Annotated in this window: 98 protein-coding genes, 1 tRNA gene and 3 pseudogenes (1 of these 102 running past the window's edge); 58 read left to right on the top strand and 44 right to left on the bottom strand. The window is 40.6% G+C overall.

Features of this window, described 5'->3' with window-relative positions:
- Window positions 1-245: the 5' portion of a PA14 domain-containing protein gene (locus tag H6H03_RS22035; RefSeq protein WP_190957202.1), read on the bottom strand. It extends 3,250 nt beyond the left edge of the window; 245 of the gene's 3,495 nt are visible here — the first part of the coding sequence; the start codon lies at window positions 243-245; its stop codon lies off the left edge, out of view.
- 987 nt (window positions 246-1,232) lie between these two features.
- Here H6H03_RS22035 and mgtE point away from each other — a divergent pair.
- Window positions 1,233-2,633, top strand: coding sequence for a magnesium transporter (gene mgtE / locus H6H03_RS22030; protein WP_190957201.1), 1,401 nt, complete (start codon window positions 1,233-1,235; stop codon window positions 2,631-2,633).
- An 81-nt stretch (window positions 2,634-2,714) separates the two neighbouring features.
- Here the strand turns inward: mgtE and H6H03_RS22025 are convergent, their stop codons facing one another.
- Complete coding sequence (locus H6H03_RS22025; RefSeq protein ID WP_190957200.1) at window positions 2,715-2,972, bottom strand: hypothetical protein; 258 nt, start codon at window positions 2,970-2,972, stop codon at window positions 2,715-2,717.
- A gap of 248 nt (window positions 2,973-3,220) precedes the next feature.
- Window positions 3,221-4,110, bottom strand: a pseudogene (locus H6H03_RS22020) (SDR family oxidoreductase).
- A 970-nt stretch (window positions 4,111-5,080) separates the two neighbouring features.
- Between H6H03_RS22020 and H6H03_RS22015 the strand changes: the two are divergent.
- Together H6H03_RS22015 and H6H03_RS22010 are read left to right on the top strand one after the other, a co-directional pair.
- Window positions 5,081-6,688: a peptide ligase PGM1-related protein gene (locus H6H03_RS22015; protein WP_190957199.1), complete on the top strand. Its 1,608-nt coding sequence runs from the start codon at window positions 5,081-5,083 to the stop codon at window positions 6,686-6,688.
- Between the two features lie 309 nt (window positions 6,689-6,997).
- A complete protein-coding gene (locus tag H6H03_RS22010; RefSeq protein ID WP_190957198.1) occupies window positions 6,998-7,867 on the top strand; it encodes an inositol monophosphatase family protein in 870 nt (289 codons plus the stop codon).
- A 57-nt stretch (window positions 7,868-7,924) separates the two neighbouring features.
- Here H6H03_RS22010 and H6H03_RS22005 read toward each other — a convergent pair whose 3' ends face one another.
- Window positions 7,925-12,577, bottom strand: coding sequence for a GAF domain-containing protein (locus tag H6H03_RS22005; protein WP_190957232.1), 4,653 nt, complete (start codon window positions 12,575-12,577; stop codon window positions 7,925-7,927).
- Between the two features lie 326 nt (window positions 12,578-12,903).
- Between H6H03_RS22005 and H6H03_RS22000 the strand changes: the two genes are divergently transcribed.
- A complete protein-coding gene (locus H6H03_RS22000) occupies window positions 12,904-13,227 on the top strand; it encodes a YnfA family protein (protein WP_190957197.1) in 324 nt (107 codons plus the stop codon).
- A gap of 467 nt (window positions 13,228-13,694) precedes the next feature.
- Window positions 13,695-15,083, top strand: coding sequence for an ammonium transporter (locus tag H6H03_RS21995; protein ID WP_390842846.1), 1,389 nt, complete (start codon window positions 13,695-13,697; stop codon window positions 15,081-15,083).
- On the opposite strand, the gene H6H03_RS21990 is transcribed toward H6H03_RS21995, so the two are convergent.
- Window positions 15,077-15,313: a hypothetical protein gene (locus H6H03_RS21990; RefSeq protein ID WP_190957195.1), complete on the bottom strand. Its 237-nt coding sequence runs from the start codon at window positions 15,311-15,313 to the stop codon at window positions 15,077-15,079. The two genes, H6H03_RS21995 and H6H03_RS21990, sit on opposite strands and share 7 nt — an antisense overlap.
- Before the next feature lie 85 nt (window positions 15,314-15,398).
- Between H6H03_RS21990 and H6H03_RS21985 the strand changes: the two genes are divergently transcribed.
- From H6H03_RS21985 to infC, 6 genes are all read left to right on the top strand, one after another.
- On the top strand, window positions 15,399-16,262 hold the full coding sequence (locus H6H03_RS21985) for an SGNH/GDSL hydrolase family protein (RefSeq protein ID WP_190957194.1): 864 nt from the start codon (window positions 15,399-15,401) through the stop codon (window positions 16,260-16,262).
- 78 nt (window positions 16,263-16,340) lie between these two features.
- Window positions 16,341-17,549, top strand: a complete 1,209-nt coding sequence (locus H6H03_RS21980; protein WP_190957193.1) for a 4-hydroxy-3-methylbut-2-enyl diphosphate reductase — start codon at window positions 16,341-16,343, stop codon at window positions 17,547-17,549.
- A gap of 33 nt (window positions 17,550-17,582) precedes the next feature.
- Window positions 17,583-17,795, top strand: a complete 213-nt coding sequence (locus H6H03_RS21975; protein ID WP_190957192.1) for a hypothetical protein — start codon at window positions 17,583-17,585, stop codon at window positions 17,793-17,795.
- Window positions 17,782-18,561 (top strand): class I SAM-dependent methyltransferase, encoded by a 780-nt coding sequence (locus H6H03_RS21970; protein WP_190957191.1) that lies wholly within the window; start codon window positions 17,782-17,784, stop codon window positions 18,559-18,561. The genes H6H03_RS21975 and H6H03_RS21970 overlap by 14 nt, the downstream gene beginning before the upstream one ends.
- Window positions 18,562-18,573: 12 nt before the next feature.
- A complete protein-coding gene (gene cbiE, locus H6H03_RS21965; protein WP_190957190.1) occupies window positions 18,574-19,788 on the top strand; it encodes a precorrin-6y C5,15-methyltransferase (decarboxylating) subunit CbiE in 1,215 nt (404 codons plus the stop codon).
- Window positions 19,789-19,940: 152 nt separating this feature from the next.
- Window positions 19,941-20,432, top strand: a complete 492-nt coding sequence (gene infC, locus H6H03_RS21960; protein ID WP_190957231.1) for a translation initiation factor IF-3 — start codon at window positions 19,941-19,943, stop codon at window positions 20,430-20,432.
- A gap of 249 nt (window positions 20,433-20,681) precedes the next feature.
- On the opposite strand, the gene H6H03_RS21955 is transcribed toward infC, so the two are convergent.
- Both H6H03_RS21955 and H6H03_RS21950 read right to left on the bottom strand, forming a co-directional pair.
- A complete protein-coding gene (locus H6H03_RS21955) occupies window positions 20,682-21,773 on the bottom strand; it encodes a cellulase family glycosylhydrolase (RefSeq protein ID WP_190957189.1) in 1,092 nt (363 codons plus the stop codon).
- A 15-nt stretch (window positions 21,774-21,788) separates the two neighbouring features.
- Window positions 21,789-25,274 (bottom strand): WD40 domain-containing protein, encoded by a 3,486-nt coding sequence (locus H6H03_RS21950; RefSeq protein ID WP_190957188.1) that lies wholly within the window; start codon window positions 25,272-25,274, stop codon window positions 21,789-21,791.
- 380 nt (window positions 25,275-25,654) lie between these two features.
- Between H6H03_RS21950 and H6H03_RS21945 the strand changes: the two genes are divergently transcribed.
- The 3 genes from H6H03_RS21945 (at window position 25,655) to H6H03_RS21935 (ending at window position 27,004) form a co-directional block, all read left to right on the top strand.
- Entirely contained in the window at window positions 25,655-26,071 is a 417-nt protein-coding gene (locus H6H03_RS21945) for a hypothetical protein (protein WP_190957187.1), read from the top strand.
- 89 nt (window positions 26,072-26,160) lie between these two features.
- Window positions 26,161-26,526 carry a hypothetical protein gene (locus H6H03_RS21940; RefSeq protein WP_190957186.1) on the top strand — a complete coding sequence of 122 codons (366 nt, stop codon included), beginning with the start codon at window positions 26,161-26,163 and terminating at the stop codon, window positions 26,524-26,526.
- Window positions 26,527-26,563: 37 nt separating this feature from the next.
- Window positions 26,564-27,004: a hypothetical protein gene (locus H6H03_RS21935; protein WP_190957185.1), complete on the top strand. Its 441-nt coding sequence runs from the start codon at window positions 26,564-26,566 to the stop codon at window positions 27,002-27,004.
- Between the two features lie 28 nt (window positions 27,005-27,032).
- Here H6H03_RS21935 and H6H03_RS21930 read toward each other — a convergent pair whose 3' ends face one another.
- Window positions 27,033-27,299, bottom strand: coding sequence for a hypothetical protein (locus tag H6H03_RS21930; RefSeq protein WP_190957184.1), 267 nt, complete (start codon window positions 27,297-27,299; stop codon window positions 27,033-27,035).
- Window positions 27,300-27,322: 23 nt separating this feature from the next.
- Between H6H03_RS21930 and H6H03_RS21925 the strand changes: the two genes are divergently transcribed.
- From H6H03_RS21925 to H6H03_RS21910, 4 genes are all read left to right on the top strand, one after another.
- Window positions 27,323-27,703 carry a hypothetical protein gene (locus H6H03_RS21925; protein WP_190957183.1) on the top strand — a complete coding sequence of 127 codons (381 nt, stop codon included), beginning with the start codon at window positions 27,323-27,325 and terminating at the stop codon, window positions 27,701-27,703.
- Between the two features lie 203 nt (window positions 27,704-27,906).
- The gene (locus H6H03_RS21920) at window positions 27,907-28,452 is read left to right on the top strand and encodes a hypothetical protein (RefSeq protein ID WP_190957182.1); all 546 of its coding nucleotides are present in this window, start codon (window positions 27,907-27,909) and stop codon (window positions 28,450-28,452) included.
- 384 nt (window positions 28,453-28,836) lie between these two features.
- A complete protein-coding gene (locus H6H03_RS21915) occupies window positions 28,837-29,457 on the top strand; it encodes a hypothetical protein (protein WP_190957181.1) in 621 nt (206 codons plus the stop codon).
- Window positions 29,458-29,572: 115 nt separating this feature from the next.
- Entirely contained in the window at window positions 29,573-29,740 is a 168-nt protein-coding gene (locus H6H03_RS21910; protein ID WP_190957180.1) for a hypothetical protein, read from the top strand.
- Between the two features lie 72 nt (window positions 29,741-29,812).
- Here H6H03_RS21910 and H6H03_RS21905 read toward each other — a convergent pair whose 3' ends face one another.
- On the bottom strand, window positions 29,813-31,156 hold the full coding sequence (locus H6H03_RS21905) for an AAA-like domain-containing protein (RefSeq protein WP_190957179.1): 1,344 nt from the start codon (window positions 31,154-31,156) through the stop codon (window positions 29,813-29,815).
- 376 nt (window positions 31,157-31,532) lie between these two features.
- Window positions 31,533-37,253: an alpha-2-macroglobulin family protein gene (locus H6H03_RS21900; protein ID WP_190957178.1), complete on the bottom strand. Its 5,721-nt coding sequence runs from the start codon at window positions 37,251-37,253 to the stop codon at window positions 31,533-31,535.
- A 263-nt stretch (window positions 37,254-37,516) separates the two neighbouring features.
- Between H6H03_RS21900 and H6H03_RS21895 the strand changes: the two genes are divergently transcribed.
- A complete protein-coding gene (locus H6H03_RS21895; RefSeq protein WP_190957177.1) occupies window positions 37,517-39,907 on the top strand; it encodes a penicillin-binding protein 1C in 2,391 nt (796 codons plus the stop codon).
- Between the two features lie 29 nt (window positions 39,908-39,936).
- On the opposite strand, the gene H6H03_RS21890 is transcribed toward H6H03_RS21895, so the two are convergent.
- Complete coding sequence (locus tag H6H03_RS21890; protein WP_190957176.1) at window positions 39,937-40,797, bottom strand: isocitrate lyase/PEP mutase family protein; 861 nt, start codon at window positions 40,795-40,797, stop codon at window positions 39,937-39,939.
- A 175-nt stretch (window positions 40,798-40,972) separates the two neighbouring features.
- Here H6H03_RS21890 and H6H03_RS21885 point away from each other — a divergent pair, with 175 nt between their 5' ends.
- The 4 genes from H6H03_RS21885 (at window position 40,973) to H6H03_RS21870 (ending at window position 45,449) form a co-directional block, all read left to right on the top strand.
- A complete protein-coding gene (locus H6H03_RS21885; RefSeq protein WP_190957175.1) occupies window positions 40,973-41,608 on the top strand; it encodes a Uma2 family endonuclease in 636 nt (211 codons plus the stop codon).
- 47 nt (window positions 41,609-41,655) lie between these two features.
- Window positions 41,656-42,435, top strand: coding sequence for a red chlorophyll catabolite reductase (locus tag H6H03_RS21880; RefSeq protein ID WP_190957174.1), 780 nt, complete (start codon window positions 41,656-41,658; stop codon window positions 42,433-42,435).
- A gap of 316 nt (window positions 42,436-42,751) precedes the next feature.
- A complete protein-coding gene (locus H6H03_RS21875) occupies window positions 42,752-43,783 on the top strand; it encodes a nitrilase-related carbon-nitrogen hydrolase (RefSeq protein ID WP_190957173.1) in 1,032 nt (343 codons plus the stop codon).
- A gap of 238 nt (window positions 43,784-44,021) precedes the next feature.
- On the top strand, window positions 44,022-45,449 hold the full coding sequence (locus H6H03_RS21870) for an aldehyde dehydrogenase family protein (RefSeq protein WP_190957172.1): 1,428 nt from the start codon (window positions 44,022-44,024) through the stop codon (window positions 45,447-45,449).
- Between the two features lie 92 nt (window positions 45,450-45,541).
- On the opposite strand, the gene H6H03_RS21865 is transcribed toward H6H03_RS21870, so the two are convergent.
- A complete protein-coding gene (locus H6H03_RS21865; protein WP_190957171.1) occupies window positions 45,542-46,138 on the bottom strand; it encodes a Uma2 family endonuclease in 597 nt (198 codons plus the stop codon).
- 856 nt (window positions 46,139-46,994) lie between these two features.
- On the opposite strand from H6H03_RS21865, the gene H6H03_RS21860 reads away from it, so the two are divergent.
- The 7 genes and pseudogenes from H6H03_RS21860 (at window position 46,995) to hisS (ending at window position 52,396) form a co-directional block, all read left to right on the top strand.
- A complete protein-coding gene (locus H6H03_RS21860) occupies window positions 46,995-47,468 on the top strand; it encodes a type II toxin-antitoxin system VapC family toxin (RefSeq protein ID WP_190957170.1) in 474 nt (157 codons plus the stop codon).
- A 307-nt stretch (window positions 47,469-47,775) separates the two neighbouring features.
- Window positions 47,776-48,006: pseudogene (locus tag H6H03_RS41810) on the top strand (hypothetical protein).
- A gap of 205 nt (window positions 48,007-48,211) precedes the next feature.
- Window positions 48,212-48,448, top strand: a complete 237-nt coding sequence (locus H6H03_RS21850; RefSeq protein WP_190957169.1) for a type II toxin-antitoxin system VapB family antitoxin — start codon at window positions 48,212-48,214, stop codon at window positions 48,446-48,448.
- Window positions 48,435-48,833 (top strand): type II toxin-antitoxin system VapC family toxin, encoded by a 399-nt coding sequence (gene vapC, locus H6H03_RS21845; protein ID WP_190957168.1) that lies wholly within the window; start codon window positions 48,435-48,437, stop codon window positions 48,831-48,833. Before H6H03_RS21850 ends, vapC begins: the two co-directional genes overlap by 14 nt.
- Before the next feature lie 160 nt (window positions 48,834-48,993).
- Window positions 48,994-50,274 (top strand): 3-phosphoshikimate 1-carboxyvinyltransferase, encoded by a 1,281-nt coding sequence (gene aroA, locus H6H03_RS21840; RefSeq protein WP_190957167.1) that lies wholly within the window; start codon window positions 48,994-48,996, stop codon window positions 50,272-50,274.
- 13 nt (window positions 50,275-50,287) lie between these two features.
- The gene (locus H6H03_RS21835; protein ID WP_190957166.1) at window positions 50,288-50,734 is read left to right on the top strand and encodes a DUF3598 family protein; all 447 of its coding nucleotides are present in this window, start codon (window positions 50,288-50,290) and stop codon (window positions 50,732-50,734) included.
- A gap of 273 nt (window positions 50,735-51,007) precedes the next feature.
- The gene (gene hisS / locus H6H03_RS21830) at window positions 51,008-52,396 is read left to right on the top strand and encodes a histidine--tRNA ligase (protein WP_190957165.1); all 1,389 of its coding nucleotides are present in this window, start codon (window positions 51,008-51,010) and stop codon (window positions 52,394-52,396) included.
- Window positions 52,397-52,487: 91 nt separating this feature from the next.
- On the opposite strand, the gene H6H03_RS21825 is transcribed toward hisS, so the two are convergent.
- A complete protein-coding gene (locus H6H03_RS21825; protein ID WP_190957164.1) occupies window positions 52,488-53,381 on the bottom strand; it encodes a LysR family transcriptional regulator in 894 nt (297 codons plus the stop codon).
- 177 nt (window positions 53,382-53,558) lie between these two features.
- On the opposite strand from H6H03_RS21825, the gene H6H03_RS21820 reads away from it, so the two are divergent.
- Window positions 53,559-53,843: a hypothetical protein gene (locus tag H6H03_RS21820; protein WP_190957236.1), complete on the top strand. Its 285-nt coding sequence runs from the start codon at window positions 53,559-53,561 to the stop codon at window positions 53,841-53,843.
- A 4-nt stretch (window positions 53,844-53,847) separates the two neighbouring features.
- A complete protein-coding gene (locus H6H03_RS21815) occupies window positions 53,848-54,501 on the top strand; it encodes a glutathione S-transferase family protein (RefSeq protein ID WP_190957163.1) in 654 nt (217 codons plus the stop codon).
- Between the two features lie 92 nt (window positions 54,502-54,593).
- On the opposite strand, the gene H6H03_RS21810 is transcribed toward H6H03_RS21815, so the two are convergent.
- The gene (locus H6H03_RS21810) at window positions 54,594-55,085 is read right to left on the bottom strand and encodes a GNAT family N-acetyltransferase (protein WP_190957162.1); all 492 of its coding nucleotides are present in this window, start codon (window positions 55,083-55,085) and stop codon (window positions 54,594-54,596) included.
- 484 nt (window positions 55,086-55,569) lie between these two features.
- Between H6H03_RS21810 and H6H03_RS21805 the strand changes: the two genes are divergently transcribed.
- The 3 genes from H6H03_RS21805 (at window position 55,570) to H6H03_RS21795 (ending at window position 59,021) form a co-directional block, all read left to right on the top strand.
- Entirely contained in the window at window positions 55,570-55,764 is a 195-nt protein-coding gene (locus H6H03_RS21805) for a hypothetical protein (protein ID WP_190957161.1), read from the top strand.
- Window positions 55,765-56,250: 486 nt separating this feature from the next.
- Entirely contained in the window at window positions 56,251-58,518 is a 2,268-nt protein-coding gene (locus H6H03_RS21800; RefSeq protein ID WP_190957160.1) for a PAS domain S-box protein, read from the top strand.
- Between the two features lie 56 nt (window positions 58,519-58,574).
- Window positions 58,575-59,021, top strand: coding sequence for a response regulator (locus H6H03_RS21795; RefSeq protein WP_190957159.1), 447 nt, complete (start codon window positions 58,575-58,577; stop codon window positions 59,019-59,021).
- A gap of 267 nt (window positions 59,022-59,288) precedes the next feature.
- On the opposite strand, the gene H6H03_RS21790 is transcribed toward H6H03_RS21795, so the two are convergent.
- The 15 genes from H6H03_RS21790 to H6H03_RS21720 all read right to left on the bottom strand — a co-directional run bounded on the left by H6H03_RS21790 (window position 59,289) and on the right by H6H03_RS21720 (window position 75,544).
- The gene (locus tag H6H03_RS21790) at window positions 59,289-60,008 is read right to left on the bottom strand and encodes a DUF4079 domain-containing protein (protein ID WP_190957158.1); all 720 of its coding nucleotides are present in this window, start codon (window positions 60,006-60,008) and stop codon (window positions 59,289-59,291) included.
- A 297-nt stretch (window positions 60,009-60,305) separates the two neighbouring features.
- Entirely contained in the window at window positions 60,306-61,898 is a 1,593-nt protein-coding gene (locus H6H03_RS21785) for a glycosyltransferase family 39 protein (RefSeq protein WP_190957157.1), read from the bottom strand.
- A gap of 379 nt (window positions 61,899-62,277) precedes the next feature.
- Window positions 62,278-63,939 carry a glycosyltransferase family 39 protein gene (locus H6H03_RS21780; RefSeq protein WP_190957156.1) on the bottom strand — a complete coding sequence of 554 codons (1,662 nt, stop codon included), beginning with the start codon at window positions 63,937-63,939 and terminating at the stop codon, window positions 62,278-62,280.
- Window positions 63,940-64,561: 622 nt separating this feature from the next.
- Window positions 64,562-65,353 (bottom strand): GNAT family N-acetyltransferase, encoded by a 792-nt coding sequence (locus H6H03_RS21775; protein ID WP_190957230.1) that lies wholly within the window; start codon window positions 65,351-65,353, stop codon window positions 64,562-64,564.
- 379 nt (window positions 65,354-65,732) lie between these two features.
- Window positions 65,733-66,653 carry an NAD(+) kinase gene (locus H6H03_RS21770; RefSeq protein WP_190957155.1) on the bottom strand — a complete coding sequence of 307 codons (921 nt, stop codon included), beginning with the start codon at window positions 66,651-66,653 and terminating at the stop codon, window positions 65,733-65,735.
- A gap of 6 nt (window positions 66,654-66,659) precedes the next feature.
- On the bottom strand, window positions 66,660-66,965 hold the full coding sequence (nuoK, locus tag H6H03_RS21765; protein ID WP_006199065.1) for an NADH-quinone oxidoreductase subunit NuoK: 306 nt from the start codon (window positions 66,963-66,965) through the stop codon (window positions 66,660-66,662).
- Between the two features lie 198 nt (window positions 66,966-67,163).
- Window positions 67,164-67,772, bottom strand: coding sequence for an NADH-quinone oxidoreductase subunit J (locus H6H03_RS21760; protein ID WP_190957154.1), 609 nt, complete (start codon window positions 67,770-67,772; stop codon window positions 67,164-67,166).
- Between the two features lie 117 nt (window positions 67,773-67,889).
- Window positions 67,890-68,474 carry an NAD(P)H-quinone oxidoreductase subunit I gene (gene ndhI, locus H6H03_RS21755; protein WP_190957153.1) on the bottom strand — a complete coding sequence of 195 codons (585 nt, stop codon included), beginning with the start codon at window positions 68,472-68,474 and terminating at the stop codon, window positions 67,890-67,892.
- A 153-nt stretch (window positions 68,475-68,627) separates the two neighbouring features.
- Window positions 68,628-69,746 (bottom strand): NADH-quinone oxidoreductase subunit NuoH, encoded by a 1,119-nt coding sequence (gene nuoH, locus H6H03_RS21750; protein WP_190957152.1) that lies wholly within the window; start codon window positions 69,744-69,746, stop codon window positions 68,628-68,630.
- A gap of 364 nt (window positions 69,747-70,110) precedes the next feature.
- Window positions 70,111-71,247, bottom strand: coding sequence for a citrate synthase (locus H6H03_RS21745; protein ID WP_190957151.1), 1,137 nt, complete (start codon window positions 71,245-71,247; stop codon window positions 70,111-70,113).
- A 108-nt stretch (window positions 71,248-71,355) separates the two neighbouring features.
- Window positions 71,356-71,850 (bottom strand): phosphohistidine phosphatase SixA, encoded by a 495-nt coding sequence (gene sixA, locus H6H03_RS21740; protein ID WP_190957150.1) that lies wholly within the window; start codon window positions 71,848-71,850, stop codon window positions 71,356-71,358.
- A gap of 112 nt (window positions 71,851-71,962) precedes the next feature.
- Window positions 71,963-72,235, bottom strand: coding sequence for a hypothetical protein (locus tag H6H03_RS21735; protein ID WP_190957235.1), 273 nt, complete (start codon window positions 72,233-72,235; stop codon window positions 71,963-71,965).
- 10 nt (window positions 72,236-72,245) lie between these two features.
- Window positions 72,246-72,428, bottom strand: coding sequence for a DUF29 family protein (locus tag H6H03_RS21730; protein ID WP_242057983.1), 183 nt, complete (start codon window positions 72,426-72,428; stop codon window positions 72,246-72,248).
- 209 nt (window positions 72,429-72,637) lie between these two features.
- Complete coding sequence (locus H6H03_RS21725) at window positions 72,638-73,921, bottom strand: DHH family phosphoesterase (RefSeq protein ID WP_190957149.1); 1,284 nt, start codon at window positions 73,919-73,921, stop codon at window positions 72,638-72,640.
- A 1,125-nt stretch (window positions 73,922-75,046) separates the two neighbouring features.
- Window positions 75,047-75,544, bottom strand: coding sequence for an HNH endonuclease (locus tag H6H03_RS21720; RefSeq protein WP_190957148.1), 498 nt, complete (start codon window positions 75,542-75,544; stop codon window positions 75,047-75,049).
- Window positions 75,545-75,673: 129 nt separating this feature from the next.
- Here H6H03_RS21720 and H6H03_RS21715 point away from each other — a divergent pair, with 129 nt between their 5' ends.
- The 5 genes from H6H03_RS21715 (at window position 75,674) to H6H03_RS21695 (ending at window position 77,573) form a co-directional block, all read left to right on the top strand.
- The gene (locus tag H6H03_RS21715) at window positions 75,674-75,853 is read left to right on the top strand and encodes a hypothetical protein (protein ID WP_190957147.1); all 180 of its coding nucleotides are present in this window, start codon (window positions 75,674-75,676) and stop codon (window positions 75,851-75,853) included.
- A gap of 71 nt (window positions 75,854-75,924) precedes the next feature.
- Window positions 75,925-77,112, top strand: coding sequence for an alanine racemase (gene alr / locus H6H03_RS21710; protein WP_190957146.1), 1,188 nt, complete (start codon window positions 75,925-75,927; stop codon window positions 77,110-77,112).
- A gap of 19 nt (window positions 77,113-77,131) precedes the next feature.
- Window positions 77,132-77,299: a hypothetical protein gene (locus H6H03_RS21705; RefSeq protein WP_190957145.1), complete on the top strand. Its 168-nt coding sequence runs from the start codon at window positions 77,132-77,134 to the stop codon at window positions 77,297-77,299.
- A 13-nt stretch (window positions 77,300-77,312) separates the two neighbouring features.
- Window positions 77,313-77,394, top strand: a tRNA-Leu gene (locus tag H6H03_RS21700).
- 41 nt (window positions 77,395-77,435) lie between these two features.
- Window positions 77,436-77,573 carry a hypothetical protein gene (locus tag H6H03_RS21695; protein ID WP_190957234.1) on the top strand — a complete coding sequence of 46 codons (138 nt, stop codon included), beginning with the start codon at window positions 77,436-77,438 and terminating at the stop codon, window positions 77,571-77,573.
- Here the strand turns inward: H6H03_RS21695 and H6H03_RS21690 are convergent.
- Together H6H03_RS21690 and H6H03_RS21685 are read right to left on the bottom strand one after the other, a co-directional pair.
- Window positions 77,542-77,877: pseudogene (locus H6H03_RS21690) on the bottom strand (element excision factor XisI family protein). The gene H6H03_RS21695 and the pseudogene H6H03_RS21690 sit on opposite strands and share 32 nt — an antisense overlap.
- The gene (locus H6H03_RS21685; protein WP_199339034.1) at window positions 77,865-78,194 is read right to left on the bottom strand and encodes an element excision factor XisH family protein; all 330 of its coding nucleotides are present in this window, start codon (window positions 78,192-78,194) and stop codon (window positions 77,865-77,867) included. Before H6H03_RS21685 ends, H6H03_RS21690 begins: the two are co-directional and overlap by 13 nt.
- 552 nt (window positions 78,195-78,746) lie before the next feature.
- On the opposite strand from H6H03_RS21685, the gene H6H03_RS21680 reads away from it, so the two are divergent.
- The 5 genes from H6H03_RS21680 (at window position 78,747) to H6H03_RS21660 (ending at window position 86,898) form a co-directional block, all read left to right on the top strand.
- Complete coding sequence (locus tag H6H03_RS21680; protein WP_190957144.1) at window positions 78,747-79,790, top strand: response regulator; 1,044 nt, start codon at window positions 78,747-78,749, stop codon at window positions 79,788-79,790.
- A 51-nt stretch (window positions 79,791-79,841) separates the two neighbouring features.
- Window positions 79,842-80,219: a response regulator gene (locus tag H6H03_RS21675; protein ID WP_073644136.1), complete on the top strand. Its 378-nt coding sequence runs from the start codon at window positions 79,842-79,844 to the stop codon at window positions 80,217-80,219.
- A gap of 4 nt (window positions 80,220-80,223) precedes the next feature.
- Window positions 80,224-80,721: a chemotaxis protein CheW gene (locus H6H03_RS21670; RefSeq protein ID WP_190957143.1), complete on the top strand. Its 498-nt coding sequence runs from the start codon at window positions 80,224-80,226 to the stop codon at window positions 80,719-80,721.
- A gap of 101 nt (window positions 80,722-80,822) precedes the next feature.
- Entirely contained in the window at window positions 80,823-83,651 is a 2,829-nt protein-coding gene (locus H6H03_RS21665; protein WP_190957142.1) for a methyl-accepting chemotaxis protein, read from the top strand.
- Window positions 83,652-83,916: 265 nt separating this feature from the next.
- A complete protein-coding gene (locus tag H6H03_RS21660) occupies window positions 83,917-86,898 on the top strand; it encodes a hybrid sensor histidine kinase/response regulator (RefSeq protein ID WP_190957141.1) in 2,982 nt (993 codons plus the stop codon).
- Between the two features lie 505 nt (window positions 86,899-87,403).
- On the opposite strand, the gene H6H03_RS21655 is transcribed toward H6H03_RS21660, so the two are convergent.
- Window positions 87,404-87,688, bottom strand: coding sequence for a DUF427 domain-containing protein (locus H6H03_RS21655; RefSeq protein ID WP_190957140.1), 285 nt, complete (start codon window positions 87,686-87,688; stop codon window positions 87,404-87,406).
- Between the two features lie 623 nt (window positions 87,689-88,311).
- Between H6H03_RS21655 and H6H03_RS21650 the strand changes: the two genes are divergently transcribed.
- Window positions 88,312-89,616: an AAA-like domain-containing protein gene (locus H6H03_RS21650; protein ID WP_313931892.1), complete on the top strand. Its 1,305-nt coding sequence runs from the start codon at window positions 88,312-88,314 to the stop codon at window positions 89,614-89,616.
- A gap of 477 nt (window positions 89,617-90,093) precedes the next feature.
- On the opposite strand, the gene H6H03_RS21645 is transcribed toward H6H03_RS21650, so the two are convergent.
- Window positions 90,094-90,234: a hypothetical protein gene (locus H6H03_RS21645; protein ID WP_190957139.1), complete on the bottom strand. Its 141-nt coding sequence runs from the start codon at window positions 90,232-90,234 to the stop codon at window positions 90,094-90,096.
- Between the two features lie 3 nt (window positions 90,235-90,237).
- On the opposite strand from H6H03_RS21645, the gene abc-f reads away from it, so the two are divergent.
- The 5 genes from abc-f to H6H03_RS21620 all read left to right on the top strand — a co-directional run bounded on the left by abc-f (window position 90,238) and on the right by H6H03_RS21620 (window position 96,089).
- On the top strand, window positions 90,238-91,851 hold the full coding sequence (gene abc-f / locus H6H03_RS21640) for a ribosomal protection-like ABC-F family protein (protein WP_190957138.1): 1,614 nt from the start codon (window positions 90,238-90,240) through the stop codon (window positions 91,849-91,851).
- Between the two features lie 441 nt (window positions 91,852-92,292).
- Window positions 92,293-92,619, top strand: coding sequence for a DUF6825 family protein (locus tag H6H03_RS21635; protein WP_190957137.1), 327 nt, complete (start codon window positions 92,293-92,295; stop codon window positions 92,617-92,619).
- A gap of 124 nt (window positions 92,620-92,743) precedes the next feature.
- A complete protein-coding gene (locus H6H03_RS21630) occupies window positions 92,744-94,429 on the top strand; it encodes an ABC1 kinase family protein (RefSeq protein WP_190957136.1) in 1,686 nt (561 codons plus the stop codon).
- A 15-nt stretch (window positions 94,430-94,444) separates the two neighbouring features.
- Window positions 94,445-95,182: a Stp1/IreP family PP2C-type Ser/Thr phosphatase gene (locus H6H03_RS21625; RefSeq protein WP_190957135.1), complete on the top strand. Its 738-nt coding sequence runs from the start codon at window positions 94,445-94,447 to the stop codon at window positions 95,180-95,182.
- Window positions 95,183-95,891: 709 nt separating this feature from the next.
- Window positions 95,892-96,089, top strand: coding sequence for an NblA/ycf18 family protein (locus tag H6H03_RS21620; protein WP_096537979.1), 198 nt, complete (start codon window positions 95,892-95,894; stop codon window positions 96,087-96,089).
- A gap of 477 nt (window positions 96,090-96,566) precedes the next feature.
- Here H6H03_RS21620 and H6H03_RS21615 read toward each other — a convergent pair whose 3' ends face one another.
- From H6H03_RS21615 to H6H03_RS21605, 3 genes are all read right to left on the bottom strand, one after another.
- Window positions 96,567-98,123, bottom strand: a complete 1,557-nt coding sequence (locus tag H6H03_RS21615; protein WP_190957227.1) for a serine/threonine-protein kinase — start codon at window positions 98,121-98,123, stop codon at window positions 96,567-96,569.
- Window positions 98,124-99,036: 913 nt separating this feature from the next.
- Window positions 99,037-100,050, bottom strand: a complete 1,014-nt coding sequence (locus H6H03_RS21610; RefSeq protein WP_190957134.1) for a glycosyltransferase family 2 protein — start codon at window positions 100,048-100,050, stop codon at window positions 99,037-99,039.
- A 735-nt stretch (window positions 100,051-100,785) separates the two neighbouring features.
- Window positions 100,786-101,232, bottom strand: coding sequence for a hypothetical protein (locus H6H03_RS21605; protein WP_190957133.1), 447 nt, complete (start codon window positions 101,230-101,232; stop codon window positions 100,786-100,788).
- On the opposite strand from H6H03_RS21605, the gene H6H03_RS21600 reads away from it, so the two are divergent.
- The gene (locus H6H03_RS21600) at window positions 101,224-101,595 is read left to right on the top strand and encodes a hypothetical protein (protein WP_199339032.1); all 372 of its coding nucleotides are present in this window, start codon (window positions 101,224-101,226) and stop codon (window positions 101,593-101,595) included. The two genes, H6H03_RS21605 and H6H03_RS21600, sit on opposite strands and share 9 nt — an antisense overlap.
- On the opposite strand, the gene H6H03_RS21595 is transcribed toward H6H03_RS21600, so the two are convergent.
- Window positions 101,540-102,835: an anhydro-N-acetylmuramic acid kinase gene (locus H6H03_RS21595; protein WP_190957132.1), complete on the bottom strand. Its 1,296-nt coding sequence runs from the start codon at window positions 102,833-102,835 to the stop codon at window positions 101,540-101,542. The two genes, H6H03_RS21600 and H6H03_RS21595, sit on opposite strands and share 56 nt — an antisense overlap.
- 254 nt (window positions 102,836-103,089) lie before the next feature.
- Here H6H03_RS21595 and H6H03_RS21590 point away from each other — a divergent pair, with 254 nt between their 5' ends.
- Both H6H03_RS21590 and H6H03_RS21585 read left to right on the top strand, forming a co-directional pair.
- Window positions 103,090-104,505, top strand: coding sequence for a folate/biopterin family MFS transporter (locus H6H03_RS21590; protein ID WP_190957131.1), 1,416 nt, complete (start codon window positions 103,090-103,092; stop codon window positions 104,503-104,505).
- Between the two features lie 1,356 nt (window positions 104,506-105,861).
- On the top strand, window positions 105,862-107,013 hold the full coding sequence (locus H6H03_RS21585; RefSeq protein ID WP_190957130.1) for a pyridoxal-phosphate-dependent aminotransferase family protein: 1,152 nt from the start codon (window positions 105,862-105,864) through the stop codon (window positions 107,011-107,013).
- A 352-nt stretch (window positions 107,014-107,365) separates the two neighbouring features.
- On the opposite strand, the gene H6H03_RS21580 is transcribed toward H6H03_RS21585, so the two are convergent.
- From H6H03_RS21580 to petM, 6 genes are all read right to left on the bottom strand, one after another.
- Window positions 107,366-107,593 (bottom strand): DUF2949 domain-containing protein, encoded by a 228-nt coding sequence (locus H6H03_RS21580; RefSeq protein WP_073640658.1) that lies wholly within the window; start codon window positions 107,591-107,593, stop codon window positions 107,366-107,368.
- A 481-nt stretch (window positions 107,594-108,074) separates the two neighbouring features.
- Window positions 108,075-108,581, bottom strand: coding sequence for a DUF192 domain-containing protein (locus tag H6H03_RS21575; RefSeq protein WP_190957129.1), 507 nt, complete (start codon window positions 108,579-108,581; stop codon window positions 108,075-108,077).
- A 136-nt stretch (window positions 108,582-108,717) separates the two neighbouring features.
- The gene (gene nblR, locus H6H03_RS21570; protein WP_190957128.1) at window positions 108,718-109,404 is read right to left on the bottom strand and encodes a response regulator transcription factor NblR; all 687 of its coding nucleotides are present in this window, start codon (window positions 109,402-109,404) and stop codon (window positions 108,718-108,720) included.
- A 135-nt stretch (window positions 109,405-109,539) separates the two neighbouring features.
- On the bottom strand, window positions 109,540-110,457 hold the full coding sequence (locus H6H03_RS21565) for an NAD(+) kinase (RefSeq protein WP_190957127.1): 918 nt from the start codon (window positions 110,455-110,457) through the stop codon (window positions 109,540-109,542).
- A gap of 165 nt (window positions 110,458-110,622) precedes the next feature.
- Complete coding sequence (locus tag H6H03_RS21560) at window positions 110,623-111,621, bottom strand: SDR family oxidoreductase (RefSeq protein ID WP_190957126.1); 999 nt, start codon at window positions 111,619-111,621, stop codon at window positions 110,623-110,625.
- Window positions 111,622-111,884: 263 nt separating this feature from the next.
- Window positions 111,885-111,989 (bottom strand): cytochrome b6-f complex subunit PetM, encoded by a 105-nt coding sequence (gene petM / locus H6H03_RS21555; RefSeq protein WP_109009093.1) that lies wholly within the window; start codon window positions 111,987-111,989, stop codon window positions 111,885-111,887.
- Window positions 111,990-112,228: 239 nt separating this feature from the next.
- Between petM and pdxA the strand changes: the two genes are divergently transcribed.
- The 4 genes from pdxA (at window position 112,229) to H6H03_RS21535 (ending at window position 114,895) form a co-directional block, all read left to right on the top strand.
- Complete coding sequence (gene pdxA / locus H6H03_RS21550) at window positions 112,229-113,320, top strand: 4-hydroxythreonine-4-phosphate dehydrogenase PdxA (RefSeq protein WP_190957125.1); 1,092 nt, start codon at window positions 112,229-112,231, stop codon at window positions 113,318-113,320.
- A gap of 39 nt (window positions 113,321-113,359) precedes the next feature.
- The gene (locus H6H03_RS21545) at window positions 113,360-113,590 is read left to right on the top strand and encodes a hypothetical protein (protein WP_096537966.1); all 231 of its coding nucleotides are present in this window, start codon (window positions 113,360-113,362) and stop codon (window positions 113,588-113,590) included.
- Window positions 113,591-113,598: 8 nt separating this feature from the next.
- Window positions 113,599-113,832 carry a hypothetical protein gene (locus tag H6H03_RS21540; protein WP_190957124.1) on the top strand — a complete coding sequence of 78 codons (234 nt, stop codon included), beginning with the start codon at window positions 113,599-113,601 and terminating at the stop codon, window positions 113,830-113,832.
- A 580-nt stretch (window positions 113,833-114,412) separates the two neighbouring features.
- The gene (locus H6H03_RS21535) at window positions 114,413-114,895 is read left to right on the top strand and encodes a hypothetical protein (RefSeq protein WP_190957123.1); all 483 of its coding nucleotides are present in this window, start codon (window positions 114,413-114,415) and stop codon (window positions 114,893-114,895) included.
- 55 nt (window positions 114,896-114,950) lie between these two features.
- On the opposite strand, the gene H6H03_RS21530 is transcribed toward H6H03_RS21535, so the two are convergent.
- Window positions 114,951-115,202, bottom strand: a complete 252-nt coding sequence (locus H6H03_RS21530; protein ID WP_313931894.1) for a protein rep — start codon at window positions 115,200-115,202, stop codon at window positions 114,951-114,953.
- Window positions 115,203-115,343 lie beyond the last annotated feature (141 nt).

Genomic DNA, 115,343 nt, shown 5'->3' with positions numbered 1-115,343 from the left:
TCTGGAGAACCATTACCCCACAAAAAGTTCACTGTGCTATCAGTACGAGTTAGCTTCAGGTTGGTAAAATCAGCGTTGTCAAAGTATTCTGCTTTGAGTCCATTTCCCTGAGAAATGAGGTTGCTAGACCCACCCAATAGACTTGGTTGCGCTTGATCTAAGGCTGCTAGAGATGATTGACCAGAAATTGGTGTACTTGTAGATGTTGAAGAAAGTGGATTATTTTGATTCTGTAAATTGTCCATTGATATATATGCCTCATAATAGAGCTAAAACTAATGCCATAATCAATGTTTGGGATTAGTTTTTAATTGAATGTTTTGCACGAAAATGTGTAGTCACCCTAACTAAATTTACTTACTTCTTTATATATTAATCAATGCTAATGCACATTTTTGCCATCTCTTCTTTTACCCATTGAATCCGCTCCTTTGCTGTGTATTTATTACAAGTTAAAAATCAAGCACAATGGAGCAACAAATCTTCCTATATCTCTATTAAAAGCAAACAGATATATAGGAAAATATGTTTGACTAGAAATACTAGAGACTAGTTAAATTAGGCGTTAGCCATGATTAAACTTTGTTTTCTAGAAATTTCAGATTCTATGATGTGTGTTAATTCAGTTTGGTCGCATGAGCAATTGATAATTTAATCTGATATGCAATCATATGAGATTGTTACACAAAGAAGCCAGCACTCCATCAAAGTAAGTATATACGTAAGTAGCGTTCCAATTCCTCGCTTTTGTACTTAGATGCATTGATTAGTTCAATCAATTGAACATTTGACACTACATGACCGTATTATGTCTATGTTTTTTATGCAAGTTTGTTTAAATATTCACATTAAGTATGGATTTTTAAAGGTATATCAAACTTTTGATGATTTTTAAATATAAATGACGCATATATAGAATATTCTCATGTTTTTTTATTTGTAAAATAATATTTATATGAAAATTTCATAAAGAAATTTTGTATATTTAAAGATTTAAAAAAGTATTATTTATCTTTTACTTCATTTTGACTCGAAAACTAAATCTTTGTTACAAGAGTTAGTAAAGTACTGAAGTAACAGCGATCGCGCCTCTGGCAGTTAAATATAATTAGTTGATAAAAGCTTTTAATTAGCTCAAGTTGGGAAAAATCAAAAGTTTGACGTTCTACATCCCCACTTTCCCCTAGACTAATGGCAGCAACCTTGTTCAAACTGGCTGAGGAAAGTGAACTTTGACTGAGACAAACAATTTAAACTCTACCCTCCAGAATGTCTCACGCAGGGAATTGCGGGATTTAGTGCGGACTCAGCTGCAAATGCTCCTAGAAGCAGGCGACTTGCAGGGAGCAAAAGCTATTCTCGTACCTGTGCAGCCTGCGGATATTGCCGAGGCAATTGAGGGTTTGCCAGAAGCGATGCACGCTTTGGCTTTTCGCTTGCTTTCTAAGGATGAAGCTATCGAGGTTTATGAGTATCTCGACTACACCGTTCAAGAACGGTTAATTGAGGAACTTAAAAGTCAGGAAGTCCGTGATATTGTCGATCAAATGTCGTCGGATGACCGAGCGAGGTTATTTGATGAGTTACCGGCAAAAGTCGTTAATCGCCTCCTAGAACAACTAAGTCCAGCAGAACGCCAAGCTACAGCCCTATTACTGGGCTATGAGGCTGATACTGCTGGGCGAATCATGACTCTAGAGTTCATTTCGCTCAAAGAAAACTTGACAGTATCCCAGGCTCTAGAGCGAATTCGCAACTTAGCTAATGCCAGTGAGATGATTTATTATCTTTATGTCACCGATGCGGCAAGGCGGTTAACAGGAATTGTATCGTTGCGGGAATTGGTGACATCTCAGCCAGAGGAAATTATCGGCGAAATTCTGACGCGTGATGTGATATTTGTCCACACCGATACAGACCAAGAAGAAGTTGCCAGATTAATCCAAAGATACGATTTTTTGGCTGTGCCTGTGGTAGATCGAGAACAGCGTCTAGTAGGTATTGTTACTGTTGATGATGTGATTGATATTCTGCAACAAGAAACCACCGAAGATATCTATGCCTTGGGTGGTGGCGTGCAGTCTGGGGGCGACAACTATTTTCAGATGAATTTATTAGAAGTTGCTCGGAAGCGGGTTTTATGGTTATTGGTTTTACTTTTAACCAATACCGTCACAGGAACGATTATTAAATCCCAAGAAGATATCTTAGCAAGAGTGGTAGCACTGACAGCATTTATCCCCTTACTTACTGGTACTGGTGGTAACGTAGGTGCCCAGTCTTCCACAGTTGTAATTCGCGGGATGAACACCGATGAAATTCGATCGCTTGGTTCATTGCAAGTAATTGGACGAGAGGCGATCGCAGGTGCTTTATTAGGAGGAATGTTAGGTACCATCGCTACTGTGTGGGCTTACTTTTTGCAAGGACGATTAGAAGTAGCGATCGCTGTAGGCACTAGTCTAGTAGCGATTTCTATTTTAGCTTCTGTCTCCGGTTCAGCACTGCCTTTTCTATTTCGTTTTCTGCGTTTAGATCCGGCATTAATGTCAGCACCATTCATCACCACAGCAGTTGATGTACTCGGCGTTTTGATTTACTTCAATTTGGCACGGGTAATTTTAAAGTTATGAGCTATGAGCTATGAATTAGGAGTTAGGAGTTAAAATTTGTTAATTCTTAACTCCTAACTCCTAAATTTTTATTTCTAAATTTTACAATTCTGATGCCGTATCTGGAGCAACGATTTCGCCAGTACCCAATTGCAATATCAAATCCTGCTCAGTAATCAGTTCGCTAAGTTCCTTTACTTGCAAATTCATTTCTTCGCAAGCTTGCCTGAGTTCTCGCGCAAATTTGTTGAGATCTTCACCATAGCCACATTGATAAGCAGCAGTTTCAATTCCTTGCTTGGCATTTGCTCTAGCACAATCTACTAGTTCTGTACCATGCAATGGTGTAGGAGATGCCATAGAGATACTTATTTTTTGTTAAACGTTTGCTACTAGGTATATTATCAATTTTTAAATATCAAATCCTCTCCCTAATGGAGGAACATTAGGGTATCTTTAAGAGTGGTTATTTATTTGTCATTAGTCATTTGTCCTCTCGTATTAAGTTACGACGCCCTCAAAAATCACAAGATACTTTGGACTTTGTTCTTTGTGATTCACTTATCACGAATGACCAATGACTAATGACTAATGACTAACTTTTTAATTTAGCCGTTGACAACTTCTCCACCATTAACATGTAATACTTGACCAGACATATAAGAAGCGTCATCTGATGCTAAAAATACATAGCTAGGTGCAACTTCTTCTGGTTGTCCGGCTCGTTGCATTGGTACTTGCTTGCCAAAAGTTTCAACTTTCTCTTCGGGAAAAGTTGAGGGGATTAAAGGTGTCCAAATAGGGCCCGGTGCCACAGCGTTAACACGAATTCCTTTCGATACTAAGCTTTGTGATAAGGAACGAGTAAAGGCAACGATCGCACCTTTTGTTGAAGAATAATCTAGTAGTTGTGGATTACCTTTATAAGCTGTAACCGATGTGGTATTGATGATAGAACTGCCTTCATGTAAGTGCTTGAGTGCAGCTTTAGTCATGAAGAACATTGAGAATATATTAGTGCGAAAAGTTCGCTCTAATTGCTCTTTGGTGATTTCCTCAATACTTTCTTTGGGATGTTGTTCGGCGGCGTTGTTGATGAGAATATCGAGTTTGCCAAACTCACCAATTGTTTGCTGTATGGCTTGCTGGCAAAAGTTTTCATCGCCAATATCACCTGCTATAGTTACTGCACGCCGCCCTTGTTTTTCTACCAAATGTTTTGTTTCTTTGGCATCGTCGTGTTCGTTAAGATAAAGAATCGCCACATCTGCGCCTTCTTTAGCATATGCGTAGACGCGAAGCGGCTTGTCGAAGACATCGCTACGGCGCGACCAATACCACTATCTGCACCCGTAATTAATGCTACTTTATTTTGTAACTTGCCACTACCCTGATACTGAGCATCATCAGCTTTGGGTTTTGGCGTCATTTCTGATTCTTTACCTGGTGGTTGTTGTTGTTGTGGCGGTTGTAGTTTTTGCTCTTTTGATTTGGGCATAAGTCTTGTTTTGGTAATTGAATATTTACTGGGAATTGGGCATTGTATTACTAATTCTTCTCATCCCATTTCCCTATTTCCAAAAGTAAACCTTGGATCGAATATTCAACCCAAGGTTTATTTTTTGCTTTGGCTCCCACTTGCCTTTGCAATTTTAGGCTTTTACACAACGAGTGCTTACCAAACGTACTTATTAATAATAATAATTGTACGCGGCTGGCCTGATTTCTCCTCACACCTGACACAGGTTATTCATCTGACCACGAAAAACAAGTACACAACTCTCATATGATGAAGGATTTGTACTTTTCATCTGTATTTAAGTAAACTATGTATGATGCAAGACTTTATCGGTCTCCAGAGATAAACCAAGCTGAAATTTGCTCACCCTTAAGACATAAAATCAATTTCAACGATAATACAGGAGATTTTGTCTCAATGGGGTAGACAAGGGCAGGTAGGATACTCCTTTACTTGCAAAGTACTGTAATTACCAAATTTATCTATAACTATTTGTTGTTGTCAGGACTTAGGCAAAAGATAACAAAAGTAGCAGTAATACCCTGCGGGTTCGCTCTTAGCGTTCTGGCAGATTAGCCGCTTTGCGCCTACATGAATTACTGCTACGTAGGAATAAAGTTTTCGGTCATATTTTGTGTAAGTCCTGGTTGTAATATATAGCGATAAATTTCAATATAAATTTTTACCTGAACATTCATAAGTGCCAAAATACGCACTATAGTCCTTGCTATTTTCGTTAATATTAATTTAAGCTGGTATTTCCGCAGAACCTTATAGGATTTTTTGTCAAGTTTCTCTGGTTTGTTGAAACTAATTTCTCAAGCTACTCAATTTTTGAACAAGAAAATTAATATTATTTAATTTTCTCCAAATGAGTGACTTGTCAAAGAAGTGCCTTGGGATGTACCAGAACAATAGAGTAGTTTTTGGATCGCGATAGGTAGAGATTATGACAACACTAGATGTTTCTGAATTAGAGCAGACTGAAAAGTTTCGCAATCTGCAATCAACTCTGCGCGATCGCTGGAAAACTATCGAGCTATTTGATAATAGTGAAGCTGATATTGTAATTATTCCCTCTTTGAGTATTGACCAGCGGGAACTCCGAAAAATTGAAGGCTGCGAACATTATGAAGAAAGATTACTATTTTCCTTGATTCGGTTGCGGAATCCCCGTACTAGACTTATTTATGTCACATCAGTACCACTGCATCCCAGTATCATTGATTATTATCTACAACTTTTGCCAGGAATCCCGTTTTCTCATGCTCGCAATCGCTTGTTGCTACTTTCTACTTACGATTCCTCTCTTAAACCCCTCAGCCAAAAGATTTTAGAACGCCCCCGTTTACTAGAGCGAATTCGTCAAGCGTTGAGACTTGACAGATCATTTATGATCTGCTATAATTCATCAGATTTTGAAGGTGAATTATCTGTAAAATTGGGTGTACCACTGTACGCTGCTGCCCCAGATTTGCAGATTTGGGGGACAAAAAGTGGTAGTCGGCAAATTTTTAGCGAGAGTGGAGTACCACATCCAGATGGTAGTGAAATAGTTTGGCATCACAGTGATTTAGCAGAAGCCGCTAGTGATTTGTGGGAACGCCAACCGACATTACAAAGAATGGTGGTGAAACTCAACGAAGGTATTTCTGGAGAAGGAAATGCGCTAGTAGATTTAAGACCGATTGAGAATGTGGCACCTGGTAAAAGTAGTCATGCCCAAAGGGTAGCAGCAATTAGCGATCGCTTTTCAACAATGCGCTTTCAAGCAAAACAAGAAACTTGGGAGAATTTTTCGGCAAGAATTCCAGAATTGGGAGCAATTGCAGAAGCATTTGTGGAAGGAGAAATTAAGCGTTCTCCCAGCGTCCAAGGACGAATTACCCCTAGTGGCGAAGTAGAAATCCTCTCCACCCACGACCAAATTCTCGGCGGCCCAGACGGTCAGATTTATCTTGGTTGTAGCTTTCCCGCTGATGAAAGGTATCGATTGCAACTACAGCAATTGGGACTGCAAGTTGGTAGAAAGCTAGCCGAAAAAGGTGCCCTAGAGCGATTTGGGGTAGATTTTATCGCAGTTGACAAGGGTAATGGAGAGTGGGATATTCAGGCGATCGAAATTAACCTGCGTAAAGGCGGCACAACTCATCCATTTATGACCTTGAAATTACTGACGAACGGTCGCTATGACCTTTCCACAGGCTTATTTTACAGCCAACAAGGTCGTCCCAAATACTACATTGCCACTGACAACCTCCAAAAAGACCGCTATCGGGGATTATTGCCTAATGATTTGATGGATATCATCGCTGACTACAGACTGCACTTCGACAGCGGTACTCAAACAGGCACAGTCTTTCATCTTATGGGTTGTCTTTCCCAGTTTGGCAAGTTGGGATTAACCAGCATCGGTGATTCTCCCCAACAAGCACAAGATATTTATAACAAAGTCATCAAAGTTCTGGATGAAGAAACACGCAGTGAAAATAAGGTTTTCTCTGCGTTTTCAGATTATTCCTTTCCCGTGGCTTGGGATGAGTATAGCGAACCATAGAGATGGCGAGATTAAAGTAGTTCGGGCAGGTGTAGCCATCGCCAAAAATAGTAGTTCATGGTACCGTAATTCTGTCCGAATATAAAATTCTGTCGGTCTGTTAATGATGGAAGAGGACAAGAGGACAGAGGGACAAGGTAACAAGCAGATATGCTCGAAGTCGCCACTGGTGAACTTCTCCAAAAGGAGACGCTGCGCGAACAGAGGAAAGACTTGTTGCAACTCTTCTTCTCCTTGTCCCCAATTCAGCTTGTTTCCCCATCCTCTTGTTTCCCTTTGTCTGTTTTTTCAAGCTAGGAGTTTGCTGGAATGTCCCCAACACCGACTACTCGATTAATTTTGTCAACTTTACTTCCGCACCTGAAAGTAGCAGCAGGCTACGCCCGTTTTATGCAACCAAAAATTGCTGCACTTCCCATTAAAGAACAAGAAGATAACTTTTTTGCGGCTGCACTGACTGATGCGGATGTAGCGATTCAAAATCTAGTGGAAGTAGTACTGCTGGGCAGTTTTCCAGATATTCGCTTTTATGGGGAAGAGTATGAAAGTTCTAGAAACACGAAGTATTTTCGTGCTACTGAACTTGGGCTGGAAGGTGATTATTTAGTCACACTCGACCCGATTGATGGCACGAAATTTTACATGGATGGACATTCTAATTATCAAATTATTCTTAGTATTTTAAATGCGGATGATTTTGAGGCAGTGCTAGCAATTTCTCCTGCCCAAAATGTTTATTTTTATGCTTTAAGAGGTGAAGGAGCCTTTAAAGGGACGCTGGAGATGAATTTAGAAGCCTGCATTCCTTTGGAGATTACATCACCTAAGCCAGCTGTATTGTTAGGATGGGGAATGAATGCGATCGCACCTCTACTAAAAGATCGCTATCAAGTAATTGATATTGCCAATGATTATTCTAGTGATATTCAAATTCCCAATCTTAATGGTATTCTCACTGGTGATTTGAGTGGAGCAGTAATCAGATCCGGCAAATTTATTGATGGTGCTGCCCTCGCTTTTGTGGCAAAAGAAGCCGGCTATCTCGTCACTACTCTCAATGGTTCAACTTTGCCGCCACTATATACCTGTAAAAACTATAGTCTCCCTGGATTGATCTTAGCTGCCTCAAAATCCGTTCATCAACATTTACTGGAAGCAACCCAAGGGTTGGCTGTGTGATGAGAGGCAACAGGCAAAAGGCAACAGGCAATTAATACTTTTTTTATTGCCTATTGCCTATTTATTCACTAAAAACTCTTGAATACTATTGACAAATTCCTCGATTTCTGAAATTAACTTAGTAGCGTTTTTATGCTCCTGCTGGAGAGCTTGTTGTTCTAGTTTGTCAACTGCTAGGTACATAGCTGTGGCTCCAATGTTGCCACTAGAGCCTTTCAGGTAATGAGCTTCTCGAACAATTTGTCCAAAATCATAAAGTGCGATCGCACTTTTCATAATCTCTAAACGCGGTTTAATATCTTGAACGAAGATTTGCAAGAGATTTAATTCAAATTGTGTGTCATTATCCGATACCTGATGTAGGTGTTCCCAATTGATTGTTTGGTCAATTTGAGTGTTGTTGATGGCGGAAACTGTTTGTTCGCATTCAACCATCACCTGTTGTGAAAGGATGATATCTGCCCAATGGTCTAGAATAGCCCCTAATTTTTCTTTCAACACTGGCTTACTAAGATAATCGTCCATTCCAGCATTTAAACACTTTTGTTTGTCTTCTTTCATGGCATTAGCTGTCATCGCAATTACCACAGGACGACGACGACTAGCAAAAGCACTCTCTTGCCAACGATGAATTTCTTTTGTAGTTTCTAACCCATCAAGAATTGGCATGTGGCAATCCATTAAAATCAAATCATAAGGAATTTTTTCTAATAACTGTAAAACTTCTTTTCCATTAGCAACGACATCAGCTTTATAACCCAAAGTTTGGAGTTGTTTGAGGGTTACTTTCTGATTGACTAAATTATCTTCAGCTAGCAAAATTCTTAATTTTGATTCAGGAGAAACAATAGGATTTGGAGATTCATAAATAGGACAAGAATTAGCAAGATTAGAAGTTATTCTGTTTTGGATTTCTTCCCTAGTTCCTTGTTTTAGTTCCGGCTGAGTTTGCAAAATATTCATAATCATATCCAAAAGTCGGGATGCCTTAACGGGTTTGATTAAATAACCAGCAAATCCGATTTTCAGGGCTTGCTGTAATTGATTCCGTTGATTAGTTGAAATTACGATAATTAAAGGTATTTCAGCAATTTCCGAATTGGCTTTAATGTGTTCTCCTAGTTTAATGCCATCTGTTTCTGGCATTTGCATATCAATTAAGACAACATCATAGGGATTTCCTTGCTCACAAGATTTATGAATAGCTTTGAGTGCTGCTGCTGCACTGTTAGCTAGATCTACTTGGATTCCCCAAGTACTAGCTTGATGATGGATCGTTTTGCAATTAGTAGAGTTATCATCTACTACTAAGGCGCGGCGATTAATTAAAAGTGGGGACGATTCCAAAACAGGCTCAAGTTGCTTGGCGAAAGGCACTTCAAACCAAAACTTAGATCCTTTTCCAATCTGACTTTCTACCCCAATTATTCCTCCCATTAAAGTCACCAGCTGTTTACAGATGGCTAACCCTAACCCGGTACCACCATACTTGCGAGTGGTAGAAGCATCGACTTGCATAAATGGCATAAACAGTCTGCGTTGATCCTCAGGACTAATACCAAGGCCTGTGTCTGTAATCGCAAAGTAGATAGTAACTGTGGTGGAAGAAAGGGAACGTAATTGTGCTTCCACTACTACTTCGCCAACACTGGTAAATTTGATGGCGTTGCTAATTAAATTCATAAGAATTTGCCGCAACCTACCAGCATCTCCTTGGAGATGAATGGGAACGTTATGTTCAATCAGGGCGGCAATTTCTAATCCTTTATTATGGGCTGATGGAGCCAATAATTCTAATACTTCTTCAACACAAGTAGCTAGATTAAAATCTAGAGTTTCCAGAGCCATCTCTCCAACTTCTAACTTGGAGAGATCTAAAATTTCATTAATTAAAGTTAATAGAGCTTCTCCACTGATGCGAATCGTCTCAATAAAATCTCGCTGTTCTGCGTCTAAGGGAGTATCTAAAGCTAAACTAGTCATTCCCAATACCGCATTCATGGGAGTGCGAATTTCGTGACTCATATTCGCCAAAAAAGCACTTTTGGTTTGAGAAGCTAATTCAGCTTGGTAACGGGCAATTTCAAGTTCTTGCCGTTGACGAGTTTCTGCTTCTAATAGTTGGGCTTGGGTTAGGGCTATACCTACTTGGTCGGCTATTTGCCGCAAAAGATGAGTTTCAAAGTTAGACCATTGATGAGAATAATCACACTGATGAACTATGAGCAAACCGCGAAGTTCTTCTTTGACGAGAATTGGCACAACTAAATTGACTTTCACGCCAAATTGTTGCATTAATTCCAAGTGTTTCTGTTCGAGTTCAAGAAGATCCAAATTAGCCAGCCCTAAAACTTGTCCTTGACGGTACTGTTGGAGATAGTACTGTTGTAAATATTCAGCTTGGAAGTAGGGGGTAGTGATGTTTTGCTCTTTAATTGCTGGTAAGCCAGAAACTACTGCTTCAATTACAGTGGTTGTAGATTCATTTGGCAGAAGCTGATAAATTAATACTCGGTCAGTTTGGAGGATTTTTTGGACTTCTTTAACAGTAATTTGCAGAATTTCTTCAATTTGCAAAGACTGGCGAATTTTTAAGGTGATTTCTGTAAAAAGTTGCGATCGCAAGTTTTGGCGTTGTAATTCTTCTTCAGCCTGTTTGCGCTGGATAAATTGCCCCACTTGCTCACCAATAAAATTCATGGTTTTTGCCAAATCTTCGTCTGGTTGCTGGATTTGACGGTTAAAGCAGGTAATGACGCCGAGAATTTTACCATTAGTACGAAGGGGAAAACCAAAAGCAGCATGTAGGCCTAGTTGAGCCGCGAGTTTGAAGTTAGGGAAATTCAGATCTTTAACCACATCAGCAATCCAAACAGGTTCGGAACTTGCCCAAACACGGCCGGGTAGTCCGACTCCTGGTGCAAAAGTTGTTTGCTGCTTCCAAGCTGCTAAGTCTTGTACCTCAAGGGATGGTTTATACCAGATATCAAAAAAACGCAGCACATTTGCTTGCTGATCTACCATCCAAATTTCGCCCAAATCCCATCCTAAACTTTCACAAATTCCTTGAAGAATTTGGGGCATAGCTTCGTTGATTGTAGTCGAATTTGCTAAAACATGGGTTGCAGCGTATTGTGCAGTCAGATGTTGTTCAGTTCGTTTGCGTTCGGTGATATCAATACCCGTACCAACAACGTATTCTACAGAACCATCATAGTTTTTTAAGATGGTATTCGACCAGGCAATTAGTCTGTGACTGCCATCTTTCATTACCCAATAATTTTCGTGTTGCTGGAAAGTCTTACCAGCTCGCAATTGTTCAAAAGCTACTTTGACTGGCTCCACTTCTTCGGGGAGTAGAAACAAGTTCCAGAAATACCTACCTCTTACCTCGTCAAAAGAATAACCTGTTATTTGCTCACAAGCTTGATTAAAACGAACGATTTGCCCTTGGGAATCGGTGACTACTACCAAGGCGCTAGCTGTATCAAGGACTGCTGAGATAAAGTTGCGTTCTTGGTTTAAGATTTCTTCTGTGCGTTTGCGTTCGCTAACCTCACGATAAATTAAATAGTAGACTACAGCCAGAATGAAAAAACTCAGACAAATGGCGATCGCAATTGTCAAAGTTGTTTGGCGAGTCCAAGCTTTTGTAACTTGTGATAATTGCTGACGCCGCCCTTTTTCCTGGTTCTCGATCTCATGAACCGTTTTATGGATATCATTCATGAGATTTTGACCGTCATTTGTCACTAGTCCCCGCAACGCCGCTTGGAATCCCTGATTCTGACGCAAGCTGATAGTCTGTTTTAGTTGAGTAAGTTTAGCTGTAACTAAAGATTCAAGCGTTGCTATCTGCTTTTGTTCCTTTGGTTGACCTGCGGTTAAATTCTTCAGTTTTGTAATTTCTATATGTACGTTAGCCAGTGCTTCTTGATAACCTTTTAAATAAATTTCTTTTTCAGTCAGAATGTAACTGCGTTGTCCAGTCTCAGCGTCTTTTGTCTGCGACAGTAGTTTTTCTAAGCTGTTAATTTTTTTATTAATATTTTTTATTATGCTGCGGTTATTGTTAAATACTTTCGTATTTTGATAAGAAACTGCGGCAATCACAACTAGAATCGACGATGCCAAAATAAAGCCCGCTGCAATTGTTTTGAAAAATTGTTTGCGTACTTTGTTTGATTGTTTGCCTTTATTAGCTACAAGTACTAAATTTGCCAAATTACGACGCAATTCTAGTTGCTTCATAACTTGACGACCCAAAGTTCGTAATGCTTCTATCTGATCTGGAGTAAGTTTCCGTGGTACGTAGTCAATCACGCAAAGTGTTCCTAGTGCGTATCCCTCGGCATTAGTTAGAGGTACACCAGCATAAAACCGGATCTTTGGGTTAGAAGCCACCAGTGGATTGGCGGCGAAACGTTCGTCATTTGTGGCATCAGGCACAACAAAAACATCAGGTTGTAGAATCGTATGGGCACAAAACGCCTGGTCTCGATGTGTTTCTGGGACGTCCAAACCCACCTTGGCTTTGAACCACTGGCGGTTTGTATCAATTAAGCTAATTAAGGCAATTGGAGTCTGACAAATATACGAAGCTAAACGAGTAAGATCGTCAAAGGCCGCTTCAGGTGGTGTATCGAGGATTTTATACTGCAAAAGCGTCTCGATTCTCTGTGCTTCGTTATCAGGTAATGGTGCTTTCATGGGCATGGGGCATTGGGTATGGGGCATTGGGCATGGGGCATTGGGCATGGGAGATGGGGAGATGGGGAGTGTGGGGAGTGTGGGGAGAGAGGGGAGTGTGGGGAGAGAGGGGAGTGTGGGGAGATGGGGAAAAAGAGAATTTATGCTTCCCTTTCCTCCCACACCTCCCACCCCTCCCTCTCCTCCAACACCTCCCATGCCCAATGCCCAATGCTCTATGCCCCATACCCAATTTGCTCGATAAACTTACTTTAATTAATGACAATACTTGAGTTAAAACTGTTAGCGTAATTTCACTGAGTTCAGCCCTAGTCAAAAACTGTCAAATGATTAAGTCGCTGTTGTATTTTTTGTGCGCTGGTTTATTTGAAATCACTGGTGGCTACTTGATTTGGTTGTGGTTGCGTGAAGCTAAGCCATTGTGGTGGGGGATATTGGGCGGAATTGCTTTAGCTGTCTATGGGGTTATTGCAACTTTTCAGCCAGCAAATTTTGGTAGAGTGTATGCGGCTTATGGCGGCGTGTTTATTGCAATGGCAATGCTTTGGGGTTGGAAGGTAGACGGGGTAATTCCAGACCGCTACGACGTAATTGGAGCTTGTTTAGCTTTAGCAAGTGTATCAATTATTATGTTTACACCCCGTTATTAAGTAATATTGCTAGATTATTACTGACTAGAAGAGGATAAGGGAATAGGGGGAGAACTTGCAACAAATCTTGCTCTTGCCCTCTTGTATGACCGATAAATTTTATGATGATTAATTTTTAAAAGACAATAACCCAGGCAAAATTGCAAAGGTTTTTTAGTAACTACGTAGTTACAAGCAACTATACGGCTATATGATGAGAAAAATCGAATCCTTCTATATTTGTGCAATTTCTTGGATAAAACTGGACAAAATTCTTCAGACTTACAAATTCTTGAAATTACGATTAAAGCCTCATAATCTCCTCGCAATGATTATACTTTTGTTAATATTTCAAAAAAAACAAAGTAGAGTAGCTTTCAAGACAAAAAATCGTATCTAAAGGTACTGAAAATATATTAATCTAATACAAATTTGTTGGTGCTTAGGAACAAAAAGAAGTGTTGAAGAAAGTTGTCATGATTGGGGCTATGACCCTGCTAATTTTGGCACAACCGCTGATGGGCAATGCTTTTGCCCAAACATCAGCGGCTAGTCCACCAGCAGCTGATACTGGAGATACAGCATTTATGTTGATTTCGGCAGCACTCGTGCTGCTAATGACACCAGGATTGGCATTCTTTTATGGTGGATTTGTACGATCGCGTAACATCCTAAATACATTGATGATGAGCTTTGTATTAATGGCGATCGTGGGAGTGACCTGGATTCTCTGGGGTTATAGTCTGGCCTTTGCGCCGGGTTTGCCGTTCATCGGTGGATTGCAGTGGTTGGGGTTGAGTGGTGTCGGTTTAGAGACAACTGATTATCTCAAAGGCTCAAATCCTGCGGAAGTAGTTTCTTATGCAGGGACGATTCCCCACCAGGCATTCATGATCTACCAAGCCATGTTTGCCATTATCACCCCAGCCTTAATTTCTGGGGCGATCGCCGAACGGATGAGTTTCCGTGCCTATTGCCTATTTGTCCTCTTGTGGTCAACCTTCGTTTACAGTCCCCTAGCCCACATGGTCTGGGCTAAAGGTGGATTCTTAGGATTGTACGGTGGTTTGGGCGCCCTCGACTTTGCAGGTGGTACAGTAGTTCACATTAGCTCTGGCGTTTCTGCTTTAGTAGCAGCGATCGTTCTTAAGCCTCGCAAAACCCATCCCGACCGTCTTAGCCCGCCACACAACGTTCCTTTCATTTTGCTTGGTGCTGGATTGCTGTGGTTTGGCTGGTTCGGCTTTAACGCTGGAAGCGCCCTATCGGCTGCTAGCGGAACTTCGGGTAACTTAGCCACAAATCTGGCAACAACAGCCTTCGTCGCTACTAATACAGCGGCGGCGGCAGCGGCTTTAATGTGGTTAATCTTGGAAGCAGTTTTACGGGGTAAACCAACCGCCGTCGGAGCTGCTACAGGAGCCGTTGCTGGTTTGGTGGGCATCACTCCGGCAGCAGGATTTGTGACACCGCTATCAGCGATTTTAATTGGTTTCGTCACTGCCTTTGTTTGCTTTTATGCTATTAGTTTCAAACACAAGCTACAAATTGACGATGCCTTAGATACCTTTCCCGTGCATGGCGTTGGTGGTACGGTGGGGGCAATTTTAACAGCTATCTTTGCTACCACTCAAGTCAACGGAGGCGGTAAAGACGGCGTGCTACGTGGTAATTTTGGTGAATTGGGAGTTGAACTAGCAGCAATTGCGATCGCCTATTTAATAGCAGCAGTTGGTACCTGGATTATTCTCAAAATTATCGATGTGACAGTCGGACTACGAGTTAAAGAGGAAGCCGAATTGCAAGGTTTGGATATCAACGAACACGGCGAAGAAGGTTATAATTCTGAGTTTGGTGGCGATCGGCCCATTCAGTGATGAGTAGGGAGTGTGGGGAGTGTGGGGAGAGAGGGGAGTGTGGGGAGTGTGGGGAGTGTGGGGAGTGTGGGGAGAGAGGGGAGAGAGGGGAGTGTGGGGAGATGGGGAAAAAGAGAATTTATGCTTCCCTTTCCTCCCACACCTCCCACACCTCCCACCCCTCCCACACCTCCAACGCCTCCCACACCTCCTGCTTGCCCCATGCCCCATGCCCAATGCCCATTGCCCAATGCCTATTCCCTATTTTCATCGAGTGTGATTTTTGAGTACTAGCGTTAAAATCTGATTCAAAATAATTGGTAAATTTCGCTAGCCGTGTCTACTTCTGCAAAAACCTTTCCTATCTGGGCATTTTTCTCGCTGTTAACTAACGGCATACTATTGTTGGCGGTCGTTCTGCTAATTTGGCAACAGCAGAAATTGACTGCTTTTTTTGGGGGGGTGATAACATCCCCAGAGCAAATCAACGTCAACAACTCACCCCCAGTTGTTACACCTGATTTAGGTCGCCGTCACCAACTCACTTACGAACAGTGGGTAGATATTCTCAAACAAGAAGCGAAAGTAGCCGCTGACCGACATCCTGCCCACTTAACTATACTTGCAGGAGATTCTCTGAGTTTATGGTTTCCGACTGAGTTATTACCCGAAGGTAAAAATTGGCTCAATCAAGGAATTTCTGGCGAAACCAGCCACGGGCTTTTGAAAAGATTGGATATATTTGACCGCACCCAGCCAGAGGTGATTTTTGTAATGATTGGGATTAATGACCTCATTCGGGGGACGAGGGATGAGGTAATTTTAGATAATCACCAGCGAATTATGAGTTACCTCCGAAGAGTGCATCCCACAGCCGAAATTGTTGTCCAGTCGATTTTGCCACATGGTGGAGAACAAGCAACTTGGCAAGGACGAGATAAACTTCTGGCTATTACAAATAATCGCATTCGCCGATTAAACGAGCGACTGCAAAGCATATCTGCAAAAAAAGGTGTGAAATTTCTCGATTTATATCCTCTGTTTACCAACACCCAAGGTAATCTCCGCCAGGAATTTACTACTGATGGCTTACATTTAAATCGTGAAGGCTATATAGTTTGGCGTTCTGCATTGCAGATTTATAGCAATATCGAATTAAAACCTGAACTTCAACGTATTTCAGGTAAGGATAAGAAGTAATATCTTTGAATACAAGTCTGTATAAATCGCGTCTAGGCGCGAGAAAATAAAAAATAGTGGTTTAAGTAGACTAATCTCATGGATACAAAAGCTTTTAAGCGGACGCTCCAACATTCCGAAAATTACAATCGCAAGGGGTTTGGTCACCAGGCAGAAGTTACCAGCCAGTTGCAATCTGAATATCAAAGTAACTTGATTCAGGAAATTCGCGATCGCAATTACACCCTGCAACGAGGCGATGTCACCATCCGACTAGCCCAAGCCTTTGGCTTTTGCTGGGGCGTAGAACGTGCTGTGGCTATGGCCTACGAAACCCGCCAACACTTCCCCACAGAACGCATCTGGATTACTAACGAGATTATTCACAACCCTTCTGTGAATCAGCGGATGCAAGAGATGGAAGTAAAATTTATTCCAGTTGAAGCAAATCAAAAAGACTTTTCTGTTGTTGATACTGGTGATGTGGTTATATTACCTGCTTTTGGGGCTAGCGTTCAAGAAATGCAGATACTTCACGAAAAAGGCTGCAAAATTGTTGATACAACTTGTCCTTGGGTATCTAAAGTTTGGAATACAGTAGAAAAGCACAAAAAAGTTGACTATACCTCAATTATTCACGGTAAATATAAACACGAAGAAACAGTTGCTACGAGTTCTTTTGCTGGCAAGTATTTAATTGTGTTGAATTTGTCAGAAGCACAATATGTCGCTAACTATATTATTAACGGTGGTAACCGTGAAGAATTTATCCAAAAATTTGCCAAAGCTTGTTCGCCAGGATTTGACCCCGATCGCGATTTAGAAAGAGTTGGCATTGCTAACCAAACTACCATGCTTAAAGGTGAAACTGAGCAAATCGGTAAGCTTTTTGAGCGTACTATGTTGCAGAAGTATGGCCCTACTGAATTAAATCAGCATTTCCAAAGCTTCAACACTATTTGTGATGCCACCCAAGAAAGGCAAGACGCAATGTTGGAGTTAGTGGAAGATAATTTAGATTTAATGGTGGTAATTGGTGGGTTTAATTCCTCAAATACTACTCAATTGCAACAAATCGCTATTGAGAGGGGAATTCCTTCTTATCACATTGATAGTGTTGAGCGAATTCAATCAGCAAATTCCATCGAACATCGGCAATTAAATGGACAATTAACTATTACAGAAAACTGGCTACCAGATGGAGAAATTGTTGTGGGAATTACTTCTGGTGCATCCACCCCAGATAAGGTAGTAGAAGATGTAATTGAAAAAATTTTCGCTTTTAAATCAACAGCAACGCTAGTGTAAAAGAGATTGGGCATTGGGCATTGGGCATTGGGCATGGGGCAAGCAGGAGGTGTGGGAGGTGTGGGAGGAGAGGGAGGTGTGGGAGGAAAGGGAAGCATAAATTCTCTTTTTCCCCATCTCCCCACACTCCCCTCTCTCCCCTCTCTCCCCACACTCCCCACACTCCCCACACTCCCCACACTCCCCAGTCCCCAGTCTCTCATCTCTATAAATTCGTGGAAAATTCAAACAAATGGCTATTTATGAGCAAATTGGTAAAAGCTATGATTTGACTCGTCGTGCTGACCCTGAGATCGCTAATCGATTAGCTGTTAAACTTCAGATAAAATCAGATTCTTCATATCTAGATGTGGCGTGTGGCACTGGAAATTACACGCTGGCTTTAGCAAAACACGGTGGTATTTGGCATGGAATAGACCAATCAACAAAGATGATTGATGCTGCTATAAATAAGAGTAATTCTGTAACTTGGCAAGTTGGAGAAGTAGAGGCTTTACCTTATACTGATGGCAGTTTTTCTGGTGTGCTATGCACCCTAGCAATACATCATTTTGCTGCACTAATTCCTGCTTGTAGAGAGATTTACCGTGTTTTATTAGCTGGTCGTTTAGTATTATTTACTGCGACACCAGAGCAAATGAGTAAATATTGGTTGGTCGAATATTTTCCAGAGGCTATATATAAATCTGCCGAACAAATGCCAAGTTTAGAAAAGGTGAAATCAGCTTTGGATGAAGCAGGTTTTCAATCAGTAGATATCGAAACTTATTATATTTCTGAGAACTTGCAAGACCTATTTTTATATAGTGGAAAACATCGTCCAGAAATATATTTAGATGAGAATGTGCGTTCTGGAATTTCTACCTTTGCTTTGCTAGCTTCTGCGGAAGAAATCGTAGCCGGATGTGAAAGACTAGCAGTAGATATTCACACAGGACGCATCACTGAGATTATCAAAAAATATGAAAATGATCGAGGAGATTACTTGTTTATAACAGCTGAAAAATATTAATCCTGAATTAATATGACAGAGAAATGGCTTTCTATCGTGGGCATTGGAGAAGATGGGTTACAGGGATTAAGCCCGATCGCTCTTTCGGTCATCGAACAAGCTAAAGTAATTGTGGGAGGCGATCGCCATTTGGCAATGCTGCCTTGTGATGACCAACGTGAGAAAATAGTCTGGGCATCTCCTATCAATACTTCTGTAGAGGAAATCATTAACCGTCGCGGTGAGTCGATTTGCGTACTAGCAAGCGGCGATCCTATGTGTTATGGCATTGGTGTTACCTTAGGGCGGCGAATTCCCATTTCCGAAATTACGATTATCCCCGCACCTTCAACCTTTAGCCTCGCTTGTGCCAGGTTGGGATGGTCTTTAACTGAAGTGGAAACCTTAAGTTTAAATGGCCGTCCGTCGTCCCTGCTGCAATCTTACATTTATCCGAAAGCTAAGCTGTTAATTTTGAGTCAAGGGAAGGACACACCCGCCATTGTTGCCGAAATTTTGACAAATCGCGGCTATGGGGGTAGTAAAATCACCGTATTGGAGCGTATGGGCGGCGCTCATGAAAGAATTGTGGAAGCTACGGCTGCATCTTGGAGTGAAACGGAAATTGCACCGTTAAATGCGATCGCAGTTGATTGTATTGCCGATGCTGGGGTTATCCCTTTACCAAGATTACCAGGATTGCCAGATAACGCCTATCACCATGATGGACAGTTAACCAAGCGTGAAGTTAGGGCAATTACCTTAGCAGCTTTAGCACCGACACCGGGACAATTATTGTGGGATGTGGGGGCGGGTTGCGGTTCCATTTCTATAGAATGGATGCGAACTCATCCGCGGTGCCGGGCGGTGGCGATCGAGCAAAACTCATCTAGACTAAAATATATTGCTGATAATGCCGCTACTCTCGGTACTCCAAATCTGCAAATCATTGAAGGTAAAGCGCCTGCTGCCCTGAAAGACTTACCTACACCAGATGCAATTTTTATTGGTGGCGGAGTGACAGCAACGGGACTTTTTGATGTTTGCTGGGAAGCACTGCGGCCGGGTGGACGTTTGGTGGCAAATGTGGTGACGGTAGAGGGCGAACAAACTTTATTTCAATGGCATCAGCGAGTTGGTGGCGATTTGACTCGTATTGCCATCCAACGGGCGGAACCTATTGGTAAATTTTTGGGCTGGCGAGGAATGGCGGGTGTGACGCAATGGGTAGTTGTAAAGTCTAATTAAGATTAATCATACACAAGCAAGCGTATGAGGCTTTTTGGAGAGTGTAAATGCAGTCATATCAAAGGTTTGGAATAGCTTGTCACGTCTTCACATGAGCTTGTGTTAGAATTTAATTGCTTGCAAAGCAAAAGATTGAACAATAGAGAGAAAACATTATCGCAATCCAAAAGCAACAAATTAACTCGCAAATCAAGTCACCTCAAGTGTTCTTGATCGACCATGAAAATAACAATCGTGGTCTAATCGATACACATGAGGCTCTACAGCTAGCGCAGAGCGTAGAACTTGACTTAGTTGTAGTCTCCGAAGGGAAAGAAGCTCCAGTAGCGAAGATCCTCAACTATGGTAAGTTTCAGTATCAAAAGAAAAAGCGTCAGACACAGAGTGCTAGACCAACGGTAAAAGAAGTCCGGCTGCGTCCCAATGTGGGAGTAGCTGATTACAATTTACGTATCGAGCAAGCCGTTGGTTGGTTGAGTAAAGGCGATTCAGTAAAGTTTGTTATTCGTTTACGAGGTCGCGAAAATCAATATCGCGAACAGGCTGGAGAAATGCTAGAGCGAATTGTAAATGCTCTGAGCGAAGTAGGTAAAGTTCACACCCTTGATAAACGCTCGTTGGTAGCTCAAGTCGTTCCAGCCTAAATTAATTTTCTAAATATCTTAAATTCTGTGGTGCGCCGAAGCCGAAAGCTGAAGCGCACCACAGCTTTTTGGGGAGATGTGATGCTTTATGAAGGCAAATAAACTTTATTTCAATGGCATCAACGAGTCGGTGGTGATTTGACTCGTATTGCCATTGAGTGGGTGCAACCTATTGGTAAATTTTTGGGCTGGCGAGGAATGGCAGGTGTGACGCAATTGTCTGACGATTAGCTTCTGAATTTTTTATTGTTAAAATTTTGCTCTTTGAGCTGTCACCTTCAAGCCGTAGACAGAATTGTTGACAAGATCGTTGCCATAGGGTGTGAGACTGGAAAAATTTCCATTCTCGGACATCTGGCGTTCTGTGCAATTGTCCTTCCACCAACTCCAGGCAAACCAGCCAATTTCCTGCTCTTTTAAAATCTGCAAAAATGCTTGATAAGTAAAACCATTTTCGGGTGCATGGTTTTGATCGCTACCATCAAGGTCATAATAACCATATTGAGTTTTTCCCTCAATTTCTTCATCTTGCTTGTTGGCAATTTCACCAAAAACAATTGGTAAATTGGCATTGATAGCAGTTTCTAGATGCGGTATTCCATTATAACCAGCCCAATAAGCGTGACCGCTAAATAGAAGATTGTGGTCAGGATCGTGAGCAATTAATTCTTTACCAATTTTCGCAAAAACTTCAATAGATTGACCACAATCGGGCGCATCAATCATAATCGGTAAATGTAAATGCTGGCGGATTTTTGTAATAGCAGTTTTGTAGACATTGTTGAAAGTATTTAATGCACTAGTAGAATTGTTTGTCCAATGATAGAAACCCAATTCGTTAGCTAAATTGACTATCAGATACTTTTGATGTTTTTTAAGTACATTCAGGACAGGTTCAGAAGTCCACCAGGGAATTAGCTGGGTATTTAACAGCTTGACATCAGGGTTACAGGTGAGATCCCACAAACCCAGTACCGGAATGATCTGACTAGCCTTGCATCTGGTGAGAAAATTATCCAAGTCTGCAATTTCATAAGCAGGGCGATCGCGTTGACCATAATCCTTGTACCATTGAATTCTGACAGCGTTAGCTCCAGTTTTTTCGAGTTCCGCTAGCTTATCAGTTTGAGGAAAATCCCAGTCATCCAGCAGGGGTAGGTTAATTCCTCGCAGAATAACTTTGTTGCCAAGGGAGTCATACAAATATCTACCCTTAGTATATAAGGTAGTGTTGCGATCGCTTTTTTTGGGATTAGAGGGTCTAGCTGTTGCTGCAAAGGACAGCGATAAATTGGCAAGAGAACCAATTCCAGCCCAAGCTAAAAATTCACGACGATCCATAGCATCTTTTTGTCTTTATTTACAAATATGTTTATCGTTCTCACTCAGGTGAGAATTGTTTTTCAGATAATCATCCAACCAATTGCAGCCCCTAGCAATTAGCTGCTCAAAATCTAAAGTTTCTGCATTCCAAAGTTCAACAAGTCCATCATCACTGACAGAGGCAATTTTTTTGCCATCAGGACTGAAGCTAATATTCCAAAAAGCATAACCATGTCCATAAATGGTTTTCAGTTCTTGACCATCTGTTACCTGCCAAAGTCGGATTGTGCCGTCAGCACTAGCAGAGGCAAGAATTTTGCCATCTGGACTAAAGCTAAGTTTCCTGACTTCGGCATTATGACTATGACTTTTGAAGGATTTAATTTCTTGCCCGTCTAAATTCCAGAGTTTGATGGTTTTATCCTGGCTGGCAGAAGCAATTGTTTGACCATCGGGGCTAAAACGAACGTTTGTGACGTAACTGTTATGTGCTTTGAAAGTTTTGAGGTTTTGTCCTTGCAAGTTCCACAGTTTGATTGTCCCATCATTATGAGCAGAAATAATTGTCTGACCATTGGGGCTGAAACTAGCACTGAAAACTTTACCCGCATCTGCTTTTAAGGTTCTGAATTCTTGACCATTGATATTCCATAGTTTGACTGTCCCATCATAACTAGCGCTCACGAGAGTTTGACCATCTGGACTAAAGTTTACATCGATAATTTCTTTCTTATGCCCTTTGAATGTTCTAATATTTTGCCCATTTAAATTCCATAGTTTGATTGTTTTGTCGTCATTAGCAGTAGCAATTATCTGCCCATTCGGACTAAAATTAAGGCTCCAAATTCGATTCCATTCACTATCGCTATCTGCCTTGATAGATGCAATTTCTTCACCATTAATACTCCACAATTTAATAGTCTTATCATCTCCGGCTGAAGCAATAATTTTATTATCTGGACTAAAACTCACACTCCAAAGAGAATCATGATGTCCAATGAAAGTTTTGGGTTCTAAATCGCTAATATTCCATAGTTTAACTGTGTTATCAGCACTAGCTAGGGCAATAATTTTACTATCAGGACTAAAAGTGGCGTTAAAAACAGAATCGTTATGACCTTTGAGGGTTTTGAGTTCTTGTCCATTAACACTCCACAATTTAACTGTTTTATCAGCACTGGTGGAAGCAATGATTTTACCATCTGGGCTAAAACTCACACTAATCACGTAATTGTCATGTTTGCCAAGGGTTCTGATTTCTTTTCCCTCTAAGTTCCACAGTTTAACAGTGGTGTCTGCTCCCGCAGTTGCGATCGCTTTACCATCTGGGCTAAAACTCACACCAAAAATAGATTGTTCGCTGGCTTGAAAGGTTTTGAGTTCTCGTCCATCAATACTCCAAATTTTGACGAATCCCCCTTTATCAGCCGTGACAATAGTTTTACTATCAGGACTGCAACTGATACTCCAAACAGAATAGTTATGCCCTTTGAGAGTTTTGATTTCCTGTCCCTTAATGTTCCAAAGTTTGACAGTATTATCTTGACTAGGAGCAGCAATTACTTTACCATCAGGGGTGAAACAAATACTGCTCATAAATTCCTCTTGCTCTTGTCCCTTTAAGGTGATGATTTCCTGTCCATCTATACCCCAAATTTTGACAGTATTATTTGCACTAATGGCAGCAATCATCTTACTATCTGGGCTGAAAATCACACTTGTAAAAATCTGATTGGGGGTAATGAATTTTTTGATTTCTCTGCCACCAATACTCCAAAGTCTGACTGTGTTATCTTCACTAGCAGTAACAATATTTTGACCATTTGGACTAAAATTCACACTTCTGACGGCATCATTGTGTCCTTCTAAACGATTTTGTTCTCTGACTTGATAAAATGCACGTTGTAATGCTAATCTTACTGCTTCTTTAGTGTTAGCATCTGGCGAAGTTACTAATTTCAAATCAATGGCTGCTTTTAATGCTGCGACTAAAGCATCAAGTTCTTGATTAGAGTTTAATAAAGCAGTGGAAGAGATACTCAAGGATTTGATTCTTTCCAGTTGTATATCTTTGATCGTCATATTTGCCCAAATTGCGGCTACTATTGCTGTAATCAGGGCGATCGCTAATACTCCCCCGCCAACCTCAATCCGTCGTTTAGCTTTTTGATTAGCTAAAATTAAAACATCATTTGCTTCTGCTAAAATCCTTGATGCTTCTGCTTCTACTTGTAATTTTTTCTGAACATCTCGCTTTTCTAATTCCTGACTAGCATCTAGAAATTTTCGATCTAAATTACTTAAACCTTTATCTGCTGCCCAATTGCGGGCATCTTGTAAAGTTTGCCCCCGCAACAAACGCGACTCATCTTTAAAGTTAGAATTTACCCAAGCATTTAAAGTTTGAGAGTATGGGCGAATATTTGTCAATACTTTGTCCAGCCATGCTTGATTAAATATCTCTGCATAGATGCAATTATAAATTCGCAATTTTCCCTGTTGCTTGACAATTAACCCCGTCAGACATAGTTGTGTTTGTTCGGGACTATCATCTGCGGGGATTTCTCCCTGGTGTAATATTTGCTGATATAGTCCTAACAATCGCCCAGTTTGATTTTCGGCATTTTGCAAAAGGCGATCGCGGATTGTTCGCAAATGTTCTGGTTCATCCTGTGCTTCCCAATTTTGGATAATTTGCGTTTGTACTAATTCCTCTACACATTGCTTTTCCTGATGTTCTAGGAATGAATAATTAGAAATACAAATTAATTGACAAAGCTTTTGAGTTAAAAATGGCTGTCCACCAGTCCACTTTAATACCTCTTCTATTATCACTTTTGGTCTAGCAACTATTCCCTCTAAACCTCTAATTAAAGATTCAACTTCATTTAATCTAAATCCAGTTAATGTAATTGCCCGACCAATATTAAAAGGGGTACGATTTTTATCAGCAATTAAATTAGAGGGAGTAGCTACTCCTAACAAACAAAAAGTGAGGCGTTTATATTCAGGATTATCTGAACTTTGGTTATAACAAGCACGGATGAAAGCAAAAAAATCATCTTTAAAACTGATTTTCAAAATACTATCAATTTCATCAACAAAAATAACAATATTACCTGGAAATTCTGTTAACAGTACATCATCGATCAATTCACTCAATCTTTGTTTAGGTGATAAAAATTCCTGCGATCGCCACCACGTCCCAAAATTCACTTTTCTGGATAAACCAAACCCCCGCAATAGCTCAGAAACAAAGCCACCATACCATTCGGAAGGTGTGACATGGCTGCCAATTCTTGTCAAGTCAACCGATGCACATTGTATACCTTGCTCTCTCAGTTGTTTCATAATATGGACTCGCAAGCTAGACTTACCCATCTGCCGCGAATTTAAAACATAACATAAGTCGCCATTTCTTAAGCCTTCATAAAGGTCATAATCAGCTTGACGCACCACATAAGTTGGGTGTTGATATTCTAGGCTACCTCCGAGTTTGTAGTAGTTTGAATTTGTCATAGAGTGGGAGTATTAAGGCAATAGAGTAACTTTTTGGCTTTGGGATGTTAATTCATCCTTGCTGGAAATTATGCTCTGTAATTTTGCGGTTGTCTATCCATAAAATATCAGGAGTTCCACAAAGAACGTAAACAGTAAGCCCAATTAGCCTGAAACCCTTAACAGTAAAGAGTTTCCTGGTTTTATCTGACCAGAGAATGCAGTTAAATTTATAGCTGTTAGGGGTTGAAACTAAGATTAGTCTGGCTTATACCTGACTTTTTATGACGTTTACTTATTTTTGAGTTGAAAATTTCTCAGTTTAAATACTGATTTTTTATGTATAGACAGCAATTGAAGGAAAACACATAATCTCAATTAAGCAATTTCAAGGAGAGATTATGCTGAAACGCAATTGGCTTTATATTTCGGGTTTAACTATATCTACGGTTTTGATTGGATCTGCACTGATTAATTCTCAGAACAAAGCTCAGGCTAGCCTGACCGTACTAGATAAATTGAGTTATTGCAGTGCTAGTTCAGGTCAGGGTGATTGGATTAGTTGGGGACACCAAACAGCAGTAGACGCTTGTGGAATTGTAAATCAGAAGTTTGCATCGTGGGGACAACGCATAGTTGCTCGTGAGTATGGTCGTTATTACGTCAATGAAATAAATATTGTGGAAGTATCTTGTTTGAAATCCCAACCCTTCTCCGTAGGTGGACGTGGAACAGAAGCTTTTAATAAGGGTGTGGAAATAGTACGTCTTCGTGGTCAAGAAGGAAGATGCATTTACAGAGTGACTAATGTACGTTGAGACCACATTATAGTTCTTGTCAGCTTTTAACGATCGATAACAAGATTAGGTTGCATTGACTGTATCAGTTCACGCTAGGAGAAACCGCTATGAAACCCCAAGCTTTGTTTAATGTTGCTTTATCTTTGACAGCTTTGAGTTTGCCTTTTTGCCAGAGTGCTATGGCTGGTGAAGTCAACCTTTGCCCCGCCGATAGACCATGTTTTAATGAAGCCTATCAATCCGGTGATAGAGTTATTTTCCGATTTACTGGTGTCACAGGTTGGGATTTTTATAATGTCCGCTATCCGGTAAGAGGTGGAGAAAAACAAGTAGAGAATCGTTCCGGCTCCTTTACTTTTAAAAATGTTCAACCAAATAGTGTTTATACAATCTCAGTCCAAGGTTGCAACTCACACACATTTGCACGCTCAACTTGCTCTCCCTGGAGCGAAAATTCCGTTACTACTAGATAAGCACAAATTGTATTAGTTCACGTAAGGAGAAAACACCATGAAACGCCAAGCTTTTTTCAATGTTGCTTTATCTTTATCTTTGTTAGGTTTAACTACGCTTTCTGCTACTGCTAACGAGCCTGTTATTAATAAGATTCAATCTACTAGCGAGCAAAATTCTTTCAATCTGATGGGTGATTGGTCTGGAAGCTCAGACTGTCCAATCACAATCTATGAAGACAATGGTGAAGGTGTTAATGGCAATTGTGACAATGGCTCTTACAGTCATGTTTTTCGTGGACGTTACTCTAATGGAAATAAAATTAGTCTAATGGTTACACGGAAAGACCCAAATAATTGCGAAACTTCTGTTAGTGCTTTAATCCAAGTTATTGACAGCAACCATGTGAAGTATTCACAGGAAGGTTGGAATGGTTGCGGTGTAAGAACTCGACCTGTTGTTAACCAAGATTGGTTCAGAATGAATGCTCAGAACTAGCGAGAGCGAAAAATTTCGGGTTGCCTGTTTACTCATAATCAAGTTTCCAAAATATCCGCTTCAGACTACTAAGTAACAAATAAAGAGTCAAAACAGAGGTTACCAAAATGAGAAGTAATTTCATGATGACTGTAATGCAGCGATCGCTTTTTACTCTATCCTGCGGCATTGCTTTATCCTTTGCCGTTCCCGGTTCTGCCTCTGCTGGCCAGGTTACTGGATGGTGGGGCGGTGATTGGAATTGCAATAGTGTAAATACAGCAAGGTTGGATTTACGCCTAGAATTCTTGTTCAAATCAGCAAATTCAAGGAGATATTATGCTCAGACGTACTTTACTTGGTGTTTCGATACTAACTCTATCTGCTACTTTAATTGGTTCTACCTTCATTAACTATCATGATAAAGCTCAAGCTCAATTAGAACCAGAAAAACGAACATTTTCTGACTGGGGTTCAGTCAAACTTATTAGTGCAGGCTGGATAGAAGACACTATGGCAGTATACCATAGCGATCCGAACGTTAATCCTGATGGATGCCCAACCACTGATGGTGGTTATGCGACAAACCCAAAAGATCCCGGTCACAGTCTATTTCACACAACTATCTTGAACGCATTTATAAATCAGAAGGAAGTTCAATTACTCATTTCGGGCTGTGTTTATGGCAAGCCACGGATTATTGGAGTTAATATTCGCTGATTAGCAAGATCAAGAACGAAAAGTTTCGCAGGAGACCCATAATGAAAGAACCATTTTTTTACAAAGGTTCGGACTCAATCAATTGGTCTTTTTGCAACCAGAAGATCCAGGTCCCCTTTAACTGCAAGTGCGTAAGTTCTGAAGGTTTTACAGTAGGTTGCGACTGGTAAATATGCCGAAGGTATTCAACAGGAGAAAGTATTATGTATGATGAGTTTTCCCGCCGCCAACTTTTGAAGGCAGGTGTTGGTTTCATTGGTGCAGCAGCAGGTACAGTTGTGTTTAGTGATTTCGCTACTGTTTTAGCTGAATCCAGTGGAGTACAGGATAGGTGGCGCTTCTGTCGGAAGTGTCAAGCGATGTTTTTCAACGGTTATGATAATAAAGGGGCTTGTGCTGCGGGTGGTGTCCATGAACCAGCAGGGTATGAGTTTGTTCTTCCCTATGGTGGTCCAGAAACACCAAATGCACAACGCGATTGGCGCTTCTGTGGTAAGTGCCAAGCAATGTTTTTCAATAGAGAAGCCGTTAAAGGAGCTTGCCCTGCGGGTGGTACTCATAAAGCAGCCGGATTTAATTTTGTTCTCCCACACGATGTCCCGCCAACACCAACATCACAGGAGGAATGGCGCTTCTGTCATAAGTGTCGAGTAATATTTTTCAACGGCTTTGATAATACAGGAACTTGTGCTGCGGGTGGTACTCATGAAGGAGCAGGGTATAACTTCGTCCTCCCACACTACCCATAAAGCAGCAGGGGTATAATTTTGTCCTCCCATGCAGACTCTAAATTTTGGCTAAAATGTTGGATTTTTAAACTTGGGAAGTAAGGGTAGGTTGAGAAGATGTTTGAAAAGTCCTCTTCTCCGTATCAAATATTTTTTTACCCCACCCTAACCCTCCCCTTAGAAAAGCTACAGTGTACACACAAGTCGGAAAAACCCTATCTATAAAAGATTTGAGTTTGGTAGGGTGCGTTATGGACAGCAGTCCTAACGCACCGTAAATCTTTGGGGGTGCGTTACGCTGGCGCAATAACACACCCTACAACTGTCTTGATTGTCAAGCGATCGCTGCTTCCATATCAAAAATGCAGTTGCATTGCTGGAAATTATGTTTAAAAGGAAAAGATTATGCTTCATGAATTTTACCGACACCAACTTTTGAAGGCAGGAGTTGGTTTCATTGGTGGTGCAGCAGCAAGTACAGTTTTGTTAAATAATTGCCCTAGTGTTTTAGCTCAATCTCCCAGCCTGCACATTCGTAACAATATAACTTTCCGACGACGAGTAGCACGTGGAGGATGGTTTAACCTAGCATTATTTGCTGGCCTATTGATTGGTATTTCGAGTCCTGCAAAGGGTGAAATAACTAATTTAAGACAAGGAGAATTATATATCAAACCAGGAGAATTATATTATGGATTACCTAATGGTATTAAAACATATTCATCCTATTTATGGAGTAATCGTTCTTGTTTTATAGAATTCGATGGCTTGGAAAGGCAGATGTGTCAAGTTGCTCGTGAAGGTAAATCTTGCTTTATAGCTATGGAATCAGGATTGCCACAACAACTTTGTGAAGCCTATAGAGAGGGTAAATCTTGTTTTATAGCAATCAACTCAGAAAAAGATAGAAGCTGGTGCGAGCACTTTAAAGAAGGAAAATCCTGTTTTATGGCATTAAATGGTAAAGAAAGGGAATTGTGCGAAGAGGGACTAATACCATTAAAGCATTTTATTTGGTTAAGTTAATTAGATACAGGAATCATATTTGATTTCTGAACAAGACTGCGAGAGTGGTTCGGGAGTAAGAAGTTATTTATACTGACGCACCCTACTACCCCATAAATTTGAGATCCTGTATTTTTTGGTGTTCCTTTATCGTTTTTGTCTATATTTCTATAGCGATCGCCTGTTGGGAAAAGCTGGCGATCGCAGTCTCAATGTTGGTGAAGGTAAGGACGCACTATTTGGTCGTAACTTTACCAATTTAAAGTTAGAATCAATAAAAATAAATTATCTTGAACAAACATGAGTATTAACGTTAGAAGTGCAAACTAGCCGATAAATAGTTGCTAAAATTCAGCCTAAATGAAGATTATCGTCCCTAATTCTTCAAGTGTTCCCGAAAATATTGTTGATATAACTGACAGCGTGGGGCTAATCGATCGCCTACTCTCTTAACCAATCCCATACTATATAACTGATATGCTGGAATGGTTGCTATATCAACTGGTTCTGTTGCTGTAACTACTTGTATAAATGCCTCAGCTAAATAAGGATTGATTTTAAAAATATTCAAAAATCGGCGGAAATATTCTTCATAAATTCCGGCATTTGTGTGAGCAGTTTCTAATAACTTTTCTAGTGTTATATCCCCAAGTCTGAGGCGATAGAGTGCCAATCTAATTAAATATGGATGTCCTCCAATTAGAGACATTAATTGCTGTACTTGTGTTTGATTATAATTAAGTTGATGATTATGGGCTAAAACTTCTATTTGTAATTGGGTAAATTCGGTTAATTCAACCACTAAGCCAACATTAAATGGTGATTGATTGATATCTAACGATCCATAATTTTCAGTGGAATGTACTACAATTAATCGTAAATTTTCCCAAATTTCTACAGTTTTAGCTTCTTCATGCCAAGTACGTAACATGGCAAAAAAACCTTGAGAAATTTCAGGATATTGCAAAACTCTATCTACTTCATCTAATGCTAAAACTAAATTGTTATTGATTTGGTATAAAATATTATCTTCAAAATATGTAGTGCAGTTAACAATGCTACCTCTATACTCATCCCAGGATTCATTTAACAAAGCAGGTAATCTTAATCTGTGGCTAACATAAGCACAAAACCACCGCAAAAATTTATCCAAATTACTAAAAAATGTTGTTTCTGCTTGCGACAAATTTAGACGTACTGTATGGTAGCCTTGCTGATTCGAGTGAGCGATAATTCTCTCAAGCAGAGATGTTTTACCCATTTGATTAGGGGCTTTAATCCGAATCAAAGAACCAGGGTGGAGGATTGTTTCATAACAACGTTCTTCTATTGGGGTGCGCTGGATATAAAATAGAGAATTTGGTGGCACTGAACCTTCTGGGTATTCTGGCACAAATTCATTTTTGACAGTAACGCAACTATCTTGATTTACTTCTGTTGGCCGAATATTCTTATCCCTAAGATATGAACGTTCAACTGCTGCACGAAAATTAGTTTTATTAACCTCTTCGCCTAATGCTTCTGCAAGTAACTTCCACAATTTGGAACCTACATCTTGCCGGAGATATGTGGCTGCATAACCTTCATTATTGGCAATTTCATCATAGCTTAGTCCTTGCCATGAACCTTTAAGAATAATTCTTTCCACATCTTTCAGGTATCGATTTTTTTTCTTGAAGACAACTGCATCTAAAATTTCTAACCCTTCTTCCCAGTTCATTCTTCATCCTGAATAGATATGTAAGATTCCTATTTGAGTTTTAAAAAACGACCTACTTTTGAAGACGGGCAAAATCAAAAATACTTTTCAAACATGCATTTTCAAGTAAATCTGCGATCGCGATTTCTGATTTATGCTGGTTTAAGATTGTTTTTTCTTGCTTTCTCTTACACTTGTAGACACGAGTGCATTTTCTCATAATGTTTTTCAAAAATCAAATAGGTGTGAACAAAAAATAAGAAACTTGAAGTTGTATTAGAACCCAGTAACGAAAATCGCTATAGTATTTATGTTCTTTCACTTCCTGGTTGTATCAGTGAAGAGGAAACTGTCGAAGAAGCAGTAGAACTTTACCTAGAACCATTGGAAGATAAAGTTACTTTCCATCCTCCAATATTAATGTAGATTCAGCAGTGCGCCCAAATTCTTCTGGTGCATATTGCAGGTGAACTTGGGCACCAGGCCAAGAAAATGTCCCAGGCGTCACAGAACGGACTAAGTAATGCAGGCTATAAACTCCTGGTTCCAGGTGGTCGGCGTAGGCGATAATGCGATCGCGATATATATTCCTAAACCCAAGTTCCCAACTATCGGCTTTTGCTTGTAATGCAGCCGTAGCAGTTTGAAAACTCGCATCTACCGCCTCAAAACCTGCTGGTAGTGGGTCTTTTATTACTATATGGTCTACGGAGCGATCGCAGATAATTTCTAAACCAATATCAAACACTTGTCCGGCAGCTAAAGTCAAGGGTTTATCGAAAGCATAAAGCCCTGTTTTTTGTAAAGCTTTCTCTTCATTTACTTGACTAATTTCTCGCGTTATGCGTAGTCCATTAAATCTACCTGGTTGATTTCCTTGCAAGCGATAATTATAAGCAACCAGATAATGTAAACTGCCATTACCTGATTTTTGTAGCGTTAAATCGTGGCGTCCACGAGGTAATTGATTCATTGGCGTACTTAGCTGTAAGCTAGGATTTTTGTAGCCTTCAAAGCGATTTTCTCCTAACTTTTTCCCAGCTAATTTTACTGTGGCAACAAAATTCGGTGGCGTGGGTTGTAGTTGGCTATATTCTACCAAAGCTGTTAATGCTTGGGCATTATTATAATCAGTTTGCCATGTACCATCCCGCCGCAATGCCAGAAGACTTTGGAATAATTTATCTATTACTTCGGGTTTACTTTGTTTGGCAATAAATAAACGTAAAGCTTCCGCCTGCGTCGCGGTTGATGAACTCATCCATCCCCAACTAGTTGGCAAACTTACAACTGCTGTACGGCCAGTTTCATAGATATTTTGTTGCAGCTTGTTGACTAATTGTTGAGATTCGTCTTGCCATTCTGGGAATTGAGATAAATATCGCGCTAGTCGAATTTGAGTGACTAAATCAAAATTATTGCGCTGTTCGTAAATATCTCCCAGGAACGTATTGCGCTTTTCGCCTAATTCTGACAAAGCAATTAAAGCCTTTAGTTGCAGTTGTCTCTTACATAGTTGCTGTTTGCAAAAATCGTATTCTCCAGGGTTGGCTAAAACTTTTTGTAAATAACTTTTCAGGCGAGATAACATTCCAGCATCAACTAAATTTGGAAATGCCTGATTTGCTTTTACCAGAGATTCAGCAGCATAAGAAGAAATCCAAGGATCAGATTTTTCTTGTCCTGGGAAAGCAGCAAAACCACCATCGGCAATTTGCAGTTTTTGTAATTGTTCGATTGCTTGATTTGCTTGTTGGCTAGGATTAAATTCTGCAAATGTTTGACCATATTTTTGGGCAATAGTTTGTAGATTAGCTGCAATTATTAACTGACTTGCTGCCGGTTCTGCAAAAGGTAAATCATTATCTGCTAAAACCTGCTTTGCTGGTGCTTTAATTTCGGGAATCAAAGTACTCGCTAATTGAATATCTAAACCTCCCGCATCAGGGAAGGTATTTTTATCAACATTTAGGGGAATTTTTACTTGTTTTGTAGTGACGCCAGTTTCTACAACTTGTTCTGTAATTTCAATTGGCTTAACTTCCAAAGGTACTTCAAAAGCATCAGCGGCGGTATTATTTAGCTGAGTGGTAAAGCGAACTTTACCGACTCCCACACTATCCGCCAACATGGGAAAGCGATAAGCTTGAGTTGCAGATTCAGCTTTGGTTTGTAAAGCAGTACTTGTGGGGTTTTTCTCGGCAAATTTAACTGTACCGCCAACTTCGCCATTAATTGAGAGGTTTCCAGTGTTTCCGGTGTTGTTGGTGACGGATAAGCCAGCGAGAATGCGATCGCCTGGACGGGCAAACTGTGGCAAGATGGCATTAGTTAATAATGGTTTGGTGCTGATAAACGTCGCATCGCCATTACCAAAACGCAGATTTCCATCAGTCGCCACAGCCATCACCCGCCATGTCGTTAAGTCATCCGGTAATTTAAAGGTTATCTGTGCGTTACCATTAGCATCGGTGAGAACAGAACCGTTGTAGTAAGCTAAAGCTTGAAAATCGGTGCGAGTGCGAGTATTTGCTGCACCAGTTGAGAAACCGCCGCCATAACCCCAACCTTTTGGTTTCGCTACATCTTGTGGTTGTAAAATCACATCTGGTCGATTATCACTAAAACGGGTAGAAATCGGCTGTTCTGCATAAACTGTATCAACCAAATTCGGCGGACGATAGCCAGAAAGTTGTAACACCGCCTCATTCACCACCATGACTGTAAACTGTCCTTTGGTGGGGTTACCTTGGTTGTCTTTTAATTCTAGTTGTACTGTTTCTTCTGTACCAGGTTCTAAAGATGCTTGTAATGGCTTAACTTGCAGTTTTAAATACTTATCTTCCAAGTTAACTTTAAAAGGTGTAAAACCAATTTTCACCAAATTATCTAAACTTCCGGCTTCCACTTGGTTAATTGGTTTACCTTGCCTTACTAATACAGCTTCCACAGCTGCATTAGGTAACATTTCTGGCGTCACTTGAAACTGAATTTGTGGTGCGCCTCCTTGAACTTTAATTATTTGCTGATAAAGGGGTTTATCTTTAATGACAGCAAAGTATAATTCTGCGTCTGGATAGGGAGATTGAATTAATGCGGTAGCAGTTTCACCAGGTTTGAATTCTTTTTGATCTAGCTTAACTTCTAAAACATCTTTTTCTCTTGAACCCCAAAATACTGGATTTTCTCCAGTTGCCCAAATTTGTAAATCTGTGGCGCTTAATTCGTCTTTATTGTCGCTAAAATTAGCTCTAATACGATACGAACCAGATTCGGGAGGTGTTAAAGTTACAGATTGGGGATTACTATTAGATATAATTTCTGCTTGTTGGACTGTTTTATATTCAACTTGATTTTTTGGTGTCCGGCTACCTTCAACTAATTGTGTGACACTGCTATATTTTATTTGTTGTAATTCCAGCCGCACCCGTTGACCTGTTATTGGTTTTCCTGTAGGGTCAGTTACAATCGCTTCAATGGGTAAAGCCTTACCAGCATCAGCAATAAAATTACTTTTTAACCCAATCAGACGATTACTTGGTAAGGCTGTAAAAGTTTGAGAATTAGCTACAGATAAATTAGAAACATCTGCAACTTGTACATCAACTTGGTAAGTCATGGGATATGGTAAATCCTTAGCCACGGTTACCGTTTGACTACTTTTACCATTAGCATCTAATTGGGCATTAGTTTGCAATACATCACTAGTTACAGTAGGAGATTCTTCCGGCCAAAACCATTGTCTACCAAAACTAAATTCTTCCCAACCTTTGGGAAGAAAATTAGCTTGTTGGCGAGTGATAAAGTATTTTGCTTCTCCACCTTCTACGGGTGCACCAAATAAATATTTACTGGTTGCGTTAATATCGACTTTCTCATCAATTAGAGCAAATTCTTTATCTAAATTGAGTTCGACTTTAAAATTCGGTGGTTTAAACTCAGCTACTCGAAATTCCCCAGAAATTTCTTGTCCATTCTTCCCTTTCGCCTGGATTGTATAATAGCCCAAGCGTTGACTTTTTTGGATAGGCAACTCTAAAGAAAACGTACCAAACTCATTTGTAGTTTGCGTTCCTAAGTTAGTCTTTTGTCCATCGGGGTTGAGGAGAGTTAACTGATAAACAGCATTTTTATCTTGTTGAATTGCACCATTTTGTAAATAATCAGCAAAACCCGTCAACCAAGCTTTTTCGCCTGGTTGATATAACTGCCTATCTGAAAAAATTACTCCACGAGATTCTGGTTTATTATCTTGCCAACCTGCATCAATACCATAGCCATAAACGCCGCTATATTCTTCGGTTCTGGCAAATGCCCAATCTTGATTTTCACGGGCAATTACTAATACTTGCGGTGATTTCACATAACTTTTATTATCAGAATTACATCTTTGTACTTCTTCCCGATTAACTCTAAAAGTGCCGTTTTCATCAGTTGTACCTGTGGCACAAGGTACGGGTTCAGGACGCGATTTTGCTTGTAATTGTGATTGATAAATTTCAATATTAGCTGCTTTGACTGGTGAACCATCATCAAGATGATTAACACGAATTAAGCCTGACTCTGGAAACCATTGAGTAAATACGCCCAAATTCGTCAATTCAACCATGCCATAAGTCGTAGGTTCCCGCCACAATTCTTTACCATTCTCCTGATATTTATTCGTGCGGGCTTGTACTCCATAAGCTAACATTCCCGTAGCAGCATTTATTTTTTCTCGCAGAGGAACGTTAATATCAAGTAATTGATTTTTCTTACCTGATACTTTGAAACTTTGCCACTCTGATGCTTGTGGTAAGAAATCATTACTATAGTTAAAATAAACTAAATCTGTGGGTTTAACTACTTGGTAAGCTGCTTTGTATTTCGATTCTGGCAGATTTACTGTACTAATATTTAACTGTAAATCTTTGCCTGTGGGGAAAATATTTAAATCTGATGGTGCCCATATATCCCCAGCTAAATCTCCAGTATCATATTTAATTGTGACGGGTTTACCTAAAGTCTGTCCAAATTTATCTTTGAGGTTGCTGTTAATAGTAATTGTATAGGTTTTTGCTGGTTCTAGTGCGTAAGGATTGATACCAACAATTCTATCTTCATCGTTAACTTGTAAAAGTCTAGTAATATCTTTTGGTGCTGGATTAATACTAATATTTTCTTTTGCAGAATCTGGTAATAATACGTTATTAAATTCTAACTGAGGACTGCCTTTAATAAATCGTCCATAAGTTCCACCGGCATCTGGCTGTCCGTAATAGTTAATTTGCTTAAATGCTAAAGGTGAATAAGTTGCTAATTTACTAGCAAATTCTTTTTCTGTCGATAAGTTACCATAAGCAGGAAGTATTCCGGGAGAAAATAGTAAGCGATAACGGGTTGCTTTTTCGAGATTTTGTTGTGGGGTGAGGTTGTAAATCCAATTGCGTGCAGAAGGGTCAAATTTTTCTAAAGGTTCTTCGTCTTCTGATGGTTTTTCTTCTTTGTTTAATTCGACTTTGAAGTGTACACCTTGATTTTTCCCTTCAGGAATTAGTTGTAAATGTTCTTGTACGGAATTCAAGTCTAATTCTACGTTGGAAGTGAATTGTAATTTTTGTTGTAAGTCTATTGGTTCGGCATCAGCTTTTTCGATGGGGTTAACGCCAGGTAAATTAGTTAAGTTGATGGATTCGGTGTTGAATGTCCAAGCTAAATCTTTGTCTAGGCGATGATTTTTTAAATCGGCTAAACCTGCTTTTAAGGTAACTTGTAATCGGGTGGCTTTTGGTAGTGCTTTTTGGGGTTGAAATCCTACCATGCGTGGTGTTAAAAAGCGAAATTCTCCAGGTAAAGGGGGCCAAAGGGCAAATTTTTGTAATAGTTTTTGTTGTTCTGGACTATCAAGATTTTCAACTGGAATTAAGGCTTCTTTGAAGCGGATGCGGATTTGATTGAGGGGTTTGGCTTCTCCGATGGGACTTATTTGTTCAATCCAGTCTGGTAGTTTGGGGGGGGTGAGGGGGGAGACTGTTGGGAGTTGTTCTTTGGTTGAGGTGATATTGAGAAAGTTACAGGATGATATTCCTAGTAAAAGTGTGAGGAGAAGAAGATATCGGATTAAAGTTTTGATAAGCATTTTTTTAGGAGTTTAAAATAATCACGCAAAGGCGCAAAGACGCAAAGAAGAGTTAAAGGAGAGTTTATTTATATTGATAACTAATTCAGTATGGTTGTTCCAAGAGATGAGTACAATTCTTAACTATTAAGAAGTATTGAAGGTTTGGGAATATTAATTTATATTTGCTAAGTAATTAGAAGTTGATTATTAAGTGTTTGATATATTTTCTGATGTCGATGTTATGGGTGCGCCAGAATTAAGGTAAGTTTGGTTGGGTAGTGATGAAAGGAATTTTACGAATTAAGCACGCTAAGACTATTCTGGCTGTGCTGGTAATCTGTTTGGCGGTGCGTTTGTTGCCTTATTTTGCGCCAGTTTGTGCGGCAGATATAGCGCAGAATCAATTGGCAATGCAATTTAGCGATCGCAATAATTTACCATTAGGTACGTTGCTGACTCGCGACCAAGAGCATACATCAGTAATACCACTAAATCAAGTTTCGCCGCAGTTTATTCAGGCAATTCTAGCGGCTGAAGATGCTAGCTTTTACCAACATGGCGCGTTGGATATGAAAGCAGTTATCCGCGCTATGAAAGAAGCTATCCACGCCAAACGAATTGTTTCTGGTGCTTCCACAATTACTATGCAGTTAGCGCGGATGTTAGATCCCGTACCGCGTACTTTTTCAGGTAAAATGCAAGAAATTTGGCTATCTTGGCGGTTAGTCGCAGGGATGAATAAAGATGAAATACTCTCTGCATATATCAATCGCTTGCCAATGGGAGGGAATATATATGGTGTGGAAGCTGCGGCGCGGACTTATTTTTCTATCCCAGCCAGCGATTTGAATCTTGCTCAAGCGAGTTTTTTAGCTGCTATTCCTAATAATCCCACTTATTTTAATCCTTACGAACATTGGGAACGGTTAAAGCAGCGACAAAAATATGTGCTTAATCGTATGGTACTAGAAGGGTATATAAGTGAGGCGATCGCAGCACGCACATCTAGCGAAAAAGTTGTCTTTCAATCTCGCCAACAAGGAATTATCGCCGCACCACATTTTTTATTTTGGTTAGCAAATCAGATCCCCCCAACCCCCCTTGAAAAGGGGGGCTTAGTTTCCTCAAAGGAGGGCTTAGTTCCCCCAAAAGGGGGCTTACCCCCCTTTCTAAGGGGGGCTAGGGGGGATCAATCTGTTATTCGCACAACTATAAATCGTCCTTTACAGCAATTTGTCGAAGCACAAACACAGCAAGTAATTTCTTCTCTTGCTGCTAATAACGTTCATGATGCAGCTGCGTTGGTAATTGACAACCATACTGGCGAAGTTTTGGCTTATGTCGGTTCGCCCGATTATTTTAATGAAGCCAAACTCGGACGCAATGATGGAGTACAGGCGCTACGTCAACCGGGTTCTACCCTCAAGCCTTTTGTTTACGAACTTGCTTTAGAAAAAAATTTAATTCGCCCAAACACCATTTTGGCAGACGTACCTGCTCGTTATGCCATCCCTGGCGCGAAACTTTATAGCCCAACAGATTATACTGAAAGTTTTCTCGGCCCGGTGCGGGTGCGAATCGCTTTAGCAAATTCTTTAAATGTACCCGCAGTGCGCGTGTTAGAAAAAGTAGGTGTGGAATCTTTTTTAGAACGTCTGCATCAACTTGGGTTTGAACACCTCAATCAAACTCCAGAACATTATGGTTTAGGTTTGACTTTGGGTAGTGGCGAAGTAAGTCTTTGGGAATTAGCCAGGGCTTACGTTATTATGGCAAGATTTGGAGACGCTATTCCTTTAGTAAGCACATTTTCTGATTCCCAAATTTCTACAGACGCGATTAATCGCGTCTCTACAATTTCCAACCAAAAAATTTGGCAATTAATTACCAATATCCTTAGCGATAATCATGCTCGTGCAACAGCTTTTGGTGTAGACTCGGTGTTAAATTTACCTTTTCCTGCGGCTGTTAAAACTGGCACTTCTTCTAATTTTCGGGATACTTGGACAGTTGGCTTTACTACAGATTACACAGTCGCTACTTGGGTAGGTAATTTCAATGGGGAACCGATGCGTCAGGTTTCAGGTGTTACGGGTGCAGCACCTTTATGGAATCGAATTATGTTACATCTGCACGAACATCAAGAACCAGCAGCTTTTCCGCCTCCAGAAGGTTTAATACAATTACCTATTTGTGCAATTTCTGGTTTAAAACCAACACCAGATTGTACATCAGTGGTACAAGAATATTTCTATCCAGAAGATAAAAATAATTACGAAGCTGAAAATAAATTTGATTTGCCGTCAGAGTATGATGAGTGGTTGGCAAAACAACAGCGATCGCATTTAATTTCTAATAATTTGAGAATTCTATCTCCCCATCATGGCGATATATTTTTACTCTACCCAGGTGAAGCAGGACAGCAAAAATTAGAATTCAAATTAGCAGGAAATAAATCTGCACCTGTGGAATGGTGGCTAAATGGTGAAAAGTTAAATACAAACTCAGCTAATTCTTTATTTTGGAATTTACGCCCTGGTAATTGGACTTTGGAAGCAAGAAGTGGAGAAATGAAAGATAAGGTAAGCTTTCAGGTAGAATTAGCCAGTATTAAACCTAGGCGTCGAGGATTTTCTATTAGTAATTCTCAGACCAAAGTCAATCATCCATAATTAAATTCAGAATTCAGAATTCTGAATTCTTATTTAAAATCTTGCTCCATTTGCAAATATTTAGGAACGCCGACGAGTTCTTGAAAATCTTTAAAGTTAACTAAATTAGGTAAATTAGCTGTGGTTCCCTGTTCTTTGAGATGCCCAAAACAAGCGTTCATTACTTGTGTGACAGCGAGTAAAGCAGTAAGGGGGAAAAATGCAATTTTGAAGCCTAACTTTTGTAATTCAGCTGTGGAAATTTCTGGAGTTTTACCACCTTCAACGATATTAGCTACTAGTGGCACATCAGGAAAAGCAGCAGCGATCGCTTTTAACTCATCAACAGATTGCGGAGCCTCCACAAACAGTATATCTGCTCCAGCTGCAATGTAAGCTCGACCGCGAGCGATCGCTTCTTCTAAACCTAGCGGCGCACGCGCATCAGTCCGCGCAATAATTACTAAACCGCTATCGCCACGCGCTTCTACTGCGGCGCGAATTTTTCCCACATGTTCGGCTTGGGGAATCACTCGCTTACCTTCAAAATGCCCGCACTTTTTCGGCCATTCCTGATCTTCCAACAGTACCCCAGCAACACCCAACTGTACGGCATCTTTAATCGTGCGAATCACATTTAACGCGTTACCATAACCCGTATCCAAATCAGCAATTAGGGGAATATTTATTGATTGAGCAATCCGCCCTACACTATAAAGCATTTCGGTAGCCGTGAGAAAGCCGTAATCTGGCAAACCCAAAACAGAAGCCGCAATTCCAAAGCCACTAGTAGCCACGACTTCAAAACCTTGTTGTTCGGCTAACTTAGCTCCCAAACAATCATAAACGCCAGGAATTACAATAATTTCTGGACGCGCTAGTAATTGCCGTAGTTTTTGGCAAGCAGACATAAATTAATAGATAAAGTAAAAGCATTCCCCTTTTGAGAATACAGCAACACGCGCTAGGGGCGTACACCGTATATTATTCTGGAAGCAGTATGAATCCAGATGTAGAGACGTTGCATTGCAACGTCTCCAATTTGCCAAGAAAGAACAGTTTTCATTTTGGCGGGAGAGTTCAGCAATGAGTCAGTTACAGACCCAATTGACAGATACATGGATTTGTGCTTCTTGGCAGGAGTATGAGCAAGCGATCGCTAACTTACTCAACGATAAAGGAAAGAGTTACTACTACAAAGGACACATGAGGCTGGAGATGGCACCAGTTAGTTTCGACCACGGTCAAAACCATGTTGTAATTATTTTTGCAGTCACTTTATTTGCAGCACTTAAAGGAATACCAGCAACAGGTTTAGACACCACCACTTTTCGGAAAACTGGAATTCAAGATTGTCAGCCCGATGTTGCTTATTACCTCAGAGAACGTGCCCAAATTATCCCGACTGGTACGGGAATTGTCAACCTAGATCGCTACCCTGCACCGGATTTAGTTATTGAAATTGCGAAAACTTCTTTACTGGATGATTTAGGTACAAAGCGATCCCTTTATGAAGAATTATGCGTTGCTGAATATTGGGTAGTAGATGTACAAAATGCCCAAATTATTGCCTATACAATGGCAGACCAAGGTAGCAAACGTATCCAAGAATCTCAGGTATTTCCCGGACTAGCAATTGCAACTTTAGAAGAAGCCTTACGCCGTAGTCGAGACATGAATCAATCTCAAGTTGCAGCCTGGTTATTGAGCCAGTTTCAATAACAAGCAGTTTAAACTTTTTTTATATACAAAATCAACAAACCCCAACCATGACTCAGCAACCAACCAATCTAGACAATAAAACTGTATTTGAGCAGTTGTGGAATATTACAAAAGAACTCCGCCAAAAATTAGAAACTCGTTTTGAATTAAATCCAGATCCTTCTGTAGAAGATTTACAGGAATACAGCAGTGTTGACGGTAATATCAAAGGTTCTCTGAGTGCATTTTCAGGAAAAGAAATTGATTGGCTAGTGCATTCATGGTTAGGAAACCCCGAAAAATCCAACTTTAGCACCATGCGCCTCACCATTTGGTTAGGTTCACATATTCAGGTTCCACATTTGGCATTTGAGTTTGGCACCCTCCCAAATGCAGATATTTTATTTTATATAGATTACATTGCTCGAACTGAGCTTTTAACCGATTTGGCATATCTCGATCGCTATTACGAACCAGTTAACCAAACATTTTTAAAATTACAAGACCAGACGCGCCTCAAGGCATTTACTAGCAAAAGCGTTTACGTTCGCCTGTTTCAATCCCCTGTTAATCTTTGCTACACTGGCGCACCTACTACTGATACCCTCGAAATCACTCGCGCAGTTGCACACGAAACATTAGAACGCTGGCTAACTTGGGTAGACGCAGCCGAACCTGTATCAGAAGATGCACGAGATACTTTAGCAAATCGCGATTTATTGCTACGCCGAACCGCTGCCGAACGCGACCCAGGTAATAAATTTGCTGCCCAACTTTTCGGCACTCAATTAACAGATAAACTAGTACGCTCCCTCTGGGGTGGCGACAGAATAATTCGTAATTCGTAATTCGTAATTCGTAATTATTATCCCATACCTAAAGGTAGTTGCTCTGAATAATGATAATTGTTAATTTTTTAATTAAAAAATTCAGGAGATTCTACCCTCAATGAATTAATAGACTTCTTGCATAAATAATTTTTTGTCTCACGCAAAGGCGCAAAGACGCAAAGAAGAAGTCGAAAATAAGGACTTTTGCAAGAGGTCTAATAATTAATTACGAATTACGAATTATTAATTAAAAAATTCAGGAGCTTCTACCCTCAATGAATTAATAATTAATTACGAATTACGAATTACGAATTACGAATTATTTTGACTTCCCATGCCCAATTCAGAATCCTACCGTGCCTTAGCGCTGCAAGTTACCTGTCATGCAGTCAACCAAGCAAGCGATGGCCACGAAGCGCGATCGCTGATGCTAAACTCTATCAATCGCCTAGCGCAACAAATTGCAGCTAGTATTGCTTTCATTGGCTTTGATTGTCGTTTAATTGTACTACCAGAATATTTCCTCACAGGTTTTCCGATGGGAGATACTCTCGGAGGATGGGCAGAAAAAGCTTGTATAGAAATGGCTGGTGCTGAGTACGAAGCACTGGGAAAAATTGCTCAAAAGCATAAAATCTTTTTGGCTGGTAACGCCTACGAAGTTGACCCCAATTTTCCGGGATTATACTTTCAAACCTGCTTTATACTCGACCCCTCTGGCTCAATTATCCTACGCTACCGACGGCTAAATTCTTTGTTTGCCCCTACTCCCCATGACGTTTGGGATAAATATCTCGACTGCTATGGTTTAGAAGGAGTCTTCCCCGTTGCCAAAACTGAGATTGGTAATTTAGCAGCTTTAGCATCAGAAGAAATTTTGTATCCCGAAGTAGCGCGGTGTTTAGCCATGCGAGGAGCAGAGATTTTTGTGCATTCTACTTCTGAAGTGTATAACAAAAACCTCACACCCAAAGACGCCGCCAAAATTACTCGCGCTGTAGAAAATCTAGCTTATATAGTATCAGCTAATACCGCAGGTATCGCTAATATTGCTATACCCATTGCTTCCGCTGATGGTGGCTCAAAAATCATCGATTATCGCGGAATAGTCATAGCTGAAACAGGTGCAGGCGAAAGTATGGCAGCATTCGCCGAAATTGATTTAGCCGCATTACGCCGCGATCGCCGCCGACCAGGGTTAAATAATTTACTTTCACGCCAACGATTTGAACTTTATGCCGAAAGTTATCGAATGTCACACTTTTACCCCGCTAATACTATGCTGAATAAAGAAGTAGACCGCAAACACTTCCTCCAAACACAGCAGGCCACCATTGAACGGTTAGCACAATTAGGGATAATTTGAATTGGGTATGGGAAAATGGCTTCGCCAAGGGAAAGGGGAAATGGGGAAAGGGAAAAGGGGAAGGGCAAAGGGATTATGGAATGGATGGTGACACAATATTACTGGCTGTAAGAATTTTGAACTCAGAATTTGGTTTTCATAAAAAGGTTACTGGGTTTAGGTTGAAGATTTTCCCTTTCCCCTTTCCCCTTTTCCCTTTCCCCTTTCCCCTTTCCCCTTTCCCGAAGGGTTTTGACTAATGACTAATACAAAACCAATAGAAGTCCGCAACCCCCGAACTGGCAAATATGACTATGTAATTATTCCGCCGCCTCCCAGGTTGTTGGTACAGCAATGTAAGCGTATGCGTCGGGCGCAGGTTCATTGGCAAAAAATAGGTATAGAGGGGAGAATCGAAGCTTTACAACAGTGGAAGGAAGCGATACTATCTACACGCGATCGCTTAACGGAAGCTTTGGTAAATGATACAGGCAGATTGTCAACTTCAGTATTAGAAATCGATTCTTTTCTTTCTAGCATCGACCGTTGGTGTAGGTTAGCACCAGAATTGTTGCAAGAATCTGCAAAAAATACAGCAATTCCCTTTATCGCCTTACAACAAGCATCAGTACCTTATCCTCTAGTAGGCGTTATTAGCCCGTGGAATTTTCCACTGTTACTGTCTACCATTGATACCATTCCCGCATTGTTAGCGGGTTGTGCTGCGATTGTCAAACCGAGTGAAATTGCTCCCCGCTTCGTAGCACCGCTGGTTACAGCACTCAACGCCGTGCCGAAATTGCGCGATGTCTTAACTTTTGTTGAAGGAGCAGGGGAAACCGGGGCTACTTTAATTGAAAATGTAGATTTAGTTTGCTTTACAGGTAGTGTAGCAACAGGCAGGAAGGTAGCCCAAGCAGCGGCTAAACATTTTATTCCAGCTTTTTTAGAATTAGGTGGAAAAGATCCAGCGATCGTTTTAGAATCAGCCAACTTAGACTTAGCAACCTCAGCCATATTATGGGGTTCCGTCGTCAACACCGGACAGTCATGCTTATCGATTGAGCGAATTTACGTTGCTGAATCCATATTTGAAAAGTTTTACCATTTACTAGTAGCCAAAGCCCATCGCCTTGAGTTAGCTTATCCCACACTTGAAAGTGGAGAAATTGGCCCCATCATTGCCGAAAGACAAGCAGCAATTATTAGCGACCATCTCTTAGACGCAGTGGAAAAAGGAGCACTAATTCACTGCGGCGGCGTCATTGAAGACTTAGGCGGAGGTTGGTGGTGTCGTCCCACAGTGCTGACTCAGGTCAATCATTCCATGAAACTGATGAGCGAAGAAACTTTCGGCCCCCTTATGCCAATTATGCCTTTTGCCACAGTTGAGGAAGCAATATCTCTAGCAAACGACTCGATTTATGGACTGAGTGCTGCGGTGTTTGCCGAGTCCCAAGCAGAAGCCTTGGAAGTCGCCCAACATATAGATGCAGGCGCCATAAGTATTAACGATGCTGGACTCACCGCCATCATGCACGAGGGAGAGAAAAACGCCTTCAAATTCTCCGGACTGGGAGGTTCGCGCATGGGCGCAGCAGCAATAAAGCGGTTCACACGGAAAAAAGCTTTTTTGATTAAAACTAATGCGAGTAATGACCCTTGGTGGTTTGGGAATGAGGAATAGGGACTGGGGACTGGGGACTGGTGACTGGGGACTGGGAAGTGATGTTGGTTGCGATTATTGTGGCATTTTGGAGAAGCATGAATCGCACCAAACTACTTAACGACATCAAAAATTTGTTCAGCTGTTAGTTGTAGCTGAATACCTAAGCGCTCCAGTTCTGGAGATTTAATCTGCGTACTCCCGGTAAATCTGCCAGCTTCACGATAACTGCCTTCTGACAATTGTAGAATAGCGATCGCCAACTCCTGTGGGTCAATCAGCCAGTATTCAACAATACCGCGTGCTGCGTATTGTTTCCGCTTCCGCACATAGTCTCTATCCCGATTACTCTGACCTGGAGACACCACTTCGACCACCAAGTGCGGTGGAAGAACGTCAAAAGTAATAGTCAACCGCTTCCGGGTTAGCTCTAAGTGTTCCTCCCGGAGGATGACCAAATCAGGGTAGCGATTTGCAGGATCGCCAGCCTCAAGAACTGGTACCTGAAGTTCGCAAGCATGAGGCTGTACCCGTCGAAAAGGCATTCCAGCATTAACTAATAGCAGAAATAGGTAATTTGCAAGGGACGTATTTGGTTCTGACTCTGGCGGCAATTCTATTAGCCTCCCATCAACAAGTTCATAACGGTTTTCTGCCCCATCATCTATTTCTAGGTATTGCTCAAACGTCAATCGTTGGGCTGTAGTCATAATACTTCTGTGTGACTTCTATTATTGTGGCATTGTATTGTTAATTGAAGAAGACGCGATGAATTGTGTCTCTACATGACGGCGATTGAAAAGCGATGCCTGGGTTGGGCTACGCCCAATACGGTTCGGTTAAAGGGGAAAGGGAAAAGGGAAAAGGGTAATTTCAAGCCTTTTCCCTTTTCCCCTTACCCTTTTCCCAGCCCACATCAGAGATGAAAAATGCTTATCCGAACCGTATTGGGGCTACGCCTACGCATTCTCATTCTGTTAAAAATATCTGTTTTACTAGAGGCGATCGCCTCTGCCACAGTTTCGCCTACGATAACTAAAGCACCTCGAAGAATTTTGATAGTTTTGGTTCACAACACAAGTCCATTGGTTCACAACACAAGTCCATTGGTTCACAACACAAGTCCATTGGTTCACAACACAAGTCCATTGGTTCACAACACAAGTCTGTTGGTTCACAACACAAGTCCATTGGTTCACAACACAAGTTCATTGGTTCACAACACAAGTTCATTGGTTCACAACACAAGTCCATTGGTTCACAACACAAGTCCATTGGTTCACAACACAAGTCCATTGGTTCACAACACAAGTTCATTGGTTCACAACACAAGTCTTTGAGAAATTAATTTGTGACAATCGAAAAGAAGTTTCTGAATTTCTGGTAGAAATTATTGAAGACGTAGCAATGGAGCAAGCGATCGCTGAAGGTGAAACAACTGAACTGGTTAGCCGTGAGTCCATCTTTCAACTTTGGGAAGGGCTTGAAAATGACTATCCCCCGCAAACCCTTAAAGTAAAGTTTAAATGCTGTAGGATGAGGGGCAGATAAAATTTAGAAAGTGCTGTGAGTGAAACCGTCTATATTGAAACCAGTGTTATTGGTTATCTGACAGCCAGATCGACCAAAAACCTGATTATTGCTGCCAATATCGAAACAACACGGGACTGGTGGGACTTTCGTCGAAACAACTTCACTCTTTACACTTCGGAGGCTGTTTTAGACGAAGTAGCTAAGGGAGATACAGCGATCGCCACTCAACGACTGGAAATTTTGCAAGACTTTCCTTTGTTGGCATTGAATCAAGCCGTACAAAGTTTAGCTATTCAATTCCTGACCCAGAGTAATCTGCCTCCAAGAGCAAAGGTAGACGCAATTCACATTGCCGCCGCAACCGTCCACGGCATGGATTATCTGTTAACGTGGAATTGTAAACATATTGCTAATGCTCAAATCCAGGGTAAGTTAGCCGAGATTAGCCTTGATTTTGGCTATGTATTGCCTATCCTTTGCACACCCAACGAACTAATGGGATATTAGGTCATGTGGACAGATGAGATTGTCGAAGAGATCCACCAAATCCGTGAAGAGTATGCGAAGTCTTTCAACTATGATTTAGATGCAATATTTGCAGACCTACGCAAGAAGGAAGCAGAAAGCGGCAGAAAAGTCGTGAACTTGTCGCGGAAGCCCGGTATAACAACACGTTGGAGTGGACGAGTGAAGGATATCTGTGGTGATACAACGGATACTAGCCGCCGCTTAACTTAGCTGTTAAAAGCTGACGAGAAATGCGTAGGCATAGCCCGCCGCAGGCATCGCTTGGAAGAAAAACGGTAGTAAAACGATGCAAGCAAAACTCCAAGAGCAACTTTCCCCCAATGATGCCGAAGTTATTTTAGGATGCTTACCTGAACGAATTCGCGCTGCTCTAATTGCTTGTGCTACTGAAATTGAATATCCAATCGAAGCAGTTATTGAGATGGCGTTCACGTAGTGTCTCTGAAAGAGAATCGCAAGTTTTCTTGACACAGAGGCGTTGGGTTTTGCAGATTGCAAGCCAGGGCGTGGACAATAAAAGCGTAAACTGGCGAAAGATATTGGTGTGGATAAAGAGGTTATACCAATTCGCTATTTGCAATTATTTAAGTCAGAATCTCAGCACTAATTAGCGTTAAATCTTTATCACGCCCTACTTAGAGTAACTTTATGCCCTGAGGTGAGTCGGTGGTCTATCGGATTAAAATGTGAGCAGAATATTGTGTTTATCTCAACTCATACCTATGCAAATTACCCTTAATCTCGATGAATCTCTCCTTAACGAAGCCTTACAACTTACTAACCTCACTACTCAAGAAGAACTAGTGAATTTTGCTCTGCAAGAACTTGTACGTTCGCGAAGTGACTCCTCAAAAGCATCGCACGGCAAGAGAAACCTTTTCGACCTCGCTGGACAAATTCAGTTTACCCCAGACTTTGACCACAAAGCTCTGCGCGAGACTCGTCATGCTGCTGATTGATACATCAGTTTGGATAGTCGTCTTGCGCGACCGCAACGGTCAAGTTCGCCAGCAGCTTGAAACCCTAATTGCTAATCGAGAAGTTTTACTCACCCGATTCACTCAGCTTGAATTGCTTCAAGGTAGCCTAAACGAGCAAGAATGGACTCTCCTCTCCACCTACCTCGAAACACAAAATTATATTGAACCCTCGATTCATTCTTGGCAAGCGGCTGCCCGTATTTACTATGACTTGCGCCGCCAAGGGCTTACTGTTCGCAGCCCAATTGATTGCTGCATTGCTCAAACGGCTCTGGAAAATAATTTGCTTCTGATTCACAACCATCGCGACTTTGAAACCATTGCCCAAGTAAGATCGCTCCAACACCTTCGCTTTCAACCTTGACTTTCTCCTGAAAAACTGACGGGCAAGTGCTACAAACGGAATTCGTTATGCTTCGCATCAGTTGTTGATAACCTTCCCATTTCCCAGTCCCCAGTCCCCACTCCTCAATAATATGCGAACATAATTAAGTTGTAGCCGATCGCCTGCACTGAGGTTTAAAGTGGATACCATTGCCATCCCTGCTCTGAATCGCCCAGTAGACGCCACTGTAGAGATTCCTGGTTCTAAAAGTATTACTAACCGGGCACTACTTGTCGCAGCTTTAGCGCAAGGTGACTCTATTTTAGAAAATGCCTTATTTAGTGAAGACAGCAATTATTTTGCTAAATGTTTAGAGCAATTAGGCATCCCTATTACCCTAAATCCTGACCAGGCTCAAATTCAAATCTCAGGAAAGGGAGGCGAAATTCCCGCAAAGCAAGCAGATTTATTTGTTGGTTTAGCAGGTACAGCAGCAAGGTTTATTTCAGCGTTGGTAGCACTGGGTAATGGCGAATATCGCTTAGATGGAGTTCCCCGGATGCGAGAACGACCGATGGGTGACTTGCTAAAGGTGCTGCAAAGTAGCGGAGTAACCGTTAACTTCCAGGGAAATCCTGATTTTATGCCTTACACCATCTACGGCGGGCAGTTTTCTGGGGGACATTTTCGCTTAAAAGCTAACCAAACAAGTCAGCAACTTTCGGCGTTATTAATGATTGCGCCTTATGCTCAACAAGACACAATCATTGAAGTTGAGGGGACATTGGTTTCGCAATCTTACGTGAAAATGACTTGTAAGTTGATGGCAGATTTTGGCGTGCAAGTCAATCAAATCGGCGAAAATCAATTCCAAATTCAAGCAGGTCAGCGTTACCAGCCTCGACATTACACAATAGAACCAGATGCGTCGAATGCTTCTTACTTTTTTGCTGCCGCCGCCGTTACTGGTGGACGAGTGCGAGTAAAACATTTGACCAAACAATCTTATCAAGGCGATATTCTTTGGCTGAATGTTTTAGAACAGATGGGTTGCCAGGTACGTGAAGCTGATGATTACATCGAAGTCACAGGGCCAGAGCAATTACAGGGTATCGATATTGACATGAATGATATCTCAGATTTGGTGCAAACCTTAGGAGCGATCGCTCCCTTTGCCACCTCACCTGTTACCATTCGCAATGTCGAACATATTCGCTACAAAGAAACCGACCGCATTCACGCCGTAGTTACCGAATTGCGTCGCTTGGGAGTTCAAGTTGAAGAATTTGCCGATAGACTGAAGATTGAACCTAGCCCCATCACCCCGGCTGCCATTGAAACCTATCACGATCATCGCATGGCAATGGCATTTGCCGTCACAGGCTTAAAAGTTCCAGGGATTGTAATTAAAGACCCAGGTTGTACAGCAAAAACTTTTCCCGATTACTTTACCCGATTTTTCAAAATGTTAGAACAATAAAAGGTGAATAGCCATGTCTAATATCAAAGAAGGAATGCCCGTGCTTGCCCGTCATGAAGGAGATTGGGTAGGCACTTATACATTAGTTGATACAACCGGAAAAGTCATTGACAGCTACGAATCTCACTTAACTTGTCAATTCCCAGAAAACGGCCCTCATCCCTACTACCAAATCAACCGCTACACATGGGCTGACGGTAAAAAAGAAGAATACGAATTTCCCGGAATCTATAAAGATAATAAACTTTGGTTTGATACAGAACGCATTGACGGCAAAGCTTGGGAAGCTGACGATTCTATTGTGATTTTGTGGTTTGCTTATAAGACAAACCCAGAAATGAGCTTATATGAAATGATTTACATTAGCCCTGATAATAACAATCGTGCACGTACTTGGCATTGGTTTAAAAACGGTCAAATATTTCAACGCACCCTCATTCAAGAACAACGGCTAAAATAAAGCGATCGAGTAGAATTAAAAATTTAGTAGGGTGCGTTATGGACGTAAGTCCTAACGCACCGAAAATCTCGAATGGTGCGTTAGCCTACGGCATAACACACCCTACTAAAAACTCTCTGCGACTCTGCGCCTCTGCGTGAGTTAAATTTATCTCTATATTCAGCAACACCTAAATATCGATTTTTAATTTAGTTGCTAAATAATAATCTTTTTGATTATTATTTATTACTCGTTATTCAACTATTTCAAATCTCAACTTCCTAAGGTATACGCATGGCAAAAGGTGACAAAATAAACTTTTCTACTCCTAGCGGTTTCCCAGAATTTCTGCCTAGCGAAAAGCGCCTAGAATTATATTTATTAGATACCATCCGTAGAGTTTTTGAAGGCTATGGATTTACCCCCATTGAAACCCCAGCAGTAGAACGTTTAGAAGTCCTACAAGCTAAAGGAAACCAAGGCGACAATATAATTTATGGAATTGACCCCATATTGCCACCAAATCGCCAAGCCGAAAAAGATAAATCTGGCGAAACGGGTTCCGAAGCAAGGGCATTAAAGTTTGACCAAACAGTACCATTAGCAGCTTACATTGCTCGTCACCTCAATGAATTAACCTTTCCCTTTGCCCGCTACCAAATGGATGTAGTTTTTCGCGGAGAACGGGCAAAAGATGGACGTTTTCGCCAGTTTCGCCAATGTGATATTGATGTAGTTGCGCGTCGCGAACTGAGCTTACTTTATGATGCTCAAATGCCTGCAATTATCAGTGAAATATTTGAAGCAATTAATATCGGTGATTTTCTCATCCGCATCAATAACCGCAAAGTGCTGACAGGTTTCTTTAAATCACTAGGAATTGCCGAAAACCAAATTAAATCCTGCATCAGTGTTGTTGATACCCTAGAAAAAGTTGGGCAAAATAAAGTCAAACAAGATTTAGAGAAAGAGGGTATTTCGGCAGAACAAGCTGAAAAAATTATTGAGTTTATTAAAATAGATGGTTCAGTTGATGACGTATTAGATAAGCTCAAACATCTAGCAAACAATCTCCCAGAAACCGAACAGTTAAGCTTGGGCGTTACCGAACTAGAAACAGTAATTACAGGCGTGCGTAATCTTGGAGTTGCCGAAAATCGTTTCTGTATTGATTTATCTATTGCTCGTGGACTTGATTACTATACTGGTACAGTTTACGAAACAACTTTATTGGGACATGAAGCTTTAGGCAGTATTTGTTCTGGCGGCAGATATGAAGAATTAGTCGGAGTATTTTTAGGCGAAAAAATGCCTGGTGTTGGCATTTCCATTGGCTTAACTCGCTTAATTAGTCGATTGTTGAAAGCAGGTATTTTGAGTACCTTAGCTGCTACACCTGCACAGGTGATGGTGGTGAATATGCAAGATGATTTAATGCCGACTTATTTAAAAGTTTCCCAACAACTGCGTCAAGCGGGAATTAATGTTATCACTAACTTTGATAAGCGTCCTTTAGGGAAACAATTTCAGTTAGCAGATAAACAAGGAATTCAATTCTGTGTGATTATTGGTTCTGAAGAAGCAGCAGCAAATAAATCTTCTCTCAAAGATTTGAAAACAGGCGAACAAGTAGAAGTTTTGTTGGAAAATTTGGCAGAGGAGGTTAAACGCAGACTGACGTAAATTTAATTAGAGCATTAGACGCGATAAATCGCCGTCTCTACAATAACCAATCTTTGTAGAGACGGCGATTTATCGCGTTTTTACTCCTATATTAATAAGTCAATTTAGCTAAAGTATAAAAATCAAATTTTTTCAACATATCTAAAAATGTAAACACGGCAGGTACATGCAAACCATTAGATAAAATTGCTGTTGCAATTACTCTCTCAAGAGTTGCGGGTAAACTGTATACCTGTACCTTTGGCGGAATGGGTACGGCTGCTAAACGGGGCATAATAGCGGCTCTAAGTCCTTGATTTACCATACTTACAACTGTGGAATCTTCTTGAATGTCGGTAGCAGTATTTATGGGAATAGCTAAATTTTTCAGGTGGTTGTGAAGAATGCGTCCGCAGGGCGTACAAGGAAGCATAACTGGAGGATAGGCTGCTATGTCTTCCCAAGTAATTGCTTTGCTATTAATTTTGGCTTGTGGTGGTAGCAAAGCTAGATATTCATCCCGAAAAATTTCCCAAGTCTCAAACTCATCGCTAGTTGGCAGACAGGTAATACCAATATCAGCGCGTCCATCACGCAAACATTGTTCTACATCGGTGAAAGCAGCACACTCTATAATGGTGACAGCAACTTCTGGAAATTGATCGTGAAACTGAGCGATCGCTTTTGGTAATAAATGAGTAGCTACGCTGCGAAAAGCCGCAATTCTCACATGACCGCCATGTAAACCTTTATGTAGATTTGCTTCGTGTTGCATCATTTGTAGATGTTGCATTGCCTGACGCGCGTGATATAGTATACGCTCGCCAGCAGGTGTTAACACTGCACCGTGACGACCTCTAGCAAATAAAGGTACACCTAATTCTTGTTCTAAAGTGGCGATCGCATGACTAATTGCAGGCTGAGAAAGCTGCAATTCTAAGGCTGCTTCACTAAAGTTACCACTTTCTGCGACTGCAACTATGGCTCGAAGTTGGGAGAGTTTCATGGTCAATTGATGAGAACAAGGTTACACGCATCCTGACTTAATTGTGACAAAAAGCTTGTATTAATGATTTCTCGTATCTATAAATCATATTTATAGAAGCTATGCAAGCCATGATTTGATTCCTGAGTGCGACGTTGCTACTGTTTTATTTATAGAGCAATTGTCAGGAATAATTTTATGAATAATCACATTAAATGTCTAGAACCGGAAAAATTAGATATAACTTGTACTCCCTCATTCGCCAAAAAAGCAAACTTCAGCTTTTGGAAATCTCTGCATAATATTTGGGAAAAATTTGTCCAACAACTTTTAGCAGATCCTAACGAATTACAAGTTAAACAAAAAGTTGACCGCCACGGGAATATTTATTGGCAAGCCTACGACCCTGTAAGCGGTAAATCTTTTGCTTCTGGTTCGGAAACTGACGTGTCTATGTGGATTGAGCAGCTTTACAGATACTAAAAAGATGGCACAACTAACTTTAGTAATTGGCAATAAAAATTATTCATCTTGGTCACTTCGTCCTTGGCTAGCGATGAAACAATTTGGTTTGGAATTCCATGAAATTAGGATTCCACTTTACGGTTCAGATTCTTCATCAAAAACTCGGCAATACTCGCCATCAGGAAAAGTACCTGTACTATTACACGATACGCTAACTGTCTGGGATTCTCTTGCTATTTGTGAATATCTAGCTGAAACATTTCCGACTTTGCAATGGTGGCCAAAGGATAAAACAGCAAGAGCATTTGCTCGTTCTATTACTGCCGAAATGCACTCAGGGTTTCAAAATTTGCGTCAGAATATGCCAATGAACTGTCGGACTAAATACCCTGGGAAAGGTTTAGGATCTGGCGTACAACAAGATATTGACCGCATTATTAGTATCTGGAAAGAATCGCGTCAAAAATTTGGCAATACTGGTAATTTCTTATTTGGTGACTTCACAATTGCTGATGCGTTTTTTGCACCAGTTGTCTTACGGTTTGTAGCTTATGATGTGCAGCTAGATGCAAATTCTAGAGATTACGTAGAGATAATTTTGGCACTAAACGCAATGCAAGAATGGATAAATGCAGCAAAAAATGAAACAGAAATTCTTCCCCAATACGAGTTTTAAGGAAATGGCAGGTACAAATCTTCTAATTTTTTATGCAACCCAACAAGATATTCCTGCCATTATGGAATTGACTTATTTTGAAGGCTAAAGAATTACGAATTAGGGCAATACTCCATAAACACTACAGGAACTTTGAGTAGCTTTTTAGCTAATTGTGAAAATCTAAATTTATCCTTGAGTGCAGACGAGACTTTTGTCTTGGGGGTTTCTGGGAGGTCTGCAAAAGATATTGGCACAAAACCAAAGCGACTGTAAAACTCGGCCAATCGCTGGCCCAAACATTCAAGATAAAGTGGTTGCTGGCTTGTGTTAATCAAATGCTGGGTTAGTAAAGTACCCAAACCGCGACCTCTCCAAGCTGATGCAACTACTAAACTACCAAGTTCTTGTGCCCCTGAGAAATTACGCAGCTGTCCACAGGCTACCAGATGGCCATCGCATTCAATTACCCAAAATTGCTGCCAATTTAATTGCGTTGGGTCGAGTTTCGCTGAAAACACCAGCAATCGAATCGACCACCGATCTCCAAAGGTTGCTTTGCGGAGCACACAGCCAGGTGGCAAAGATACATTACTTTGATTCATTAATTATGCTTGGGTAGCTGATAAGTAAGCGGACATAATTAAATGTAAAATACAACTGAGTGAAACCCTTTGCTATTGAGGGTTTTACCTTCTGGAGGCAGCGCGTTGCTTATTTTCCCCCAGTTGTAGCGACTGCCGTCCTCCTGCCTTCTGCCTCCTGCCTTCTACTTATCACAATTATCGTGGCAGATTTTTGAGTCAGTCACACTCAAATCACCATGCATTTTCTGGTAACAAATAATCAAGGAATTTTAAAAGTGTTTTGGATAGTAAATCTGTTCTTAGTTTTTCTTTAATGCTGGTCGCTTTTTCGGCTTTAGTAATTACTAATTATATATTTCCAGATTTTTACAACCATAGATAATTTTTACAAATAAGACTTTTGATAGAGGTGAAATCGGTAATAACTATATTCTAGATAGATGAAAACCCATCCCTGATTTTTTTAAGATTCTCGTAAGAGTAAATGATTAGGAATCTAATAATGTCTGAACAACAAAAATCTAGTAATGAAGATACTACACCTACCTCTTCTGGTGGCTACCAAACTACCCTTGACGAAGCTACCCGCCAAACTGGCAACGCTGAAAAAAGTGATGGAAAAACTTCTGCTACCCCAGAATCGCCAGAAAATGATACTGTACAAGGCAGCCCAAATCAAGGAACTGAGTCACGTTAATTAATTTAAACCTTCCCAAGTTTTAATGATTTTGTGGCGGTTTTGAATGATTCTAATCCAGTAATTTGAGAGTGGATATGTGGTGTAAACGCCACAATTATCCACTCATTTTTTATGTTCGGCATCAGGAGATAGGAGGCAGGAAGCAGGAGGAACGCACGTTTTAAAACATGGGATTGAAGCAAGGACGCTTTGTATCTTGTGCTATGCATCTCGTACCAGTATCTTCTTTTAAACTGGGCTTTATACCTAAAACTAAAGTTTTTATTCATAGTTCTTTCCTCCTACCTTCTCCCGGACGCTCGCGGACACGGCGAATCGCTGCTCTATCTGCCTCCTGCCTTCTTTGTAAGTAATAACTTAATATGTATAATTTTTCAGAAAATCTCGTTGATTATACTAATATTATTTCATGCAATAATCGCCAGGGCTTGCGGTGAGAGCTAAAACTGATTTAGTTATTAGCTATAGTTAGGCGAATATTCTATGAATAAAGTATCAGAAAAATTTATCGGCAGTGGTTTTAGCTTGGCATTACTGCTAATGTCTGGCGTCGGAATAGCTTCCTACTTAAGTATTCAAAGCTTAACGGCAGAAAAGCGATGGGTAGTTCATACTCAACAAGTTATAGAATCCATAGATCATGTACGTATTCACCTCGGTAATGTTGAGAGGGCACAAAGTAATTATATTTTTACAGAAAATAGAGTTTACCAAGAAATCTATAAAAAACAGAAGCAGAAAGTTTACAAACTGCTTAAAACTATCCGAGCGCTAAACAGTGATAACTTTAATCAACAAAACCGACTTGATACACTCGAACCTTTGATTGCAAAGAAATTTTCTCTGCTTGAGCAGTCCATTGATTTGTTTGAGCAAAAAAGTTTAGATAAGGCAACTCAAACAGCTATTGTTAGCCGCAGCATAGAGATAGGCAAACAAATTCAAGCAATCACCAAAGCAATGGAAAATGACGAGAGAAACTTATTACATGAGCGAACAGCAGCTACTGACAATCTTTTTGAGGAAGTCGTTATTGTTGTGAGTTTGGGATATGTTTTGAGCGTGGTTTTGCTAATTGTGGTTTACTTATCGCTGCAAAAGCAAATTCAGATGAACAAGGCTTTATCACAAGAAGCTATTCGTTTGGAACAGCAAGCTGCAAAAGCAAAACTAGCAGATATTTTAGAAACTATTACAGATGCTTTTGTTGCCGTAGATCGGGATTCATGTTACACCTACATCAATCACAGAGCCGAACAAATATTCAATCGCCGCTCCGCAGATTTGATTGGTAAAAACATCTGGGAAGTATTCCCTGAAACTGCCGAATATAAATTTTATCAAATTTATCATCAGGCTCTGGCAGAACAGCGAGTCATTCACATGGAAGAATATTATGCACCGTTCGACCGCTGGGTTGAATATTCCATGTACCCCTCAGCAGAAGGAATATCAATTCTTTTTCAAGATGTCACTCGCCGCAAATTGGCGGAAATTGCTTTAGAAGAGAGTGAAAAACGCTATCGTTCATTAGTGATTGCTACTTCTCAAGCTGTTTGGATATCTAATAGTAATGGGATGCCAAAAGAGCATTCATCTTGGATGGCTTTGACTGGGCAAACTGATGCCCAAGTTAAGGAATGGGGATGGCTAAATGCAATTCATCCTGAGGATCGAGAGTTGACACAGTTGTTGTGGACTGAGGCACTAAAAACCAAAAATCTTTACTTTAGGGAACATCGCGTGCAGGTTGCGGATGGCAGCTATCGATTTTTTGCCGCCCGTGCAGTTCCTGTTTTAGATGCCAACAATGAGATTCAAGAGTGGATAGGCACTTATACGGACATCACAGAACGCAAACTAGCACAACAAGCACTGCAACAGGTCAATGAAGAACTAGAAATCAAAGTTCAGGAACGAACAGCTGAATTACAAAAGCTTAATGAAGATCTAAAACGCTCTAACCAAGAGTTAGAGCAGTTTGCCTATGTGGCTTCCCACGATTTACAAGAACCATTGCGAGCTGTGACGGGTTATACCCAATTATTAGAGAACGAATATCAAAGCTGCCTAGATAATTCTGCCAAGGAATACTTGGCTTACATTGTAGATGGGGCAAAGCGGATGCAGCAGTTGATTCAAGACTTGTTAGCTTATTCTCGTGTAGGGACTCGCGGTCAGGAATTTGTGCTTGTTGATTGTAATGTTGCACTGAGTCTAGCTCTGAATAATTTACATGTAGCGATCGCCGAAAGTAAAGCCATCATTACTCATGACCCTTTGCCAAAGTTACTCGCAGACAAAACCCAAATGGTGCAACTATTCCAAAATTTGATCGGCAATGCCATCAAGTTCTGCCGAAAAGAACCACCCAAGATTCATATTGGTGCTCTCAGAAGAGATGGGGAAGCAGGGGGAGAAATCCTCACTCCTAACTCTCCACTGGCTACAGACGCAATTAATGACCCAGGGCGTTGCTTATTTTCCCCCCGTTGTAGCGACTGGCGTCGCGTCTGTAGCCACTCCCAATGGCTCATCTGGGTACAGGATAATGGCATCGGTATTAAGTCTCAGTATCTTCAGCGGATTTTTGAAGTTTTCCGACGCCTTCATACTCGTAGAGAATTTTCTGGCACAGGTATTGGTCTGGCTATCTGCAAAAAAATTGTCGAGCGACATGGAGGTTGCATCTGGGCTGAGTCTGAGCCAGGTGTAGGAACTGTATTTTATTTTACCCTCAATGCAAATTAAGGTATTCTTATAATACATATACTCCATATCAAAATTAATAACTTTCAAGTAACTGCATGGCTGATGAGCGAGCATTACGACCTATTGAAATTTTGCTAGTTGAAGACTCTCCTAGCGATGCAAATCTCACTATCAAGGGCTTCTTAAATGCCAGAATTGCCAACAACTTGCACTGGGTTGAAGATGGTGAAAGCGCTATGAACTACTTGCTTTCCCAAGGAGAGTTTGCTGATGCTCTACGTCCAGACTTAATCCTTCTTGATCTGAATCTTCCAGGAATGGATGGACGCGAACTGTTAACAGAAATCAAATCAGACCCAAATCTCAAATCGATTCCTGTTGTCGTCATTACTACTTCAAATGATGAGCAAGATATATTACGTTCTTATAATCTTAGTGCTAATTGCTATATCACAAAACCTATTGATGTCTACCAGTTTATTCAAGTTATACAGTTGATAAAAGATTTTTGGCTGATAGCAGTAACACTACCACCAAAGTAATTGAATTGCGAGTTTGATATCCGCTTAAAGACTTATCATTTACAGTGAGGGAAAGACGCGGAGAAATTTTAATGATAAATGATTAGATAACTCCAAAAAATAAACCAAAAAATAAATTATTACGCTTAAATTTGTTCTTGTTGACTGTTGACAGTCAACAAGAACAATGGAATATTTTTTAACTTGAAAGTTCCCTAGCTAAACTTGATACCAGCAACTAAATTTATTTATCAGGATATTAATTTTTAATTCTTCCAATGGGTTTACCTATTTTGGTGCTTGAGGGTTTGGCGTTGGACAAGTTTGATTAGCAAAATCACACTGATAAAGGTGCTGTTCTTGCCAACTCAGGGGAATTTCTATTAAGTCTCGCGTTCCTGTTATACCCTGTCCAATAAATAGCAATAAAGCAATACAATTTAAAATTGTATGGATGATGCGCCAGCGATGGGATTTATCTTGATAAATATCTTGAACAATTGCTAACGAAAAAATCATCAATAGTGCTGCGGTCATCCCAATATAAAAATGTGACCAGTACCACTCGTTGTTACGGCGAAATACTCCATCCTGAAAGCCAAGAATTATTAAACCTGCACCTGTTAAAGTGGCAAAAACTCCTCGCCATAGTCGCTGTTTAGCGCGATAAAGTAATGCTAAAGAAGCGATAACTCCGGCAAATATTAATAGAATAAAACCAACTTGGGCAGGTGTTTGATTCCACAATTGATTTTTGATAATATTTTTGCCAATGGGGTAAGATAATCCTATTAAAGTTACTCCCACAACTGCACTTGTTAACCATTCACCTAATTGCTTGTGTTCTGGCCCCACCACTGGAGGAATTTTACTTTTACTTCCAGCTAAAATTTGTAATCTACGTTGACGTGTTTGCCAAGCAAAATGAACTACTATACCGATGAGTGGAAACACAAAGATAACTGCGATCGCTGGATGTAAAATACCCAAAATATCTGTTATTTGCATAGAACACCTTTTGATGAATTATTGATAGCTGAGAGAGCAAAATTTTAATAAAATTCAGAATCCTTCAATGGCAGCATTTTTTTCAATTGTAGTAGCCATGTCTGTAAAATTGGTTAAATACTATAATTTCATAGTTTTACTATGGAAAAATCCACCTATAAATTTTCAAAAATTATACCATTAATGAAATTAATTTCAGATGAGAATTAGCTTAATATTTATTTTTCTGATTTATAGCTAATTTTCAGCAAACAAATATATGAAAGTTTCCCATGTCTGAGATTGAGAATTGTTAATTCAATTTTGAATTTTGAGTAATTTCCAAACTGAATAATAATTGTCGCTATATACAACCTCTGTTTTAGAGTTGTAAGTAGTTTCTATTTGTTGACGCCAAATATCTGAAGGATTTAGTAAAAAAATCTCGGTGAATATATCAGGAATATTCGGAATACTTTGCTCTTTTAGCAATTTAAACTTTACTTTTGAATCTAAAAGATAGCTGAGGGAAAAGACATTTCCATAATTTATTCCAGAAGCATCACTAATCAAAAGTGGATGATTAGCTTGATTAATAATTTTAGCGACTTGTGGATTACCATAGCTAATAACCTTACTCCACCATGTTTCTGCTTGGGAATTCACCCCATAAGAAACTAGTCCACAAATAATTACTAGTCCCAAGATTATTTGCCAGATTCTTCGAGATACAAAACTCTCGTTCCTTATTTGGACAGCTAATAAATAGATAATAGATAATTGAATGCCTAAATAAGAAGGTAACAAATAACGTTCTGAAAGTGAGCGTATACCGCCAAAAATTAAATCTGGTAGCATTAAGGGTAGGGCAGGAACCAGAATTAATATTACGATAAATAACCAATTTTTATAGTTAGTGTTTCGATAAAGAAAATAAATTGAATATACACTTAAAGTGAAAAAAATTATTGCGATCGGATAACTAAGGGGGTTTTCAAAACCAAAGTTTAAATCGATAAAAATCCGGCTCAACTGTAATGACCAAGATTTAATTAAAGCTTCTAGGGGAAATTGGCTCTTTGTCCATGCGGTTGAACTATTAAATTGCAAAAAGTTAGTTATTACAACTAATATCCAATGGCTGAAGGCTAAAAATCCTGCTATAGATGTTAGCAAATAAGCTTTTACTGTTCGAGTTAATCTAAATCTGGCAGTGATAATTACATAAATTCCATGAGCAACTGCTATAAATCCACTTAACAAAAACGTATAAAGACTAATTGTTAAAGCTACTGCATAAATTCCCCAGTTTAATATGCGTGGTGCTTGCTGTGTTGATTCCAATCTTAATGATCGTAAAAATGACGCATTGGATAATAAAATTGTCACTACCCAGAGAATATATTCTCGTGCTTCTTGGGCGTATACTAGATGAATAGGAGAGATTGCCATAATAGCGATCGCAATCTCTGATACCCATAATTCTGTTCTAAATAATTCTCGGCATAGCCAATAAATACTGGGAAAAATTAACAAGCTAATCAATGCAGATAAACTTCTAATCGCCGTCACCGAATTACCAAAAATTCCCACCCACAACCGAGCGATTATATAATATAGCGGAGGATGCTGTGGATCTTCCACTTCTAAAGACTTAATTGTATTAATTAAGCCTTTTTCCCCATTCAGACTTTGGAATTTAACAAAACTTTCTTTAGTAATTACACGACCAGTAAATATTTGCTCTTTTACTTCATTTGCCGTATATCCAGATATCCGCAATGAAGTAAAAGTTTCATCATGCCAATAGACTTTACCATCAAGGTTAAAAAAACGAAAAAAAATACCCACCATTAACAAAACGGCAATAAGAAACCTTAACTTATTTTGAGCGAGTTTGAGATGTCGCATAACTAAATTTCACAATCAATAATTTTTAACTAATTACTTATACCAATTCTCTATAAACTTGCACTAAATAATTTAATCTCTCTTCTTGCTCTTTACTTGGCGTACTTGGCGTACTTCTCTACGAGACGCTTCTCTACGAGAGGCTTCGCCAACGCGAAGGGGGTAGCCTGCGGCAAGCCGCTGCGCGTCTACGTTTTAAAAATAAAGTGCATCTTCAGGGAGAATTGGTATTACTCTTTCTCTCGGCGGGAGCTAAATAAGATCTTCCCAACCCAATACTGCTTGGGTTTTGCATTTTGAACTCGGAATTTGGTTTGGGGAAAAGGAAAGAAAAAACCTTTACCCTTTACCCCTTAACCGACAAGTATTGCTTACCAACCTATAAGCTAGCAGATAATTTATTATTCATTGGCATATCACGTCGGCGTGAATTACGACGTTTAGTTAATTTCCAAACAGAATAATAATTATCGCCGGAAATAATATTTGTCTTGACGTTATACTTTTGTTCAATTATTTCGCGCCAATTCCCCGAAGGATTGAGTAAAAATATATCAGTAAACTCATTAGGAATTTTGGGAATTTTTTGATTATTTACCAACAAAAACCTTACTTTTGGTTCTAACAGATAACTTAAAGAAAAGACATTTTCATAATTATTATCTAAAGAATTACTAATTAAAAGTGGGCTAGTACTCTGATTAATAATTTGGGCAAATTTAAAATTGCTATCATTGATGCCTTTATTCCACCAAGTTACTGTTTGGCAATTCACCTTAGAAGAAATTAGACCACAAATAATCAACAACCCCATGATTATGTGCCAAATTGTTCGACGTGGAACGCTCCTATTGTATAATTGCGTAGCTACTAAATAAGCAACAGTGAGTTGAATTCCTAAATAAAATGGGATTAAATATGGTTCAGTAAAAGATTGTATACCCCCGGCACTCAAAGCTGGTAGTATTATAGGCAGTGTAGGTACTACAATTAATGTAATAATAAACAACCAGACTTTGTAACTGGTGGTAAAACAAAGAAAATAAATTGCATATCCTACTAAAATTAAAAAAAATGGTGTAATTAAATAGGTTAGAGGATTATCTAATGTTAAATTTATATCAAAAAAAATCCGACTAATCTGCATTAAGAAAAATGGAACTATATCTATCAAATATGACTGTGTTGTTGCTTTTTCTCCCGAAATCAGAAATTTAAAAAAATCACCGATCGCAACTGTCATCCAAGGCATAAAAGCTAAGAAACTTACCAGCGATGCTATCAGATAATTTCTCACAGTTTCAGTAAACTTAAATCTGGCTACGGCAATCACATAAATTCCGTGAGCAAGTGCGACAAATCCACTCCAAAGAAATGTATAAAGGCTAATGGCCAAAGTTATTGCATAAACACCCCAGCTACTAAAAAGATCTGGTGGTTGTTTTGTTAGTTCATCTTTATCTTGTAATTCTAAATGCACTGCTCGCAACAGTGAAGCGCTAGATAGTAAGATAGTGATTAACCAGAGAATATATTCTTGCGCTTCTTGGGCATATACTAAGTGAATTGGAGAGATCGTCATCAGTGCGATCGCTACACCAGGAATCGGTAATGGCACATCAAATAATTCTCGACATAACCGATAAACACAGGGAAAAACTAGCAAGCTAATGAACGCAGATAGACTTCTGATTGCTGTCACAGAATTACCAAAGATTTCTGTCCACAATCTGGCGATTATGTAATACAACGGTGGATGCTGAGAATCTTCTTTTGCCAAAGCCATAATTGTGTCATTTAAGTTTCTTGAAGGATTTGCACCTTGAAATTTCGCCAAACTTTCTTTAGCAATGACACGATTGTTAAAAACTTCCTTTTTGACTTCATTTATGGTAAAGCCAGAAATCCGCAATGATGTATAAGTTTCATCATGAGAGTAAACCTTGCCATCAAGGTTAAAAAAGCGAAACAATACACTCATTGTCAACAAAAAAATAATTAAAATCCGCAACCAACTCGGCGCAAATTTGAGATGGTGCATAAGTTACATTTCCCAAAAAGTTTTCTAAAATAATCCAGTTTACTTGCTTAGATGAGGTATCCAGGGTAGCCCATCGTAGACATTACCGAAACATCAACTGATGTGAGTTCGAGCAAGGTGATTTGACCTCTCTCAAAAACCTCTCATGAATGAAACCTCCGCTCAAACTTTTCCTTCTTCAAACCCCTCCTCTTCCAGGGGAGAGCCTTAAAATCCTCTCGTGGTAGGATACAGCGATAGGTTAGGGGGTCACACCCCTCATTTGGTACATCTCTCATTTTCTTATGAAATAACCTTTGAGATAAGCTAGATTTAACCCTAAAAAATCAATGGTGGCGTGAGGGGTAACATGCCTGAATAACGAGCAGTATCCTACTAAAAGAGGGAGGCTCAAGGCAACGAGGTTTATGAAATTCGCTCTTAAGGGTAAGTACTTGTCAGATATCGCTAACCTAATTGAGAATCCGTTAATTTGCCAGATTGGTAATAAACACCCTCCTCTATTAACTGTGAAAAGAATTGGATAAGGTTGTATCAAATCTTGCAAAACTAACTTCAGTCAACATTCATTTTTTTAGTCGGCGTAGCCACGACTGACTATCGCTAAAACAAAATATAATTTTTAAAAAATTTGATAACCCCATCTAACAAAATCTTTGCTATTAGATATAGTTAAAAAATCAATAGTTTTAAACTGGCGATCGATAGCTGGAAGACTACAGATTTTAGCACCAATATTCAAATAAGCCTGCAAAATTTTCGGAATTTCCACATCACATAAATCCGAACAATTTTGAGGCAACTCTAGACAATATTCGGAATTTGGATAAACTAAAATACTTGGATGCATCAAGTTATTCTGGCAAAAATAATTATAAACGCAACTAGCTTGCCAAGGAGATTGTGTTAGTAATGATGCACAGCCAAAGAAATACTGATTTTTAGTCCAGATGAGATAATTTGCTAGACCTTCCCAGAGTAGCAACAGTGTTTGACCACTGCGGTATTCTTTAGCTATACATGCACGCCCAACTTCTACTGATACTTGAAGTACAGAATCAGGAATTGCATTCAGATTAAATATATCGGCAGCATCAAAGCCTAGTCTTTGAGAAGCCATTTCATAAGTTTGCATTCGATAAGTTCCAATGGTTTTACCCGTCTGTTTACAGATAAGAATTAAATGATGGCAAACCTCATCAAACTTATCTTCATCCCTCTGAGTAAAACTAGAAGTAGATAATCCCAAGCCTAGTTCTAGATTAAAAACTTCAAAACGCAATCGAAAAATTGATTTTAATTCTTCTTCAGTTGAGGCAAGCCGTAGGATATATTTTTTAGTCTGAACGACAGGAAAATCTTGAAGAGAAGGAGGATTCAGTGGGTAATTGATGTTGCGTCCAGGAATTTCCATCTGTCTTCCTACTGATAACATTTTGGATTTTGCGAAAATATCCTACTAGAATTTAAGCATTATGCATTAATGCCTCGAAGTGTCATTGAGACAGTTTTCGATAAAAAATTGCCTAGAGAGCTTTTTTCATTGTGATTAGCAATATAGTGTTTTTATTATGGCCATTAATGCCAGAAAAATCTGGCAATAAGATACAAAATTTTCCTTTGATATAGGGTATAAATGCAAGTAATACTATTTTCAAAAATCTTTGCAAGAGATAAATTGGTTAGGGCAAAAAGCCCCTAGATGAATCTAGGGGCTGGGATAATGTTAATTGTGATGTCTGGGTACGGCGTAGCGTTCGCCATTTATCACAAAAGCGCTCTCAAATACTTTATCAATTACGGTGATTATTGCTGTAACGAACCCTTGTACCTGCCCACAGCAACTTCTCCCGCAGCGTTTGATAATAAGAGTTGTTCTCGCGCAAAATGATAAACTTAGCTCGACAATCCGCTATCCGCACATCAACGCGGTGTCCAGGCCAAATCGAAGTCCCTAACACTCCATCTGTCCACAACTTAGTACTCAAATCGTAATCCCCCAAAGGCCAAATACTGACCACAGAACCAGGGGGTAAAACGAGGGGACGACTAGAAAGACTCATTGCACAAATCGGAGTAACGGTAATCGCCTCCATACCATCGTGCATAATTGGCCCATTAGCAGAAACGGTGTAACCAGTAGAACCTGTGGGAGTGGAAATAATCAACCCGTCTCCAACGTATTGATCGACTACCTCACCATCAATTTCCATTTCCAGAATAGAGGTAATCATGCGGTCAGCGGAAGCTGGTTTGACGCAAAATTCATTCAAAGCCAGGTAACGTTCGCTGACTGCCTGCAAATTAGACCCATGACCCTCATACACCGCAGCTTGTAACATCATCCGCCGTTGGATAGCATAGCGATCCTCAAACAGCCGATCCCAAACTTTCTCCGTATCCTGAAACTCATCCACTGACTCAGTTAAAAACCCCAGATGACCTCCCACATTCACTCCCAGAATTGGGATGCCAGCTGGGGCTAAATGTCTAGCACCAGTCAAAACAGTGCCATCACCGCCAAGTACCAAAGCGAGATCGATTGGTTGGCCTGCTGAAGCCAAAAAGACTGGATAGGGGTTGTCTTTCGGCCCGCTAGGCCCCATCAACACCTGGCACTGGCGATTTTCGAGTTGTTTAGCGCACATTTCTGCCCATTCTTTACTCCGGGCATCCCGCGCTTTATAAGCAATGATTACCTGCTTGAGTTGCACGCACAGTTACCACTTCAGGAGATTAAACTGCTCCATATCGACGGTATCACGGTTGCGATAAATGGCAAGCACGATCGCTAAACCCACCGCCGCCTCGGCTGCGGCCACGGTAATCACAAACACGGTGAAAACCTGACCCTTAATTAATGTTGAGTCGAGGAAGTTGGAAAATGCCATTAAATTGAGATTAACAGCATTGAGCAGCAACTCAATCGACATCAGCACCCGCACAGCGTTACGGCTGGTAATTAAACCGTAGATGCCGATGCAGAATAAAGCCGCTGCTAATAATAAAAAGTACTGGAGTTGCATGAATCTGAGTATTCCTTCTGAAAAAACACCACTTTCTATGAAAACAGAATTCAGGAGTCAGAATTCAGAATTCAGCTTGGGAATTGGAGTTCCACTCCCAGATGAATAACCGTGTTTAAGACGCCCATTAAATTCAAAATTTGGTGCTTCCAAGAGTTATTCTGAATTCTGAATTCTGAATTCTGAATTCTGCATTCTTTACTCCCTTATTTCGCTGCTGCTCGATACCAGTTCTCTGGGGCGTTCTGGCAAAGTCAAAACGGTTTGTGGTAGTTCAGATGGTGTCAGGTCTGGCAAATACTCGCGACGTGCCAAAATAATCGCTCCTACCATTGCCATCAACAGCAAAATCGAAGCTAGTTCAAAGGGTAGTAAAAAGTCACTGAAGAAATGTTCGCCGATTAAAACTATAGAACCTTGAGTACTCGCAGGAGTAGTGGAGTAACCCCAAGGAGTGGCCAGCACCATCGTACTCAAAAGGCCAAACAATCCCAGACTAACTATGCCTGTTAATGCCTTCCGTATCCAAGAGTTGGGAAATGGTGCAAAATTCTGCCGCTTGTTCACCAACATAATGGCAAACAAAATCAGCACGTTAACCGCCCCAACATAAATCAGCACTTGTGCGGCTGCAACAAAATCACCATTTAGCAACAGGTAAAGTCCCGCTATGCTGATAAACACGCCCCCTAGCATAAAGGCAGAATAGACGATGCTAGGCGACAGTACCACGCCAAGGGCTGCCCCAATCATCATCACAGCCAGTACGCCAAGGGATACAATCTGTACTCCTTCCGCTAGATTCACTGTTTTTTGTCCTCAGTCATTAGTCATTGGTCATTAGTCATTGGTCATTAGTCATTGGTCATTAGTCATTTGCTTTGGACAAATCACAAAGGACGAATAACAAATGACAAATGAAATTTATTTTTCGGTTTGTTCCACTAGGTCTTCTGGACGCGCACCTGGACGCGGCGCATCCGCAGGTAGTCCGTGGGGTTCGAGGACGCCTTTGGGTAGGTAAACTAGTTCGCGTAGTGGTGTTACCATTGGGTCATTTGTTACCTTATAGGGCAGACGACCTAACGCTACGTTGTCAAAGTTCAATTCATGGCGATCGTAAGTGGAAAGTTCATACTCTTCTGTCATGGATAGACAGTTAGTGGGGCAAAATTCCACACAATTACCGCAAAAGATACAAACTCCAAAATCAATACTGTAGTGCTTGAGTTTTTTCTTTTTGCTAGCTTTGTCGAATTCCCAATCTACTACAGGCAGATTTATCGGACAAACGCGAACACAAACTTCGCAGGCGATACACTTATCAAACTCAAAGTGAATTCTACCGCGAAACCGTTCCCCAGGAATCAGTTTTTCGTAAGGGTACTGTACGGTAATCGGACGCCGCCGCATGTGGTCGAAGGTAACAGAAAGTCCCTGACCAATGTAACGTGCAGCTTGTACTGTTTCTTTGGCGTAATCACCAACTTGTTTCAGGAACTTTAGCATCGTGTTTCACACTCTCTGTGTTTAAGCTATCAGCGTTATTTGTCTTTTGTCCTTAGTCATTCGTCCTCTCTTACAAAGTTCTGATCGGAGGGAACCTCCGCTCAGACTTTGCGCTTTGTCTTTTGCAAATGACTAATGACTAATGACTAATGACTAACCGCCAAAGGCGAAAGGAAAGGCTAGTTTCAGGGCGGCGGTTAATAGCAGGTTAACCAAACCGACTGGCAACAAAAACTTCCATCCTAAATCTAACAATTGGTCAATCCTTACCCGTGGGACTGTCCAGCGTAACAAAATGGCGACAAACACTAGTAAATAGGCTTTGAACACAGTCATGGTGATACCCAAAGCAGCAGTTACTATCTGCAACACGGGATCGGCTTCACTGATTCCCAGCCAACCAGCTATGAGGTTGAGGGGAATGGGAAAGTCCCAACCGCCCAGGTAGAGAATTGCTACTAGTAGAGAAGAAAGTATTAAGTTAACGTAGGAACCCAGGTAAAACAGACCAAATTTCATGCCTGCGTATTCAGTCTGATAACCTGCTACTAGTTCTTCTTCTGCTTCGGGTAAGTCAAAGGGCAATCTTTCACACTCAGCTAGGGCGGCTATCCAAAAAATCAGGAAACCGACTGGTTGACGCCAAATGTTCCAGCCCAGGATGCCGTAGCCAGATTGTTGATTAACAATGTCGATGGTGCTGAGGCTATTAGACATCATAGCGATCGCTAATACTGCCAGCGCCAATGGAATTTCATAACTAATAGATTGCGCTGCTGCCCGCAAGCCCCCTAAAAGTGAATATTTGTTATTGGATGCGTAGCCAGCCATCAACAAGCCAATGGGCTGAATGCTTGACAAAGCAATCCATAAAAATACACCCATGCCCACATTGCTAATCACGATGTTCTGCCCAAAGGGGACAATCAGGAACGACAGAAACACCGGAATCACAACAATAATTGGGCCGAGGGTAAACAGCCAACGGTCAGATTGAGCTGGCACGATATCTTCTTTAAACACCAGCTTTAGACCATCCGCTACAGGCACCAGTAACCCAAAAGGCCCTTGGTATTCTGGGCCAATTCGTTGCTGTGCGGCGGCGGAAATTTTTCTTTCTAGCCAGGTGGCGACTAATACCCCCACTGTTGCCCCAATCAGCATTAGTACCATTGGCAGTGGCATCCAAATTGCTTTGGCTGTTCCTGCTGGTACACCTAAATCCGTGAGGGATTCAATAAAAGTTCCTTGGAGGTCAATTCCTGAATTCATGTTTCCGCTCTTTAAGACATTAGTCAGAGTTAGTTACAAATATTACTGATCTGATACCTGTAAATTCACTCATTGAGAAATTTTGCCTAGATCAGGTCTGATTGAAGATTTGTTGCCAATTCCCATGTTTAGTATATCGTTGGATGGTTTTACCACCCTGAAGCGAGATAAGAACTTCTACTTATGGTTGGCATTTACATTGGCTATTGAGTGAAGGGGGGAGGGGCAGGGGAGCAGGGGAGAAGTTAGAGTAAGTCTTTCCCGTTGTCCTCTTCCCATGCCCAATGCCCCATGCCCACTTGCCCTGAGCGTTCGCGTAGCGTCTCGTAGAGAAGCCGAAGGGATGCCCCATACGCAATATCGGTTAACGTTGGTCAATGGGGATATAAGAAACTTCGTGATGACCGTTGTAAACTTGGGTGGGACGGAAAATGCGGTTTTCTGCTAGCTGTTCTTTCCAGTGGGCTAGCCAACCGGCAACGCGGGCGATCGCAAATATTGGTGTAAACAAGTCAGTGGGAATTCCCATTTTCCTATACACCAAACCCGAATAAAAGTCAACATTGGGATAAATCCCTTTGCCACCGAGTTTTTCCTCTACGACACGTTCCATTTCTTGGGCAATGTCATAATACTTGTCATACCCAAACTTCTCAAACAACTGTTCGGCCAATTTTTGCAAAATCGTGGCTCGTGGGTCTTTGACTTTATAGACGCGATGTCCAAAACCCATAATCTTAGATTTACGTTGCAGACAGTCCTCGATGTAGGGACGGACATTTTCCACAGAGCCAATCTCTTCTAACATCTGAATTACTTCTTCATTGGCTCCACCATGTAGCGGGCCTCCCAAGGTTCCCACAGCACTAGCAACCACAGCGTAAGGATCGGTCAAGGTGGAAGCTGTCACCCTAGCGCTGAAGGTGGAAGCATTCATTGTATGCTCGACATGTAATATCAAGCAGATATCGAAAATTCTCGCTGCCAAAGGATCCGGTTCTTGCTCATTGAGCATGTATAGGAAATTGGCAGAGTAGTCTAAGTCATCGCGGGGACGCACGGGGTCATTGCCTTTTCGCATCAGTTGGAATGCGGCCACCATTGTGGGAATGGTTGCTATCAAGCGCACCACAGAATCTCGAATGTAGGCTGGATTATGTAAATCCCGGAGCGAATAAAACAACCCTAAAGCCGCAGCAGAGGCTTGTAAGGCATCCATTGGGTGACCGCTTTCGGGAAAGCATTTCATCATGTCGCGAATGCGGTATTTTATTCGCCTGTGGTGACGAACTTCATGTTCAAATGCTTGGAGTTCTTGTTGACTGGGCAGTTCACCCCAGATTAAGAGATAAGCAGTTTCTAGAAATGTACTTTTTTCTGCTAATTCCTCAATCCGGATGCCACGATATTCTAGTATTCCCTTTTGCCCATCAACATAACTGATACTCGATTGGGCGGCGGGAATGCCTTCTAAACCAGGCTTGTATTCGCACACCATCATGGCAACACCATTTACTTTTTGAAATATCCGATCAAGTTAACTTACCAGAAATTTATTGTCGCCATAACAGTAGTCGTTCTAACAACAATCGGAAATGTTGAAAAACTGTTATGACAAGTACCTGGGTGGTGTCAACCAAAACATCTGACTACGACCCAGAGGAGAACCAGTTTCTGGTAGTTTTATCCCAATCATACCTGCTTTTTTCAAGACTAAGCTGCCTTTGATTTCTCCCCACAGCAGAATTTCTGCCCAATTAGTTAAATCAGGTTCATGTCCAACTAAGGCCAGTTGGGTATTTTGGGAATAATTTCTTGGCTCTAACCAATCTACCAACCAACTAGAAATTTCACCTCCAGGGGCTAGATGACTGGATTCCTCTAGCTGGGAACTTAATCCTGTTTCTATCAGGATTTCAGCCGTTTGGCGGGCACGCACTAAGGGGCTGGTGACAATCAAATCAAACTTTAAATCCAATTTGACAAGTTTCTGGGCAACTTTTTCAGTTTTTTGCCTTCCTTCTTTGGTAAGACTGCGCTCCTCATCTTTGATGCCTAAATCTTTATCTTCGGCGATGCCATGACGAAATAGATACAGTTCCATATTTTGAATTTTATTAGCGTACCCTGTGCTGAGTTATTTAGTTACGCTTGTTGTTTATTTATCTATCCTAACCTTAATCATCATTAGCTATTCCTTATCAAGGATGATTGAGTTAGCGATGTGACTTTGACCACTCATTTTCTCGAACACTACGTATCCAAGCAGTGCTATCAGCTAAATCTTGGCGATGTCTACGACGGGCTACGCCTACGCTCCACATCTCAATAAAGTTATCATTAATCAAGTCAAAATCTGGCCATTGAGAACCAGGTTCAACTACTCCATATCTTTGCCGCAAAAAAGCAATATCGCAAAATTTTCTTCTGATAAATCTGTTTCCACCATTGCCTCTCACCGCGCTCTTTGATAAGTAGTATTTATCCATTCTGCATCGTTTAAAAAACGTCTTGTAAGGGCCGCTGTTGACTCTTACCCAAGTCCACTACTTCCTCAATTAGGTGTTTTAAATCCAACGTGTCCCACTGATGCGATTGTAAAAGTGCTGCGGTCTGCTCTACCCAAGCATAAAAATCTTGCTCATAGAGAGTTTTTAACATTTGAAGTTCTGTAGACTTCATGGCGCTCCTTTTTGGTAAAGAAATAGGTAGGCACGAGTTAACTTTATTTGTACTGACTTACTTTAGATTAGGCATCAACTACATTTCCAATTAATTAATAAAAAACAAATTCCCGACTTTTACAAAAAGTCGGGAAGGGATGTTATGTAACGAAACACACTTTGACTGCTACATGAGTTAGGAGTTCTCCCCATCTCCTTCTCCTTCCTCTACTCCGATTGAATCGGGTTATCTTTGGGGTTAACTAACCTCAGTAGTTTTTGCTTAATTTGAGCGTCGAAGACTTCCCATTTCATCTTCGCGTATGCAGAATTTTCGTTACTGCCAGATAAGAAACCCATCGGGATTTCAAAGCCGCCTGCGCTTGTTCTTCCACCACCAAAAAAGCGCCCTGTGCTATCTTGCCCAAAGGCTTCTTTAATGAATTCATCAGGGTCAAGGGTGAGTTTGGTGGTTCTTAAGGAGCCAATGACTATTTCTAACTCTTCGTCTTCATCGTGAACAATACCGTAAACTACGGCGGTATGGACGTTTTCTTCGGTGACGAGAAAATCAGCTGCTTGGGGTATGGCGTCGCGGTCGTCGTAGCGGAGGTAACCGACACCAGCAATGGAAAAGTTATTTTGGACGATGCGATTTTTAAGCGATCGCTCAATCACATCCATCACCCGCTTGGAACGATTCGCCTGTAAAATAGCATTCAGCAGTTGCGCGTCATAAAATCGGCTTAAATATGCAGCTGCCATGAAATCTTCTTCTTGCGCTTGCATCAGGCGATTTGTATCCGAACGTAAGCCATGCATCAAGGCAGTAGCACATTTTACGTGTTGATTGATGCTGCTATCTAATGCTAGTAATCCCGCTTGCAGATATTGAGTAAAAATTGTCGCCGTCGCTCGTACATAAGGACGAACATCGACAAACTCTGAATCAAGTTCACCTTGTAAACTGTGATGGTCAATCAGCGCAACTAATGGAATTCCTGCCTGTTGAACCGCTGATATTAGCTGTGAAGTAGTTCCTTGGTTATCAATTAACACGAAACCTTGATAACATGACAAATCTTTGCTTTTCAAGGTTTGCTGCGTCCAGCGTTGGATAGGTAAATTTGTGAGTCTAACCAAGGCAATATTTTCTTGATGACTCAGAGCGCCAGCATAAATTATTTCACATTTAATATCGTATTGCTGGGCAATTAATTGATAAGTCCAAGCACAAGAAAGAGCGTCTGGGTCAGGAAAATCTTGCAAAATTACTAGTTGGCGATCGTGTCGGTGCGCTAGCAGAGTTTTTTGCAGTTCTTCTGACTTTTGTTGTGTCAAGGAATTACCACGCTGACTAAGAAAGATAGCTCCTTCACTTAGCGATGGTTGTAATGATGGACTTTTAAGTGCAACTTCCACTGGGTCTTTCTCTATTTCAGCTTCCTCTGGGTTTGGCTCTGTGGTCAATGACAAACTCTCAAACTCATTAACGGGAGAATTTAAGTACATAGGGAACTTTTTTTAAAGTGTGAGGCTCAATTAATCCAGAAATACTACAATCAGCGATTTCCTGAATTTAGCCACATTATTTTGATCTTCGCAAAAATATCAAGACATCGCACTATATACCTAAGTATATTTTTTGTCAGTAACAGCGCTCAGCAATCAACTAAATTTTATTAGGACATATTTATATAGGTGCTGGTAGTGCTGGAAAAAAGGAAGTTTTGTATATCTGGCTTTATCTTGGAGCATAAACGTCTTTTATGACCTTTTTTCTTGTCTGTAATTTCAAAGGCAACGATTTTTATTCAAGGTTGATAACCGAACTTTAAAATTTTTCTTACTTAGGGTATACTTTCCATCTAATACTTTAGAGTTAGTTTTTGATATTTAAAATAATCCTATGTTTAATAGTCTCATTATTTTGACTATTGAGCAATTAATAATTATATCTTCAAGCAACAGGGCATGTTTTGTTTTTTGTGTAAAAGAAACTAGAGATTCGGGACTGGGGAATCGGGGGATGGGGGGCACAGGAGCAGAACGGAAAATTCCTAACTCAGCACTCAGCAGTCAACACTCCTTGTTTGGCCATAGCCGATTACTCTAGTAAGGGACTTACAAAAAATAAATTCTCCCAAATTATTTCTAGATTGGTAGGGACGCAAAGCTTTGCGCCTCTGGGTTCACAAAGCCTCCCCCAGAGATGGGATATTTTTTTAAGTGGAAGTCCCTAATCTCAAGGAATGCTAGAAAACTCTGGCAAGTAAGGATTCGTTGACAATATCGTCAGTTCAAAATTTCAATATAGCGGTTGATGCGTAGTCGAAGACACAAAGAGCGTTTCAAGCCTATTGCCTCCCTGCTAAATTTTTCGGGAGCATCCTAGCTATTTGCGATTTTATGCGGTATAGTAAGAAGCTGTTGTCTTTTTTGCTTGGATTCGCTCAAACTGGTATGTTAGGTTCTGCCGAACAATGTCCCTCACAATCAATGGACATAACTAGTTCAACACACAATTTGTCAAAGGCAAATGTGTGCATGTCGGCTTTAGCCTTATTCCAAAACCAAGTACAAAGGCAAAGCTGTGACTATTGCTGTATGGTTTTCGGGCTACTTGGCTATGTCATATCAAAGTCCTATAACATATTTTTGCCACTCTGTGTGCAGTCCACTTTTGAGATGTTTACTGACCTCAAAATAAAGGCTGCTATAAGGTTGGCGAGGAAGATGGCGCAAAGGCATATGAGCTTCGTTGGGAGTGCGACTACCTTTTTTAACATTGCAACGGACACAAGCTGTAACAATGTTCTCCCAGCTATCCCCTCCGCCGCGCGATCGCGGTATTACATGGTCTAAAGTCAATTCGTCTCCTGTGTAACCACAGTATTGACAGGCATGACCGTCACGATGCAATATATTTCGGCGAGTGAGAGGAATTTCTTTATAAGGAACGCGGACATAATGACGCAACCTGATTACGGTTGGCAGCGGGAAATCCGAATACAGGAATTTACCGTTGTGTTCCACGCGTTCTGCTTTGCCCTTGATTAACAGAACCGCAGCGCGACGCCAACTCGTTATATTGAGAGGTTCGTAAGAGGCGTTTAATACTAAAACCTTCCCCATTGATCTGCGTTTAGGGTATTAGTTTTACATATATTAACACAAATATACTCTTCTAGGGAGATGATAAGAAATTATACTTTCGGGAATAATTCGGAAATTAAGTTAAAACTTGGGCATTGGGCATTGGGCATGGGGCAAACAGTGAGTGTGGGAGGTGTGCGAGGATGGGGAAGCATTAATTCTCTTTCCCCCCACACTCCCCACACTTCCCTATCTCCCCCTGCCCCTTTGCCCTTCTACTCCCCATCTCCTGACTCCATCACCAGCATCTTGTATCAATTCCAAGTCAGAGTTAAACTTCCTGTTTAATCTGATATCGCTTCTAGGAGCGTGTATAGATAATTTGGAAGTTGAGCTACGGTGGATAGGAGTCAGTACAAATGTTAAGTCGCAAGGAAATTCCCGGTGTAGTTCCTAATGAGCAGTGCGATACCTACGCGTGGTTTTCGCAACGAGCTTGGGTAGAAATTGATTTAGAGGCGCTGTCGCACAATATACAACAACTAGTGCAGTTTTTATCGCCGGGTACTCAATTGATGGCAGTGGTGAAAGCTGATGCCTATGGACATGGAGCAGTAACGGTGGCTCAAACTGCAATTCAATCGGGAGCTAGTTGGCTGGGAGTTGCTACGGTTCCGGAGGCGATTCAATTGCGAGAAGGCGGGATTCAAGCCCCGATTTTGATTTTAGGGGCGACTCATACACCAGAGCAGATTCATGCCATCGCTCAGTGGAAACTTCAGCCGACACTATGCAGCCCGAAACAAGCACTAGTATTTTCTGATACTCTAGAATCGATGAACTATGGTTCTCCCGTACCCGTACACATCAAATTAGACACGGGAATGTCTAGGTTGGGAACTAATTGGCAGCAAGCTGGTGAATTTGTGCAATTAGTACAGCGTTTACCACATCTTTCTATTGCCAGCATTTATTCTCATTTGGCAACGGCAGACGATCCTGATACTACTGCGATGAAGGAACAGCATAGACGATTTGAGGAAGCGATCGCTCAAATCAAAGCAATGGGAATCCAACCACCTTGCTTGCACTTGGCAAACTCAGCGGCTGCACTTACAGACCGAGCATTACACTACGATATTGTGCGAGTAGGTTTAGCAGTTTACGGACTTTACCCAGCACCGCATTTACAGAATGCCATCGACCTCAAGCCCGTTTTGCAACTTAAGGCACGAGTTACCCAAGTCAAAACAATCGCCCCAGGAACCGCTGTCAGTTACGGGCATAAATTTATTGCCCCGCGCGAACTTCGCCTAGCTGTCGTAGGAATTGGCTATGCTGACGGTGTTCCTCGTAATCTTTCCAACAAAATTCAGGTGTTAATTCGCGGTCAGCGAGTGCCACAAATCGGGACAATTACAATGGATCAGTTAATGCTGGATGTGAGTGCTATACCTAATATCCAAGAAGGAGAAGTAGTCACCTTACTTGGAGAACAGGGAAAAGAAAAAATTTCCGCACACGATTGGGCAGAACAATTAAACACTATTTCTTGGGAAATTCTCTGCGGCTTCAAACATCGTCTGCCTCGTGTTGCGGTTATGTAATTCGGAAGGGGCATTGGGCATGGGGCAAACAGTGAGTGTGGGAGGTGTGGGAGGTGTGGGAGGATGGGGAAGCATTAATTCTCTTTCCCCCCACACTCCCCACACTTCCCTATCTCCCCCTGCCCCTTTGCCCTTCTGCTCCCCATCTCCCCATCTCCCTATTCCCAAAAATAATTTCTTATGGTAAGATAGTGACCTATGCGGATGTGGCGGAATTGGCAGACGCGCTAGATTTAGGTTCTAGTTCCGAAAGGAGTGAAGGTTCAAGTCCTTTCATCCGCATTTTTAATAAATTGCCAAAAAGTGTATGAGCGTTTTGGCTCATGCATCAACTCTATGAGTTAATTCATCTTGACAAGCAAGATTTTTATCTGTGGATAGAGACAACTGCTAAACGACTAAAAGAAGGCTATCGCATCTTTTTGAAAATCAAGCGATCGCAAGATCAGTGTATTGTCTAACATCTTCCGGATGAAAAGCTAAAACAATTTTATCTTTGGGAATTCCTGCGGCTACGAGTTCATTGGCAATACTATATTCAGTTCCATCGCGCTGAATCCAAACTTTTCCATTAATAATTTTAATATGGATAATACAACCATGAACTCGTTCTTATCCTTGCCATCCCAAAGTCATTATTATGTAATTAGTAGCTGTGCGATCGATGATAAGCTTAGTTTCTAATTGACGATTTGAATATGGTATTTTTATATATTCAGTCAGAATCTCTTCAATGAGTTTTTGATATTTTCCTAAGTTATCCATTGTACAATTACCTCTTGCTTGGGGTCAAACACAAGTAAACGTAAGCGGTTCTTTTTTAATAAAATCTTACCAATGGTTTCGGTAAAAATTTCAGTGTAAGTTCTGTGAGGGATAGCAAGATGTAAAATCCTGTCGCTTCCTTGTTCTTCTAAAATATCGTAATAAAGAATAAACTGTCCTAATGCATTTTCTAAATCTGTAACGGGAGATGGGCTGACAAAACTCTTAATTTTAACTGCTATTTTCTGCTGACCTTTTTGTGCAGCTATAAGTTTTTCTGCACCCAAGTCTATATATAAATCCTTTTTTTTGGACAACCAATTCCAAATCAGTAAATTTTTTTAAATATAAAATTTTACTTATATTATTCTGACTCCCTGTATTCTAACTTCTGAATTGTGTTTTATTTTTTTAAGAAAAATCAGTATTATCTCTGTGGTCACAACGGTACTACTTAATTAAAAGTGGCTTTATTTGGTACTTACTTATTTAAAAGTTTGATTTTGCTTAAGTGTAAATACAGTAGTTCAAAGATATTGTTTTAAGAAAATCAGTATTATTCCTGTGGTCAGAATGGGGTTACTCAATGGAAAGTGGCTTCATCTAGTCTTGACATTTCTATGTCTTAGTTTTCAAGAATGTCTATAAATCTCAGTAACAGGAAGTAAATTAATCAAAATTTACGAATTTACTGAGATTTGAGCATTTGAGAATAACGCCGCTTTCGTTGAGTTTCACCACAAATCCTAGAGGACAAATTTGTGTACTTTAAAATACAAATTTTTGAAGCCTTTTACTTAATTTAAATTGTGGAAAAACTCTGCACGAATTTAGCTTACACCTACTGAATTTAGCTGAGTAAAAGCAAAATGAGCACAACTCCTATAGGTAGCTACAGGTTGTTCCAAAAACTACATCCGCTATCTCTGTTGGCACAATTAACTAGTCGGCGTGCTACAGGTTGTTTAAGCGTATTTACTGGGATAGTTTATTGGTCAATTTATCTAGAGGACGGTAAACTTACTTATGCCTCCTATTCAGATAAACTGTTTGAGCGACTTGATAGTCACTTACGGCGCTTGAGTCAGCAAATTCCTGCTCTCAACAGCGCTACTCGCATCCAGATGCGGCTGATGTTTGAGACGAAAAATGAACATCAATCAATACCAAACGCAGATTATCAAGCTATTTGCTGGTTAGTTAATCAAGATTTAATTACTCCTGTGCAAGCAGGAAATCTGATAGACGAATTAGCAAAAGAAGTACTGGAATCATTTCTGTGCTTAAAAGAAGGTAGCTATGAATTTAGTCCGGAGAATTCTTTGGATGAGCTACCAAAGTTCTGTCGCCTAGATTTGCGATTACTTGTGGAACATTGTCAAAAGCAGTTAAGAAATCGGCAAAATATCCAATCATCAATTCCTGCTGGTGTCAGTTCTCAAGTTTTACCAAATTTGCAAATCAAACTTGGACAAAAATCTTCCAGACAAATCAATTTTGAGATTTCTGAGAATAATAATCTAACGACTCAGTTACCTGTTGGCAAAAATACATATACAATTGCTTGCATTGATGATAGTCAAACAGTGTTGAATTCCATTAAGCACTTTTTGGATGAAAACACATTTTCAGTGGTAATGATTAACGATCCAGTCAAAGCTTTAATGCAAATTCTTCGGAGTAAGCCCGATCTGATTTTGCTAGATGTGGAAATGCCTTCTTTAGATGGCTATGAGCTATGTTCTTTGTTAAGGAAACATTCGGCTTTTAAAAATATACCTATCATTATGGTGACTGGCAGAACAGGGTTTATTGATAGAGCAAAGGCGAAAATGGTCAGGTCATCAGGATATTTGACCAAGCCTTTTACCCAGTCAGAATTGCTAAAAATGGTTTTTAAATATCTTGATTAATTGAGAATTCTGAATTCTGACTCATGTTAATTTACTTTTAGGAGATTTATAGTGAGCCTGACTTTACTTGGCACAATTCTAATTGTAGAAGATTCTCCCAGTGAATTGGAATTAATGAGCCATTATCTTAAAGAAAGTGGTTACAACGTAATTAAAACTACTGGTGCAAAAGAAGCTTTAGAAAAAGCTGTGTTAGAAAAACTAGATGTAATTGTTACTGATGTTGTGATGCCAGAAATGAGTGGATTTGAGTTGTGCCGTTCCCTCAGAAGAAATCCAATTACTGCAAAAGTGCCGATTATAATTTGTAGTTCTAAAAATCAAGAAATTGACCGTTTGTGGGCGATGAGACAAGGTGCAGATGCTTATATAACTAAACCTTACACCCGCGAACATCTCTTACGCACTATTAAATCAGTGGTAATTTGAATCAATGACTAGTACAAACATTACACTTTCCCCAAAACCAGCCGAAAAAAATTTAGCAGACGGTTATTTAAAATTTCAGTTAAATCAACAGACTGGTGCCGTTTTATCAATGAAACATACTCAAGAAGCAATTCTTGTGCCTGTTGATTCTGTTACTTCCATGCCTAATATGCCTCCTTGCATATTAGGATTAATGAATTGGCGCAGTCGGATAATTTGGGTAGTTGATTTGCCAAGAATGCTGAATTTAGAGTCTCTGGATTATCGGGTGCGGCAGTATAGTGCGATCGTTATCCGAGTAGAATCACTTTTGTTAGGTTTAGTTGTACAAGAAATCAAAGGTACTATTAGGTTTGTTGCCGATGAAATCCATTCTCCCATAGGACAAGTAGCATCGAGTTTAGTTCCTTATTTATGTGGGTGTGTAGTGCAAGAAAAAGAAATATTACTAGTGTTAGATTCTCAAGCTATTGTGCAGTCCTCTATTCTCCGCAGTGATTAAGTAAAAAGAATTCAGAATTCAGAATTCAGGAGTCAGGAGTTAGAATTCTTTATAAAAAATGATTTTTAGTTTACTTATTCACATATTGAAGGAATAATCTTATGTTTAATAAAACTGGCACAAACAATGGTAGAAGTCCTCAAAATCGAGCATCGCTAATTTCATCTCAAAAAGTAACTGGAAGTGTAGTAATGCTGCCAAGTAAGGTGACTGCTGAAACTGGTAGAAATTCTTCTGGAAATCAAGCTTTTGGCTATTTTACAAGGCTGAATTTAGTTAAGAAAGCGACAATTTTAGCGATCGCCATTGGTACGCTACCAGTATTGGCCATAGGTGCGATCGCTTTTGGCTTTGCCAACAAATCCATTACTAAGCAAATCACCCAGTCTCAACAAGCTCAAGCCACTGGTTTAAGCGATAAAATCAACCGTTTCATGTTGGGACGTTATGGAGATATCCAAGTAATATCTAGTTTGCCATTTTTGACAAATTCTCAACTTAGCAACAGCACAAGTAGCGAACAAAAGCAAGCAGTATTAAATCGTGTTGTTGAAGCTTACAAAGCTTATGATAGTGTCGCCATTTTCGATCGCCTGGGTAACTTAATTGTTCAATCTACAGGCGAAGTTCTGGAAAACCAAAAAGACGAGAGCTATTTTCAAGAGGTTCTACAAAAAGATGCTCCTGTTATTAGTAATCCAGAGGCAGTAACAAGTACTGGTGTAGTAAGTATTTACATAGCAGCACCAATTAAAAATACATATACGGGTCAAACAATTGGCATAGTTAGAGCGCGGATACCCGGTAAATCTTTAGATGAAGTCATCAAAAACTACGCAGCAAATGGACAAAAATATCATTTACTTGATGCTGCGGGAACAATTTTTTTAAGTCCGCAACAACAATTCTTGGGTAAACAAGCAAAGGCAGAATATCGGAGTTTAGCTAAACTGCTAACAGCAAAAAAAGTAGATAGTTTTATTGAAGTTCCCAAAAATTATAAAAAACAACAATTAGTTAGTTACGTTCCATCGACTAAGTTAGATGGCTTGCCAGATTTAAATTGGCAGGTATTGTTATCTACAGACACGGCAATTGTATTTGAACCGCAACGACAATTGTTGTGGATTATAGCCATCGGCACTGGACTGACAGCTTTGATTGTCGCAGCGATCGCATCTTGGTTAGCGAAACTAGCTGCACAGCCAATTCTCAATGCAACTGCGGCATTAACAAAGCTCAATCAAGGTAAATTAAATACCCGTTTGGACACTGGAAGAGAAGATGAATTAGGGGTATTGAGTGCAAACATTAACCAGATGGCCGAACAATTAGAGGTCTTGTCCAAGGAACAAGAACTAGATGTTGAAGGGACGAAATTACTAGCAGATATTACCCTAAAAATTCGCAGAACTCTCAAAACAGAAGATATCTATCAAGCAGCAGTTAAAGAAGTTCATCGAGGGATTAAAACAGACCGGGTAATTGTTTATCGTTTGAATCAAGAGACTAAAGATGGTGTCGTTGTTGCTGAATCATTAAGTGGCAATTGGCCAGAAGCGATGGGAGTGCGAATCGACGATCGCTATTTTTGGGAACACCATATAGAAAATTATCAAGATAACCGAGTGCAAGCAGTTGCCAACATTTATCTAGACCAAAATTTGAAAAATGCCGATAGTTACATTCAACTATTAGACAAATTTGCCGTCAAAGGTTATCTGATTACACCTATTGTTATCCAAGAACAAATTTGCGGCTTATTAATTGCTCATAATTGTCAAACTTCTCGTGTTTGGCAACAGCCAGAAATTAACTTGTTTCAACACATAGCAACTCAAATCGGTTATGCATTAGAAGAAGCGAAGTTACTAGAGGAAATAGAACAAGCTAAAAATGTTGCAGTCAAAGGTTCTGATGAAGAAAGGCAAGAAAAAGAAGCACTGCAACAACAACTTTTAGAACTACTTGATGACATCGAAGGTGCAGCCACAGGCGACTTGACAGTGCGTGCAGACGTGACTGCCGGAGAAATAGGTACTGTTGCCGACTTTTTCAACTCCATTGTGGAAAGTCTGCGTGATATTGTTACCCAAGTCAAACAAGCGGCTACTCAAGTAAATACTGCCATTGGCTCTAATGAAGGAGCCATCCGCCAATTAGCAGAAGAAGCACTCACCCAAGCTGCTCAAATCAACCGCACTCTCGATGCTGTTGACCAAATGACCCAATCTATGCAAGCTGTAGCCGAAAGTGCCGAAAAAGCAGCTTTTGTTGCCAATCATGCTGCTCACAACGCTACTCAGAGTGGGCACGCGATGGATTTGACAGTACAAAACATTTTATCTATGCGAGAAACAGTTGGGGAAACTGCCAAAAAAGTTAAGCGTCTTGGCGAATCTTCACAACAAATTTCTCGCGTGGTTTCGTTAATTAATCAAATCGCCATCCAAACTAACTTGCTTGCCATTAATGCCGGTATTGAAGCAGCCCGCGCGGGTGAAGAAGGTCAGGGTTTTGCTGTAGTTGCAGAAGAAGTCGGGGAACTAGCGATTCGGAGTGCTGCTGCAACCCAGGAAATTGAAGAAATTGTGGAGAATATTCAACGAGAAACTAGCGAAGTAGTGCAGGCGATGGAAATCGGCACTACCCAAGTGGCGGAAGGTACTCGAATTGTAGAGGAGGCCAAGGAAAGTCTAAGTCAGATTTTAGATGTATCGCGTCAAATTGACTTTTTAGTGCAGTCAATTTCCACTGCAACTGCATCTCAAGTAGAAACATCGCAAAGCGTCAGCCAATTGATGAAAGACATCGCTGCCATATCACAACGTACCAGCGATTCTTCTGTGCAAATTTCCCAATCTCTGCAAGAAACTGTGGAGATTTCCCAGCAATTGCAACAGACTGTCGGAACTTTCAAAGTTAGTTAAGTATTAGTCATTAGTCATTGGTCATTTGTCCACAATCTTATTTCTTCCCTTCTTCCTTTGCGCGGCAGTCGCTCATGGGAGAAACCCCCAAGACCGCGCTGCCTTGCCTTTGCGCCTACCCTACGGGAACGCCTAAAAGCGAATGCGTGAGATAACAATAATGTGGTTCATTTACTTTAAAATCCTTGTAATTAACAATAACGAATGACTAATGACTAATAACTAATGACTAATAACCAATGACCAATGACTAAGGACAAAAATAATGCTAAATGACAAAGAATTAGAAATCCAGATGCAGTTTCTGGAAGAAGCAACTGATTATTTGAATACCTTAGAAGGGGTATTGCTGGAAATCGATACTAGTAACCGCATTGATTTAGATAAAATTAATGCTGCACTCAGGGCTGCTCATTCTATTAAAGGCGGGGCAGCGATGATGGGATTTAAATCCCTCAGTGATTTATCTCATCGTTTAGAAGATTCTTTTAAAGTTTTAAAAACTCGCAAAAATTCTTTAGAAATTGATACTCAGTTACAAAGTTTATTGCTTTCTGGTGTTGATTGGTTGCGTCAAATTGTTGACTTGCTGGCACAGGGAAATCTTGTTGAAAAACAATGGTTGGCAACTTTTTGTTACCCAATTTTTGATGAGTTGCACGAACGCTTGGGTGACCCCAGCCCTGAAGATGCAACAACCATGTTATCTCCAGAAGATGGGCAAGATGTTATTCCTTTGCTATTTGAAACAGAAGTAGAGGAATGTTTGCAGCGCTTAGAATCTGCGTTGGCAAATAGCGAGCAGTCTAATTTACAAGAAGTATTTGCCGTGATGGCAGGGGAATTAGGCGGCTTGGGGGAAATGCTGCAACTGCCAGCTTTTAGCAAACTTTGTGAGTCAGTAAGCCAGCAATTAGCTACTGCAAGCAGCCATCGTATTTATGAAATTGCTCAGTTAGCATTGCAAGCATGGCGGCGATCGCAAGCTTTGGTACTAACAAATCAATTAGATAATTTACCTACAGAAATTCAATTTAGTAATTCTACCCAATCCCAGCCAATATTAAAAACAGAAGTAATACCACAATTGATTGCTACAGATGCAACTGACTCAGATATTCTCGAAACTGAAATCGTATCCCCATCTACAGAAAATGCAAATAAAGATGAAACAGTTGCTGCCAATTTTACATTTTTAGATGCAGAATTTACCGATGATGTCAATGCTGTAAATATTACAGAGCAAAATACAATATTTGCTAGAGAAAGTCATGCTCCAGATGGCAAATTAACTGTTGGTAAAGAACGAGAAATTCAAGACAATACCGTTCGAGTTCCCAGCAAACAACTAGAACACATTAATGATTTATTTGGGGAACTGATTGTTCAACGCAATGGTTTAAATGCCCAACTAGAAAGATTACGCAAACTCGTCCGGAATCTCAACCAGCGAGTGCAAGTTCTCGATAGAGAAAATCAAGAACTACGTACAGCTTACGCGAAAGTTTCAACTCAATTTGCCGTGGCTGCTGGTGGGCAATTACCAGTTGAAAATGGCAACCATACACCAGACGCAGACAGTTTAGGGATGGATCGCTATAACGATTTAAGCCTGCGATCGCAGGAAGTTATGGAAACCATTGTTCAGCTGCAAGAAGTCACAACCGACGTGCAATTAAGTGTTGATGATACAGACCAAATTGCTCGCAAAATTAACAAAACATCAAAACAATTACAAACAAAACTTAATCATATCCGAATGCGGCCGCTGTCCGATTTAGTTGACCGTTTTCCGAGAGCTTTGCGCGACTTAAATGTAGAGTATGGAAAGAGCGTACACCTGAAAATTGAAGGCGGTAATACTTTAATTGAACGCAGCATTTTAGAAGCATTGAACGAGCCTTTAATGCACCTATTAAGGAACGCCTTCGATCATGGTATCGAAGATGCTGCAACTCGTCGCCTCCTTGGTAAACCAGAACAAGGATTAATTGAAATTAAAGCAACTCACCATAGCAATCGCACACATATTAGTATACGCGATGATGGTTGGGGCATTTCTCTAGAGAAAATTCGCACCCGCGCCTTAGCTATGGGGTTAGATGGTTCTCTTATCACTAATGCTAGTGATGAAGAACTGCTATCACTAATTTTTGAACCAGGTTTTAGCACTTCCGACCAAGTAACAACACTATCTGGTCGTGGTGTTGGTATGGATGTGGTTCGCAACAATCTTAAATTGGTTCGAGGAGATATTAAAGTTGATACCGAACCGGGAGTTGGTACAACCTTCACCCTCTCAGTGCCATTTACACTTTCTGTAGGACGAGTATTGCTAGTAGAAATTAACAAAATGCTATTGGCATTTCCCACAGATGTTATTTCCGAAATATCGCTACTCCAAAACGAGCGAGTCTTTCAAATGGCGGGTAGCGAAGTATTGAATTGGCAAGGAACTATGTTGCCATTAATCCGCTTGAGTCACTACTTACAATTTAATTGCCTGCGTTATGATAGCGCGGAATTAGAAACTCCAGCAGCAATTAATGTTAACAGCGTGTTAGTAGTTAAAGGTAATAATCAAACAGTAGCGATACAAATAGACCGTTGTTGGGGCGAACAAGAAGTTGCTATCCGCCAAATTGAAGGAAATATACCTCTACCTCAAGGCTTTACCAACTGTACAATTCTTGGAGATGGTCGAGTAGTACCATTAGTTAATATCAATGAATTGCTGTATTGGATTGCTAGTAATCAACGGACTCCTAGAGGTACTCAATTACCGTCAGCAAGATTAAAGACACCGTTTTTGATATTTGACGAAGAGAAAATATCAGCAGTATCTAGCAAATTTAAAGGCACAATTTTGATTGTAGATGACTCAATTAATGTTCGCCGCTTCTTAGCTTTAACCCTGGAAAAAGGAGGCTATCAAGTAGAACAAGCTAAAGATGGTCAAGACGCTTTAGAAAAACTCCAAAATGGATTGAAAGTTGAAGCAGTCATTTGTGATATTGAAATGCCTCGTCTTGATGGTTATGGATTTTTAGGTAAGGTAAATTCAGAGGTTGGTACAAAAAATATTCCAGTGGCGATGCTCACTTCTCGTAGCAGTAATAAACATCGACAATTGGCTATGCAATTGGGTGCTAGAGCCTACTTTTCTAAACCGTACAACGAGCAAGAATTACTCCAAACCTTGGAAGAAATCATTCATAATGTTGCAGAAAAGGCAGCGTCTAATTGAAATTCGTAATTCGTAATTCTTAATTCGTAATTAAGAAAGAGATTCTCGTAGATTTTCGTAGGGTGCGTTAGCCTTTGGCGTAACGCACCCCTTGTTTTAACTTTTATTAATTATCTAAAATACCCCAACACATTCAAACTCCAAAACCCAGAGCATCACTACCTTTCTTAATTACGAATTACGAATTACGAATTACGAATTACGAATTACGAATTGGTATTTTGGTCTAGCGAACACGATCATTATTTGTATGCTACAGTGCTTATGCTTTCATGACCACAGCTTAAACAAAACTTATCAATCAACAAAGCATCGTGTCAGATCGTTAGCGTTTATTTGCTTGTTCTGTAGTGAGTGGTATGAAAGCTTGAAAAACTGCCTGCGATCGCTAAATAATTTAAGACTATGGAGGTTAACACAAGCCAACCTCCACAAAATTTAGTTTGATGATTGCTGTAAATACTGAATCAATTCTCTGGAAATAAAATACTTCCAAGAACTTTTATTAAGCCTCAACTTTTACACCTTTCCAAAAAGCGACGTAGCCCTCAATATTTTTAGCTTTCTCCTTTGCGCTGGGATAGTACCAAGCAGCATCTTTATTGACTTGCCCATCAACTTCGATACTGTAGTAGCTAGCGACACCTTTCCAAGGGCAAGTCGTATGCGTGTTACTTTCACTGAAGTACTCTTTGTTAATTGTGTCAGCCGGAAAATAATGGTTGCCTTCCACAACTACGGTATCATTGCTTTCGGCTAAAACTGCGCCATTCCAAATTGCTTTCGGCATAAGTGATTTTGTAAATAAAGTTTACATATCTATTTTGACACTTCCACGGACACAACGAAATTTTATAGCTGGCCTTTGCTTGAGTTTTTGCGTAAGTCCTATATGAGAATCATTAAACATAACTTTGTCTTTGTTTTCAAAGGCTGGCGCAACGAATTCTACCTCAGCAGCCTGAGCAAACAAAGTTGACATCTGACTAATACTCAAATTTTCCGGCGCGTTAGCTTACATAACTTACTATGTAATACATATATTTTGCTGCAAAGAAGCATTCATAATCAAAATTTTACATACTTTTTTAAGTTAAAATACTTATTTAGTTCGTGACGGCACTGGTAACAATGAAGCTATCGTAATAATTACAGTGCGATCGCCCAAGTCACAATTTTATACTTAAGCAATAATTATACATAAATAAACATTTTAATACTGTTGATTTAAAGAACATAATCAAGCTCATAGATTTTTCTATATCCAAGTATTTTTTCGGTTGTATATTATTACTAAGCCAAAGGAAATCTGTAATTTTACTAAATGTTTAACTTTTAATAACCGTGGAAGAATTGCTAGACGCTGTAGAAAGAATTCTACAAAACAGGCCTCTCGATTCCATTCAGTGGTTTGTGCTGTATCAGTCGTGGTTGGGTAAAACTTACGATGAGATGGCAGAGGGAACAGGTTATGGTAGCAACTACATAAAGCAAATTGGCTCTCAGTTGTGGCAAGACTTGTCCGAAGCAACTGGAGAGAGAATAACAAAAAAGAATCTACATCTAGTGTTGAGCAAATATTTGCAAGGGATTAGTAAACAGCAAAATCAACCACAAGAACAACAGTTCAACAAAAAATTTAGATTCACAAGGCTTGATCCAAACTTCTTTTCAGGCGGCAAGATGGAATTTCCTAGTGGCCCTTTGCCAGCAGGCTCTACTTTATACATCAACCGTCCTCCATTAGAACAACTTATTTGTAGCGAATTGATACAACCTGGTTGCTTAATCCGAATTAAAGCACCCAAGAAAACGGGAAAAAGTTCGCTGCTCAACCAGATGATTGCTTATGCTAAAGAGCAGGATTATCAAATTATCTATTTGGACTTTCAAGAAGCTGACGAAGAAGTTTTTACTTCTCTGGATAAATTTTTACGTTGGTTTTGTATCTATGTCACCAGGCAGTTAAACCTCTTTCCCTGTCTCGATGATTTTTGGGATACAGATATGGGCAGCAAAGTCAGCTGCAAAATTTATTTTGAAGGGTATCTATTACAATACATTGCATCAAATCCCGTGATTTTAGCTTTAAATGAAGTGCAGCGAGTTTTTGAACATCCAAATATTGCCCAAGACTTTTTGCCAATGCTGCGATTTTGGCACGAACAAGCAAAGCAAGACCAGACATGGCAAAAACTCCGAATAGTGGTAGTTCACACCACAGAAATTTATGTTCCCCTGAAGCTGAATCAATCGCCTTTTAATGTGGGAATTACAATTACTCTGCCACCATTTACCCTCAACCAAGTGCAGGATTTAGCATTGCGTTATGGGCTAGAGTGGGCGGCAGATTCCCAAGGGATAAAACGCTTAGAATCTCTACAAGCAATGGTTGGGGGACATCCTTATTTGGTAAGCCTTGCACTCTATCATTTATCTGGGGAAAAAATGACCCTAGAAATGTTATTAGAAACAGCATCGACACCGATGGGAATTTACACCCAGCATTTGCGAGAACTGTTAAACTTGCTGCAAAAAGAACCAGAATTAATGTCTGCGATGCAACAGGTAATGGCCAGCAATGAGAAAGTAGAATTAGATGCGATCGCTGCTTATAAACTAGAAAGCATGGGTTTAGTGCAACTCAACGGCAATCAAGCTTGTATTATGTGTGAATTATATCGTCTTTATTTTAGTCAACAGTTGGTAAAACTTTAAAGTTAAAAGGGTAAAATTATTTGTGTCATACTTGTTGTTTAGCTTGTCTTGCAATCAGGAAGTTGAAATACTCTGTAATTTGTTTGGTAGGCATAGATTAAGTTAATATTTATTTATATATAGTAATCATTTTGTAAAAGCGATCGCATTAAATTAAAAGCTTGTAAAAAAAAGAAAGTGCAATTTTATCTTCCTCACAAACAATACAAGATACCTAATTTCTCAAACAAGCCTCTGCGTTCTCTGCGCCTCTGCGGTTAAAAATCTTTATTCACCACAGAGGCGCAGAGGTCACAGAGAAGAAAGCGATCGCTGGCCTTCCGGAATTCCTTTATGCTACACTGTAGTCAATATCAAACCTCATCATAACTCTAACGAGATAGCACAAATGAAGTAGTACCAAACACCTGTTGCGCCAAAGCAACAAATGTCAACAAACAATAAACGCAACTAGTTTGACAGGGTTACTTCACATAGTCATGTACTAAAGATATTGTCATCACTACTATCTACATCAAACCGCTTGGCAAGTGTCTGCGGCTGAGTTTGTTTTGTGTCTAATCTACCCGAAATCGTTGCTAACACGCGGGTGGAAGTTTGGTAATTGAGGTTTGACAAATAATGCAGAAAAAATCAATATTATTAGCTGAGAATTTAAGCTATGAACTCAGCTTAGAAAGAACTTTGTTTGAAAAAGTTCAGGTTAGTATTGAAGCGGGTGATTACATTGCTTTAGTCGGTAATAACGGTATAGGAAAATCAACCCTACTCAAGATTCTTGCAGGCCAAATTACACCCAGCGCAGGTTCAGTTTGGCATCATGGTGTTGTTTATTATTTGCCTCAAATCAGCACTATCAGGCAAGAAATTAAGTCAGATACAGTACTAAATTTTTTGATTTCTATCTCGGATGAATGGTGGAAAATTGAGGAAATTTTGCTTGCACAATTTAATACAAATATTGACCTTTCTCTACCTATGGATAACTTGAGTGGTGGAGAATTGACAAAATTATTTTTAGCAATTGGTTTGGCTCAAGAACCAAATTTGTTGTTGCTGGATGAGCCAACTAATCACATGGATTTGCAAGCGTTAGAAAGTTTAAAAGAGTTTCTTGGCAATTTCACTGGCGCATTTGTGATTGTCTCACACAAGCCCTTTTTTTTAGACCAAGTGACAGATGTTACTTGGGAACTGACACCTGTTGGTTTAAAAGTATATGGAGGCAATTTTTCTTACTATCGAGAACAGAAAAAAATTGAGTTAGATGCAGCATTGCGATCGCACGAAGTTGCGAGAAAGGAACTCAAACGCACTCAAGCTGCGGCTATGCAGGAACAACAGCGTGCAGCCCAATCTCAGCGCAATGGTCGTGCTAAGTTTCTCAATGGTAGCATCGACAGAATGGCAGCCGGAGCGATGAAAAGAAAAGCCGAAACATCAGCCGGAAATGCCAAAAATAAACATGAAGCAGCAGTAGATAAAGCTAATCAAAAAGTTGCAGATACTAAGGTAAAAACAACGAAAGTAACAAGTATTCAACTAGAAGAGAAAAGCCAAAAGCGTAAAAATTTAATTGATATTCAAGGTGCGAATCTTAGGGTATCAGAACGGGTACTTTTACACAATATTCATCTGCATGTTTCCTCTGGCGATCGCATTGCCATTGTCGGCGCTAATGGTTCTGGTAAATCAAGTTTGGTAAAGGCAATTTTGGCAATGGAAAACCAAGTTGCAGTTTTGGAATCAGGTGATGTTTTACTTGCACCAACAATGAAAGCTATATATCTCGATCAAACCTATGAATTGGTCAATAGGCAATGCACAATTTTGGAAAATATGCAAGCAGCAAATCCAAATCTCAGCTATCAGCTTTTACGGCAACAACTCGGACATTTTCTGTTTAAATACGACGAGGTTAATAAAAGCGCATCTGTACTCAGTGGTGGCGAGTTGGCAAGATTGGCGATCGCGATGATTAGTATTTCTGAAATTGACCTACTGATTCTTGATGAACCAACTAATAACTTAGATATTGAAACCGTCGAACAAATGGTAATAGGTATCAATGACTATCAAGGAGCTATTTGGGTAATTTCCCACGATTTAGATTTCCTGAGCCGGATTAATATTACTCAAGGTTTCAAATTGCAACAACAAGTTTTACAAACGACAAGCTATTTACCGAGTACACCTGAGCAATATTATCAAGAGTTGCTGCAATGTCATAAATAGATAGAGAACAAAAAAATAGTGCGATCGCACTACTTGTAAAGAGTTATTAGCAAAGTGTTGCCTTCGATGGATATAGTCTGACAATTGACTCGGCTGTTAACATGAATGGCCGGTTACGACTCCAACCAGTAGCTAAGCAAAAGACTTCTTGCAGAAGTCGGGGAAAGGGGGAAAGGTTTGGTATTTTCCTTTCCCCTTTAACATGTATCCCTTTTCCCACCTCTTGCAAAAAACACTTTTGCAAGAGACTCCATGAACACAATTCACAACGAAGGAATGAAAATATTTCTTTCCTAGTCACCAGTCCCCAGTCCCTATTTTCAAGGCAGGTCTAAACTAGACTAGCGATCGCCTGTTGGCAAAATCTCTAACTCTCGAACAGAAGCCGCAAAGCATACAGTCAAGTTATAATTCTTTTGCGGATGAACGTAACAAAAATTTATGACTAACCCCCTTGTACAAGCCTTTTTTGTAGGCAGAGCGGTAGCTGAAGTAGTTAACGAGCGTTTAGAGGTCGCCTTGACCGATGCTTTGAGCGAAGTGGGCAAATTTGATGCTGAAGCTAGAGAGCAGTTGCGCCAATTTACAGAAGAAGTCCTAGAACGGGCAAATAGAGCAGCCGAAGCCGCGAATACCGGTCAAGGTAGCACAAGCACTAGGCAACCCGGTTCAGAGCCAGTAGACGTGCAAGCAGAGATTGATGAATTGCGAGCCGAAATTGCCCTATTGCGAACAGAACTGCAACATCATCGCAGAACTTCTGCATAATTTGGGTATTGGGCATTGGTTTTATACAAACCAGAAATGACAAAGGACATATAAAAACAGTTTAGGAATCAGAGTGTCTTTTCTTGCAGATAATTCGGTTACAAACCAACGGTAAATGGAGTATATGGAACAAGGTTATTCAGATAAGGCATACCGTTGGAATAGGGAAAAATACTCCAGCAGACGGCGTTTTGTGGACATTTGGTCTTTTGTCTTGACCTTATTGTTCAAACTTTGGCAATACAACAAATCTTGGAGTTATCCAGGTGGTGTGACTGAAGCCAAGCAAACTGCAAGACGCAAAACCCAAGCTGTTTGGATTCGTAATACCCTGCTGGACTTAGGCCCAACCTTCATCAAAGTTGGACAATTGTTTTCTACCCGTGCTGATATATTCCCTGTTGAATATGTAGAAGAACTAGCAAAGTTACAAGACAAAGTGCCAGCATTTAGCTATGAACAAGTAGAATCGATTATTGAGCAAGAATTAGGCAAGAAAATTCCTGAACTTTTTCAAAATTTTGAACCTATTCCTTTAGCTGCTGCTAGCTTAGGGCAAGTACACAAAGCTGTATTGCACAGTGGCGAAGCAGTGGTAGTTAAAGTGCAACGTCCGGGATTAAAAAAGTTATTTGAAATAGATTTACAAATTCTTAAAGGAATTACCCGCTACTTTCAAAATCATCCCAAATGGGGAAAGGGACGAGATTGGCTTGGTATTTATGAAGAATGTTGTCGCATTCTTTGGGAAGAAATTGATTATCTCAATGAAGGCCGTAACGCTGATACTTTTCGCCGTAACTTTCGTGGATATGACTGGGTAAAAGTCCCAAAAATTTACTGGCGGTACACTACCTCTCGCGTGCTGACCTTGGAATATGTCCCTGGAATTAAAATTAGCCAATACGAAGCTTTAGAAGCCGCAGGTTTAGATCGAAAAACCATTGCTCGTCAAGGCGCTCAAGCCTATTTGCTACAGTTACTCAATAGTGGATTTTTCCACGCTGACCCCCACCCAGGCAATATTGCCATCAGTCCCGATGGTGCTTTGATATTCTACGATTTTGGGATGATGGGGCAAATTAAGTCCAACATTCGGGAAGGACTGATGCAAACGCTGTTTGGTATTGCCCAAAAAGACGGTGATCGCGTAGTACAATCTCTCATCGATTTAGGTGCGATCGCCCCAGTAGATGACATGGGGCCAGTGCGGCGTTCCGTCCAGTATATGCTGGACAATTTCATGGATAAGCCCTTTGAAAACCAATCAGTGGCCGCAATTAGTGATGATCTTTACGAAATAGCTTATAATCAACCATTTAGATTTCCAGCAACTTTCACTTTTGTGATGCGAGCCTTTTCTACCCTAGAGGGGGTAGGCAAGGGCTTAGATCCAGAGTTTAACTTTATGGAAGTTGCCAAACCCTATGCAATGCAGCTTATGACCGATATGAATGGTTCTGAGGGAAATAGCTTTCTTAACGAATTGAGTCGTCAAGCAGCTCAAGTAAGTAGTACTGCGTTGGGTCTACCACGTAGGTTAGAGGATACCCTAGAAAAGTTAGAACGGGGAGACATGCGCCTGCGCGTTCGGTCTATAGAAACTGAACGTTTGCTACGGCGGCAGAGTAATATCCAACTCTCAATGAGCTATGCTCTGTTAATTAGTGGTTTCACGCTTTCAGCTACTATTTTAGTAGTCAAGAATTTTGTATGGTTAGCACTGCTGCCTACTTTAATCGCAGCAGGGATTTCAGTGATTTTGATCAGACTACTTCTACGCCTCGACCGTTATGACCGTATGTATTAATTGTTGAAAAAATTTATGAAAATTAATTTCACCGGTCTTAGCGATCCGGGACTTATTCGTTCTAATAATCAGGATGCTTACTATATCGACCCACAAGGACGATTTTTTGTAGTTGCTGATGGTATGGGTGGTCATGCGGGAGGAGAAGAAGCAAGTCGCATTGCCACTAAGGAAATTCAGGGATATTTAGTGGCTAATTGGGAATCTCCAAAGTCTTCTCAAGAATTGCTAGAGCAAGCTCTGTGGGATGCCAATCAAGCAATTTTGCAAGATCAGCAAAATCATCCCGAACGCGCCGATATGGGTACAACGGTTGTAGCGGTAATTTTTCGCTCTTCAGAGCCGCCTTGGTGCGCTCATGTTGGCGATTCCCGGCTGTATCGCTTCCGAGAATCACAATTAGAACAAGTAACGGAAGACCACACTTGGGTAGCACGAGCAATCAAAATCGGTGACATCACCCCAGATGAAGCACGATTACATCCTTTTCGTCATGTATTATCCCGCTGTCTAGGGCGGGAAGACCTGCATCAGATTGACGTGCAACCACTGGATGTTAAAATTGGCGATCGCTTACTCCTATGTAGTGATGGTCTCACAGAAGAACTTGTCGAACAAAAGATTGCTAGCTGCCTCCAAGACACTCCTTGGCTAGATAAAGCCGCCATCTCTCTAGTTGAGGCTGCTAAGGAGCAAGGAGGGCACGATAACATTACTGTTGTCCTCGTCTCACTTGAAGAAAATAATCCCTAATCATTGGGCATTGGGCATAAGCTAAACACGGAGTCCTGACTGTTGACTGTTGAGCACAGCCAAAGATACTCCCCCTTGCTTAGGAGTTATTCGTAACTGACCAATAACCGATAACTAATGACTCATGACGAATGCGGTAAATATACCCATCAATTTGTTCAGCCTGAGCATTTTTGCTTTTGACAATTTGATACTAATACTCTTAGCCTCCAAAGTTACCTAAGGAGGCTGAATTTCCATAAATTAGTAAATTGACATCTTGCACGTAATCAGGTAAAGCGGCTATAATTCACGCTTATTACCATTTATTCCCCCACCTCCTCCAACTCCCCAGCTTGGAAAGTTTTTCCATAGATACGAAGACGCCATCTGACGTTTTTCTTAACTAGGAAAACTATCGATGATTAGGCAAGACCTACATTCTGAAAGCACAAAGGAGTAAAGAAGGTAGATTTACCTTTCTAAGACAAAACAGAGCATATTTTCTGGAATATGACTCGACCGACTTGGGTGGTATATCAGTGGGATTAGGTGCAAGATATTCAGAGCAGAAAAATTCCACACTTAGGATGTGGGCAATCTGTCAAACACTTGTTATCTTTCTTAATACGGAGGAACAAATGCGGGACAGATACAAGTCCAAGTATTATCCCATTTGGACTTCTGTGAACGATATCACCATTTACGCGTTGTTTTTTCGGAGTTACTTATGAACGAACCAATGAAATTATCCTTAGAACAGCAATTCAGTATCTGCTCGTTTGCCACTCAAGTGCAGCATATGAGCCACGAACAGGCTAAAGACTTTTTGGTCAAGCTGTACGAGCAAATGGTAGTGCGGGAAGCAACTTATCAAGAACTTCTGAAGCACCAGTGGGGCTTAGATTCTGGTTCCACTATGGCATAGAATCGTTCTGATGTCGCAGTGGGCGACCTCCTTCTCTTGCTTGGTTCCCGCGGAGGAAAAGAGCTGGGGATGCCGGGGCGTCAACTTCGATAAAAAAACTCTACAAAACTGTGGCAAAAGTTCAACTTAGGAAATTACTCAAGAATCAATGAGTAAAATCTTCTAAGGTTTACTTCCTAGATTCTAAAGTTAACTTGACATTTTTGTTCAAATCTAGTGTTTACTTTAGCCAAACTTCTTCTCGTATCTTAAATAGTGTGAAAATCACACCTGCGTAAATTTATACTCAATTTATATCATGTACACAGGAATATCTACACAGCAATTAGAGAGCCTAACTTTTGCAGCTAGTACTTTCACTATTTATACATATAACTAGAAGTTACAACATTATATATATTTTGTTTATAAAAATTTACAATTATTACTCGGATACTCTTTGTTACACAGTAAACATGTAACATTCATAAATTATTCTTAATTGGAAAGATCGTATGGAGAGTCTGTATCAATACTTTCGAGTTTTGCCAGGATTTGGGGCTTAATCTTTTCATATTCGCTTTTGAGTAAGTTTTTACTAATTTGCGGGTCAGCAGAAGACATGAACGTATTGCTGATTTTGACCCACTCTTGCAGTCGTTGACGTTGGGCAGAGGCGACACTCGAAAGCAGGATATGAGTACACCGACTGGGCGTTTCTCGTGCGAAAAATAACAGACGGTAATAACCTGTTTGGTGTAGCAAGCGGGCAATTTCTTGACCAAGACTGGTTTTGAGGTCGAGGTAGTAATGTAACCATTTAGCACCGTGTTTGCGGTTGTAAATGACGGTAATCCACAACAGCATCGGGTGGGGAACCGAGATGAAAAGAAATTGATTGTAGCGGGTACAAACTAGCCGCTTTTGAATTTCTAGTTGGGGTAGCATTACCCACAAGGCTGGTAAAACCTCATCATTTATATGTACGGCTTGGGGAAAGACAATATCAGCAATCGGTTTATTTTGAGGCCAAGAAATAGTGTTAGCAATTTCATCATTTGACGAGGATATCCGCAAATCGGCTTTCGTCTTTTGCTCAACCTCAGCGCTAAGTGTCAATGTAGCAGGAACTAGCGCATAATTGTTCTGTTTAATTTTGCGTGTGTGGTCGGGTTGTTCTACGGATGCTAAAACTTTCAGAATTTCGCTGATGCTTTGGGGGCGATCGCGTGGTATCTTAGCTAGACAACTCATCACCAAATTTTCAATTTCTTTCGGTAGTTCTAACCCCGGCGAAACCTCAGTAAAAGAACGTGGTTTTTGATAGTGATGTGTTTTATACCATGCTCCAAAAGAATGAGTCGGTGCTAGCAATGGCATTTTGCCTGTAAGCATCTCAAACATCATCACGCCCAAACTATAAATATCAGAACGGTTGTCTAATTCCTTACCCTCCATCTGTTCGGGAGAAGAATAAGCCAATGTTCCCAAATAAAATTTTGTATGGTCGCTGTCTGACTGTAATAATTTAGCAATCCCAAAATCTAAAACCTTGACCAATTCTCCAAAACTCGGATCTTGAATCACCAACATATTGCTTGGCTTGACATCACGATGGATAATTGGGCAAATTGTACCCTCAACTGGAATACCATCATGAGCGCACTGTAAACCCAAGCTCAGTTGACGCGCCATACTGAGAAATCTTGCTAAAGGAAGTCGTTGCTTGCGAATAATATTGTTTAAGCTTTGTCCTTGTAGGTATTCCATAACGTAGAACGGAGTATTATTGTCATCTACGCCATAGTCCATGACTCGAACTATATGGATGCTTTTTTGCCCCAGTAAAGCACAAGTTTTCGCTTCTCGCTCAAAGCGGTCTTGCAGCCGCATCTTTTCATTTTGGATTGATAAAGCGAGGAACTTCACAGCAACAGGTACACCACCCAACAAAATATCCTTAGCACGATAAACTCGACCCATCGCTCCAGTACCGATTAACTCCTGGAGTTGGTAGCGTTTGCTGAGTAAGCGACCAATGTTGGGGTCTGACATAGAAAATTTGACTCTAAAAGCAATTTGTAAGTATTTGGGTTCAAAAGTGCGTTCAAACTTATACAGCATAATTGCTGAATTCAGAACAGAGAATTCAGGAGTTAAGCAGCCTTCATTTGTGGCTACTAAACCTAAACTCTCTAGCTGGCTCAATTACAAACTGCTGTATCTGATTGTTGTGCCCAGAAATCACTTTCCAGGTTTGTAGTTAAAGTCCATCAGTGGACTAGCTTTTTTCAGTCTTTTCAAATAGCGCTGAAATTATAATCTGGAAGTTGGCAACTAAGACAGTTATTACAACTGGCGCAACACGCTAGACCAAACAAGCAAAAAAGGTAAATGTATACTGACGTTTTATACTATTCCAGATTTTGATTATGATGTAGTTTTAGTTTGCCCAATTTTGACTAAATAAATAACTCTCAGATATGCCAAAAACTGTGATGGCAAAAATCGAAGCTTGTTGGTTCCTGAGATAGAACTTCTCTTTCCTTGGGGAACGCATCTAGCAAGCTTAAAGAACGGGGGTATGGGAACCGTGAATACAACAGACATCCAAACTTGAGGGAAATCTAAAGACCAGATTGCCTAACCACTCCTTTAACTTCTGTCTAATTATGACGGCTGACAGCTTTATTCATTTGATTTCTTGCAAAATTCCTTATTTTCGCCATCTTATTTATGTGGAAGTGGCTCATAAGGGAAATTCCTTTGGCCCTGCTTTGGCTTTGCGTCTAGTTTTGATTAAAAAAAACCGATCACCTTAGAAAGAGTAGGTTACAGACTTGCTACAAAATCTCAAATCTTAAATTTAAAATACTAAACTTTATCAAAACTTCAAAACATATATCCCTGACTTATTTGAGAAGCCAGGGATATTTTTCATGGTAAATAATTTAGTATTATTAAAGGACTAATTAGTAATTTTTCGTTTTTTGTCTATGTTGTAAGACATGTGAAAAACAGATTTATCTCCGGTCATATAATATTGAATTCGCCGTCCAATTATATTATTAATTCGCGAAATAAAATGAAAAAAGAAATCAGGATTTTTGGCCATTTGTGCCAATGCTGTTAACCATTTCCCTTCCTTGAGAGGCTCTACAACTCGAAAGTAAGCTAAATTTTTTTTATAAATTGCAAGATTACGAGATAGAGCACGCATTAAAGCTGTATTTTTTTTCACAGCTTCTTGTTGCATGAAAGAATTAGTGGCTTTGCAGCTTTGATTTAGACGTGGCAATCGGCTTTGATGTACAAGCGAACCGGGACGCGAGCGGTAAAAATAATAGGGTTTTGGCTCAATGAAAAAGCGAGCTCCTTTGATTAGACATTTCATATCAAGCCAATAATCTTGACCCATTCTGATATCTTCATCGTACTCAATACCATGCTGAAGTAGAAATTCTCGCTTGAATAAGGGCTTACTTAAACCAAGATGCAAACCTGGTTCTCCAAAAATATCAGTCTCTACAAAATAAACGATATCTACTTGGAAAATTTTATCTATACCTTCTCCACTTTCTTGAATCAATGTACTCCAAGGAGATGTTTCACCATCGTTGATAAAATAAATATCGTCAGCAACCATATCTGCATTTTTTTCATTTGCTAGCGATACCAGCTTTTCTAATCTTTCAAGAGCATACCAATCATCTGAATCCAGCACAGCAATCCATTCGCCTTGGGCTGCTCTGAGGGCACGATTACGCGCAGCAGCAGCCCCAAGATTTTGTTGATTAACTATCACTTTAAGACGTTGGTCAACAAAACTTTTAGCGACTTCTACAGTTTTATCGCTGGAAGCATCATCGACTACAATCACTTCAATATCATTAAGTGTTTGGTCTAAGGCTGACTTTATTGCTTTATCAATATAAGCCTCAGTATTGTAAGCAGGAATAATGACAGATACTTTGGGATTCACGAATATTGCTCTCCTAACGACACCATTACGTAAAAATACTAAAGTCCTGAGGATAACTAAATTATTTCTTTTTTACTATGCACGTTACAATATGCTAATAAAATTAGCCGTGAATTTTTGAGGTCAAGCCTAGAATTTTAGACATTTGTAACCACTACACCCTTAGAAGTCCATCGCTATAAGCGAGTTGGAAAACGTAAAGGGCTTGTGAGCAGTCCGTTTTTATACGGAGAATTCATGCCATTTCCTCTTGTAGAAGAGAATAGCTCACTCACAAGTAGGCTCCCTTAGTTGCAGGAGGTACTGTCAGCCTAAGCAGATTTGTAGTGACTGATGTAAAAAATCACCAGTTTACATTCTTTAATATAATAATTTGTTTTGTTTGTAACTAGTTATTCAGAGACAATTTATAAAGTAAATCTTAAATAGGGGAGACAGGATAAGCGGCGGTAACTGCTGCTCATAACTGCCATTGCGTTAGGCTAAACCTATCGCACTGACGTGCATTTAAGCGCTTCAATCATATTTTTCGTGACAAATCACATCGAAGATATGCGCTTAACACGACGCCAGTTGCTACCATACGGGTTCCGTGTTCGCGGTACAAGTAGTAGGGGAACCCGCCCAACGCACTGGCTCACCGACAGGAATTTTATTTTTACTTTACATAGCACTTTTACACTCAGTTTATGTAGTATAAATGTGTTTCAAATGCTATAAATAACCTTTCATAACTTAAATTACCTGACGTTCTAGGCTAGCTTCCATTGTGTTAGTTAAAAAATGACCAGTCAAGATACCGCTACTTAGGTGGTATGTATCTTCTGAAATCCTGTGTAGGGTTTCAAAGCCACTACGACGTTGACGATCGCCCAGCACCCAGTAACGCTGCACAATGGTATCTAAACCAATCCAACCCTCGCCTTCAACCTGCCCTAAAATATTATGTTGTAGTAAAAAAGTATACTGACGCTCTCCTTCGTGCAAGCGTCCCTTGTATTGTAGAGAAATTTCCGAGCGATCGCTGCCTGGGAATATCAGCTTTGTGGCCATAGTAAACCAGTTATCTCGATTCCAAGCTACCAAGGTCATACCCTTGACACTGATTGGCATACCATTTCGTTCTAGCCAATTCCCTTGTATTGTCCAGCGTCCTGCTTCCAATAAAAAAGTATGAGCCACCTTTTATATTTCCTGTCTCGATCGAGTGCCGCCAAGACTACAGTTATAGCAGTGCTGAGTGGGGCATGGGGCATTGGGCATGGGCAAGCAGGAAGTGTGGGAGGGGTGGGAGGTGTGGGAGGGGTGAGAAGTGTGAGAGGGGTGGGAGGTGTGGGAGGGGTGGGAGGTGTGGGAGGTGTGAGAGGTGTGGGAGGTGTGGGAAAAATCTTTCCCCCCTCTCTCCCCACACTCCCCCATCCCCCTCTCTCCCCTCTCTCCCCACACTCCCCACACTTCCTTGTCTCCCCTGCCCCCTCATCTCCCCTACTCAGCACTGGTGAATTTCCCCTAAAAGAACTTCACCGGGTGCTCCGGTGGCAGTAGGTAGGTTGCCAGGAATACCCAAATGTCGCCAGTAGGCTAAAACTGCAAAGGCGATCGCTTCTTTAAAATCTGCACTCAAGCCGACTTCATCTGTAGTTAAGACTGGTATTGATGCTAATAATAACTGTAATCTTTGTTTCAAATAAAGATTACGACTACCACCGCCGCATAACAATACACGTTGTGGCATTTCTGGCAAAAAAGTTTGGTAACTATGAGCAATTGAAGCAGCTGTCAGTTCGGTGAGAGTTGCCAATATGTCAGCAGAATTGAGTTGGTAGGCTTGGGCATCTTGTAAACACTGTTCTAAATATGTCACACCGAATAACTCTCGACCAGTGGATTTAGGCGGTGGCAGATGAAAGTATTCTTGCTTGAGCCATTCTTCTACCAATGGATAGCAAGGAGTACCACTCGCTGCCCAATTGCCATTTTCGTCGTAAGTTTTAGCACCAGCGCTTAAATGCTGCACCGCCAGATCCAATAGACTATTTCCAGGGCCAGTATCCCAAGCACGGATTTTTGAGAGCCAGTCCCCATGCCGAGGCGGAATATAAGCTACATTACCAATACCACCAATGTTTTGAATACAACGTCCTTCTTGGGGATGGCTGAGTAAATAAGCATCGACTCTAGGAACCAGAGGCGCACCATGACCACCAATAGCGATATCAGCAGCACGGAAATTACTCACAGTTGTAATACCCGTTAGATGAGCAATTAAGGCACCACGCCCTAGTTGGAGACTGTAGCCCAGTGGCGAGTGGGAGAGGTGGAGATTTTTTTCCCCATATCCTCCCGTCCCTGCGTTCCCCTTCGGGTTCGGAAGTTTGGACTCGACGGGAACCACCGCCAAGACTCCAACTTCCTCACCGCGTCCCTGTGTCCCCGCGTTCTTTTTGGGTGGTCGATGATAAACTGTCTGACCGTGGGAGCCAATCAAATTAGCCGCTTGGTGACCGCTTTGAATATTTTGGGCAGCTTGAGCAAAGCTAAAGGCGATCGCATCATCTATTAGAGCCAATTCTGCCATTGATATGGCTGCACCTGCACAAAGGGCTAATATTCTTTCTCTTAGTTCATCTGGATATGGGTATGTTTCTCCAGCTAGCAGCTCTATTTTGAGATCCAATTCTTGACCGGAAATCTCTACCAAGGCCGCGTCTATGCCATCTACAGATGTGCCACTAATTAAACCAATAACACGAGTAGGGATAGCAGCTTTTTCATTCGGATACATTGACAAATATTCTATTTTAGGTTAACAACGGTAGTTTAACAGTTAAGAGTTACTAGTGTTCAGGGCACTGATAGCATCTCCAAGAGAGTAGAAAGCTGAAAATGTTCATCACATTCAGATATTATCTGTCCTTCATGCTGACTTCAACCTGTTATTTGCTATTCATTTGCTGGTTTTTATGGAAAAACGGTCGGCTTCATGGGGAGAAGTCGATATGATAGAAAAGTAGATAAAACTTCAAAAATATTTATCAAATGCTGATTCAATCATCTGGCTTGTCCAAGGTAAAAGATTCAGTCACAGAAAAAATCTTTTTGGGCAATCAACCAAATGCCGAGTTAATAGCAATTCTCGCAGTTTACTTTGTCCAAGGAATTTTAGGGCTATCGCGTTTAGCTGTCAGCTTTTTCCTCAAAGATGAATTGCTATTAAGTCCAGTCCAGGTGTCGGCTTTATTGGGAGCTGCCTTTCTACCTTGGATGATTAAGCCAGTGTTTGGTTTTATCTCTGATGGCTTGCCGATATTTGGCTATCGTAGGCGTCCTTATTTGATTTTATCGGGGATACTGGGGACTGTTTCCTGGGTAAGTATGGCAACCATAGTTCATACTAGCTGGGCAGCTGCGATCGCGATCGCTGTTAGTTCTCTCTCCGTTGCTATGAGTGATGTCATAGTTGACTCATTGGTTGTGGAACGAGCCAGAGGCGAGTCGCAAGCGAAAGCAGGTTCACTACAATCACTGTGTTGGGGTAGTTCTGCCATCGGAGGTTTGATAACAGCATACTTGAGCGGCCTGCTACTGCAATACTTTAGTACCCATACCCTCTTTTGGATTACCGCCTTATTTCCTCTGATTGTCTCAGGAGCAGCTTGGTTAATTGCTGAGTTTCCTATTAGCAAAGATGCTAAAGATAGCGATGGCACTAACTCCTTAACAATCAAAGAGCAACTAACGCAGCTACGCCAAGTCCTGCGCCAAAAAAATATTTGGCTACCAACAGCATTTATCTTCATCTGGCAAGCTACCCCAAGTGCTGACTCAGCCTTTTTCTACTTCACCACCAACGAACTACACTTTGAACCAGAATTCTTGGGACGGGTACATTTGGTGACAAGTTTTGCTTCTTTGGCTGGTGTTTGGATTTTTCAACGTTTTCTTAAAGGCATACCTTTTCGTGTAGTTTTTGCTTGGAGCGCTATCCTTTCCTCAATTTTGGGGATGACAATGATTTTATTAGTAACTCATACTAATCGGCTGTTGGGTATAGATGACCACTGGTTTAGTTTGGGTGATAGTCTTATTCTGTCTGTGATAGGAAAAATTACCTTTATGCCAGTGATGGTGCTAGCAGCAAGGCTTTGTCCTTTGGGAGTAGAAGCAACATTATTTGCCTTGATAATGTCAATTTTCAATTTAGGGGGAAGCGTTTCCCACGCATTTGGGGCATTAATGACTCATTGGCTGGGAATCACAGCAACAAACTTCGATTTGCTTTGGCTGTTGGTGCTAATTACTAACCTCAGTAGGCTGTTACCTCTACCATTTATCAGTTGGTTACCTGCTGCTGAAGAGAAAATTCAGACATCAAAAGATGAGCAACAACCATTTTTGCCGGATTTAATGTCTGATTTAGTAGTCCGAGAACCAGAGTCAGGAGTAGTTGATTAGTATCGTAAGAATAAACGCTAGAATGCTTAGAACAAAAGCACAACAATAAGCTGAAAAAGAGAATGTTTGGTAGCAAAATTGCGGTAGCTAAATCTCGACCTAGATACAATTTAGACTACTGTGATCGCTACTAATATTAAAAAATACAGCGTTTTTCAGCTAAATAAAGTATACGGGTAGGGGCTTTACAGCTGGGCGCCCGTACTATGATCTGTACCTCACCAACTTGCAATCTGCTGTATAAATTCTTTTCTAGTCAAAAGCCCCCAGTAAGTTTTCCTGTTGAGGGCGATTTTTTTTCACGCAATCAAATAAGAGTCTTATAGTATAAGCTTATCTTTCTATATATACGCGCTCAAAAACTTTGATAGTACTGTATAGATAATTCCAGTATTTTATTTATACACGAAAAAGCACTTGAGAGTTTTGCTCACCCAAGCGCTTCCCCGTATAACTTTGTACCAACTCACTAGTTTGATGCAACATCTGTAACCTGCAATACCCCCTTAGGAAGGAGGATTGCGGGGATAACTTGTGACAAACATGTGGTGAAATGGTATCACTCCTTGCACTAACTAAGAATATCTCTTCTGTAATCAAAGCAAGGTTCTGATGAGTGACAGTTTTTCAACTGACACTAGTTAAAAACGACTCATTATGAAGAGTAGCTAAAAATACCGATTAATAATGTAACGAATTGGTGAATATATTATAAAAACTGATAATTTATTGGCGATCGCCTCAGTCTGAGTGCAAATAAACTACCTCAAATTATGGGAAAAATGTAGTTTAAACGATCCGTAAGAAATCATTATTCAGGAGTAGGTAGAGACGCGATGCCAGTCGCTACCACGGTGAGGCAGCGTCGTCTTGGGGAGCCAGTGACGGATACGTAGGGGAGCCACTGCGTTGGACGGGTTTCCCCAATCTAGCTTGCTTAAGAGCAGGGGTGCGACTGCCGTGGGAACCCCCCAAAGTGCTGGCTCATTAACCCTTGTCTGTACGGAGTGGGGAAATGGAGAGAATAATTACACCTCAGTCAACAGTCAATACTCCCAATATCAATACAAACAATTTTTGAATACTGAATCGACGTTCTAAGTATGTGGTAAGATTGATCTCCTGAAACACAAGTATTATCTGAGTTAGAGTCTCATATAAATAAATTGCAAAGAAATTGCAAAGGTTAAGCTGACCCTTGATTAACTCCGACGATAGTTTGACTATAGACTTGGAAAATACACAACGAGACTGGTGACGAACTGAGTGTATTTTGTAGAGAAATATCTAGAATTTGCTACCAGGCTTAGCCAACTTCCCACAATTTTGACTTTTATTTGACTTTAGGATAGACACATGAACGATAAGCTGATGCTGATGATTCCTGGCCCCACCCCAGTGCCAGAAGCTGCCTTACTGGCATTAGCCAAGCATCCGATTGGACACCGCACGAGTGAATTTAGCAACATTTTGGCAGAGGTGACAGAAAACCTCAAGTGGCTGCATCAAACTCAAAATGATGTGCTAATGCTGAATGTCAGCGGTACGGGTGCAGTAGAAGCCGGTATAATTAATTTTCTTTCTCCAGGCGATCGCATTTTAGTTGGTTCTAATGGTAAATTTGGCGAACGCTGGGTAGAAATCGGTCAAGCCTACGGTTTAAACGTAGAAGAAGTTAAGGTGGAATGGGGAAAACCTTTAGATCAAGAAGTGTTTGCCCAAAAACTCCAAGCAGATACCCAAAAGGAAATCAAGGCTGTCATTATCACCCACAGTGAAACCTCGACGGGTGTGTTGAATGACCTAGAAACCATTAACCGCCACGTCAAAGAACACGGTGAAGCTTTAATTATCGTTGATGCTGTAACTAGCTTGGGTGCGTTCAATCTGCCTGTGGATGCTTGGGGTTTGGATATAGTCGCCTCTGGTTCCCAAAAAGGTTATATGATCCCACCAGGATTAGGTTTTGTCTCTGTTAGCCCCAAAGCTTGGGAAGCTTACAAAACCGCAAAATTACCGAAATATTATCTGGATTTAGGCAAATATCGGAAATCCGCAGCCAAAAATACAACCCCATTTACTCCTCCTGTGAACATGATTGTAGCGCTGCACACCACGTTGCGAATCATGAAAGAAGAAGGCTTAGAGTCAATATTTGGTAGACACGAACGGCTGAAAAATGCTACCCGCGCTGCCATTAAAGGATTAAACTTGCCCTTGTTTGCAGCGGATAATTACGCTAGTCCAGCTATTACAGCTGTAGCGCCACAGGGAATTGAATCGGATAAGATTCGTTCATTTATGAAAAAGCGCTTTGATATTGCTTTAGCAGGCGGCCAAGACCATCTGAGCAATAAAATTTTCCGTATTGGTCACTTGGGTTTTGTGAGCGATCGCGATATCCTCAGCTGCATAGCGTCCTTAGAAGTTACCCTAAGAGAACTTGGTTACGAAGACTTCACCCCAGGGGCTGGTGTAGCAGCAGCAGCTAAAGTGTTTACAGAATAGTCATGGGGCATGGGGCATGGGGCATGGGTAAGAGGGAGAGGAGAGAATAATAACTCCTTAGTCAGCATTCAACCGTAAACCGTCAATATTCCCAATGCCCAATGCCCAATAACAAATCAAAAGAGCGAGTAGAAACATCAGCTCGCTCTTTTGATTTGTATGCAAATGAGTAAAAACCGCTAGAGACAATTTATCCATATATCAACCTTTGGATAAGTTAGAGTGGATATGATATGCCTCAATTCTTTTGAATAAGCTATTCATAAACTACCCTGACTTTAATAAACATCCAGTTAATAAACAGCAAGCTAACACGATCGCCTTTCCTCCTTTTGAATTTTAACTTTCCTAATTATGCTGTCTCTAGCCAATCATAAATTTGCTCTAGCTGCTCTAGAGTAATCAACCCATACTGCCAAAGAATCATTGGCAAAGGGCCTGGGTCTTGCTCCCGATGACGAAGTGCCACCGCTAGTGAAGCTGTGGAAATTGCCAAATCTTCTTGCAAAAAATGAATAAGTCGAGAATATTTTGATGGTGACATTTGTATCTCACCTCCTTGTGCAGAGTGTATTGTCATATATCAGTTCACCATTAATTGCTAGCTAGTAGCCAATATTTGATCTGTCACTGTGTCGCTATCGACGATGCATCTAGACCCAATCTTCTTCGTCTACCTAAAAACAGGCTTCTCAATAGAGGGTCTGAAAAATAAAAATTTTTCTACAAATCATCTGCTCGAATTTCAAGCAGTATTTTTACTTAGTTAAATTGACTCCATCTTGTCTACTGTGTGCTTTAAGTTAATTACACATGTAGTAACAAAGATTCCATAGCCTATACTCACCTATTGACGACTATTTACACTTACGCCTAAGGGAATATTTTTGCGACCAAACCTTAAAACTGCGATTTCAGCTTAAAGACGGTAGGATTTCACATTATTACCACAGTTTTTAAATAGTAGCCTCACAACTGACTGTTTTACCACATAAAGTGACATTTTTTACAAAAAAAACATAGATTTTGATAGCTTTAGCTCAAAAGAAAGCACCAGAGCATCAAAACTCGATTTTGATAACATCGCCGACTTTTAAATTTAATTCCGCAGCTCGTCCAGAGCGAAGTTCAATTACTTTGTCGATTAATGTATTTGGGCCATAGGTGGGGCAAGGCTCAGTAGCACAAGGAGGCGCAGCAGGTTGTATGTATTTGACTACACCATTCTGTAGAAATACCATATCCAAGGATACGGGTACATTCTTCATCCAAAAGCTGACTGATTGTGCTGAAGGGAAGGGAAACAGCATTCCTCGGTCATCTGGTAAAGCTGGTCGATACATCAAGCCCATCGCTTGCTGTTGTGGCGTCTTTGCCACCTCTAGCTGAATAGTTGTGCCATTGGGAACAATGGCTTTAGCAGAAATTGGTAGTTTTTGACCTAAACTCTCTGGTGCTGGAGTTGGAGAACCAGATGTGGGGGTAGAAGGTATCGCTGTTGTCGGCGCAGAACAACCCATCAGGAAAATACCTAGCAATATGGAGAGCAAGCTTAGCCAACGAGTCATATAGTTTTTTGATTCTGTAATTTAGATTTCAATTTTACAGAATTTATAGCAATTTGGATTTTAATAGGGCAGATTTTAGAGACTTTTGGTGAAATATCCCTACAGACTCATGAATTACCACTAATAAAAGTAACTACTAAGATTCTCTTAAAACGTAGCCGACACCTCGCACCGTTTGTATGAGGCGCTTTTGACCTTCATCTTCAATTTTCAGGCGCAAGTAGCGAATGTAGACTTCAATTACATTCGATTCACCCAGAAAGTCGTAACCCCAAACATTTTCTAGAATTTGTTCGCGGGTTAACACCTCGCGGGGATGTTCCATTAAGAATTTTAAAAGTTCAAATTCCTTCATTGTCAAGTCAATTGGCCGTCCGTTGTGTATGGCACGGCGAGTTGCTATGTCTAAAATTAAATCCCCAAAGCGTAATTGCTCGGTGGTATCGACATCGGGTTTTAAGTAAAGGCGAATTAACTTTAAAAAGTCTTCTGAACGGTAAGGCTTGAGGATGTAATCATCAGCTCCAGCTTCTAGACAAGCTACGCGATCGTCAACTGTGTCCCTTGCCATTAAAATTAACACAGGCGATCGCGTACCAATGCTTCTCAGATTTTTGCACAATGAGAGTCCTGATTCTCCTGCTAGCATCCGGTCTAAAACAATTAAAGCAGGCTGGCGATCGCGACAGTGTTGCAAACCACTAGTTGCATCATGAGCCAAAATTGATTCATAGCCTGCTTCTAGCAAATCACAAGCAAGCTGATTTGCTAAGTTTTCATCAGTTTCAATCACCAAAACACACGGACTTTGAGCAACTGTCATAAGAATTTACGATATGGGCATGGAGCGTGGGGCAGATTGGGCGAAGGGGCACAGCAGCAAAGAGGAAAATTCCTAACTTATAACTCCTAACTCCTAACTCCTAACTCAGCACTCACCACTCCCCATGCTCCATGATTATGGTAATTCTACAGAAGTTGGTTTGGCGATATGTGGCAAACCCCAACCTAATTTTTCTCGCAAAATTCGGAAAAACTCTGGTGGTTGTAGGCGAATAAATCGGACAGTATATTGCGATCGTTCTATGTATACTCTATCCTCTGATAGTACATAGCACCCCCCATTTCCATCCACCACCATCACCAGCCGAGGAATATTGACTGGGTAGATATTGACTGATTCTGTGTCTGGAAATACTAATGCTCTAGAAGCTAGGGAATGTGGGCAAATGGGTACTAGCTGTAGAGCAGGTACGCCGGGAGTCACCACCGGGCCGCCAGCACTTAATGAGTAAGCTGTGGAACCAGTTGGTGTAGAAACAATCACACCATCTGCTGCAATATCTACTGGCGCATGACGCCCGATGGCAATTTCAAAATGGCACATAGAGGTCAAAGGCTCGCGATGCAGCACCATTTCATTCAAGCAGAGAGCTTCCCACAGTACTGAATCTCCACGAAACACTTTGACGGTGAGCATGGCTCGTTCTTCAATTTCATACTCACCTGCCATCGCCTGCTCTAGTGCTTGGGGCAATTGATTGAGGAAAGTTTCCGTCAAAAATCCCATATGACCGGTATTCACTGTTAACAGGGGAATACCACAGGGCGCTACCTGGCGAGATGCTGCTAAAACAGTGCCATCTCCTCCTAACACCACTGCAAATTTCATATCTGAGTCAAAACCAGGCGGTGTCAGACCGTCTAAAGGGGTGTGGCATACAGGACTCTCAGGGTTAGAGTAGCCCAATATGCCACCGATACTCGATGTGACACACACATTCCAACCGGCTGCGGTTAGCTTGTCTTTTAACTCGATAGCGACACGACCCGCTATCGGTTTAACGTCGTTGTAGATAATGCCTGCTTTCGGCACACTCAAATATCCAAGTTTAGGCAATGCTCTGTATTATGTAATCGTTACACATTTTTGACCATGTAGTCATTAATTTAGCTAAATCCGGGAAAAGCCCGCACTGTACCGCAAACGGTCAGCGCTGGATAGTTCGCAGTTAAATGTCTACATTCTGGAGTCTAATGGCTATTGGCTATTGGCTTTTGAAGATTGTTTAAAAGGAGTTTTTTTAGATTTCTGCTTTTTAGTCTTATTTTTTTCGTAGTCTAACTCTTTAAGCTTCTTCATAATTCTGCTGAAGTACTCTTGCAGATAACTTTCTAGAGTTGTAGTTTGTTCTCGATCTAAGCCAAATACTCTGTAGACTTCATCCATTGGAGCATTTAACTGTTTTCCACTAGCCAAGACTTCTGTAAATGCCAGCCTGTCTGCGACGTTCCATCCCCACTGAAAGAAGCGCATAAAGCCGCGCACAGCACGCAGTAAATTTATAGGCATCCGTGTTACTCTGGCTTCTTTTCCAGATAGGCGTTCGCACAGGCTAATGATTTCTTCTGCGCTCCATGCACGAGTACCCACTACCGGGAAAGCTTGGTTTTCTGTTTCTGGCACACTCAGTGCGCGGATAGCAAATTTAGCGATATCCTGGGTATCCATGTAGGCAATGGGAGAAGATTCACCAGTTACCCAAACTGGTTGTCCTTCTAAAATAGGAATTCCGTATTGACCGATTAACCCTTGCATAAAGCCAGCTAGCCGCAAGATGGTGTAATTCAAGCCAGACTCAGCCAAGAAGAGTTCTGTACATCGCTTGATTTCCATTAGCGGCACTTCTGGGTATTTATCAGCATCTAAAATCGAAAAGAATATAAAACGCTTTACACCAGCTGCCTTTGCAGCTTGAATTAATGCTACTTTACCGTCCCAGTCCACTTGTTTGATACTTAGTGAATCTGTAGGGCGGGATGTTGAGGCATCAATGACTTGGGTTACTCCTTCTAATGCTTCTGGTAGGGTGTCTGGGTAACGCAAACTTCCCGACACAAGTTCTGCACCCCATTCTTTAAGAAAAGCTGCTTTTTTACTGCTGCGGACTAAACAGCGTACTTTATATCCCTCATCGATAGCACGACGAGCCACTTGTCTTCCTAAGGTGCCAGTGGCACCGACGATTAATAATGTCATGAGGGTTGTAATATATCTTAATGTTTTATGAAAAGAATCTTATCAGAATAAGCTAATGTAAACAAAAATTTACATTTTTTTCAGAAAATCAATTGAATTAAAGAGGCTTATAAGAAAATTGCTGTCCGGTTGCCGGACAAGCTTTTTTCTCAGTTAGGGGTGGAAAAGGGAGTAGTGAGTGAGGAGTGGGGAGTGGGGGAGATGAAGGGACAAGGAGAATTATTTTTAAACTCCTAACTTTTAACTCCTCAGTCAACAGTCAATTATTCTTCTCCGCCTTGAATTTTTAGTAACAACGCGCCTAAGCCCCAGCCGACGAAGATTAAACCGAAGGACAATAGAGCTGCATTCAAAATTTCGCCGCCCATTGGTGTGATTCTCCTTAATAATGAGTTGGTCTGTGCAAAAAATTAGGCCTACCAGAAGCTTTTTGATAGTTGCTGCGGTATTAGACCTGTGTAAATAATTCTAAACTAGTTTAGCAGGTAATCCCTACTGCTTTTGGAGGCAATCTCTACTATAGAGAGGGGATGAGGTGGATGTAGCTTTAACTTGCCGCAGGATTGAAGACGAGGGAGAATCTCATAATTAATTATGAAGAAGTCTTATGTATCAAAATAATCAAGGTAGTTTACAAAATTTTGGGAAATTGAATCGCCCGCGTTTGGCGCTGACGATGGGAGATCCGGCGGGAATTGGGCCAGAGGTGATTTTGAAAGCTTTAGCAGATCCGACAATCAGTCAAAAATATGACATTACTGTGGTGGGTAACCGAGATTTGCTGGCACAGACTTATGAAAAACTGAATTTAACTCAAAATTTAGTACCTTTGGTCAATCCAGAGCTGTTGTCAGTAATTAATGTGGAGTTAAACGAGGAAATTAAAGGTGAAATTATTCCAGGAATAGGTAATGCAGCTAGTGGTGCGGCTAGTTTTGGTTATGTGGAATATGCGATCGCCCAAACACTTGCTGGTAAATTTGATGGTATCGTCACTGGTCCCATCGCTAAATCTGCTTGGAAAGCCGCAGGGTATAATTACCCAGGACAAACGGAACTGCTGGCAGAAAAGTCTGATGTTAAGCGCTTTGGTATGTTATTTGTAGCGCGATCGCCCCATACTAATTGGACACTCCGAACTTTACTTGCTACCACACATATTCCTCTGTGTCAAGTGCCTGAGAAATTAACACCGCAGTTGTTGACAGAGAAACTGGATTTGTTGGTGGAGTGTTTAAAGCAAGACTTTGGCATAGAAAAAGCGAGAATTGCGATCGCAGGTTTAAATCCCCACAGTGGCGAACAGGGACAATTGGGACGTGAAGAACAAGATTGGTTAATTCCCTGGTTGGAGCAAGAACGGCAAAATAGGTCGCAATTGCAATTAGACGGGCCGATACCGCCAGATACGATGTGGGTTAAGCCTGGTCAAGCTTGGTACGGAAATTCTCACCTTTCAAATCCTGCTGATGCCTACTTGGCACTTTACCACGACCAAGGCTTAATTCCTGTGAAATTGATGGCGTTCGATCGCGCAGTTAATACTTCTATTGGTCTGCCTTTTGTACGGACTTCACCAGATCATGGAACAGCGTTTGATATTGCGGGTAAGGGAATTGCTGATGCTACAAGTATGAAGGCGGCGATAGATTTAGCGGCTGAGTTGGTTAGTCAAAGGTTGGCGGGGGGTTGTGGTTAAAAGTTCTTTATTGCAATATTTACTAGGAGTAATGCTTACTTGAATTTTGAAATTATCGGAGACATCAGCAATATTGAAATAATTGCTGTTGGTAACTCCATTCGTGAACTCGAACGCTTGCGTAAAATTTATGGTTCAGGACGGTGGCGGAAACTTAAAGGCTTTGCAACCATTAGCTTAGACGACGGAAGCATTTATGAAGCTGAGTTACACTGGTATGAAGCCCACGGAATTGGTAAGAAAGAAATCAAAATAAAACGCTTTCTATAGGAGTCGTTATGCAGTCAGGGAACACAGAAACTCAATATGTTGTTTGCATTAGCAACAAAGATTATCCTGCTTCTTTAGAAATTCGGAAAATTTACCAGACTGTTCCTGATTCTGATGCTGTTAAGCACCGAATGATTAGAGTTATTGATGAATCAGGTGAAGACTATTTATATCCTAGCAATTATTTCGTATTGATTGAATTACCAAAAGCGGTTGCAGAAGCTTTTTCTCTGGCTAGTTAAAATTGATGTTGTTTGAGGAAGGAGAAATTGAATTTTCTTGTCTGACTAAATTCCTGGATGCATTGGGATTACAGCTAGGGGTAACAGTAAGTCAACATCAGGTAATTTCTGAACGATAGTTTAAATCACTCAATCTTAAGCATAACAATTTATTTTCACATTTTCTAATTTGTCCATCGAAGTTATTTCATAATTTCAAGTCAAGGCAATTTATAAATACCAGTCATCTATTTTTCGGGTGACTGGTATTTTTTTGTGCTTTTTGTTAGAGGAACGACAGGCTAACGCCTAAAAATTATGAACTATGCATTTATCTACTTGCTTAGTTGCATAACTTCTTTCTTTAATCTATCCAGGTGAAAACGAATAAAGAGTTTTACTCCAATAGTCGTGATGTCAGCACGCTTTTTTTTCTTTTTCCCTTCGGGCTAAATGACTTTTAATCTCTCCGGATGAAAAGAAATAAAGAGTTTTACTCCAATAGTTGTGGTGTCAACACGCCTTTTTTTCTTTTTCCCTTCGGGGTGAGGAAAGGTGTAATTAGTTTAGTTTTCAGAGTTGAAACTTTTAGGAGCTAATAATGAATTTAGTTGAAACTATTGGATACGTTCGTAGCGATCTTCAAAGTCTTCATGACTGGTGTAATTATCAATCTAGGATGAAATCAATGTCTTCTAGTCGGGTTGCTTATGGTCGAACTCACAAATGGTTTGGATACGAGGTAATACTAAAGCCTAACGCGGAAATTAAGAACGGACATTGGGATGAGAGGGTTAATCGACTTGGCGATCGCATTCTTCCAGGATGGAATTGTGCCTTACTCTGCCATTATCGTCCAGGCGGTCGCATGATACGACATTGTGACCACTCTGTTTTTGAACCTCTCGTAGCATTAGTAAATATTGGACGTACTACTTTCTGCATCGGTAATCAGGAATATCACCTTACAGATGGTCAGGTTATCAAGTTTGATTCTGGTATTCTCCATGAACTACTTCCTGTTGTATCTGACCGCTGGTCTTTGAGCTTCCGCACTATTAAACCAGAGTATTTACGGTTCTAAATTCCTGTAATCTCTTTACTGTAAGGATTACGTGACTCTGATCGTATCGCTGATGTCACTCTATATTAAATCTTTGTAACTTGCGCTCCCATCTAAAAAACAAACTTTCCCCGTTCACCTCATCTGTCTCTTCACTTTCTTTAATGAGGTCTTGCTTTTTCTCCTCTAATTCGCGCATATAGTGTCTGAGTATACCCCCAACAGCGATCGCTCTAGTTTTATGCAGTTGACGGGTTAACTCTAGAAACCATTCTCTATCACTTATCAAATCTGACTCTTTCACCTGATATTTGAGAATTTCTGGAATGAGTAGTGAGGGGTTATGATGTTTAGCGATCGCGCTAGTGGGTCAAGTGGCATGGTCATAGCTAATCATCCTTAAAGAGAGGGACAATAAAAGAGGACGAACTCAAGTCGGTATGTCCGAGTCAAAACATGACCCGTCCTC

The organism is Nostoc paludosum FACHB-159 (genome assembly GCF_014698835.1).
Classification (GTDB): Bacteria; Cyanobacteriota; Cyanobacteriia; order Cyanobacteriales; family Nostocaceae; genus Nostoc; species Nostoc paludosum.
The sequence above is the reverse complement of the archived record's forward strand: the minus strand, read 5'-3'. Positions and strand labels throughout refer to the sequence as shown.

Coding starts and splice junctions, on each gene's coding strand:
- H6H03_RS22025 (WP_190957200.1), bottom strand. CDS start 2,972: ATGGCATCTCCTACACCATTGCATGGTACAGAACTAGTAGATTGTGCT.
- H6H03_RS22015 (WP_190957199.1), top strand. CDS start 5,081: ATGACAACACTAGATGTTTCTGAATTAGAGCAGACTGAAAAGTTTCGC.
- H6H03_RS22010 (WP_190957198.1), top strand. CDS start 6,998: ATGTCCCCAACACCGACTACTCGATTAATTTTGTCAACTTTACTTCCG.
- H6H03_RS22005 (WP_190957232.1), bottom strand. CDS start 12,577: ATGAAAGCACCATTACCTGATAACGAAGCACAGAGAATCGAGACGCTT.
- H6H03_RS22000 (WP_190957197.1), top strand. CDS start 12,904: ATGATTAAGTCGCTGTTGTATTTTTTGTGCGCTGGTTTATTTGAAATC.
- H6H03_RS21995 (WP_390842846.1), top strand. CDS start 13,695: ATGACCCTGCTAATTTTGGCACAACCGCTGATGGGCAATGCTTTTGCC.
- H6H03_RS21980 (WP_190957193.1), top strand. CDS start 16,341: ATGGATACAAAAGCTTTTAAGCGGACGCTCCAACATTCCGAAAATTAC.
- H6H03_RS21975 (WP_190957192.1), top strand. CDS start 17,583: ATGGGGCAAGCAGGAGGTGTGGGAGGTGTGGGAGGAGAGGGAGGTGTG.
- H6H03_RS21970 (WP_190957191.1), top strand. CDS start 17,782: ATGGCTATTTATGAGCAAATTGGTAAAAGCTATGATTTGACTCGTCGT.
- cbiE (WP_190957190.1), top strand. CDS start 18,574: ATGACAGAGAAATGGCTTTCTATCGTGGGCATTGGAGAAGATGGGTTA.
- H6H03_RS21955 (WP_190957189.1), bottom strand. CDS start 21,773: ATGGATCGTCGTGAATTTTTAGCTTGGGCTGGAATTGGTTCTCTTGCC.
- H6H03_RS21950 (WP_190957188.1), bottom strand. CDS start 25,274: ATGACAAATTCAAACTACTACAAACTCGGAGGTAGCCTAGAATATCAA.
- H6H03_RS21945 (WP_190957187.1), top strand. CDS start 25,655: ATGCTGAAACGCAATTGGCTTTATATTTCGGGTTTAACTATATCTACG.
- H6H03_RS21940 (WP_190957186.1), top strand. CDS start 26,161: ATGAAACCCCAAGCTTTGTTTAATGTTGCTTTATCTTTGACAGCTTTG.
- H6H03_RS21935 (WP_190957185.1), top strand. CDS start 26,564: ATGAAACGCCAAGCTTTTTTCAATGTTGCTTTATCTTTATCTTTGTTA.
- H6H03_RS21925 (WP_190957183.1), top strand. CDS start 27,323: ATGCTCAGACGTACTTTACTTGGTGTTTCGATACTAACTCTATCTGCT.
- H6H03_RS21920 (WP_190957182.1), top strand. CDS start 27,907: ATGTATGATGAGTTTTCCCGCCGCCAACTTTTGAAGGCAGGTGTTGGT.
- H6H03_RS21915 (WP_190957181.1), top strand. CDS start 28,837: ATGCTTCATGAATTTTACCGACACCAACTTTTGAAGGCAGGAGTTGGT.
- H6H03_RS21905 (WP_190957179.1), bottom strand. CDS start 31,156: ATGAACTGGGAAGAAGGGTTAGAAATTTTAGATGCAGTTGTCTTCAAG.
- H6H03_RS21900 (WP_190957178.1), bottom strand. CDS start 37,253: ATGCTTATCAAAACTTTAATCCGATATCTTCTTCTCCTCACACTTTTA.
- H6H03_RS21895 (WP_190957177.1), top strand. CDS start 37,517: ATGAAAGGAATTTTACGAATTAAGCACGCTAAGACTATTCTGGCTGTG.
- H6H03_RS21890 (WP_190957176.1), bottom strand. CDS start 40,797: ATGTCTGCTTGCCAAAAACTACGGCAATTACTAGCGCGTCCAGAAATT.
- H6H03_RS21885 (WP_190957175.1), top strand. CDS start 40,973: ATGAGTCAGTTACAGACCCAATTGACAGATACATGGATTTGTGCTTCT.
- H6H03_RS21880 (WP_190957174.1), top strand. CDS start 41,656: ATGACTCAGCAACCAACCAATCTAGACAATAAAACTGTATTTGAGCAG.
- H6H03_RS21875 (WP_190957173.1), top strand. CDS start 42,752: ATGCCCAATTCAGAATCCTACCGTGCCTTAGCGCTGCAAGTTACCTGT.
- H6H03_RS21870 (WP_190957172.1), top strand. CDS start 44,022: ATGACTAATACAAAACCAATAGAAGTCCGCAACCCCCGAACTGGCAAA.
- H6H03_RS21865 (WP_190957171.1), bottom strand. CDS start 46,138: ATGACTACAGCCCAACGATTGACGTTTGAGCAATACCTAGAAATAGAT.
- H6H03_RS21850 (WP_190957169.1), top strand. CDS start 48,212: ATGCAAATTACCCTTAATCTCGATGAATCTCTCCTTAACGAAGCCTTA.
- vapC (WP_190957168.1), top strand. CDS start 48,435: ATGCTGCTGATTGATACATCAGTTTGGATAGTCGTCTTGCGCGACCGC.
- H6H03_RS21835 (WP_190957166.1), top strand. CDS start 50,288: ATGTCTAATATCAAAGAAGGAATGCCCGTGCTTGCCCGTCATGAAGGA.
- hisS (WP_190957165.1), top strand. CDS start 51,008: ATGGCAAAAGGTGACAAAATAAACTTTTCTACTCCTAGCGGTTTCCCA.
- H6H03_RS21825 (WP_190957164.1), bottom strand. CDS start 53,381: ATGAAACTCTCCCAACTTCGAGCCATAGTTGCAGTCGCAGAAAGTGGT.
- H6H03_RS21820 (WP_190957236.1), top strand. CDS start 53,559: ATGAATAATCACATTAAATGTCTAGAACCGGAAAAATTAGATATAACT.
- H6H03_RS21815 (WP_190957163.1), top strand. CDS start 53,848: ATGGCACAACTAACTTTAGTAATTGGCAATAAAAATTATTCATCTTGG.
- H6H03_RS21810 (WP_190957162.1), bottom strand. CDS start 55,085: ATGAATCAAAGTAATGTATCTTTGCCACCTGGCTGTGTGCTCCGCAAA.
- H6H03_RS21805 (WP_190957161.1), top strand. CDS start 55,570: ATGTCTGAACAACAAAAATCTAGTAATGAAGATACTACACCTACCTCT.
- H6H03_RS21800 (WP_190957160.1), top strand. CDS start 56,251: ATGAATAAAGTATCAGAAAAATTTATCGGCAGTGGTTTTAGCTTGGCA.
- H6H03_RS21795 (WP_190957159.1), top strand. CDS start 58,575: ATGGCTGATGAGCGAGCATTACGACCTATTGAAATTTTGCTAGTTGAA.
- H6H03_RS21790 (WP_190957158.1), bottom strand. CDS start 60,008: ATGCAAATAACAGATATTTTGGGTATTTTACATCCAGCGATCGCAGTT.
- H6H03_RS21785 (WP_190957157.1), bottom strand. CDS start 61,898: ATGCGACATCTCAAACTCGCTCAAAATAAGTTAAGGTTTCTTATTGCC.
- H6H03_RS21780 (WP_190957156.1), bottom strand. CDS start 63,939: ATGCACCATCTCAAATTTGCGCCGAGTTGGTTGCGGATTTTAATTATT.
- H6H03_RS21775 (WP_190957230.1), bottom strand. CDS start 65,353: ATGGAAATTCCTGGACGCAACATCAATTACCCACTGAATCCTCCTTCT.
- nuoK (WP_006199065.1), bottom strand. CDS start 66,965: ATGCAACTCCAGTACTTTTTATTATTAGCAGCGGCTTTATTCTGCATC.
- ndhI (WP_190957153.1), bottom strand. CDS start 68,474: ATGCTAAAGTTCCTGAAACAAGTTGGTGATTACGCCAAAGAAACAGTA.
- nuoH (WP_190957152.1), bottom strand. CDS start 69,746: ATGAATTCAGGAATTGACCTCCAAGGAACTTTTATTGAATCCCTCACG.
- H6H03_RS21745 (WP_190957151.1), bottom strand. CDS start 71,247: ATGATGGTGTGCGAATACAAGCCTGGTTTAGAAGGCATTCCCGCCGCC.
- sixA (WP_190957150.1), bottom strand. CDS start 71,850: ATGGAACTGTATCTATTTCGTCATGGCATCGCCGAAGATAAAGATTTA.
- H6H03_RS21735 (WP_190957235.1), bottom strand. CDS start 72,235: ATGGATAAATACTACTTATCAAAGAGCGCGGTGAGAGGCAATGGTGGA.
- H6H03_RS21730 (WP_242057983.1), bottom strand. CDS start 72,428: ATGAAGTCTACAGAACTTCAAATGTTAAAAACTCTCTATGAGCAAGAT.
- H6H03_RS21725 (WP_190957149.1), bottom strand. CDS start 73,921: ATGTACTTAAATTCTCCCGTTAATGAGTTTGAGAGTTTGTCATTGACC.
- H6H03_RS21720 (WP_190957148.1), bottom strand. CDS start 75,544: ATGGGGAAGGTTTTAGTATTAAACGCCTCTTACGAACCTCTCAATATA.
- H6H03_RS21715 (WP_190957147.1), top strand. CDS start 75,674: ATGGGGCAAACAGTGAGTGTGGGAGGTGTGCGAGGATGGGGAAGCATT.
- alr (WP_190957146.1), top strand. CDS start 75,925: ATGTTAAGTCGCAAGGAAATTCCCGGTGTAGTTCCTAATGAGCAGTGC.
- H6H03_RS21705 (WP_190957145.1), top strand. CDS start 77,132: ATGGGGCAAACAGTGAGTGTGGGAGGTGTGGGAGGTGTGGGAGGATGG.
- H6H03_RS21695 (WP_190957234.1), top strand. CDS start 77,436: ATGCATCAACTCTATGAGTTAATTCATCTTGACAAGCAAGATTTTTAT.
- H6H03_RS21680 (WP_190957144.1), top strand. CDS start 78,747: ATGAGCACAACTCCTATAGGTAGCTACAGGTTGTTCCAAAAACTACAT.
- H6H03_RS21670 (WP_190957143.1), top strand. CDS start 80,224: ATGACTAGTACAAACATTACACTTTCCCCAAAACCAGCCGAAAAAAAT.
- H6H03_RS21665 (WP_190957142.1), top strand. CDS start 80,823: ATGTTTAATAAAACTGGCACAAACAATGGTAGAAGTCCTCAAAATCGA.
- H6H03_RS21660 (WP_190957141.1), top strand. CDS start 83,917: ATGCTAAATGACAAAGAATTAGAAATCCAGATGCAGTTTCTGGAAGAA.
- H6H03_RS21655 (WP_190957140.1), bottom strand. CDS start 87,688: ATGCCGAAAGCAATTTGGAATGGCGCAGTTTTAGCCGAAAGCAATGAT.
- abc-f (WP_190957138.1), top strand. CDS start 90,238: ATGCAGAAAAAATCAATATTATTAGCTGAGAATTTAAGCTATGAACTC.
- H6H03_RS21635 (WP_190957137.1), top strand. CDS start 92,293: ATGACTAACCCCCTTGTACAAGCCTTTTTTGTAGGCAGAGCGGTAGCT.
- H6H03_RS21630 (WP_190957136.1), top strand. CDS start 92,744: ATGGAACAAGGTTATTCAGATAAGGCATACCGTTGGAATAGGGAAAAA.
- H6H03_RS21625 (WP_190957135.1), top strand. CDS start 94,445: ATGAAAATTAATTTCACCGGTCTTAGCGATCCGGGACTTATTCGTTCT.
- H6H03_RS21620 (WP_096537979.1), top strand. CDS start 95,892: ATGAACGAACCAATGAAATTATCCTTAGAACAGCAATTCAGTATCTGC.
- H6H03_RS21615 (WP_190957227.1), bottom strand. CDS start 98,123: ATGTCAGACCCCAACATTGGTCGCTTACTCAGCAAACGCTACCAACTC.
- H6H03_RS21600 (WP_199339032.1), top strand. CDS start 101,224: ATGAGCCACCTTTTATATTTCCTGTCTCGATCGAGTGCCGCCAAGACT.
- H6H03_RS21595 (WP_190957132.1), bottom strand. CDS start 102,835: ATGTATCCGAATGAAAAAGCTGCTATCCCTACTCGTGTTATTGGTTTA.
- H6H03_RS21590 (WP_190957131.1), top strand. CDS start 103,090: ATGCTGATTCAATCATCTGGCTTGTCCAAGGTAAAAGATTCAGTCACA.
- H6H03_RS21585 (WP_190957130.1), top strand. CDS start 105,862: ATGAACGATAAGCTGATGCTGATGATTCCTGGCCCCACCCCAGTGCCA.
- H6H03_RS21580 (WP_073640658.1), bottom strand. CDS start 107,593: ATGACAATACACTCTGCACAAGGAGGTGAGATACAAATGTCACCATCA.
- H6H03_RS21575 (WP_190957129.1), bottom strand. CDS start 108,581: ATGACTCGTTGGCTAAGCTTGCTCTCCATATTGCTAGGTATTTTCCTG.
- nblR (WP_190957128.1), bottom strand. CDS start 109,404: ATGACAGTTGCTCAAAGTCCGTGTGTTTTGGTGATTGAAACTGATGAA.
- H6H03_RS21560 (WP_190957126.1), bottom strand. CDS start 111,621: ATGACATTATTAATCGTCGGTGCCACTGGCACCTTAGGAAGACAAGTG.
- petM (WP_109009093.1), bottom strand. CDS start 111,989: ATGGGCGGCGAAATTTTGAATGCAGCTCTATTGTCCTTCGGTTTAATC.
- pdxA (WP_190957125.1), top strand. CDS start 112,229: ATGTATCAAAATAATCAAGGTAGTTTACAAAATTTTGGGAAATTGAAT.
- H6H03_RS21540 (WP_190957124.1), top strand. CDS start 113,599: ATGCAGTCAGGGAACACAGAAACTCAATATGTTGTTTGCATTAGCAAC.
- H6H03_RS21535 (WP_190957123.1), top strand. CDS start 114,413: ATGAATTTAGTTGAAACTATTGGATACGTTCGTAGCGATCTTCAAAGT.